Origin of the sequence: Paenibacillus sp. HGF5, from assembly GCF_000204455.1 — a bacterium.
Lineage (GTDB): Bacteria > Bacillota > Bacilli > Paenibacillales > Paenibacillaceae > Paenibacillus_AQ > Paenibacillus_AQ lautus_A.
On record NZ_AEXS01000172.1, the window covers coordinates 1 to 86,530 of the forward strand.

Here is an 86,530-nt window from a genome sequence, read left to right on the forward strand (position 1 = left end):
GGTGACGATCGTTTCCCGGTTTTTCATTTGGACCTCTGTTTGCTTTAATCGAAGTGGCGTCTGAGCCACCTGCAGTCCTTTGCCTTCCGGAATGTAAGGTACCATTTGGTTTAGCCCTTCGACTTCCGACTCGAGGAGCACCGAATCCGTGCTTCTTTCCAGTGTTGTATCATCGATTTTTGTATAATGCACGCCTTCAAGCCCGAAGCTGGTCAGTGTCTGCAGGTCAGGCTCGTTCAGCTGGTCTAGAAATTTCAAAATGCGGTCGACCTCCTCCTCGGTCTTTACACTCGACTTCGGAATGGCCAATAGGCCAGCAAAACCGGAGGTAGGCAGCGTACGAATTTGTCCATCCGTACCGGTTACGGCGCCGAACACGTCCATGTAATGCTCTCTTGAGTCTGTACCTGCTGCCACGTTCGCCGCCTTGATTTTGTCATCAACTCGAGCCGCTCCGTCCACGACGTCGATAATCACGCCGGCTTGCCCGTTAACGAGCGGATCCGTCCACTTCGCCGAGTCCATGACGGCAAAATCTTGGTTGACGAGTTTTTCGTCATACAGCTTTTTCATGAACTTGAGCGCTTCGAGATATTCGTCGTATTCAAACTCCGGTACGAGCTGGCCGTCCCTCTCACCCCATACATTAGGTGCACCGAACCACAGTTTGATCTGGTCGAAGCCCGCTCCCCAGCCGGCCGTCCATTTCACCATAACCAGTCCGTAGGTGTCGTCCTTGCCGTTGCCGTCCGGATCCTTCTCTTTGAACGCTTTCAGCATGTTGTAAAAATCATCGATCGTTTTCGGCTGCTCAAGGCCGACGTTCTCCAGCCAATCCTGACGGTAATAAACGCCGTTGCGGCCAAGCTCGCGTCCGCGATATACGCCGTACGTTCTGCCGTTAATCGAGGAGTTGTTCAGGATGACTTCACTGGCCTGGCCGAGGTTTGGATAATTTTTGAGCTTGTCGGTCAAATCCCAGAACGCCCCCGATTTCACTGCGCTCACGAAGCTGGGACCCTTCGAGTCGGGTACGTAAATGATTTTCGGCAAATTGCCGGATGCGAGCGTAATGTTGAATTTGTCGGCATACGAAGCGTTAGGCACCCATTCGAAATGAATGTCCGTGCCCGTCAGCTTCTCGAGCTCGGCCGCTACGGGACTGTCGTCCTTCGGATAGTTCGTTTTAAAAATAGGGAGCATGATGTTCAGCTCAAACGCTTCTTGCGCTCCTGCGGAAGCGTTTGCAGGAGGAGCTGCCGTCGAATTGTTGGAAGAGTCTGCGCCCCCGTTGTTTTTGCCGGACGAGCAGCTTGCCAGCAATACGATGCAAACCGTGCCTAGAATTAGGAATGTGGAAGCACGCTTCGCCTTCATTGTCTTTTTCTTCATTAAATAGCCTCCCTTTATTATTAGAATCATATTGCAAAACCGCGCGAGCTCCAAGCAAAACAACCCGTGGGTCTCGGTATAAACAGCAGAGCCAGCCGGAATCACACACTTGGAAAAACAAACGTTAGCCTTTCACCGAGCCAAGCAGGACGCCTTTGGCGAAATGCTTTTGCAGGAACGGATACACACACAAGATCGGAATCGTGCCGACGACGATCACGGCCATTTTGATCGATTGATCCGGCGGCTTCACAAAATTAGGGTCCATCGAGTTCAAATCGCCTGCGGCCGCTTGCGACAGCAGAACGATCTGGCGCAGCATGACCTGCAGCGGCCATTTTTCCGGATCGTTAATATACAGCAGTGCCGCAAAGAAGTCGTTCCAATGCCCGACGGCGTAAAACAACGTAAATGTAGCGAGGACAGGCATTGAAAGCGGCAGCACGATCCGCCCTAAGAGGCCAAGCTCGGAGCAGCCGTCGATCCGGCCGGCCTCCTCGATCTCCTTCGGAATTTCCTGGAAAAAGTTTTTGACGATGATCAGGTTAAATGCGCTGATCGCGCCAGGCAGCATGAGTGCCCAAAGCGAATCAAGCAGGTGCAGCTCCTTGACGACCAGATAAGTCGGTATCATCCCCCCACCGAACAGCATAGAGAAGATGACGAGATTCAACACCAGATTCCGGCCGTACAATCCTCTCTTGGCCAAGGAATAGGCCATCGTGACCGTGAAAAACAAGTTGACGAGCGTGCCGATGACCGTTATATAGACGGAAACGCCGATGCTTTTCATGATCGTATCCGTCGAAAAAATAAACTCGTAAGCATTCAAAGTAAAGGTTTTGGGTATGAAAAATACCGCTCTTGACGTTAACTCCGCGTCCGATGCAAAGGAGCCCGCAATCACGTAAATGAAAGGGAGCACGGCAGCCAGCCCGAACAACGTTAGCACGATATAATTGGCAGCGTCGAACGTGACACCGGCCGCAGTTCTGTAATGCTTGGCCATAGATTGATTCCCCTTTCTTGCTTATTAGTACAGCCCGGATTCGCCGAACTTTTTCGCCAGCCAGTTCGTACCGAGCACAAGCGTGACGCCGACAACCGATTTAAACAGTCCGACAGCCGTGCTGTAGCTAAAAGCGCCTTGCGTGATGCCCATCGCGTATACGTAGGTGTCGAACACTTCGCCTACCGAGCGGTTGAGCGGATTCAGCATCAAATATATTTGTTCGAAGCCATTGTCCAGCACGCTGCCCATCCGCAAAATCAAAAGAATTACGATGGTGCTGCGGATCGCAGGCAGTGTTATATGCCAGATTTGCCTCCAGCGGTTTGCCCCGTCAATCGTCGCCGCCTCGTACTGCTCCACGTCAACGGCCGCCAGCGCCGCCAGGAATATAATCGTTCCCCAGCCGCATTCCTTCCAGATCGTCTGCAAAATAATGACGGGGCGGAACCATGACGGATCGGACAGAAATTGGATTTTGTTCCCCGTATATTGGAAAAGCAGCTCATTGACGGTGCCGCCTTCCGTGGTTAGGAACACGTACGTTAGGCTTGCCACGATTACCATCGAAATAAAATGCGGAACGTAAATCATCGTTTGAATCGTGCGCTTGAAGAAGGAAAGCCTCACCTCATTTAACAGGAGTGCCAATATAATTGGAGCGGGAAAAAAGAAGATGAGATTATAAAACGATAACAACAGCGTATTGCGCAGCAGCATCATAAACTCGGGATTGTTAAAAAACAGGCGAAAATGCTCAAAGCCCACCCATTCGCTTTTCAAAAATCCAGTAAACGGCTGATAGTTTTGAAATGCCAGCATGACTCCCCACATCGGCACGTATTTAAAAACCAAAAATAAAGCAAGCCAGGGAGCAGCAACAGGTATAGCCATTTGTCCCTGCGAAGCCTTGCCGCGAAGCTTGTGCGGTGATCCGCCCGCTTGAACGGTTGCGGGAAATCCCTTCGAGCCGTAGCTTGCTTCATCAGTCTCCACCTCCATATGTCGTTCATCGCCTCGCGAGCGGTGTGGCCTTATTATGCAGCAGCGCTTTCTTTTCCGGCAATGAGACATTTTTGAAGAGTAAAAAAGCCTTGATATTCGGCGTTTTTAAAGAAAGTGCAAAGTCGGCAAACGAGTGGTAAGACGTGGATAGCGGGCTAAAAAAATGTTGGTTTGCGTCCGTTTGGGTCAACCGTGCTTCGAACATCGGCTCCTCTTCGAGCAGTTGATATTCCCGCTGTGACATTTTAGTCTTGTCCTCAGCTCGGAAAGCTCTTATAACTAAAACAAAAAAGCCGCCTGATGGCGACTCCATATGCTAGTCCACGATGGACTCTATAATTTGCTTTTTATGATATAGATGCCCGTTTGGAACATGTGTATCTGATGCGTTTGGTTACATTTGGCCGCGCTCTGCGTCGGCATGCCGGGCTATTTTAATAATAAGCGTTCCATTTTATTGACGTTTCAACGCATACAGCTTTTGAATCTCTGTCATCACTCTTTTCTCCAGGACCACAAGACAACTGGAATAAGAAGCAGGGATAGAAATCCTCCGGCCAAGGAGAGTGTCGAATAACTGGACTGAGCTACAACCATGCCCGACAAAGCACCTCCGGATGCACCAGCCAGAGCGATAAGCACGTCCACAGTTCCTTGAGTCTTCGCACGTATTTGCGGAGGCGTGGCATCGACTATCGCTGCTGTCCCGCTAATTAAGCCAAAGTTCCACCCCAATCCGAGAAGCGCAAGCGCAAGAATGAGCAGTACCATAGAGTCTCCGGGTGCAAATGCAGCTAGTAAACCCGCCAAAAGAAGAGTAATGCCGGAGGCATAGGACATTGGCAATCTTCCGTACTTATCAACGAGAACACCCGTTAGCAGCGATGGTAGATACATGGCTGCAACATGGATTCCGATCACAATGCCAACCTCCCCTAGTCCGTGTCCGTGATGCTTCATGTGAACCGGTGTCATGGTCATAATTCCAATCATAACAACCTGGGTTAGCACCATCACCGACGCACCAACGATGATCCCCCGTTTATTAACACTCGCCTCCAAAGTATGCGATGGTTGAGCGTTATTCTGAATATCTTTGGCAATTTGAACCTCTGTGATGGCTTTGGCCACGATTAAAGGATCAGGCCGCAAAAAAATGAGCAGTACTAATCCTGCTACAATATACGCGATAGCTGCCAGCATAAATGGACCGGATAACGCAGGAGCGCCAAGAGAAGTCGCTATCCGGCCTGTCATATTTACAAGATTCGGCCCGGCAACCGCACCAAAGGTCGTGAAGACCATCGCCGTACTAATGGCTTGGGCCCGTCTTGTCGGGAGTGCCAGATCCGTACCGGCGTATCTTGCCTGCAGGTTGGTTGCCGTCCCTGCTCCATAAACCAGCAGCGAAAGAAAGAGCAGCGCTATATTATGGAGGACGGCTGCCAAGACAACGCCTGCAGCACCCAGTCCGCCTGTTAAGAAGCCGGCAGCCAGCCCCGCACGACGCCCTAAGCGTTGGGACAAGCGACCGACGATTAGGGCCGCGGCAGCAGAGCCTAATGTAAACAATGCGGTCGGAACGCCGGCATAGCTGTCCGTTCCGAGCATATCCTGTGCAAGCAGCGCCCCTACCGTGATACCCGCAGCCAATCCCGCCCCGCCAAAAATTTGAGAGACAATTACGATAATCATCGTTCTTTTGTGCAACTGACGCTGCTTCTCGGGGGAATCCACATAGGGCCTCAGTGATTCTCCCATGCTTTCTATTTTTTCTGTAACGGAAGCCGTCTGGATCGACATGTATGAACTCCACCTCTACTGTTTCTATAAATTGCTTTCATAAATATGGAGAACGGCTCGAAACCGGGTGGATGCCGACATCATTTTGTCATAGGCCTCGCTTGCGCGTTCTAGCGAAAAGCATTCGACTATAGGCCGTACATTCGTAAGCATGCTAAAGTTAACGGCTTCCTGAATTTCTTGAGCATGTCCAGTAAAGGAGCCTCTAACCGTCATCTGCCCTTTTAAGAAATCACTTGCCGAAAATCCCAGTTGCTCACCCGAGCCAGCTACAATAATGAGCTCACTATCCGATCCAAGCCCGCTGATTAGAGAAGAGATCGCTTTGGCGTTTGGCGCAGTCGCAAGAATGACTTTGGCTCCTCCTAAAGCCTGCAGCACCAAAGCTGGATCTTCCATCTCTGAATTAATGTAGTGATGCGCTCCAAGTTGACGTACCCGTTCTTCTTTGTCACTCCCGCGCGAAATCGCGACCGTTCGGAACCCCGCTTTCTGGGCGTACTGAACCGCCAGATGCCCTAGTCCGCCAATGCCTTGAATAGCTACAAGATCGCCAGGTCGAGCTTTACTATTCCTAAGTGCACTAAATGTTGTTTCACCTGCACACATAAGCGGTGCTGCTTCTACTGCGGACCATTCATCCGGGATGCTTGTCAAACTATCCTCATAGGCAACCATATACTCAGCGTAACCGCCGTTGATGGTCAGGCCTGTTACGTGGTTGTCCCCACCATGCCATCCAATGCCCACACGGTCACCCATGTTCCACTTCGTCGAACCGGCGCCAAACTGCACAATTCTACCAATGACTTCATGGCCTGGAATGCGGGGATATTCTGGGGAAGCCCCTCTAATCGCGACCGAATCTCCATGACATACTCCGCACGCTTCTACTCGGAGCAGTACTTGCCCATCACCAGGCTGTGGCACTGGGATCTTCACTAATCTCATTTTTTCCCCTTTGGACGGAATTTGTATGGCATTCATCACGTCCATCGTTCATTACCTCCTATCCATTTGGAAATCTCTGAAACCGCCTTTTCAGCTGACCGAAGTGCTCCTTCCAAATGCCCGCCGAATTGCGAATTCGTCTCTGTACCAGCAAAGAAGACTTTCTTCTCCCATCCCCCAGCTACCGACGGTTGACCGTATTCCGGATAATTTAAAAGCGGATTGAAGTCTTCTTCAACAGCGGTTTCGTCATCTTCTGACCAATCCTTGTAAAGAAAATCGCTTACTTGATGAGCCGAGGGTCCAAACATCCGAACCAATTGGCCAACGACTCGTTTTTTCAACTCCTCCTGCCCCAGCTCATGGCGTACTTTTGCTGGTATTCCGAAGAAACCGAATAGCGCTCCAGCGGAGCCTCTATCAGGAGAAGCATCATGGATTTCCTGCAAGGGTCCGACCCGGCTCGATGCGAAACCGGAGAGACCCAGTTCTCTCCAAAACGGACGATCGTAGATGACAACTGCCTTGGCCTGTCCTGCCATCCACGTAGGTTTGTTGACAAGATCAGTAATCAGTTCTGGAGGAAGTGGCGGCGAGAATTCCATATGTCGCGCTACAATCCGAGGCGGCAGGGCTAGGATCACCGCGCTTGCTGAAATTTGTCTTCTCTCTCCATCTGCAAGCTCTGCTTCAATCGTGATTGCACCACCTTTATCGAGCCCCAAAGCTCTAACTCGTGTTCCTAACTCGATTGTCCCGGGAGGTATCGCATCCGCTAATGCATCAATAAGTGATTGCATGCCTCCTTTTAATCGGAACGAGCTTGCATTTCCGTTGTCTGGGAGCATATATCGCTCTGGTGTTTCGTTATGCAGCCGTTCCAGCAGCATCGCCCCATTGGTATACTGAATGAAGGTTCCTAAGTTTAGTTCTTTAATCAGATTGGTAATCTTGCTCTCATACTGCGGCCAGAACCATGTCGGTCCAAGGTCATACCTGCCCAGCTCCGGCCGATTTAGAACAGAAGTGCTCAAGACCCTGCCGCCAACCCGGTCTCTAGCTTCGAGCACCCTGCATGATATGCCATTCACATGAAGTAGAGAAGCAGCCCGAAGGCCGCTTAATCCAGCTCCAACAATAACCACTTGATTGTTCATATCGTGTCCTCTTTTCCTACAAAAAGGGCTGTTCCCTACCCTATAACTAGATTTGCCCCATCATAACACGCACAAAAAAACCACACAATATTATAATTGTATGGCAAACAATTTTTCTATTAAGTCAGCTCTTGAAGTATACGTTGAAGAATCCTTAATCCTTCCTCTAGTTCTTCAAGTGTTTCTGGTGCACAGACAGCAATCCTTACAGCCCGCTCTGGGGAGCTATTCCCCACAACGAATCGATCAGCCGCATACACTTGTACCCCTTGCTGTGCTGCCAGCCTTTCGAACTCGGCGCCTGTGATCATGCCTGGTAACAGCAGCCAACGGAAGATACCTGTTTCAACCCCCAAGCACGTATAGTCTGCCAAATATCGGTTTACGACTTGGTTTCTGCGAATGGCTTGTTCCCGGTGCCCATGAATTAAGCTTTCGAATTGATTGGATACAATCGTACGCGCTGCCAGTTCAGCAAATAACGGCGAAACGGATACATTTAAATTATATAGCGCCTTCGAGATTGGCTCCTTAAAGGGATCCGGAACGGCTGCATAAGCTAGTCGCAACCCCGGTGCGATGGATTTGGATAAACTCGCAATATAGATGGCCCGCTCTGGCGCAAAGGACGCGACTGCTGGAAGCGGTTTTTCGCATTGGAGACTGTAAGCCGCATCCTCAATCACGAACTGATTATACTGTTTAGCAAGTGCTGCAATCCTTTTGCGATTCTCTACAGACATCGTGCTAGCTGTCGGATTATGATAATCTGGAATTAAGTATATACCTTTAATATTGTCATTTTTACACGCATATTCCAAAGCGGTCGGACTCATTTCATTGTTCTCCGACTTTATCGGTACAATCTGGATACTGAGCATCGCTGCAGCTGTTTTTAAGCCAGGGTAAGTATGAGGATCGGCACCAATGCGGTCTCCAGGCTTGCATAGACTTGCTAGTGTGGCCGCTATCACGTTTTGACCACCATTAGCCAATAAAATACGATCGACTGTTGTTTCAAGGCCGCTTCTTCGGATTAACTTAATAGCTGCGTCCTTTTGCCAGAGGCTTTCGCCTGCCCGACCATAGCCAAACCACTTTGCATAATCCGTTTCTTGCAGCATGCTCTTCAGTTGAAGCAGCAACGGCTCGTATGAAGCATTATCTGGCAGCGTTGCTCCCATTTCGATTAAATGTTTCGGCTTTGCGTCTTCGAGTAAATACGCATTCGATAACGCATCGTACGATACGAATGTTCCACTACCAACTGCTGCACTTAACAAGCCTTTCAACTCACACATCTTAAACGCTTTTGATATCGTGCTCAAATTCAAGTCTAAAAAATCGGCCAGTTCACGCTGCGAGGGAAGTCTTGTTCCTGGTAATAAAACTCCGTTTACAATATCCTGATACAATTGCCTTGCGAGTGCTTTATAAATGGGTTTTTGATTTTTATCAATCGTTGGTTTCCAGCTCATTGGATAGTTTTCAAACGAATTAATCGGCATGATCATCGGCATCCTTTTTCATATTTCGCTAGTTATAGAAACAAGGTATGTTTTATTATACCCTTGGGCCCTTTATTACACTACCTCCCCCGAAAAGAGAGACCTGGGATGTTATCAACAAATTTCTTTGTCATTATAAGCTTGCCTGCACCACAACCGCCATGTATCCAGTAAACTTTTTAATTGCTTTCGCCCTTTTCGGCAAAAGGAACAAAAAAAGCCACCATCTAGGCGACTTCTAATGCGACTATAATCTTGTCCCTCGACGGCTAAAGAGGCCAATAGTGTGTCAATCCTTTCGAAGGGCTACATGGAGAACAGCGCCCCAATGGCGACGAACCGACTTTTCTGGACGGCTATTAAGGCGAATTCGGATTTCATTGAAGAGCTTGTCGCGTTTCCACTCCTCCATAAGGATGTGTCCGGAAAAAGTTTCGAGGAGTTTAATGTACTCATCAACATGATAAATGCGCTCCCAGTCGAAGTGTCTAACATGAACAACCTCAAACAGCCCACTTTTCTCAATCTCATATCTTTGCTCGTGTAGTTCTCCTGGTCGCGGCCATTCGTTATGGTCTACTGATTTACCCTCGCCGATTTCATAGTACACGGTTTGAATTTCACGGAAGAATGGGTCCCCACCCTCTGGAAAAACGTGATCTGCGTTCCAAAATACCAGATGTCCGCCTGGACGAAGGGCTTGCCACGCCTTGATGTATCGAACTTCGGGATCAACCCATTTCCAAGCCGTTGCAGCGAATACCAAATCAAACTCTTTCTCCATCTCTGGCTGCCAATCTTCGAAACTTCCCGTGATTACATCGACGTCCATGCCGACAAGGTTTTGACGGGCAACTATAGCGAGCTCATCACCAAGTTCTACACACGTGATTTTAAATCCACGCCTGGCTAACGGAAGAGTAGCCTTACCTGTAGCACAGCCCACTTCCAACAAATGATCACCTGCATGCAAATTGGCTGCCTGAATTAATTCATCGAACAATTCTTCCGGGTAATCCGGACGCGCCCTTTGATAATAGCTCGCGGATTGCTCAAATGACTTGCGCAATATCTTGTTGTCCTTCTTCAGGTTCATTATATTCCTCCTTATTCGTTACTCATCATAATGCGACTTATAGAGTGTGCATGTTCTTGTCGTCCGACATATGCAGCCACACGAATAAGCGCTTTTGCATCGCAACAGCGCTTATCCATAATATAATAGAAATTTGTAGTCCAGCATCATTATATTCTCTGGCTTATTAACGGCTTCTCAGGACCAGCCGGATCGCTTTACAAGGTTTGTTACAAGTTCATCGTCGAAGACGATTCCGAAACCAGGCGTTGCCGGAATATGAATCTCTCCGTTTTCGATACGATAGCCTGATACATCCATTCCTTCAATTGTAATGTCGTCATATTCCACAAATTCGAAGTTCCGCACTGCGGCTGACAAATGTCCTGACGCGTAAATACCATAAGCATTGCCGTAACAATGCGGCGCAGACCGTAAACCATGGGCATCCAACTTCTCGCCTAATTCCATCCAATGCGTGAAACCGGGCCAGATGATATCGTACTGCAGTACATCCACGCGGCCGCGAGTCGCCCACTCAATAAGATGAGGTGAGGCAAGCCCTTCCCCATCCGCGATAAGCACATTCTGCCCACGTTGCAGGAGCCATTCCTTCAGGTCCTCGTACAAGGCTTCATCCTCATGAAACGCTTCTTCCAGCCAATACAGATTCACATCCGATAAAGCCGCCAAGACCTCTTTGGTTAAGTTCAAATTATAGGCATTATTCGCATCGATCATGATCTTGCCTGCGGGACCTGCCACTTCCGAGATCCCGCGCACGATCGCGATATCTCGTTTCGTCCCTTCCCAGAGCGGCATATGGCGTCCGCCTCGGCCAACCTTAATCTTAAAATGACGTTGGCCCTTCGCATAACCTTGCATCGCTTCTTCTTGCATCAGCGCGACCGCGGTCCTCTCATCCGGCAAATGCAAATCGTCGAAGTACAGAGAGGTATCATAGCAAGGGACAACCAATGGGGCTCCCCTTTCCAAGTGGGCACCGGACACCAAGTCATACACTGGTTTGCCTTGTCTCTGTCCTAACCAATCGAGCACAGGATATTCCAATTGCAATCGATACGCTTCGCGCAGTCTGCCCCGGTCATCGAATAAATCAAGCAATCGGCGGCCTATTATGTCTTCGGCCCATTCCGGTGTCATATGAATCGAGCTGCCGTAACCTGTTTGTCCATCGATCGTAATTCTGGCGATATCCACTGTGCAGCTTTTGCCATGGACGCCGATTCTGCCATTGGCCCCCGCGCTTCTGGCTCGTTCACCCGTTAACTTGGCGAATTCGATTTTTTCCACTTTCCAGTCAGATTGTATACCGGTAATGTTCATACGATCCTCCTTAACCGACTCGAACGGTTTCTTGTCCGGATTTGATTCGTAAGTAGAATACCATATCATAGAATTATACTGTGAGTTGAACTTTGTTATTCACACGAATAAGCCGCCAACGAATCGTATCGTGACGGCTTATCCTTTTAGCTATTTCAATCTACCCACTAATCTGCCTTTCGACGACTTATCAGAAACGATAGGCATCCCGATCACATACGTCGTTGACGCGCAAGCAGCATGATGAAAAAAGGAGCACCGATAGCCGCCGTGAATACGCCTGCCGGAACATCGAGCGGCTGAAACATAGTACGGCCTGCCACATCGGCCAACAACAGCAAAAGTGCGCCAATAACAGCAGAAGCCGGCAGTAAGACGCCATAAGAAGTTCCGACCATTCTTCGAGCGATATGCGGTCCAATCAGGCCGATAAACCCCACGGCTCCGACCAGAGCGACCGATGATCCGGCAAGTCCCACGGCAATGAGAAGCAGCCATAGGCGTTGTCGCTGCACAGCCGCGCCGATGCCGGTTGCAATCCCTTCCCCAAGCGTGTGAATGTTCAAATGGCGAGCATTCAACCAGGCGATCCCGCCGCAGAGCACCGTCCACGGCAATAGCGATAGCACCTGGTTCCAAGTAGCTCCATATACGCTGCCGGTGAGCCATATATAGGCTTTGCTGGCCGAAGTGATGGAACTAAATGCTAGAAGCAGCATGGTCAGTGAGCTGGCACCTGCCGACATGCCTACCCCGATCAGCACCAACCGTGTGGGGGCAACACCCTTTTTCCAGGCCAGCACGTAAACCAATCCGGAACATAGTAGCGCTCCGAACATCGCGGCGACCGGTAGCCATCCGATTCCGATGGCTCCTCCCGTCAACGCAATAAAGGCAACCGCGGCAATGGAAGCTCCTCCCGTCATTCCCAGCACGTCCGGTGCGGCGAGCGGATTGCGTATGAGTCCTTGTAAGATGGCACCTGCCATACTGAGACCCGCCCCCGCCAAACCCGCGAGCACTAGGCGAGGCAAACGCAGCGTGCCAATCACGAAGGCGGAATCCCCATTTATGCCGATGATGGTTTGCAGCACTTGGAGCGGCGACTCCCAAGTATTACCGAGACAAGCGCCCAATATAAATACGGTAAGCAGCACGGTTAATAGGAGCGATAGCGTCAGCAAGGGACGCTGGCTGGTCAGCTTGTAGCTGCCTTGCCTGGAACGTTGGAACAAAGATAAACGATTCATCCGGTGCCCTCCCTCGCATGTAGTCCGCTGCGAGCAATGTAGATGAAGAACGGCATACCGATGAGACCTGTAACGACTCCCAGCGGCAGCTCCCCGGGTTGCACCGGAAACCGGGCGGCCAGGTCGGCCAAGAGCAGCAGGATTGCCCCTAGTACCGCAGAGTATGGCACGACCCAACGATAATCCGTTCCGGCCAAATAACGCGCGAAATGCGGCATGACCAAACCGACGAATCCAATAGCTCCTGCTGCAGCCACTGCGCTTCCGGCCAGGAGCACGACGGCCGCCGCAGTAAGCATTTTAACGAATCCCGTTCGCTGTCCCAACCCCTTCGCCACGTCGTCCCCTGACCCAAGAATGGTTAAGGGATAGGACAACGCCAATGCCGTAATTCCGCCAACCGTCATATAAGGCAACACTTGCTGCAGCATCGTCATCTCTTTTCCGGCGACCGAACCGGCCAACCAGAAAAGCACGTTTTGCAGTCCGGACTCATCCAGGGCCAGCACGCCCTGCGTCAGCGCGCCAAAAAGCGCACTCAGCGCCGAACCGGCCAGAACCAGCCGAATCGGCGTCAGTCCGCCTCCCGCTAGCGAAGCTAACCAGTAAACGAGCAGCGCTGCCGCGGCCGCACCCGCAAAAGCGGCCCAGACAAGCTGGGAAAGGGCCGTCAACGGCAGCAGCGTCAGAGCCAGCACAACCGCAAGCACGGCCCCGGCATTAATCCCGAACAATCCGGGCGAAGCCAGCGGATTTCGAGTCAATGCCTGCATCAAGGCCCCCGCGACTGCCAACGAAGCTCCGACGGCAAGCGCATAGGCGGCACGCGGTGCCCGCGTCGTCACGATGATGACGTGCTCGTTGTCGGCTGAGTCATAACGAAGTAAGGACTCGAGCGTCGTGGACGGTTTGATCGGCGTTGTCCCGAACGCGATGCTGGCGATGAAGGCGACGGCCAATAGCAGCATGGCGGCGGCGAGGCCCAGCAGTTTACTGCCATTTCGTTGAAAAAGCGGCTTCAACCCGTACCCTCCTCTAGTTGTCTGATTATTCCAATTCGTAAATTTCTTTGAGATCGATCAGCATTTGCTCTGCCGCTAGCGGACCAGAGCCGTTATTCCAAACCGCGGTGTCCACTTCGTACACGCGATTGTTTTGAACCGCGCGCAAATTCTTCCACAGCGGATGCTCCGTCCACTCCTTGCGCAGATCCAGCCGCCCATCGTCGCGGGAAGTGCTCGTTTGATCGAACAGGATGTCGGCGTCCATCTGCGGTATGTTTTCCTTTGACACCAATTTGACGCCCCATTCTTCTCCCTTTTGTTCCATCGGACGCGTGATGCCGAGCTCATCCAGAACCAAGGCGGAGAAACCGGTGTGAACGATGCGCGCATGGTCTGCGCGGAAATCCAGGATGCCGACTTCCATCTTCAGCTTGTCTCCCATTTTTTCTTTGAAGTCGGCGACTTCGCTTTCCCAGCGCTGCAAAAACGCCTGTTCTTCCTTTTTCTTGTTCAAGGCTTCGGCAGTCAGCGCAAGCGACTCCTTCCAGATATGTACTTCTTCGGTCATGACGGTCGGCGCGATGCCGCTAAGCTGGCTGTAGATCTCTTCATGTCTCGTTTTGGACGCGATGATCACGTCGGGCTTGAGGGCAGCGATTTCTTCCAGATTGGGTTGGTTCTCCGAGCCAAGATTAACGACGCCTTCCATCTGTTCCCGAATATAGTTGTACCACGGTTGCTCGATCCAAGCTTCGACGGCACCGGTCGGCTTCACGCCAAGCGCCAGCGCGGCATCGGTCGCTCCTTGGAACAGCGTGACGACCTTTATCGGCGTTCCCGCCACAACCGTGTCCCCCATGGCATGCTGAATATTCCGTTCAGCCTCTGCCGTACCGGTCCGGGAGGCCCCTTCCCCCGCGGACGCACTCTGGGCGTTCGTCGGTGAAGATGCGCCTCCGCCGTCGGTTTGGTTGCATCCGGCCAGTACGGCCATCGCGACCAAGCAAGTTGTAAGCATGATGATTCCGAAGCTTCTTCGAAGCGTAAAGTGAACATTGAAAAACATGAACAAGAACCTCCCTCTTTCTATCAGCAACTAATTGATATTGATTCTCATTATTACATGAAGAGGTTGGCATGAAAATGAACGATTGCGTCAGCCGATCTGGATATTTGCGACAAGACCTTTAACAATCATTCCATTTCTCTCTATTAATTCCTCATCTCCTTAGTCTTCCATTCGCGATGATCGTTGGCGTAACTCGTTAACGGGCATGCTTTGGACAAGCGTCGCAATATTCGCCGCCCTTCGAAACCCGATAATATAGACAGCAGGTCAATCTAGTGCGTGTCCCCCCTGATCCATGATTCCGCGCCTCCTCGGGTGGCGCACCGTCGCCGTAAAAACGCGCGAAAGGCTGCCTGCGCTGCATGAAAGCCTCGGCGGGAAGCTCGTGCAGCAAAAACCGAAAATCTTCTTCGATCCTAGCTGCCGAAACTTCTCCGCAGTTCCGCAGCTTTTTCTCGTACAGCGAATAAATTCGGACCGCCGTGTTCTCCCAAATGATCGCCATCGGCAATCCCGAGTTGCTGGACAGCGACTGCCACAGCGAACTCAAATGGTGCCGGATCAAACTTTCGGCGGCGTGAGAACGCCATGCCTCTCTCCGTTCCGTGCACGGAACTGCCCGAAGTGGAAGCTCGAACGTAATCCCGTCCAGCCAGTGCTTGCCGCTGCGCAGCCGCATGGTCTCAAAAGTCAGCTCCAACGCCTTGTCATAACAAGTAAGCGCATGGAAATAAGGCATAACCGCAATCGCGGCATACCGCTTGGCGAACATGGAGGCAGCGATCGGCCGGGAATCCGTGCCGAGACGGGCGGCCAACCCGTCAAGGTAAGCGGTGCAACCGCCCGGATCCAACAATGCGTTCAATGGAATCATACCCTCGTTGCCCGGGATGCTTTCGCTTTCATCTTCGCTATATGACGAAGCAGCTACGCTAAATCCGTATTTTTGTTGAAGAACTGCAAGTTCCTCCATTCCTAACGGAACCAGGTAATTCATGACCGGCCGTCCCGAGCAGGGTTGTATATCGATATTTTCATAGGCTTTTCTCCTAATCTGTAATGATAATCATTATCAATAAAATAGCTAAAACATATTACCAGGGTCTTCTCGAATCTCTATCACAGGCATAGGCCCCTCATTATCCGGATAGGATTATTGGGATGATTCAGCTAATTCGGCAATATTGCCGCTGCAATTTCGTCCACAACCCTATTCATTCCGAGCGGGCCGTAATAGCCGATCCATAGAGCCGTGTGAACATGGCGGACCTGGCCGCTGCGAACGGCGCGGGTGCTATTCCAGGCTTCGCTCCGCAAGTACATGCGGGTCTGCTCCCGATTCGTGTCGTCCGTCAGCACGAACAATCGGTCCGCTTTCAATTCCGGCAGCGTCTCCAAGGGAATCATCGAGCTGGTTCCTTGACTCATACCGGGAAGCTGCGGCACCGACAGTCCAAGGTCATCGTACAGCAGGCGCGCCGTTCGCTGTGCAGCCGGATTTTGCCGTCCCGCGGCCGGATGAGCGCGACCGTTTGCGCATCCCCCGCCGCTTGCAGGCGGGTTCGAATGGTATTCAGCTTGGCCCCATAAGCATCGATTACGCTCAACGCCCGAACCTGGCGATCTAACAAAGCGCCGAGTCGAAGCAGCGACTGCCGCCAATCTTCATTGCGATCGAGCATGATCGTCGGGGCGATGACGGACAACTCCTCGAAGCGATGCTCCTGAAACCCCGTGCATATAATCAAGTCCGGCTCGATTGCCGTAATCGCGGACAGATCGGGTACTTCCTTCGATCCTAAATGGGCCATGCGTTTCAATGGTCTGGCCAAGTCAATCGGAAGGCCGAGCACCTCGACACTGCAAACCACGCTGCCGATTGGCTGAACGCCAAGAGCGAGAAGCTGGTCGACATACTGGTAATCAAGCACGGCGATACGCTCGGGTATCCTTTCTAATTCAAGCACGCCGCGCAAATGGGGCACGCGAACTTTCCCTTCGACATGGGCTAGCCCTCCGGTGCACATTAAGGTCATGGTCAGGAGCGTTTGAAAATCCTGTAACACGCTCCCCCTCTGATCATACCTAGCCCAGTCCGTCGGGACAATGATCGTATGCGACGGCAATGCTGGAGAAATCCGACAGTTCATGTCCGTCATACGTTGTTCATTTTTACGATTCACCCTATAATCGCTTGGAGGCAAGCCGACGTACTTTTTGAATAGCCTGCTAAAATAATAGCTGTCCGGATAACCGACCTCGTCCGCGATATTCGAAATCGGAAGCTCGCTATTTTCAAGAAGCTTTTTTGCCCGTTTCAAACGGATTTCGATCAGATGCTCGAGCGGGCTATGTCCAAAGCGGGCATTGAAGCCACGCTGCAACCTGCGTGTATTGGTCCCAAGCCGCTCTGCCAGCGAAGCGAGCGTCCACGGCTCGGCGTAGTGGGCTTCCATATATTGCACGGTCGATTCGACCGGATCTTCATCGTGCACTGCTCTCCCCGCTTCCAGCTGCTCCATCTCCGACAAGAATAAATGTACGAACGCATAAAATTGCTGTTTTGCCTCCAAACGGGTCAGCGCCTGTTCCTGCCCCCAAATTTGCTCCATCTCGCGAACCAATTTGCGGTATGCAGCATTCATTACGACCGGAATCGCATAACTGGAATGGAACTGCCTGACGGCTAGCTGAGGTTGATCAAGGCTCTTCGGCAGGCCATCCGGCAACAATGCCTTGTATAATATCAGAAAGTATTCATAATTGTCCGTCGCTTCAGCGATCCGAAACTCGGCCCCTTTGCCAAGATGTACGATCGACGCATCCACCGACCAAAGGTTGAAGCCTTCCGTTTCAATTCGAGCCTTCCCCGCAGTTGATACAAGAAACAGCTCCGCCGGTGCACGGTATTCCAGCCGCTCTTTCGGCTGCAGGCGCCTGCGGCGAATATCTGAAATTTGGAAGGAAGCGCTGTCCCAAAGCATCATCTGATCTTTCATCCTCATATCATGTTCCCCTCCCGCCTCCAAAGCTTTGTCTAGCCTAATTATATGAATAGTGAGAATGATTATCAATGATAGCTTTTTAGACTACTATATGCTGGAGACAAGTTCCGTTTAGTGAGAACAAAAATAAAATTAATGCAGTCTTTATACCTAGTTTTGAGGCTTTTATCCAATGTTCTTTGAAACACACAATTCCAGGATGTTACATTTAGATCGTGCAATTTAGTAACTACCCTATAAGAGAAAGGAAGATGACAATATGGGAATGTACGGATATTACGTTGCTATGGATGATAAACTTGTGCAGCAAATCGCTGCAGGCGAAATTGAATTGGCGAATTTGAAATTAGACGATTATCCCGGGCTGGATATCGATAGAACCTGGGAGGCGATTCACTACTTGCTATGTGGAGATATTGCCGATGGAGAGCCCCCTCTTGGCTATGTTGTTCCGATAACATCAGACAAAGGCATCGAATTTGGCTCATTCGGGGCATTTTTCTTGCGCGCCGAGCAAGTTGCAGAAGCGCTTCAGGCTATGTCTGAGCTGGATGAAGAACAGCTCCGCTTGCGTTATGATTTCCCGACCATGATCAAAGAGGAGGTTTATCCGCTTGAGCCTGGCATGGTTTCAAACGAGGATGGCGACGCGTTCTTTGACTTCATGCTGCAGCATTTTAACGAAATCCGGCGTTTTTACAGCCAAACTGCAGCCGATAGCAAAGGTCTCATTTTCTACATTTTCTAATTTCCAATCTATCGTAAGACTCAACAAAAGCCATTACATAGGCTCAAGGGGTTCTACACTTAACTTCAAGTGATCTCTAGTTGTCCAAGTAAGATATTCTCATTAAAGACTCTTTAATTACCCCACATTCGGCACATTGGTTATGCTCATCATAACCGTACGCCGTGAGATTTGATTCAGATTCGCTGCATTCATCATAAAACAAGCGGTCCCATCTCTTTAAGCGTCGTACGTCCCCATTGCTCAATGAGCTTACAATAGCTTTCGGCATCATTCATCTGTGCAGCCACGTCGGCAATCGTCATGGTCCAAGCCACCTTGGGGAGAGGCGGCGCATTCACTGGCCTTCGAATCCCCTTGGTGCTCCCTGGTCCTCTGTTCATGTCTTGGCGAATCAATTCCGTAGGGTAGCCCTCTTCCAGATGCTTCCTTAATGCGGTTTGGATCCAGACATACATCTCATCGCTATAACCTTCATGCTGAACCATGTAAGATGCAACCGTGAGAAAATGAACCCGTCCATAGCTAGGATCAGTGAATTCAAGTGCCATAAATTCGTTGAAAATCGATTGACATGTATTCCCCGTTGGGAGACGGGCTCCGCATTTATTACAAGTACTCGACACAAACTTCCCTCCTTACAGCTCATAACCCCCTCTTTTCTAAAATCATAATTCTTAACCTTGCGAGATAGTCAATACCTAATGAATAGAGTCGTTCTTATCCGCCAACATCTTAGCGAATAACCGCTAACGTTAATGATGTCTTAATTAAATTGGCCTTATTGAATGTTTTGAAATTGGATCTTTAAGTGAGTCCAGTTGATTTATATAATTTGTGTTATTTATGAAAGTTAACATTTGGAGGAGTGTAGCTTCATGTTCTATGGATTATCAGCATTTCCACTGACCCCAATGAATGAAACAGGAATTAACGAAAATGAATTTGTGAAGCTAATTGAGCGATTGGCAGCAGCAGGCGTAGACTCCATCGGGGCACTGGGTTCGACAGGTAACTATGCCTATCTAAGCCGGGAGGAACGTTTACGGGTTTTGCAGCTTGCGGTCGGTTACGCTGAGGGCATTCCCGTGATGACAAGCATAAGCGCATTGCGCACGATTGAGGTGCTTCGTTTGGCAGAAGACGCACAAAGAGCAGGAGCAAGCGCGGTGCTGTTGGCTCCTGTTTCTTACCAAGCATTAACGGATGAAGAAGTATACTCCTTATATAAAAAGGTGACATGCTCACTCTCTATCCCGCTTTGCGTTTATGATAATCCGGGGACTACGCATTTTCATTTTAGCGATGAACTGCATGGCCGAATTGCTGAGCTCCCCAATGTACGTTCAGTCAAGATCCCTGGAGTGCCGTCTGAACCTGAAGCAGCCAAGACACGAGTAAGCCATCTTCGCGAGCTCATTCCTTCCAGCGTAACCATCGGAGTAAGCAATGATCCGTTTGCAGCCACCGGCTTGAATGCAGGTTGTGAAGCTTGGTACTCGGTGCTGGGAGGCTTATTTCCAAAGACATGCATGAGGATGACTCGATTGGCTTTGGAAGGCTTTGCTGACGAAGCCAATCGCCTTTCTAAACAGCTCGAACCGATTTGGACGTTATTTCGCCAATATGGTAGTCTTCGCGTTGTAGCTGCAGCAGCAGAAATGGATAACTTGATTTCAAGTCCCAGCCTGCCTCTTCCGTTACAACCACTGAATCCTTCAGCCAGAGAGGATTTGAAGTCCATACTTGTAGACATTAAACTTATGGAAGCATCTTGATTGACATCTACATTGGGGCTGTTGCGCAGCCCTAATATATTTATACATAGTAATTGACATGGATCAAAGTATGCTTTTATACTGTTAAATGAAACTTAATATCTTACCTAAAACCTATTTGGGATGATGTGGACTTTTCTGGAGAGAGTTATCTCTCCATTTTCGCCACGCAAAGGCCGTACGGTCGTTTGTGTGGCTTTTTTGCGTTTAACTAAGGAGGATAAGGATTAGATGAAATTATGGCACTATGCATTGATCGTTTTTTTAGGAGGCTGCAGTTATGGGGTTTTGTCCACCTTTGTTAAATTGGCCTATGCAGCAGGTTTCACCGTGTCCGCAGTAACCGGAGGACAGTATCTGTTCGGCGTTGTGCTCTGTTGGCTTGCCGTGTTATTTACCAAAAAGAAAAAACTGACTCGAATCCAAGCTTCAAAGCTTATCCTTTCTGGAATTCCCTTCGGGTTAACGGGCATATTTTATTATCAAGCCCTACAAACGTTAAGCGCCTCTCTAGCAATCGTTATTTTGTTCCAATTTGTTTGGATCGGAGCCTTGTTGGAGTGGGTATTCCACAAGAAAAAGCCAACCAAGACGAAACTCATTTCCATCGCCTTGCTTCTGGCGGGTTCCGTGTTGGCAGCCAATATCCAATTCCAAGAACCCATAGTGTTATCATGGCAGGGATGCCTCTGGGGAATGCTTGCGGCATCGTCCTTTTCCGCATTCGTATTTTTGAGTGGGTCGGTCGAAAAGGAAACTCCTCCCATTTTAAAAAGCGCCCTACTTTCCACGGGAGGCGTATTGACCGTATTTATCGTTTTTCCGCCAACGTTTTTATTGGACTTGGATGTATTTGTGGGGATCATTCCTTACGGATTGGCACTAGGCATATTCGGCGGCGTCCTCCCCCCTCTTCTGTATTCGATTGGAATGCCGCATGTCGGTTCGGGATTGGGAACCATTCTTACGTCATCCGAATTGCCGGTTGTCATCGCCATGTCCTCTTTAGTCCTAGGAGAAACCATAAGCTGGTCTCAGTGGATTGGTGTGATCATCATTCTGGGCGGAATTTTTTATAGTAATATTCGATTTCGTACTCGGAACAGAGAAGCTTTGACAACCACTGTGTAAGCTAAAAACATGTGAGAAAAAAACCGCTAAACCCAATAGGATATGGCTCGATATCAAGTAGATGGAGTAAGAACAAAAAGATAAATCCTTCGGTTCCATACTAGAACTGAAGGATTTTTTGCTCTTTACGCCATTCGTTGGGGATACGCTGTTCGGCATCTTTGCCGATTGCATAGCTGTGACCTCGTCCATATGCTGACCCTGGCATGTTTATCGTTCAATAGAATACATCAGCATTTAATATCGAATAACCCTCTATGAATCAAGTTTGCAGTAACCGGCTGCTTTCCGATTTCTCGTGACCAGATAGACAATTGACCGATATGATGAATTTCATGGGCGATCACGTGACGCATCACTTCACCGAATGTAAATCTTTCCTGTTCCCCGTCCTGGTTCGTGTCGACCATGATGCGATCTTCCAAGCTATCATTCCAATCGTAGACGAAGGGTGCAATTTCCGCGTGGGCTCGGGCCGAATAATCTCTTAATCCTTGGACGCTGGCACAATCCTCGAACGAAGGGATATCCAGCTCTTTTCCTTGCAAATCCATGCACAGCCAAGCATATTCAACGGTCACGATGTGATGCAGTGTGTAGAGAATGCTTCCTATGCCACCGGTGCGTTGTTTCAACAACTCATCCTCGCTCACTGTATCGCACCAGTCAAACCAATCTTGGCGAACTTGCCAGTTATACTCGAATAGCTTCAACATGTCATAGCCTCCTGTAATCATAAACTTTTGCTTCTACTCATGATTCGCGATCTAATCATATTATCCTCCCTCTATGAAGATTCCTGATCCGAGTTTACCTCTAACATATCATGTATTGTTGGATGAAGCGTCTCTATTCAAAGCTAAGAAAAGAACCATAATGCTGAATTGGATTCATCACCATTATGCTGAAAAGATCATATTAGAGGATATCGCAAAGGCGGGGCACTTGAGTCGGTCCGAATGCTGCCGATTCTTCAAACAAAAAAGCCGCATACATGCGGCTTTTCAGTGTATTCATGCTCTTGTCGTTTGACAAAAACTAGCGGTACGGGTAGTTTACAAGATTCGCCGTCGATCGTTCAGCACTAGAAGAATGATCATTACCATTATGATCCCCAAAATAATCCCCGCTTCCGTGGTCAACGTCCGCAGCAACGGGTACTCCGGCGAAAATTGGGAGTCCGTGCGTATGGCGGAAAAGAGATTGTATGAGAATAACATTCCCGACGAAATCCATACCGTTGCCATCGGGGGGAGGAACCTTCGCGATCCGTTATTCGAAGTTAGAACCCGAGCTCCCCACGCTCCAGCGATAGACCATGCTCCGGTACTAAACGTCAGCAGGTGCCACCACACATCGCGTTCATCCACTCTTGCCGGGTCAATGCCAAAGGTCCCTCCCGCAGCCCAATACACCTTGATGGTGCCGAGTAGAATACAGCCAACTCCAACAAACTTGGCCAATGTTTGCTGCAGCTTCAAAGTGTTCCCGGATAAATCACGATAATCAATGAATGTGCCGAAGGCCTCCGGCCAGCGTGTTCGGGCGTAACCTGCTAGGGCAAGAGGCAGACAAATGCCGACACCAACCAGCGATATCATGACGAAGAACTGTTCATAAACCCAAACATCGGCGGCGCCTGCCTCCTTATCCCGAGTCATGGCTGCCGGTCCGAGCACCGGTGCCAAGAGCAGCATAGGAACCAGCAGACCCGTACCCATCCAAATGGGGATGGCAACCAGCCAAGCAGGAAGACGTTCGCCCCATGGCATGCTGAACGCCAGCGCCAGCAGGATCCCGATCATTGCGAGCACTACGGTAGCTGCGTTGATCGCACGCCAGCTAACATCCCCCATTTGTTCGGTCGGCATGAAGAAACCTAAAGTCCAAGCGATTTTGATCAGTAGATACGGCAACACCGATATGGCTGCTCCATAGCCGCATATACGACGCATTTTCATCCATAACGGCGTCTGCAGCTCTTTCGATATTGCCATGTTATCATACCTCATGTTGGATTACTTACCTCCTTAAATAACGCTGCTTGCATATCCCATTCTATCTTCTGATTCGAAAAGTAAAGCGACCTTAAGTTTAAGAATGGGTTAAATTTCTGCAAAAGCAGCCTTGCGCGAGGTAGTTGATCTTAAAGAAACTGCATGCAACATGATTGCATAATCAGGTTCGTTGGTTTCAGGGCTTACAAGATGTAATCTTCACTGTAATCTATACGCTCAAGCCGCTATCCTTCCAAAGATAAAACGAGCTTCCGTTTGCGTCGGACTTCAACTCCCAATGCAAACCCATCTCCCTGGTCATCATGGATACAATGGACAATCCAATTCCAGCTCCCTTTTCAGGAGACTCGTTACAAGTGCCGGGACCCTTGTCTTGTACGATAATAGCCTGATTTGGATAATCCGTGATGTGAATGCCGATGTATCGGCCTGCCCCAGCATGACGCACCACGTTCTGGAACACATTGTCAATGATCCGATGAAGCCACACGGGGTCTACATTCCATAGGATCGGGCAATCAGGCAGCTCGGCAACAACATCAAAGTCCTTTGCCTCGAAGATCGGATACCATTCGGCCACGCGGTTACGAACTTCTTCAGTGATATCGATCGATTGGATGTTAATGGGATACTTCCCCGCCGATAGCAGTGAGTATGACAGCAGGTTATCCATCAACTTGTCGACTTCATCCAGCTTGTGATCAATGATAGAAAGCGACGTCTGTTCCTGGGAAGCAGCAGGATTACTTCGAACGGAATGAACATGCTGCCGAATGACAGTTAACGGAGTGCGGAGATCGTGGGATATATTCGAAATGAATTGCTTACGCAGTTCCTCCTCCTCCCGCTCCCGCTGCTGACTTTCTTTAAGCTCGCAGACCATCCGGTTAAAGGCGCCTTCAAGTTCTCCAATCTCGTCTTCCTTGCTAATAACGACTTCATTCGGGAAGCCGCTCTTCCCGCTTAAGTTCATCGCTGATCGAAGTTTAATCAATCTTTTTCGAAGATTCACGAAGAACAGAAATGACAGTACCAAGAAGCATAGACAGACGGTGAAGAACATAATGGCTAACGGCATGTTTTCTGGAAACGACATTTCCGCAGATATAATATGAGATTCGGGAAGCCTCATCACCATAAAGCCTTGTTTTGGATCGTTTCCGATGAGGGCCGTCAAGGTAAACGCTTCCTGGTTGCTATCCTGGATTTGAAGCGAGAGCATATCCTCATAACTCCATTGCGCCGGGATATCGTTCGAGGTGACCTTGATCGCATTCGTTCTACCCGACGAGTCGACCCAGAACATCTCTGCATCCGGATATTCCATGCTCAACTCGCCCAGTTGGGCTCGAATCTTCCCAGTTCCTGCACCATTCAGCTTGATGGCCTCCTCTTGCCACCTACGAGTGATCTCTTCCGGACGATACATCGAATGCTCGCTGAATAGGTAACCCGGTAAATAAAACATCGCTGGAATGACCGGCCACAGCAGCAATGCGGTCATCATCAGAGCCAGGTATTTGCTCATTAACGAGGTGCGCATCCTCATGTTCTCACTCGGTATCCGACGCGGCGAATCGCCTTCATCATTTGAGGGGACCGGGAGTCCAGCCCGGTTCTCCAGATTACCTCATAGCCTTGTCCGCATAGAAAGTTTCTGGGCCAGGTGCTAATTTCCTGATCGTTTTCCATGTACAAGATCGTGAATGTCTTCATCTTCACACAGACTCCTAACAAGTGGTATAAGGTTAGTCTAACACAGGAAGGAAATACGGTGAGCGTTATAACGAGAACTTCTATACTTCAAGCAAAAAAGCCGCAACTTATGCGGCTTTCCTAATAGTCAATTTCGATCTGCCTATATATTCTCCTGCTTTAAAGCATCAATAATGTTTTCCTTTTTTAATTTCCTGCTGGAAAAAATGATCGCAGAAACGACAATAACAAATACGGCGACGACGACAGAAAGCACACTTAGCCAGGGAACGGTGAATCCGTAGCTGAATCTGTTCGCAAATGACCTATACATTAGAATCATCACGACGAAACTGACGGGAAGCCCGAACAGCAGCGACTTGACTCCATAAAAAACACTCTCATAATTCATCATTTTCGCAAAGCCCTTTGGCGTCATGCCAACGGATTTTAACATCGCAATTTCTCGCTTACGAAGGGATAAGCCCGTTGAGATGGTATTAAAAATATTCGCAATGGAAATCGCGGAGATTAATACGATAAAACCGTAAGAAAAGACGGCCGTCAATAGAATCTGTTGTTCTTCGCTTTTTCTGGATTGATATACATTGTAGACATTCAGATTGGTCTCAAACATCTCTTCGATTTCCTGCTGTGTTCTCATCGGCTCCGTACTTTTCAAATAGAGGTATGTCTGAACGTTAGCCAGCTCCTCGTCGTCTGCCAATTGATCCATGATGCGTTCCGACACGATCATATTTAACCCACCTACGCCTGCCCCGCTCATCCCCATCGGCGCTTGATCCGTCAGCGCGGCAACGGTCACCCGGCTTACCTTCGTTTCTTCCGCATTATCTTTATAGCTATTCGTTAGTTCGAAATTTTGACCGACATTCGTATACACGGCCTTCGTTTGGACATATTTCCCGGCATCCATATCTTGATAGCGGATTGTATCCATCACGATCGCGGCAGGATGATCCGGATCCCTAAGCTGTTCGTATTTTGCGCCGACGGCAACGGCATAGGCTTGCAGACTCAAATCGTCCAATGCATGGATCTTAATCTCGTAAGGGTATTTTCCGTCCTGCAGTAAACTCTTATCCTTCTTAACCATCTCTTGCAATTCTTCGGCGATGTACGCTTCATCGACCCAAGCCTGCTTATAGAACTCTTGAATCAGGTTGTATTCCGTTACACCATCTAAGGATACAATCGATTGCAGCAACCGGTCGTCTATTCTTTTTCCGTTGCTGTACGACACTTGAATATCATAATTGACGCCTTCCTGCGACAGTTCCAGGGATTGTTTCATGCCGGCGGTAAAAAACGATACCGTCAAAAACAAAACAATGCTGATGACAAGTGAAAATACAATGGCATGATATCTCCGTTTGTTTCTTTTTAAGTTTTTCAATCCGATTTCCGCTTCGATGCCGAAGAGCTTGCGAATGAGCCTCGACGTTTTCACGGCTTTCGCCGTAAGCTTAACATCGGACGTTTGGCGAATCGCGTCCATGGCGGAAACCTTGGATACTTTGATCGCCGGAAGATACGTCGAGATGAAAATCGTCAGCATCGAAACAACACAGGCAATCAAGAGTGATAACGGCGTGACGATGACCGTCAGCTTTTCACTGCTCCATAATGCCCCTTCAATCATCGGGTTCATGAACCAAAAGGTGATTCCGATCCCGGCAAGACCGCATAGAATGCCAATCGGAATGCTGATCAAGCCAATAATGACACCTTCAAAAAGCACTGAATTTCGCTTCTGCCTTCTCGTAGCCCCGACGCTCGCGAGCATCCCTAAATGACGGGAACGTTCCGAGACGGATATCGCAAAAGCATTATAGATGAGCGAAACCGAGCCGATCATAATGACCGCCATCAGGATCGCCGATAAAGTGTACATCATGCTGTACGATTCTTTGTTTTTGGACAAGCCGTAATAATGCAGCAAGTCGTTATTGTATTGGACCGATTCGATGTCGTTCCTCTTTGCCACATTTTCCGCATCAGCGAACAAGGACGGTTTGATTTTCTGCAAGACCACCGCCGCATTCACTTGATCGGTTGCCCCGATAAAGTTTTCATCGACATAGCTGATAATCGTATAACCCGGCGCCCAAGCCGTTTCCCATACGGGACGCTTGATGTAGCCGACCACCGTATAATCCTTTGTCTCGATATGCTGCAACGTTTCAGTCAACGTGCCGTCTTCCCTACGCAGCGGTTCGGTCTGATCCAAGGGATGATCGCCCCCTTGTTCGAATCGTTCGCCGATGCGAAGGGTTAGACGATCGCCGATTTCGTACTTCACTTTGGCGTTCGTTGCAACGGGCTCGGAGATAACGACTTCCTTGTCCGTACGGGGTAGACGCCCCTTGCTTAGTTCAACCTGAAATTGTGTGAAACCTTGCGCATCATATTCCTTGATGAACAAGTATGGTTTGTTGGGATTTTGTCCCCCTTCTAATGGGGCATATCCAAGATCCCTTGTAATCGCAACGGTTTGGGTTGCCTCATCGGCTTGTATCGCCGCAAGCTGTTCTTTGGTAACATCCTGATATTGAACATGCCACTCCCCGCTATCCGCGATGGTTTGCCTGATCATTAAATCCGAGAAGGAGAACACAAGCGTAGCGACAGCGGTCACCATGGCAACCGAAATGATGACGCCGATGATGGTCACGAGTGTTCGTCTCTTGTTTTGCTTTAAATTCCGGATGGCAAGTTTGTAGACAATATTCATCGACGGATCACCTCGTCTTTGGCAACCTTCCCGTCTACAATTGAAATGATCCTGTCGGCCTGTAAAGCGATTCGTTCGTCGTGAGTGATGACAATCAGCGTCTGATGATAGGTTTTATTCAACATTTTCAACAAATCGACGATCTCGCTGCTATTTTTGCTGTCCAAATTCCCGGTGGGCTCGTCTGCCAGCATGATGGCAGGGTTACTGATGATCGCTCTGCCGATCGAAACCCGCTGCTGCTGTCCGCCGGATAACTGATTAGGCAGGTGGTTTAAACGACGCTCCAAATTTAGCGTCTTTACGAGCCCATCGAACTGCTTCTTATCTTCCTGTTGGTTGTCCAGCAAGAGCGGCAGCGTCATGTTCTCTTTCACCGTTAAGGTGGGAATCAGATTGAAAAACTGGTAGATCAGTCCGATTTGCCGCCGCCGGAAGATGGCCAGACGCGTTTCATCCAATGCATAGATGTCCGTATTTTCAACGAAAACCTTGCCGCTCGTCGGTCGATCGACGCCTCCCAGCAGATGAAGAAGGGTTGATTTTCCCGATCCGGACGGGCCGATAATCGCGACGAATTCGCCTTTTTGAACCGAAAAAGAAATGTCGTCAAGCGCCTTTACCGCCGATTCGCCTGTGCCGTATATTTTAGACAGATGCTCGATTTTTAAAATTTCCATTGCCGTACCTACCTCCCTTCATGCTCAATTCCAGCTATATACCATCTCTTTATATCCAACATCCCACAGGGTTACATTTCCATCAATGGTTATCGTAAGCTCATTGGCCTGAGGGAAATAAATGGAGCTCATCTCCGGCTCATGGCGTCCGGCTTCTACAGATACGGTCAGGAACTCATGTCCATCGGCGGTAATCCTAATGCTGCCTCGGGAATCCTCCTGATCGGGAATTCCATAATTCAAGAAGAGGTACACCTCCTTCTTATTGCCTAGCGTGTACCTGTACGTTTCCTTGTTTTTGCCTTCGAAACTGTACACATTATATTGGGGTTCCACGTCTTGACCGCCAATCTCAAAACTGGCCGTTTTGTTTCCTGTTGAAGGATTCCCCGTACTATCCCTTAAATCGTTTATCGCTACAAAGGGACCCATTTCTTTGGTGAACGCTTGGTCAAAGATCCCGAAGACCCCCCACACCCCGAGCATGAGGACTAAACTTGATAAACCCATATAAACAATATTTCTCCAGTAGTTTTTTGTGCGAAATCCAAGTTTGTACGCCCCGAAGCCGACGGCTGCGCCCAATGAGTTCTGTATAACATCATTCATGTCGAAGCTGCCGAGGAAAGTTAGTGCCTGAATCGTCTCCAGCAGGAGGATGGATAGGATAAACAATGTCATAAAGCGGACAAAGCTAGTCCGATATAACAACGGAATCAATATGCCAAAAGGAATGAAAGCGGCGACGTTCCCGAAACCCACTAAATCCATCAAGGTCGGATGTAGAAGGTCGGATAGACCTGGCAGCCTAAAAAAATCGTCCGGTAAAAAAATAAAGGTGTACCCCTTGATTTGATCTGCCTTACCTACCCTGCCGAAAGCGAAAAACAAAAAATAAAGAATAAACAGGGTGTAAAATATCGTGATGGCAAAAATAAGCTTACGCTGTTGCTTCGATTGCATTGTCGTACCTCCATCGTTCATCTGATGGATCTCATTGTATCTGTCCAAAATGACTTTTCAGTGACGATGGAGGTGACAATTCAGTCACTTACGGTGTGCCGCTAAATCACGTGCTTATAAAATTTAATCCGAAACTGCGTACCCTTCTCGCCGTCGCTCGTCACATCGATCACGCCGTTCTGACTGGCAATGATGCTCTGTGCCATCGCAAGCCCTATGCCGATGCTCCCTTCGCTAGCATTCTTTCCTTTGTAGAAACGTTTGAAAATATACGGCAAATCTTCTTTCGGAATGCCTTTTCCGTTGTCGACAATGACGATTTCCGTATATAACGCGTTTTCGGAAAATGAGATGGCGATTGCACCGCCTTCAGGCGTATGCTCCACTCCGTTTTTCAAAATATTGATAACCGCTTCAGCAGTCCAATTGAAATCGCCGACAAAAGAGACGTTGTCATCCCCCTCGATGGAAACCGTCTGTCCCTTAATATCCATCGGAATCATTACCGGCTCTAATGCTTTTTGGATAAGGCTTTTCATGGGTATTCGATCTTTTTTGAATGGGATGGTCTTCGCGTCCATTTTCGATAGCTTTAATAAAGAAGAAACAAGCCAGTCGATCCGTTCAAGCTGGATGCGAATATGGTGGGTGAACTCCGTTCTTTTGGCCGGAGGCAGGTCAGGGGCGCTTAGCAGATCCGCCATGACGGTCATGGAGGTGAGCGGCGTTTTGAGCTGATGCGAAATATCGGAGATGGCATCCGTCAGTTGAAGTTTGTCCCGCTGCAATAGCGACCGGTGCTCCGACAGCATGCGCGTCACTTTGTAAATATCATTCTTTAGGATGCTAAGCTCGCCTTCTTGATTGTCCCGTACGTCAAGGGTATCATTGCCGCTGCTAATCTCCCGCAAATAGACGGACAGCTTTTCAATTTCGCGGTATCTCCATTTCGTAAATAACAAGCTGCCGCCAATGAGCAAAATCGATAGAAAGAAAACGAGCACCGCGGCGGCAGGAGAAATCATAAGAGCTGCAACAATCGCCGCTAGGCTGACTGAACCCATGACGAACAATAACATCTTAATTTCTCGATTGCGCAGCATCTAATCACCAACCTTATATCCCAGTCCGCGTACGGTTTTGATCAATGTCGGATGTCCAGGATCATCTTCCAGCTTTTCCCGCAGCCTTTTGATATAAACGGTTAACGTATTGTCGTTCACGAAATCGCCGGCCACATCCCAAATTTGCTCCAAAAGCTGATTTCTTGAGAGAACCTGTCCGATATGATTGCCAAAGATGAGCAATAAGCGATATTCCAAAGCGGTCAACGCAATCTCGGCTCCGTTCTTGAACACTTTCCCTTCCAGCGTATTGATGCGGATATCATCGATATCCATAATGCTGTTAACTTGGGACGGCTTTTGATATCTTCGCAAGACGGACTTGATCCGCGAAAGAAGTTCGCGAACCCGAAAAGGTTTCGTAATATAATCATCGGCTCCCATATCAAGCCCCATCACGACATTAACCTCATCGTCGATCACCGTTAAGAAGATGACCGGAATGTCACGCCGCTCCTTCACCATCTTGCACAATTCATAGCCGCTTCCGTCCGGAAGCTGTAAATCGAACAAGCATAAAGCGAACTGATCGATGTCTTCGGCGAGCACCTGTTTTGCAGATGCGACATCATGGCAAATAATGGTTGAATAGCGCTCTTGCTGCAGCGAATATTCCAGACCGGACGCAATCGTTTTATCATCTTCCACTAACAAGAATTTCATATCCAAAAAGATCATCCTAACGTTATGATTGAATTTATGACCCATCTTCATTCTGATAGTGTACCAACGCAATAGGAAAAATAAAAGCCGTTACCACAATGAATGAGGCAGCTGATCGTTTGACCAGCTGCCTCAATATGATGCTTCGACTTCAACCACGGACAGGCAAATGACGAATCTCAAGCTTTCGCTGCTGTAGTCCATACCATGCAGCCAACGCAGCGGCAATCGCCATAAAGATGGCGCTGGATGCCACGCCGAATGGCAAGCCGTATTGTTCGACGATCAAGCCTCCAACGATGGGACCGATGATCTGCCCAGAGGCAAAAAAGGCAGTGGCTATGCTGAGGCTTGGCGCATACGCGTGTTGAGGGACATGACGACGAAGAAGCGCAGTTGTCATCAGCGGCGGAGTAATAAAGGAAACCAGCCCAATCGTGGTGGCTCCAAGTACAGTAAAGAACATATTATTAGTGATTACCCCACACGCTCCGATTGTTCCTAAGGTTAATCCCGAAGCCAGCGTATACCCGCTCGGCCAGCGGTCAATAGCTTTGCCTCCGATCCATCCGTTAAACAAACCCGCGAATCCGATACCGGACCATACCAGCCCGGCATAGAGGGATGGAATGCCTTGGTTCACCAGATAGGGAATCAAATACGTGAAATAGATGATGTATCCCCAGCCGAAGAAGAAATAAGAAGCGATTAGGAACAAGAGCTTATTGGGGTTCAACAGGAGACGATACACATGATCGCTTTCTTGGTCGCATGGCTCCGATTCGGTCGGCGCGGGTATTTTTACGACTCCCCTCTCTCTGGTAACAACGAACTCGAAACCGAGCGCGGCAATTACACCGAATACGCCCATGATCACCCAAGCATACCGCCACCCCTGCAAGTGTGAAGGATCTATGGTAAAGGGGGCGAACAAACCTGTCACTAGAATGCCGGCAGATCCGCCCAGCCATATAAGACCCGATGCCACTCCCCGTTCCGCGGGTCGAACGGCATCCATTGCAATGGACAGGACTAACACGGTAGCGAAGGCAGATAACAAGCCGATGACGAACCGCCAAAGCCCAAGCTGGGTAAAATGATCACTAAATGCCGAGCCGATTAAAGTCAATCCGAGCAATAAGCACGTCATCCGATTAATGACATGCTTGTGGTCTGGAAACCGCGAAATCAACGGGGAAAGACACAATGTCCCGACTAGATAGCCGATAAAGTTGACGGTGCCGAGAATACCCAAGTGTCCATAGCTCCCCCCGATGACCCTCTGGATCCCGGGCAAAAACATGCCGTAGGAGAGCCGGGAAAAGCCGAGTATCACGACAAATAATAACGATGCCCATAGCGTAATCCAATTCCATGCCGATTTTGTACCCATATTCCCTATCTTCCCCCCAAATAATAAGGCGGACCATGAACCGCTACCCTTCCAGCAATACAATCTCGGCTTCGACGCCCATCTGTTCGCACAGCTTGTGAATCCGGCGCATGTCCTGTGTGCTGGTGATCCATTCGCAGTCTAGGGTTGATGCCTCGTGAGCCGCCCATTGCAGAATATAGACTATAGCATCCGCATGCGCTTCCTTCGTAGCGAAGTCCTCCAGTATCAGTGCGCCGCCGCGGATCGAAGCACGCACGTATGCCCAGTGCCGGCCGGCAAAGCTGCGGGCGACAAAACGAGTTTCACCGTCCGACGGAGACTGCATGGAGAGCGCTTGCAGCCATTTGCCGTAAGCGCCTGACCCCCTCGGAGCTTTCGGGTTCCCCCATTCAAGTGAATCGGCGGCCAGCTTCCGCAATTCATCCTCGTCGGCGACGCTCTTCCATTGCTCACTTTGGAAAGAGTTCGGGAGAGTCGGTTTGAAGCGGACTTGCCAGCTGCGTTCGCCTGCCCTGATGCCATTGGCACGAAGCAGATCGGATACGGTGATCATATCAAGTCCTTTGGCGTGAGCATGGTGTACAAGCGATTTTACGGCCTGCGGCGTTTCTTTGGCGATTTCATTGGCATGAAACATCAAAATCGTCCCATTATCCAGCTTAGGTATCACCCGCTCCACAAGCTGCGCGCTTGGCGGTCCCGACCAGTCGACCGTATCCTCCCCCTCGATGACCAGATAGTTCCACTCCCGAAGCCATTCCAAATTCTCATCCCGATAGGAGGCGTAAGGAAACCGCATGAAAGTCGGAACCGGCCTTCCCGTTGCTTCTTGATAAGCAAGCTCAGCCCATTTCAACTCTTCGAAGAATACGGCTTTGGTCACGTCTGCCATTCTGCGGTGATGGTAGGTATGCGTGGTAAGCTCATGGCCCCTGGCTATCATTTCTCTTGCTTTCGCCGGATACCGATCAAACCATTCACCCGTTAAAAAAAACGTTCCGCACGCGCCTCCCTGCTCCAAAGCATCCAGCCATGCGTCAACAGGAAGCCGCATCGGTCCGTCATCAAACGTAAAGGCACAGTGAGAAAGCGCCGGATTGCCGCGAGTAATGACCAAATTAGACATCGTAAATCCCCCTTCTGTAATATCTTTTCATTCAAAATACCGGTGACCCTATTGTAAAATCCCGGAAATGTTTTGTAAAATTGAATAATATGAAAGAATGATTCATGAATATTAAATAAAGGTGATGACAAGGATGGATCTTCGAGCTTTAAAGACCTTTGAGGCTTGCGTGCGTCTTGGACATTTTTTGAAAGCTTCCGAGGAACTCCAATATGCTCCTTCTACGGTAACCCTTCAGATTCAGCGTCTCGAAGCGGATCTTGGCGTTTCTTTGTTCGTGCGCGACGGAAAACGCGTGATTGTGACCGAAGCCGGCCGATGGCTCTATCATGAGGCTTCGGCTTTACTGAAATCGGTCGGAACCATGAGGCAGACCGTCTCGGAAATTGCAACGGGAGATAACGGCTCGGTGCGTTTTTCCTCTATCGAGCCAGTCGCAAGCCAGCAGCTAGCGGCCGTGATAGCCCGTTTCTGCAAGACTCGGCCGAAAGTGGAGTTAACCATGGAAGTAGGCGGCAGCAGATCCATTGCGGAGAGGGTTCGGGCCGGCGAGCTCGATTTTGGTGTCTGCTCGGCCCCACCTTCGAAGCTCATGCTGGAGTTTGAGCCGTTGTTCGAAGAAAGATTAGGCGTCATGTTAAATATGAATCACCCATTAGCCGATCGAGATAGCATCACGGCGAGCGACCTCGCAGGGCATACCATTCTAGTGAAAGAACCGACTTGTATCTATCGGGAGCTTTGGGAAACGGCGATTTATGAGGCTGGGGAGAACCTGTTCTCTTGTATGGAGGTTGGAAGCTTCTTTGTCATTCAACATATGGTCAAGGCCGAGCTCGGTATCGGGATTGTTCCGATATACAGCGGTCTGGAACAGGAAGGCTCCTTGGTTATACGACCTATAGCCGATTTGAATCCTGTCATTGCGATAGGCATCGCTTATAAAGATAAAAAAGTCCTAGGCAAGGCAGCTTTATTGTTAATGGAGGCCATTCGGAGCATCCGCGAACCCAAGCCTGCGCTTATATAATTCGAAACAGACCTGTGGGGAAAAAGACGATGAGTTAACTCCCATGAAAAATTTCAGCGGTAAAGTCCGTGCTGTTCATTCCCTCCTTGTTCAGGGCTGCCGCGTGCGCGGAAAGTTGGAAATCGTCCTCATTTACGGAAAACAAAAAAAGCCGCAACTATGCGACTTTTAAGCATATATGTTGTATCGGTCCACGGCCATACCCCAGGACTTACCCGTTCTGGCCGGATACCTTCGCCCAGAGTTCCAGCTCGTTCGTGCAGATAAGCAAGGAAGGATATTGGGCTGCCAATTTCATGTCGCTTTCTTGATTAACTGTCCAGGAGATGAGCTGAATGTCTTCTTCTGCACAGCGTTGGATGAAAGGCTCCGTAATATGTAGATGTTCAATCGACATGTAGCCGCAATGGATTTCTTTGGCAAATGGAAAAAATGCCGGCGAAGCCCCAATGTTGATCAAGCCAAGGCCAATTGTATCGTCAAGCTGTCTCACTCTTTCGAGGCAATAGTGGTCGAAAGATGTGATGAAGACCTGCTCCTGCATTCCTTTTTTCTTGACCATATCCAGCACAAGCTGTTCCATCCCCGGGTATAGATCGCCCATCTGCTTCAATTCAATATCAACGATGATCCGGTCCTTTAATAAATCGAGCGCTTCTTCGAAGGTTGGAATGCGCTCTGTCCCGTTAATCGTCAGCTGCTTCAGCTCGGCCAGCGTCAAGTCCTTCACTTGCCCCCCACCGTTGTCAGTCATACGATCGACAGAAGGATCATGGATGACCACCGGAACGCCATCCTTGCTTAATTGAACATCTAGCTCCAGGTGAGTGAAATTCAAATCGCAAGCTGCTTGAAAAGATATTAACGTATTTTCAGGGTATTTACTTGGATACCCCCGGTGTGCCATGCCTTTAATATGCTTTTTCATGCCATCCTCTCCTTTGCCCCTTTGCTTCGCGGAAGCAAATCAGCGTTTCAGCCCTTGGATCACACACCGCTCATCGCCATTTTCGCGGCCGCAAATGAAAGCCTCAAGACAGCAGCGGATGGATGTTGGCAATCGCGGCTAACGCGCCCTTAACGATCTTATCACCTGTATATTACAGTGAGCGGCGCCATTGCACAATGCATTTCTTCCAACTCTTGCATTCAGATCGTCAATAACGCACTTCGCTTATCCCCTGCACTCAAAATGCTCAGTAGCTGATTGTCAGACATCACATGCAAGATGCATGCGGCACTTGCTGAATCCGACAAACTGTGATATTTTAATTTCCAAGTAAACAATATGGAGTGTGAAACCGGATCTATGGATTACCCTGATCGTATCAAGTCCATCATTTATGAACAGCTGCTTCACTTCTCTCATTTGCATGAACAGCGAATGGAGCTGGAACTTAAAGAAATCAAAGAGATGGTCCAGCTTCATCAACTGAAAGGCGTACCTGGAAATTTATCGACCATCCATGTCCTGGATTGCATCGGCCAACATGAACCGATCAATCATTCTGCGATTGCCGAAAAATTAAAATTGTCGAAGGCAAGCATTACCAAGATCACCAAGAAGCTGCTTGCGCTTGACCTTATTCATCGGACCCAGCTTAACGACAATCGCAAAGAGGTCTATTTTCGTCTAACGCCCCTAGGAAAGCAGCTGTTCGAATTGCATCGGGCTTTGCACGAAGCAGAGGAGCGGCGCTTTATGCGATTTTTGGACGATTACTCCGAAAGCGAGCTGCAGACGATATTGAAGTTTTTTCAAGGGATGGCCCGGTATATAAGCGAGAGATAAGTAAATTTTTTTGGCATTATTGTTTACCAGTAAACAAAGTTAAATTAGGAGGAATCAAATTGAATATTCCCCAAACGATAAGAGAACGCAGAACCATCCGGAGATTCAACACAACGACGGTAGCGCCTGAACTGGTCGTATCCTTGTTGAACGATGCGGTCAACCTGTACGAAGACAAAGGTACGCCCCGCTGGCGCTGTCTTTTCGCAGGTACGCCGAAGTCGCGTGATAGATTGGTGGAGAGCATGATGACCAAGATGAAGGAAAACCGATTCGTTAAGCTCATGCCCCCTAAAATGATTGATTTTTTCATCAAACGAGTAACGGATATTCCCGCTCACCTGATTTTCATCGCGGAATCCGCCTCCGATCGGCGACAGAGCGACGAAAACTTCGCTGCAGTTTGCAGTGTGATGCAAAATTTTCAGCTGCTTGGCTGGGAACGTGGATTGGGGGCGCTATGGGACACAGATCCCATGTTTCAAAGCGAGTCATTTCTTGCGGAAATCGGTTTGCAGGAAGGTGAAAGGTTTGCCGGGATTTTGCACATTGGATATTTCGATAAAGCGCCGAGAGCTCGAAGAAGAGCGCCGGCCGAGCAGAAATGGACCGCCATCGGCGAAGGCCGACAAGCGGAAGGGCTTCGGTCGGAACGCGGCCGGATTTCAGCGCAAAGCATTCTGGAAGTGCTGAATGACGCTGTCTGGGCCCCGAATGACGGACTAAGAGAACCGTGGCGCTTTATCTATGTGACGGGCAGCGAAGCGGCCGCAAAGCTCTCGAATTCCGAAGGCTATACATCATCGGCTTTTCTCCTGATGGTCGCAGAGCATGAAGAGGATCCCCACAAGCAGGAGGAGGATTATGCGGCGATATGCTGTTTGATCCAGAACGTACAACTATTGGTTAAATCCAGGCCGTGGAACGTACGCCGATCGATACCGGAATGGATTTATGACCAGGATCAGTGCAAAGGGTTCGGCATTCAGCCGGAGGAGCGGGTTGTGGCGGTGCTGGAGCTTGGAGAAAACGATCGATCGTTGCAATCGGAACCGTCTCCTCCCCCGTTCCTTAACCTGACGCATCTATGATGATATAAGCGGGGTGGACCTACCCAGATCGCTGGATGTGAAGTCCACCCCGTCGTATTTGTGCAAGAACCCCGTTGAGATATCCCTGACTTCACCCTTTTCTTAAGATAAGCGGTTCTTCGGTGGCCGAAGCGCCCACGAAACGATATTAAGTGCCGCATAAGAAAGCGGTAGGATAAGATTAAACCCGTAATCCCCATAATCGTTAGCAAATGCATGAGATAATGCCGCGCCCGTCATTAAAAAGAAGATGCCGGCGTGAACCCATTCTTTAAGTCGAGGTAAACCTGGCACGAGGAGAGCGATGGCTCCAAGCACTTTCCATATTCCGAGAATGGTCAATACGTATAATGGATAGCCCAGATTCGTCACTAATTCGAGGTTTCCCCCAAATTGCATCAACTGTCCGATACCACTTAACATAATAGCTGCTGCGAGCAGTCCTGTGACTGACCAATAAGCAACCGTTTTCCCTAGCGGGCGGGTATTTATTTTCATGCTTGTTTCTACACCGATCACCTTATTCATTGGTTTCCACCTCTTCATCATAATCTCTCTTGATTACAAAAAACGAGCCTCGAATCGTTCCTGCCAGTTTCGACTTCTGCCTAGCGAACTTAAACTTCCCTTCTAACTCTTCGGGCACCTCCATCCCCTCCGAAAGCTTAAAACCAACGGCTCGCTTCTTAGGATCATCCACTGTATACATTACGTTTAACCCAAGACCATTCTCGTAAAAAACATAGGCAAATTGAATGTTTTCCACTTGAAAACGTGACGTTTCCAAGGGTTTGGCCGCAAACTCAAGATCACGCTCTTCTTTCAATATTCGGTTCACATAATTCAGGGTCTCCTGGCTCTCGCTAGCTGGTGCAACCGTAAATGCATGCTTATACTTGTTCATAAAGTAACGGGCTTCATTCGCTCGTAAACCAGCAAGCGCATCTGCTACGGGCGAAGACTCTAAACCAGTTGAAGATACATTTTTAAAATCAACGATATTGGACACGATCATCCCTCCTAATGATTTTGCGAGCTTTACTTCTACTATGGGCAAAGCTCGCATCGAAAGCATTCACGGCTCTTTATTTCCGAACAACAGGAATCCACATTTCGCCTAATATTTGGCCGTTTCGCTGTCCCATATCCACCATGGCATTTGGACCGCCGACATACGCGAAATTGTTGGCTTCCGGCAATACTTGACCAAAGGCGATGCCAGCAAGCAATTGACTCAACTCATCAGCCGACTGCCCCTCCCCTTTTACAACGAGGTATTCCCCTTTAGGAAATTGGATAACGCGGGTTGCTTCGGGCACCGATTCCTCTGTCATGACGCCGGCGTAGTACATCATTTTGTTGTTCACCGCTTCGTTTACGGAAAAAATGTAGTCATTTGCGGCGATGGCCTTTAATGTGTCCAACCTTCCGTCTTGCTTCACGGCTTTCCAAAAGTCGGCCTTCTCCTTGTTAATGCCCGCATAGTCGGTGTAATCACTCTGAAGCTCAGTTCCAATTCCTAAAACGATAAAGCTGTCTTTTTCCTCGAGGATGTAATTTGTCATTTTCAATCCCTTCCTTTTCTTTGAATTTTCATTTCGTTCGATGGGTTAATCATAACTTTTAATCATGTCAAAAAATGATACTGTTTAGAGGGCTTATGAAAAAAGTTAAAGCCGGATGAATTCCATCACTTGGTTTCTTATCCTCAACTCCGGTCAAGAGCTTGCAGCAATGAGACAAGATAGCCTCGATTCTCGCATCTCTTATGCATATGTGTTCTTGTAATCATGTGCTTACAAGAATACGCGCAACAAAAAAAGAACGGGAGGTTTCTCCCGTTCTTGCTTTGTGAGCACATCTAATTCATGTCCTTTTGCCTGATTCTCATCTTTTTTATGTTTATGAGGCTTCCCGGCTTTTGGCCAGATAATTGTACATCAGCTCGGCTGCCATTGCCCGATTGGTAACGGCCTTTGGAGACAGCTTGCCGCTGCCTGTGCCTTGAATCAATGCGGCTTCAAGCATGAAGTCCATCGCTTCTCGCGCATAACCGGATACGTCCTTCGCATCGGAATAACGATCCGTGCCGTCTCCTCCGCCCGGCAACTCGCTTCCGGCCGCTTCCATCATCGCATGGAGCATGACGACCATATCCTGACGCGTGATCGAGTCCTCCGGTCTAAACCGGTTATCTCCCGTTCCATGGACCAGTCCCAGCTGCTTCGCAGCGGACAAATACGGCGTATAATACCTGCTCCCCGCATCGGCAAAATTCATGGCATCATCCGTTTTCCCTGGTTTGAAGCCGAAGGCATTCATGGCCATGACCAGGAAATCGGCCCGGCTGATCTTCTCCTGCGGAAGATATCGCCCTCCGTCTGCACCTTTTACAACGTCTCTGGCAGAGAGGTAATTAACGGCGTCTGCATACCAGCTGCTGGGGTCCACGTCCCGGTAAGATACTTGCTTATATGCGATCGCATACATGCCAAGTTTGCTTGTATCGAAATTCAGGGTGCGAAGCTCTGCATTGTAATGACCGTTTAGGATAGTTGATACGGATCCCATTGTATCCAGTTCCCACGCGACTAGCTGATCCAATCGTTCGTCAGCCTTGGCCTCATAATGGAGCGATACCTTTACAGGTGTGCTGCTTCCCGGCCACTTTACCGTCTTGCCATCGATCTGCAGTAGCAGCTCGACGATCGGTCTGTTCCCAATTCCGGTAAGTCGGTCCCCGGAAAGCCCGCCTTGATTGCCCGGACGAATCACGAGGCCCGTGAACTGCCCTGCTTCCTTCAGATTGTTCAGCATATTGGAAGGCACCGTCACGGTTGCTTGCGGGGTAACGATTTCGATCCGTTCCCGCGCGTGGTTCCGGTTCAAGTACGCTGACGGTACCTGGATGACGATTTCGCCGTTGAACGCTCGTGCGCTTTCGTCCAGTTGAATCGTGACCGTCTTAATTCCCCGCCCATCTGCTGTTACGCTTTCGAAGGCTTCGCTGAGCTCCATTTCGCTGATGGCTGCCTGAGCCTTCTGACCGTTTATCGCGACTTCCGCCGTAATCGTTCCCGGTCTGGAAGCTCCAGTGGTCGGCGGTGTGCCGCCTGGCTTGCTAGGGCCCGTTTGATTGCTGCCGCCTCCGTTATTGCCGTTGTTTCCGTTGTTTCCGTTATTGCCGCCACCCCCATTGTTTCCGCCGCCGTTATTGCCGCCACCTGGAGGAGAGGATTTCTTTGAGGTCGTAAAACGATAGATTGGACTAAGCTGCCTTGCGCCGAATTCATCGGTAATATCCATATACCAATAATACGTCTCATCGGCTTCTCGTCCATTCCATACGGCAGAAGCAATTTCTCCGGACTTCACGTCTTTTTGCTCGCCGATCAGCGTATCTTTGTACACGTTGACCGCAAAATAATCGGTTGCCACCCGTTTTTGAATATCCGTGAACGCAAACGGCTCCGTAAAATCCTCAATGGCTTCGTCAAAGAAATTATAATCGTCCAAGTAAGGCGAATACGTATCCACGTCCAGCGTGCCGGAGGTTGGATCGAATTTCAACAGTCGAAGATAACCGTTTCCTCCGTTCGGCCCTCCCTGATAATCCGCCAGCATTTCGATGACCTGTCTTGTAGATCCGTCCGGATGCGTCACCGTTTTCACGACCCGGTTGGCAGCATGATAATGTCCGCTTAGCACCAGCTGCACGTTTTTGTTCGGCGCAATGACCTGGTCAAAAACGCGCTGCGCCATATTGGATAGGGTGCCGTTGCTTTCCAGATATGCGTGCATGCCCACGATGGCGATGCGGTCCGCATGCTTCTTCAGTACCTCGTTGGCCCAAGCGATCGTTTCCGGCGTATCCTCCAGTCCAAAACCGATATAGAGGAAAATAAAGTCGTGGCCTCCGAACGATACGAGGTCGTAATGGTTGCGGTTGTTATCCATTTCACCGCCATACCATGGGTTGTTCTTGTACCGGTCGGCCCCGACATACTTTCCGTAGAAGGAGTAATCCACGCCGTCAATGATGACGTCGTGATTGCCCGCCAGCACGCCATACGGTACGCCCGCTTCGTCCAGCTTCTTCAAGTTGCGGTCGGCTACGGCCCACTGCTTTTCGTCGTCGGCCACGTTCACGATGTCGCCGGTATGGATGACATAACTGAACAAGCCCTTCTTATATTCTTCCGTGATCCAATCGCCCAGCTTATCGAAAATGTCCGGGTACGATTCCGCGTAATACTGCGTGTCCGTAAACCATAAAATGTTGAACGGCGCATTCGCGCTCTTCACTTCATCTTGGACCATGGCCTGGATTTTGCTGTTTCGCACGTAACGGCTAGGATCCACTTCCGCTGTCAAGACGATGTCGGATTCGGCTTCGTCACCGGTGGCCGACTTCAGTGCCGTCCACTTGCCGGTCTCATAATCCCAAGCATACAGTGTCACGATACGGCCCGGAAGCGTGCGCCCTTGCCAGTGCATCTCTACGGTATCCTGTTCCGACCATGCTTCGTCCAGCTCGATTTCGAATCGATGATAAGGGAACCCGGAATCCGTATCCGTGATAAGATACTCTCCGTCCGGGTAAGCCATTTTCTCGGCCTCCTCCTTGCCGATCCCTTTCTCTCCATCCGGAGCCAGCACGAGCGGAGGCTCCCGGTCTGCAACGTTGAAATGGCCTTCGATCCCGTCTTCTCGGGCAAAGTCGAATTTATCCCCTTCCAAGAAGCGAACGTCCATCGAATCTCCGCTCGGATCGCTGAGTCGTGCTCTTAGGCTCGGATTCAAACCCACATTCTCCGCGAAATCGGCTGGGGAAACCTCGCCCGGAAGAAGAGGTTTCTCCTCTTCGATCATGAAGGTGCGAGAGATCTCCGCCGAATTGCCGGCCCCGTCGAGTACGGTCACATTCAAAGTATGCTCGCCCGGCGCAAGCAGCGTGGAAGATGTTTCATAAGGTAGCGTGATTGGCTCGCCATCAAGCTCCGCCGCAATGCCCGTTACGCCTGTTAAATTGTCTGAAGCGACCACATCCAGCATGAACGGCCCTTTGAGCTGCAGGGCGTCAGTCAATAATTGCCCTTCCCCATACGATATCCCTTCAATCTCGGGTGCGGTGTTGTCCACAGTCACGTCGATGGTCTTGAAGACTTGACCGTTCATCGACATGCTCAGAGGATATACCCCGTCCTTTACCGAAGCGGTGTCGAGTTCGGCATATCTTGCCGTGAACTTGTCCTCCGGAATCGGAAAGTGGAAGTCGCTGATCATCGGCTTGTTCGGGTTGCTGCCGTAATCCGCATCGCCGAATCCGTAGTACGTATCCTCCCGGTAATCCACGGTCGATTGCCCAAGGTTGCCTAGGTAGTTCAGTACCTTATCCGGTTTGACCACCGAACCGTCCGGCAGCACAAGATGTAGATTCATCACTTCAAAATCATCATGGTTGTTCTTGCCGAATACCTTGTCATGGTCTTTGACTTGATATGGCGCATTCTCATTTCCGGTATGCACGGAAACCGTTGTCCCGGTGACGAAGAGGTCAGGAGCCATATCGAATATCGACCAGGCGCCGTCGATGTATTTGGGCAGGATGCGGCTGAAAAATACCGTCTCCGCGCTTGCATCCAGCGCGCTTGCCGACGCTTGGTAAATCTGATCGATCCCCCGGGTCTGCATACCCAACTGTACCTTACCCGGAAGTGCCTTGCGAAGCGGCAACGGATTGGCGTCAAAGCGAACTTCGATGTCGTCTTCAGCCCGGGAGCCGTAAGCATAGAAGGAAAACTTTCCGCTAATCATGCTGCCGTTTGATAAGGACACCCCCGGCTCCGGCAGCTCGGTTCCCGTATTCTCTTCGTTAACCGTTAGCAAGCCGCCCCGGGAGTTATATGGAACCCGAGTACGGTTGCCGCTGCCGTCGGCAGCTTCAATGATATACCGATAGACACCGATCTCTTTTAGCGTAATCGAGCCTTGGTAGACGTAAAGGCCGTTTTCCTGGGATGCAAGCGTCAGCGCATGCTTGTCCGTAAACGCTGTCGGCTCCTCGGTAGCCGCTCCAATCAGCACTTCGATGGAAGCAAGAGGCTCATCGCTGATCACGGAAACCGGATAAGCCTGTCCCTGGCCCAAATTATAGGCGGTCTGCTCATGCTGCAGCGACGGGGCAATCATGTCGACTCCTGCAACAGACGGCACCTGGACGGGATCAATGCTGCCAGGATTGGCGTACATCCGATTATCCAGACGTTTCATGGTCGTTCCTGTATCCGGATAGGCATATCGAACGACCGCATTGCGGACGTCGTTGACCAGCCTGTCCGGGCTGTCCGGAGTGCTGGGATCGTACCAGGCCTGTACGATGTACGAATTGGCCTGTCCCGGCGCGGACAAGGCAATCCCGCGATGCAGCGAATTCGGAAGATTGAAATCCGAAGCTTTCGAATTATCGTAGAAAATAATATCGTTGTCGTTCAGCGTGCTGTTAAAATGAAGATTGAAGTCCGCCGTCGTGGTAAATCCCTTGCCGTTTGCCACGGCCTCCTTCGCGAACCAGATAACGGCTGCGCTGTACGGCTCGATTGAGGTATGATCCGGTACCTTCCAGCTCTTAGGCGCAGTTGTGCCCGGATATAGATACCAGAGGGTGTAATCCTTGAGGTCCAAAACCTGATCCGAGTTATTGTAGATTTCAACGTATTCGTACTGGTTGCCGCTTCCCCACCGGTAATCCCCGGCCGGGTTCGGAAGAATTTCGGTGATCAGAATACGCGGTACGTCCCCGCCTGCACCGGCTCCAGTTAAAGCCGTTTCATAATCGACAGATCTTGACTGCTGAAGCCCATCCGCTGCCTCGATATAATACTGCAGCTTATCCCCGGTCAACTGATCGGCCGGAATGACCGCATCGAATTGATCACCGCCGCGATCAATCATGTCGATCTGGCTGTAGGGACTATTGACTGCCGTTTTGTAGTACAGCTTAACTACCATCGCATCTCCGTCCGCATCATAGACGCTTGCGCTGACGGTCAGCGGCTGTGTCCTTTCGGCAGAGCCGACCGGAATGTGATTGATTTCCGGCGCGCGGTTGTCGAGAGGTGATAGCTGACCCGAGTCGACCATTCCGGCGGAAGGCGCAGCTTCCCTGGCGTAAGGAATCATCGCTGAACCGCCGGGAGGCAGCTGAAGATGCACGCTCTTGCCGTCGCCGACATCGTCGGCAGTATAGTAGAAGCCGCTGATCACGGCGGCATCGTCGCCTTTTCGGGTTATGTATAAGCCTCGGTCCGTATTGTTGAGACCATCCTGTCCCCTTAGCTTAAATACCGGTACATGGTCGGGAACCGAATGATACCGGCGGAAATCGGATTCCGTCAAAGCAGCGGCTGCTCCGGTAATGGATGAGCTTGTCCGTTCCACCCAGAGCACGGCCGGGCTGTTCGCCGGGATGACCACCCCATCCGGCTTGCCGTAAACGGTGTCCGTTACCGTTAACGTCTTCACGCCCGTATTGTAGTCGTAACGCATGTTGAATTCGTCATTAAACGAGATCGGGGTTCCCGAATGATTGTAAACCTCCACATATTCGAACAGGTCGGCCCCGCCCGCGCCTTCGATCATCTGCTGATTCGACCGGTCATCGGGATAAACTTCCGAGATCAACACCGGCATTGCTCCCGAAGGGGCCGCATAAACCGGGGTGCTTGCAAGCGCAAGCTCAAACAAGCTGCTGCCAATCAATATGCCGGACAATAAACCAGCGATCCATTTTCGCTTCATGTGCTCCTCCTCTATGCTTTATTCCTCTAAAATCCTAAAGCACAAGGGTCAAGCGAGTATCAAATGTAATCGCGTGTTTCGTAAACGAATCCTCAATATAAAGAAAGCCATCGCTAAGTACGCGATGACTTTAAATTGCCAAGTAACCTATTTATAATTTAAATGGAATATCAACGATTCATTCAGAACCTGTCTTCAATCCATCATTTATTAAAAGTGACCTTCTCCGAACCGCCCTCAAGAATGATTGACGTGTCCCGCGGTTTCGTTTCGGCGATTTTGCGGCCGCCTCTGAACGAGTAGAGCACCCCGGCCTGTTTGCGTATAGCCTCATATTCGTTCTCGGCTTCAAGAACGATGAAGTTCGCAGGCTTGCCTTCTTCAATACCGTACACGTCCTCGATATGCAGCGTTCTTGCACTGTTTTTCGTAATGAGATCGATCGAATTCACGATTTGATCGTAACCGAGCAACTGGGAAGCATGGATGCCCATGTGCAGCACCTGCAGCATGTTGCCCGTGCCTAGCGGATACCATGGATCAAAGATATCATCGTGACCGAAGCACACATTAAGACCGGCTTCCTGCAGCTCTTTCACGCGAGTCAGGCCTCTTCTTTTCGGATACGTGTCAAATCGTCCCTGCAGGTGAATGTTGACCAAAGGATTGGAGACGAAATTAAGGTCCGCCATCTTCAGCAATCTGAACAATTTGTAGGTATATGCATCATTGTACGAGCCCATCGCCGTCGTGTGGCTTGCCGTGGTGCGAGAGCCCAGCCCGCGTTCGTAGGCTTCTTTGGCGACGACTTCCACGAAACGGGATTGCTCGTCATCAATCTCGTCGCAATGGATGTCGATGAGACGGTCGTATTTTTCAGCGAGGTCAAACGCAACCTTCATCGATTCAACGCCATATTCCCTCGTGAATTCGAAGTGCGGAATGCCCCCAACCACGTCAACGCCCATTTTCAGCGACTCCTCCAGCAATTCCGCGCCGTTCGGGTAGGAGTGAATGCCTTCCTGCGGAAAAGCGACAAGCTGAATATCGATGTAGGGTGCCATTTCTTCTTTCACTTCAAGCATCGCTTTTACCGCAGTCAAGCTTGGATCTGTGACATCCACATGCGTCCGAACATGCTGGATGCCTTGTGCCATCTGCCACTTCAGTGCCGTTTTGGAGCGCGTTTTGACGTCTTCATGCGTAAGGAATGCCTTGCGTTCAGACCAACGCTGAATGCCTTCGAACAGCGTTCCGCTTAAATTCCATTCCGGCTCGCCTGCCGTTAACGTTGTATCCAGATGAATATGAGGTTCAATGAACGGCGGCAGCACAAGCGAGCCGCCCACGTCAATGACTTCCTCATTCGCCGTTGCTTCCAGCGACTGCGTGATTAGCTCAAACTTACCGTCTTTCACGACGATATTCCACAAACCTTCTTTACCCCGCAATTTTGCGTTCTGTATAATCATTGTTTTTCCCCTTTCTTTGGATTCTTTCGCAGAAGCGATCAGCATCAACACAATGTAGGCCACCGCCGTACCGATTAGTGCGTTCAATGGCGTTATGCCTGGAGCAAGCTGGGCGAACGCCACGCCGATAGCCCAAGCCAGCATCGCTATCCAGTTTACCTTCTTGAAAGTCATGTCGGCAAACGGCTTATAGTTTCTGCGCTTCACAAAAAAGTAGTCCGCGATGATGATAGCTCCGATGGACGGTACCGCCGCGCCCAGCACATTGAGGAAACCGACGAAATTGTTGTACATCCACATGGCCAATACGGTACCCACGATGCCGTTTATGATGACGAAGAATTTTTTCGATATTTTGGTGATATTGGCAAATCCCAGTCCGGAAGCGTAAAGAGCGTTATCATTGGTCGTCCAAATATTCAGCCCCAGTACGATGATCGCGGGAATGATCAGTCCTTGCAGGAACATGACCTCCGAGATATCTGCCAGGTTATAAGCCATGGCGCCAACCGCACCGAACAGGAACATGAGCGAATTCCCCAGGAAGAACGCAATGACCGTGGCGGTAACCGCCTGCCTCGATGTCCGGGAGAACCGTGCAAAATCGGGCGTCAAGGTTCCGCCGCTAATGAATGAGCCGATACAAATGGTCAGTGCCGCTGCCGCGGTGAGCGTCTGTTCAGGCGTGTAATCGAGCAAGCCTTGCAGACCGCCCAGCATATCCGCGCCCTTGAACATGGAGTAACTGCCGAGAATGGTAATGGCCGGAACCGCGATATAACCCAGAATGACCAGGGACTTCATGCCGAAGATGGCCGATGCCGTCATGGCGAGACCAAACAGGAAGATCAACAGATACACGTTCCAATCCATCGCTTTGGCAACCGGAATTGCGAACATGGCCACGCCGACGCCGAACCATCCGACCTGCGTGAAGCCAAGCAGGAATGATGGCAGGTACGACCCTTTCTCACCGAACGCGTATTTTGCCAGCAAATGCGTGGAAAGGCCCGTTTTTGCAGCGATATGTGCCAGCGCTCCTGTGTAGATACCGAGTGCCAAATTACCCGCAAGCACGATTCCAATAAACTCCATGAACGTCAAGCCGACGCCCAATGTCCCCCCTGCCAGCATGCTTGCCGAAAAGAAAGTGAACCCTAACATGACGGATAACGTCTTCCAAAAATGGTTTCTTTGCGTTTTCGGTACCGCTTGCCACGAAAACTCTTGATCTTGTTTGCTCATCAGAATACCTCCAGGTTAAAGTGTTCTGATACCAAAGAAGCAGAAAAAAGAGGCTACTCGTCAAGTCTTCACTGACAAGTAGCCTCTTTTATCACATCATAACCCGCGCGAAGACACAGGGCATCCCTGACGGAATATGCACTGAATCACGCGTGATTATAAAAATCCGCTGCCCTTGCCAGCCTCTCTGGACTGAATTAAAGGTACCAGTATTCAATTACATTCTATTATTTTGGAAAAGCCTGCAGTTGTCAATGTTATAATTATCCAATGGTTAAAATCCTCTTAAGTATCTTTGATGCGGAAGGATATCGTAAAACTCAAGGGCACGAAGATAAATTGGAGGGACAAAGCCAATAAGATCCCCGTTAATATACCCAAATTCAGCGACTGACTAATCGCAACGAGGGCTCCGCCGATTCCAATACTCAAGCCAGGACTAAAGGCATCTGTAAATTGAAGACTGGCGGATATTTCCCCCTCTTCCCCTGCTTTTGCGTGCTGCAGCGCAATGGCTCCGGTGGTTGGATGTGCCAGACCGATGCCAAACCCAGTGAAAAGCTGCGAAATAACTGCAAATCCAATTCCCCCTCGGGGTAGGCCCACAGCCAGCAATACGGATAAAACTCCAATGATCATAAATCCAATACCGATTGTTACCCGTTTCATTCGTCCCTTCCCGTGGTCTTTATCATCATGCTTTGACTGCAGGCAAGCGGCCGTAAATTCGATATCGTATATTTTCCGTAGCCCGCCCATTGCAAGCTGCATCACATGTAAGTGGCTGCTCTCAATGCCCGGTTTCTTCTTTGCGTTAAAGAATCCCTTCAAGTAACAGTGCTGGATTTTAGCACGCTTGAAGGGATTCGTAGGTAATTATTTCTGATAAATTATTTTTCTGATCGCATAGGTGGATAAAAAGAATGATTCTGACAGTTCCTCGACTGAAGCGCCAGATAAATACGCATCCACAATAGCATCATTTCTTTGGTTAATCTCTTTTCGTGCGCCCGACAGCTCTCCCCAGACTTTAAATTCATTTTTTCCGGCTGGTATATAGAGGTATTCGCCTTGGACATATTCCTGTAATTGTTCAACTAGTTCTTCCGGCAAGACGACAGAAGCATTAATATATCTCACGAACGACTCACTCCTTGAAATTATTGTTCAAGCAGCAAAGCCAGTTTCCATTGTGTTAGCTGCTCCATGCAAATACTCAAAACCGGCTCTGCATGGAGAATCACATGTGTTATAGATGTATTTTTTAAGAACATTGTATTCCTCCTGGTTAGTTGATCGACTTATTAAATGTTACCGTTTGATCCATATAGTTGGCCGCATGCTGCGTTGATGTCCGATCCGAATTGGGTCCTCACGGTGACATGGATTCCCTTTGACTTCAAGATTCTTAGGAACATATTGATGCTGTTCTGATCCGACTCTACAAAACTTTGTGATGTGGCATCAGTGGAATTGTATGGAATTAGATTGACGTGATATAAATGTTCCCATGGCCCTCTTCCACGCAACAAATCAGCAACGGCTTCAGCATGTTTAGTTGAATCGTTGATACCCCTTAGCAGAATATAAGCAATGTAAACCTTTCGTTTTGTTTGCTGAATATGCTCGTCCAACACGGTCATAACTTCTTCTAATGGAAAATGATTGTTAATGGGCATTAATTCGCTTCTCTGATCATGAAATGGTGAATGAAGCGAGAACGTTAAATTAATCTGTGGAAATTCCTTCGTCAACTTTTTTACTCCAGGTATTAAACCTATGGTAGAAACCGTAATTCTTCGATGTCCTAAACCGAAAAGTTTAGGATCCGTCAGCACATGCAAAGCATCAAATACATACGGATTTGCAAGTGCCTCACCCATCCCCATAAAAGACACACTGTCCAAGGGATGGTTATTCAAAGTAAAATAAAGCAGTTGATCCGTTATTTCATCCGTTGTGAGATTCCTCTTCAAACCGAGTGTTCCCGTAGCGCAAAATGTACAACCAAATCCGCAACCGCACTGCGAAGAGATACAATAGGATTCCCAGCCCGTTTGATAACTTAACCTTACGGATTCAATGTATTCATCGCCTGGGACAGCAAACAGAATTTTGCTTACTTGGTTGGATTTCTGCTCCATTTTTGGTGTGATGCTTAACACATTGTTTCCAAGCTCTTTGATTAATTCATTTCTTAAAGGCTTAGGCAAATTGTTCATTGCTTCGAAATTTCCGATCTTGTTCTTGAAGATTGACTCTGTTATTTGCGAATATCTATAATTCGGTTGATTTAGAGCCGATAAGATCTTACGTATTTTTTCATACTTAGATAAATGCTTCATTTCTATCTCCCTTTAAACGGAGAAAACGCAAAAAAGCACCAGCTTACCGGTGCTTTTTTGCGTACATTAACCTAACTATACCTATACAAAAATAAGAGACTAACTATAAATAAGTCACGAACTGCATATATGCATAGAAGGATAAAGTTCCGGTATCTGATTTGTTATTATGTGAACCTTGTCAAACATCGCTTTACATGACAGGTTCACGTTTACATCTACAATCTCAGAAGCAGTCATCACTTTATCCCTCCCATTGTTCATCATCGTTATTACATGAAAAAATTTAACACAAGATCTATATTTCGGTCAAGGCAGGCTCAAAAATAACGGCCTTTACTGTTTCATCTTTAGTGCTGTTGAAGCTTGCGCCTTTGATTGTTCTGGTGGGTAGAGGGTAAATCGTTATGAGTTTCTCATATATCTCCTTTACCTCTGATCGATTATCATTTTTTATATGGACTACCAAAGATTCGAACTCCGGAATGTCCTTCTTTCGATACAAGTCATATCCAAGCTCTATCGTTTCGGCAAGTTGATTGCGAAATGCTTGAGAAACTTCCGGTCTTTCGAGATACATCTTAATGGAGTACATAATATTAGACCCATACCGTTCTCAGCTTGGCTTAATTCGTCGGTTCCTGAATCAGCCTGGGGGTTCATATTCATGGACTCAACAGCTTCCTTTGTTGCTATCTCTTCTGGGGTGCGTGGATTGCTTTGTTCACTTGCGCTGCAACCGACACTACATGCAATGAACAACATCATAGTGATGCGGCCAGAATTTTTTACAAAACTCTTCAAGCCTGGTTCCTCCTCAAACTTTATATTGGTAGTTTACCAGGCTGAGGTTTATTTTTCTATAAAACCCATTATCTTCATTAGATTAAGGCGTAACATGCTGCCCATTCCATTCATTCGTCTTATTTTTGACCTATAAAGTCATCTTGGATCTTTTTCAATCGTTCAAGATGTGGTTTCAACTGCCGCAGCATTTCCGCTTTATAGGACTCTATTTGATCCTCGAAAAACATGTGACGCGCGGCATCCTTAAACGACATAATCGTTTGGTTTAACGCACGGAGCTCAGTCGCCAGCGAGCGCAAGGTTTCTCTGGTCTTGGCGTCAATTGTTTTAGGATTAGACTTCCAATACGAATAGCTTATTTGGTATAACGGTCGCCATGTCCTTGCCTGAAAAGCGAGAATAAACAGGTCCTCCTGGGTATCCGTTGTCATTGCCGTATTATTAACTGAAAGCTTGGGAACCGCGTTGTTGGGGAAGGTATCGCTAAATTCAATGATCGTTAATAGCTGCTCATCGATATCCTCCGCTTGGATCTTCGCCTTATCGATCCATTGCCGTATCTTGGCAGGATCTTCATTTTCCTTCGACTCGCAAATCGCCATCAGCGTATCAGCAAGCGGAATCGTTTCAGAAGCGTGCTTCACTAAATAGGCAAATGCCGAGTCGTTCTTCAGCTGATACAGGGAATGGAGGCTGTTGTATCTAACAGATGCCTGGTTTTCCAAATGCCTGTACACCGCAACGTTTATAAAGATGATAATAATAAGTATTGGTGCGTAGATCTTTATGTGCTTAGGCAAAGCTGTACTTCCTTTCTGATACATTCATCTAGTTGTTAGCAGGATTATTTAATATCTGCTATAGAAAGTTGCTAAATTAAACGTACATTAGTTCATATTACAGTCGAAAAATTAGTTTAGCATACCCATTCATCAACCATAAATGGATAATATATTCCATAAAAGTTCCCGCTAGCTAAATAAGCAGTAAATGCATCTGACAGTAGTTAATCTAATCGGTCAAGTGATGAATTTATATACTGCAAACCAAAAAAGCCGCACATGAGGCGGCTTTAAGGTCTTCAAGTTCTTTTCGTCCAACCAAAATAAAGTTCAAAAATGATCTGCCATGATTCCCATTGGTTATCCCGAATATAATAGAAACTCCTCACTCCGCGTTTCGATGCACTGCCCGTAACGCAGTTTCATGAAGATCACGGAAACGCCGGCCCAGCAGCTCATACCCCTCGGCTCCAGGGTGCAGACCATCCGTCAGAAAGGCTTCATCCTCCGGACCGAACCAGTTCAAGCCATCCTGATAGAACAACTGGCGATCGCCTCGAGCCCTTAGCAGCTCCACGGTCTCGCGGATGAATTCCCGCATGATGGGCAGGGTGAAACCCAACGAATTGAGCTGCGTTTCGCGGACGGTGCCATAAATCGGAGAAATGACAAGCAGCGGGATATCCCTGTGTTTGTCGCGTATCGTCTCCAGCAGTCCAATCAGCAGCGGCTTGAACATACGTGGGCTTAAGGTGCCCCCGCCATAGATGTTCACGCCTGCACATATCGAGATGAAATCGGCCGGCAAGTCGCGAATCAGGCGCCCGATCATCGGTTCCATGTGGCAGTTGCCCGAGAAGCCGAGATTGGTCAAGCTGAAGCCGCAGGCTTCGGCGGCAATGGCAGGCCAAGAGCGGGAAGGGCTGGAAGCCCCGACGCACTGGGTAATGGAGCTCCCGTACGTAATCCAGCGGGGCCGGGTGTCCGGCAGCGGGACTCCGACAGCATGGGCGTCGATACGCATGCCGGTGACGGTGATCCCTATATTTTGAGGGAGCCAAATTTCCACATCCTTGATCCCGTCCTCAAGTCCGCTGAACAAGGCTTCTGCTGCTCCGCCGGGCAGGCTGAGCGTCTGGCATAGTCTACCTCCTACAACGCAATCCATGGCGGCGGCGTCCGCAAGCGAGGCAAAAGAGACTGCCACCTCGGTGGAATCCGTCCGCAGCCGCAGGCGAATACCGGCACATATCTCGGCTTTGCCATCGATTCCCGCAGGCGGGTACAGCTCGTAATCCATGTAAGGAATCCGCCATGGCTTGATACCATCCTCCCGGTGTTCGAGCGACACGGCACCGTGAAACCACTCGTCCGTTAATGGAAGCTGCTTCACGGCGCATTCCCTTCCTTCTGCTTATCAGCCGGAATGAAATCTTCTCCCAGCCATACATCCTGCTCCAGCAGCCGCTGCTGAAGCTCGGATACGGAAATGCCGCGCGAGCCGGTACCGTCCCGCAGCGCCAATGCAGCCGCCGTTCCCGAGGCCTGACCCATGGAGAAGCAGTTCGGCATCACCCGAAGGGAGCCTTGCACTGCTCGGTCCGAGGATACGCAGCGTCCGGCAACCCAAAGGTTGTCGATGCCAACCGGCAGCATGATCCGGTACGGTACGCCGTGTGAAACCCCTGGCGGAAGGTGATTAAAGGTCATCTCGCTTTTGCTGTTGGCGAGATGAATATCGATGTAGTACGCGTTGCGGGCAATGTCGTCCGGGAAGGAGCGCGCAGCAAGGAAGTCATCGACCGTCAGGATATAGTCCCCTTCGATCCGTCGCGTCTCCCGGATCCCGAGCTGCTCCCCGCTCGCTACCATATGGGCGTGCTCAAAGCCCGGCACGTAGCGGCGGAAGAACTGCAACTGGCGTTCCGCCGTGCGGCGCCCTTCAATCGCCCCCCGCGTCAAATCCTCGGCAAGGGTGCCGTCAACGCCGAATACATGGCCGAAGTTGACGCCTACCAAATAGTCGCTGACCCAAGCAAGGCCGGAGATCGACTTGCGGCCCTCCGGCAGCGCGCCGTCCTCGATCGCCCGCTCCACCGTCTTGTGCAGTTGGCCCGTATCCCCGCTCTCCTCCAAGTACTGTTTGAACCTTGGACGGTCTACATTCGCAAGCAAATAGCACATGCTGCCGGGCTGAAGCTCGCCCGCTTCCCCGCCCTTCTGAAAAGGAGCTCCCGCCAGTGCGGCAATATCCCCATCTCCCGAGCAATCGATAATATACCTGCAGGGGATGAAAGACCGTCCTGTTTTGTTAACGACAACGACACCTTCAACCTTCCGGCGGTCCTCAGACAGGACAACATCGTAAACAAAGCTGTGATACAGCGGCGTCACACCGCTTTCCAGAATGGCATCATCATAAACCCGCTTCAGCACTTCGGGATCGATCGGCACCCAATCCAGCATCTCTTGATATTCCTCGCGGTACTGAGGATCGCATGCCTGCTTCATCCGTTCCATCAATTGAAGGCCGAGACCGCGGATAATCGGCTTCCGCTTATCCGTAAAGGGACAAAAAGCCGGAACGAGCGCAACCGTGCCCATGCCGCCAAGGAACCCTCGCTGCTCCACCAGCATCGTTTGCGCCCCCCCTTTCGCAGCGGCAATGGCGGCGGCGATGCCGGAAGCACCTCCGCCGATGACAAGCACATCCACCTCGCGGGCAACCGGAATGCTGGCGGATGGCAACGTAATATGTCCTTTCATAGAAACCTCCCCATTTTGTATAGCTTTAACATGTCAAAATTACTTATGGACTGTGCCTTTCAGACAGAGATCCAGCAAATCGTCTACATGCGCAGTTGCCAGGCATTCTACGGTATCGGCGGCGCCGTAGTAGATTTTGACTTCCCCGGTTTCTTCCAGAATCATGCCTCCCGGAAAAATAACATGATTGCGGAAGCCCCCATCGGTCTCGTAATCGGCTTCCGGGGCAAGCAGCGGCGTCTCCGCCCTGCCGATGATCCGGCTGGGATCGGCAAGATCCAGCAGTAAAATACCGGTCGTATAGCGCTTCTTCCAGCTGTCCTCCCAGCCGTTCTTGCCCCTGCTGGGATCGATGTCCACGGCATGGAACAGGGTCAGCCAGCCTTTGTCCGTTTTGACGGGCGGAGCGCCGGGGCCAACCTTGTCATTGGCATAAGCTACATCTTCAACCGCCAGCAGCAGCTTGGAGTTTCCCCAGTATTTCAGGTCAGGCGAGTCGCTCATCCACATGTCGAAGCGGTCTATCCCGCCCCGGCTGTATACAGGCATCGGACGCTCCAGCCGGACGTACTTGCCCCCGATCCGTTCCGGGAACAATACCATGTTGCGGTTGTCCGGCAGCGACAGGCTCAGCACCTCGAAGGATCGGAAATCCTCGGTGACGGCGATGCCGCCGCGCAGCCCGTGCTTGGTATCGACCGCAAAGCACATATAACATTGTTCGCCGATTACCGTTAGACGCGGGTCATACACGCGGATGATCTCTTCATCATGCCAAGACCAGCACGGCTCAGGCTGCACATCCCACTTTACGCCATCATCGCTGAAGGCCAGACCAAGATTCGTTGTATGATGAGGAGCAACAATCCCTTTAAGTTCATCACCGTAGTCATTGCGAAAAACCATCACATATTTGCCTTTAAATTTGGCAACTCCGGCATTAAAGACCATCGCCGGACCGTAGGGCACATCACCCGGAGTCAGAATCGGATTCGCGGCATGCCGGGTCATGATCGGGCTGGAAAACAAAGGTCCCACGATTGAATCTCTCATTTGCATCAAACTCCTTGTATATGGAATTATGAAATTAACCTTTGACTGAACCCGCCGTCACTTGAATAAAGGATTTGTTCGCCACAATATAAGCGAGAAGCATCGGCAGGATCGACAGGCATGCTCCCGCCATCATCAAATGGATCTGCATGGCCGCGGAAGAACCGTAACGAAGATTCGCCAGCCCGACGGTGAGCGTCTGCAGCTGCGGATTCGTCATCGTGAACACCAGCGGCAGAATATATTCGTTCCAGGCATGACGGAAAGCAAACAGCCCGGCCACGCCAAGCCCTGGTGTCAGGAGCGGGAGAATAATCCGGAAGAAGGTTCGGACGAACCCGGAGCCGTCCACCATGGCCGCTTCGTCAAGCTCGCGGGGAATCGCTTTGAAGAAACCCAGCAGCATAAAAAAGGTGCTGGAATGGGCGCTGATGAGAATCAGGATCACGCCCCACAGCGTGGTATTCAGGTTCAGCGCGACCATCAAATCGAATTGCGGGCGCAGCACAATGGCACCGACGGATATAAACATCATCGACGCCTGCGTCGTCACATACAGGGATTTGCCGGGAAAATGGCGACGGTCCACCACATAAGCCGCCATGGCAGCTACCAGCAGGGTGCCTGCGGTAACCATAATGCTGACAAAAGCGCTGTTCCAGGTATAGCGGGCAAAATTAGCCTGCTTCCAGGCTTCGGCATAGTTGACGAACTGCAGCTTGGCCGGCAGCAGGCTGCCACCGGTCATCATTTCGGCGCCGGTCTTGAGCGAACCGGACAATGTCATCAACAGGGGAAACAATGTCAGTATCGCCGTTATCAATAAGAACAGCCACATCACCGTACGGCCCACAATTCTGCCTGTGTGACCGGAAGGCGGGCGGGCGGCGTTTTTGCCGCGCGCATCCGGCTGTTGGGGGAATACCTGTTCGTTCATCTGCTGATCCTCCTGCACGCCTGCAGCCGTTCATGATCAACCGATCTGCGGCGTTGTTGTCAAATCGTAAGGGCCTTCGCTAAATTGACGTCTAATGTTGCTTATAGCTAATACAACTTATTCATTTTACGGCTTAATAAGAAATACAAGCCCGTGATCGCTCCCACAATAACAGCGGTGGCGAAGCCTACGGCGCTGCCGTATCCTAGCTGCTGCTCGACAGGAGAACCCGTGGATACCGGGAACAACAATTTGTACAGATAGAGATACATGACCTCCGTTTTGCCGATCGGTCCGCCTTCCGTGATGAGCATAATGCTCTCATAGCCTTTCAGGGATGCGATAATCGCGAGCATAATGACCAACTGGGCAACCGGAGCCAGCATCGGAAGCGTAATGCTCCAGAACCGTCTTCCGGCATTCGCGCCGTCCATGGCCGCACTTTCGTACAAATCCTGCGGAATGCTCTGCAATCCGGCCAGAAACAGCAGCATATAGTTACCGACCGCGCCCCATACCGCCACAAGAATGACCGTAAGCATCGCATGCTTTGGGCCGAGCCAGTCGATGGGCTGCGAGACAAGATGCAGCTTCATCAATACGGTGTTTACCATCCCGTTATAGGAATTGAAGATCGTATAGAACACCACGGAGATAACCGCGGTGCTGATGATCGTCGGCATAAAATAGATCCCGCGCAGCAGATTTCCGCCCCGCAGCTTGCCGTTCAGGATGACCGCGAGCAGCAGGGACAACGGCAGCGTCAGCAGCAGCTTGCCCCCGGCATAGATAAAGGTATTGCCAACCGATTCCCAGAGCAGCGCATCGCGCATCAGGCGACGGAAATTGTCCAGACCAACGAACAGCGCATCGCCATATCCCGCATAGTCATAAAACATATAACGCAGCATCCATAACAAGGGATAGATGCCCAGAGCCAACGTCAAAATGATGCTGGGAGACAGAAACAGAGCATTCTCCCCCAGCCGTTTCCATTTCATACTCACGATTCGTTCCTCCTTCGGGGAAAGAAAAGGGGCATCCGCCAAATTGTGTGCGGCAGCCCCATCCTTGCCTGTTATTCTCCCTGCGGTTTGGTTGGATCAAAGGCAGGGTTCGGCGTTACAGTGACCTCGCCTTTCTCCACCGCCTTGGACAATGCGGCGTTGTATCTTGTGTTTAAATCCTCCGTAATCGCTTTCAGGTCTTCATCGGTAAGGATATATTTGAAGAAAGCGTCCGCATAGGTGGTACCCTCCGGAGTAACGTTTGGCGAAGCTGGCCAGAGCGAGTCGTGTTCCCCGACCAGGAAGCCTTCCATGCCACCCATCTCCGGATCTTTAGCCTGTTCTACAATGCTTGGCACTATGGCAATACCGAAGCCTTTTTCATGATAGGTCTTCAGAACCTCATCGCCGTACATATACTGCATGAATGTCCAAGCCGCTTCCTTATTGGCCGATTGGGCGCTGATGCCGAGCCACGTTCCGGCGGACACGATTTCGGAAGTTCCCTTGATCTGACCGTCCAGCGTTGGAGCCAATGCGCCCCCCCAGTTGATTTCGGTCGGGAATTGATCCATGTACACGCCTGGCTCCGTCGAGAAGGATAGATACATCCCGATTTTGCCTGCGGCGAATTGGGCGCGCAGCGGGTCGATGTCCAGCGCTTCCGCGCCAGGCAGAATGCTTCCGTCTTTATGCATTTGCTTGAAATATTCAATGACCTGCGAGTAAGGCTCGAAATCGAATTGGCCTGTTTTCAGATCAAAGCCAAATCCCTGATAACCGCTCAAGGAAAGAATCTCCCGGACGGAACGGTCAAATGCTTGCTTCGGATTTTTGAAGTTCAGCGCAAAACCATAGATGCCCTCGGCTTTGCCGACTTCGGTAATTTTCTTGGCATCCTCCACCATTTCCTGCAGCGACTTCGGAGGATTCTCGATGCCCGCTTTGGTAAAGAGATCCTTGTTGTAGACCAGGCGCATGGTGAGGCCGGTATTGGCGAGCGAGTACACCTTGCCGTCAAAACGGTTGACATCGTCGATCAGCAGGCTGCCGAACTTCGCTTTCAAGTCATCGGTCAGATACTCGTCAATTGGGGCGAGATACCCTTTTTTGACGAATCCGGACGTATTGGCGCTCTTGAGACGCAGCACATCCGGCGCCTGGTTGCTGGAGAAGGCAATGTCGACGCTTTGCGCGTAATTCTCGGACATGACCGTAAGTTCCACCTGGATGTTATCTTCGTTAGTTTCATTGAAAGTGTTGATCAATTCCTTGATATACTCCTGGTCATGACGGTCGTCAGTCCAGTATTTAAGCTGTACGGGTTGGCCCGTCTCGGTTGATGGTGCTGCCGTTCCACCGTCAGACTTGCCATTCGTCGTGCCGCCATTGCTGCTGTTGTCGTTCCCGCCGCAGCCTGCGATTCCGGCTGCCAGAATGAGGCTCAAGCCGAGACTTAACCATTTTTTTCGCATACATTCTACCCCTTTGATTAACGTTTGTATTGTGAGCTCGTTTTTTATTATAGAATCCCGTTCTCGGAAAAGGAGTGAGGCAAATTCACTCTCAAGGGATAGAATTCTATGGTCTCCTGCAGCAGGCACCTCAAGCCTCCGGCGACTCCATGTGATAGCCCGCCCTGAATTCCGACGGTGTCTGGCCGGTGATCTTCTTGAACATCTCGCTAAAATATCTGCGCTCCTCATAACCTACCGCCGCAGCCACCTCCTGCACCTGCGCCCCCTCCACCAGAAGCAGTCTCGCTTTATGAATGCGTTCCGAGGTGATATACTGCGTGACCGTCATTCCGGTTACTTGCTTGAATAAGCTGGAAAAGTAGCTGGCGCTTAGATGCACATGCGCGGCACATTCGCCAACGGTAATATCCTCGGACAAGCGGCCCTTGATGTAGCCTATGGCATTATAAATAACCTTCTGCCCTTCGGATAAGCTGTTCCGGCGAACCAGCTCGGCTCCCTCCGTGCACAAGGCATGCAGATGACGCTGCAAAGAGGCCAGCGGTAGCCCCGCCGTCCCTTGTACCGATCTGAATTTCTGAATCATCGGCTGTATCTCCGAATAGGGAACCATTTCGTAAAGCGTGCGGATCGCTGAAGCAGCCAGCTCATCGTACAGGCTGAGGAGATAATCCGGATTTTGCCGGGAAATCCGTTTCTGCAGCGCTTCCGAAATCGCGGTCAGAAACGCGTCCGTCCGGACAGCATTTCCGGAACGAAGGGCCAGCAGCAGCTCGTCCTTGTGTTCCAGTGCCAGCGGCTCCTGGCTTCCGCTCTGGTGGATATCGTCATACTCAATGGCGGCATTGCCTTCGGTGAACAGGTGATGGGAGAGCGCCCGATGAGCTTGGCGATAGGAATCCGGGAGCCCGCTGATCTCCTCCACCCTGCCGCCGACCCCGACCGAGACCGTAAACTTGGTGTACCGTTCAATATTCCGGCAGCATTGCTCGGCAATTTCGATCGGACTGGACGGTCCTGAATCGTTCAGTACGGCCAGGTACTGATCATGACGGGCACGGAAAAGAACGCTGTGCGCATACTGGGCAAGCGTCTCCTGCATAATATTCAACAGCGAGAACCGGATCAGCTCCATCTCCTTCACGGACTGCTCGGCAACCTGCTCCCGGAAACGATCAATTTCAATCAGCATCACGACGAAGCCGCGCGGCTCCAGCTCAATATTCAGAAACTCCCACCGTTCCGAGGCCTCTTCCCATGAAGTGCGGTGGCTTATGAGCAGCGCAAAGTATTCCTGTCGCAGCGCCGGCATGCTCTCGCGAAGCTTGTTCTCCATTTCCCTCAAACTTATCCGTTTGGACCTCTCTTCCATAACCTCTGCTTTGGCTCGCAGCACAGCCGACATCATATCTTCTTCTGTGAAGGGCTTCACCACAAAATCAAACGCCCCCAGCTGCACCGCCTGCTGCGCATATTCAAAATCGGCATAGCCGCTGATCAGAATGACCTTGCAGCTGGGGTTCTCTTCCAGCACCAAACGCAGCATGCTCAACCCGTCCATAATCGGCATCCGGATATCGGTAATAACCAGATCCGGACGCAGCCCGCCAATCAGCGTAAGCCCCTCTTCCCCATTGCTCGATACACCTGCGACCCGAATCCCCTGCTCTTCCCAGTTCATCGCGGTCAGTCCGTCCACCACGCTTTTTATATCGTCGATAATGCAGAGACTGATCGCCTCAGGATTGCTCATCCAAATGCTCCCCTTTCTTGGGCAATGAAATCCGTATTTCGGTTCCGCGCTCCGGCGCACTGTCTACGCGAAATTCCGCACCGTCCCCATAATAGAGCCGGAGCCGCCGGATCAGATTGGACACCGCATATCCCTTCTTCGACTCCTGCAAAAAGAGTTCGCGCACTTGGGTCTGGTCCATTCCCTTTCCGTTATCACGTACGGCTATCGTCCAGCGTTTCTCATCCCCGCTAATCTCGATTTCGATTAGGCCGCCGTTCTGCAGATCGCGAAAACCGTGCAAAATGCTGTTCTCCACCAGCGGCTGCAAAATGATGCGCGGAATCGAAAGCGATGACGCCTCCGGTTCGCGTACATGGATCTCATAAGAGAATAAGCCTTCATAGCAGCTTAACTGCAGTTCCAAATACTGGCGAACATGCTCCAGTTCTTTCGACAGTGTCGTAATTTCCTGGCCATTGTTCAATCCGAGTTGGAACAGGCGTGAGAGCGACATGACCATTTGCTGCGACGGCTCGATCTGCTTCAATTTCAATTTCCAGTAGATGGTGTTGAGCGTGTTGTACAGAAAATGCGGGTCCATCTGCGCCGACAGCGCCTTGATCTCTGCAGTTCGCTTATGCGTCTGCGCTTCCGTTACCTCATCAATCAACACCACAATCTGTTCCAGCATCCGGTTAAACCGAAATCCCACCTGAACCAGCTCATCCCCGCTGCCGCTCTCAAAACGGGCGGTCAGATCGTTGTTCTCGACCCGCTTCATCACCTTCAGCAGCCCTTGCAGCGGTTTTAGCAAATAGCGTGAAAATGCGCCCGAAATCAACGTGGTGACAGTAAAAGCAGCCAGTGTAACCCCGGCGATCAGCCATTTGACATACACCATGTCCTGGAGCACGTCGGCCCGGGAACGGATGGTGGTCATGGTCCAATCCGCAATGCCGAGACGGGCATAATTAAGCAGATAGGTCTGGCCTTCCATTTCAAAGGGCTGACTTCCCTCCGAGCGGCTCATCATGCCACTCAAATTACCCGTCTCCACTGCCTGCCTGACTAGCGGTTCCTTCACGGGGTAAACCGCCTCTCCATCAGCGTTCAGCAAGAAGCTGGACGCCCCTTCCGCGGTGTTCCCCTGGACCAGCTTGCGGAAACCGTCCTCACGGATATTTACGACAATATAAACACCGCTGACCGGGGTGTCAAAGATCGGCTCCAGAATAAGCGAAATGACGCGTTCCTTGCCGGAGAAGAGCATATCCTCATGACCCTCCACCCACAGGTTCTTTTTCTCCTGTTCGATGCGCGCATACAGAACGGTGTCCTCGAATTCGGTGAGCCGATTGCGGTTCATGGACGAAGGATAAAATTCGCCAATCGGTGTAAATACGTAGATCGATTGGATAAGCGGCTCGGCGATCCGCGCCTGCGAGAAAACGTTATCAAGATCGTTCAGATGCGTGTAATATCTGCTGGCATCCCCGGAGGCGGCATCCTTCAGCATGTCGTAGAAAGGCTGGCTGATCATAAACGTCATCATAATCAGCATCAGTTTGTTCAGCTTCTCATCCACGATTTGTGCCGACCTGACCACCGTGTCCTGCGTGAGCTGCAGCGCATTCTTTTCCAGCGTGGCAGCCGAGATATAATAAGACAACCCTCCGGTCATCAGGACAGAAAGCACGATGACAGCCAGAAAAGCGACCTTGAGTTTGTTGCGGAACGATTGCCTGCGGAGGTACTCCAAGCTTTTCACGCCTTCCGTTAAATTCTATCTACCCATGCCGAGAGTACTCCCACTTCTGCAAGTGGAGAGGTGAATCGGCGACTTCTTGTCCGGGCCTACAAGATGTTCTTTCTTTTCTTCCAATGTAGCGGTTTAATAAACAGGAACATACATTCGTATTCCGGAAGTGAAAAGAGGTGAAATCTTGTCCGTTCCAGCACTCGGGTATAGAACCTATCAAGTATGGATCAAGCCGGAGCATCGGTTGTTCGCCTATCTGGATGCATTGGGTCAGTGTGCAAAAAACCTGTACAATACGGCTAACTTTTATATCCGGCAAGTGTTTACCGCAAAGGGACAGCTATCGGCTTGTCAGCCGTTGCAACAACAAGTGATGAACACCCTGTCCGCACATCTGGATGCGATGAACGAGCGAAGAAGCGTGAAAAATCGTTCCCGGCCCTTTACGTTGCCTTCGCCAGAGCAGCCCTTCCTGTCTTATTCTTTCTTGGATGCCTTGTTCAAAGTGATGGAGCAACCCGATTATCGCTCCCTCCCGGCCCAAAGCAGCCAAGGCATTCTGAAGGTCGTCTTCCAGAACTGGGCGGCCTTTTTCGCCAGCATGAAGGCGTATCGTCAACATCCGGAGACCTTTACCGGCAAGCCGAAGATTCCGGGCTACGCCCGCAGCAAGGTGAAGGAAGTGGTGTTCTCGAATCAAGATTGCGTCATCAAAGACCGAAAGTTCCTGAAGTTCCCCCGACCCAAGCTGAGACTGAACATCGGCAAGCTAGGGCGTACCGACGGCAAGTTCATGCAGGCGCGTGTCGTACCTCGTCATGGGCACTATGTTATCGAACTCGTCTTCACGTGTCCAAAGGAAGAGCAGAACACAGAGGGGGAACAAGTACCGGACGTCAGCCATTCTAATTTCATCATGGCGATTGATTTGGGTGTAGACAATCTTGCAACCATGGTCACGACAACCGGCTTACAGCCGGTGATCGTGAAGGGCAGGATCGTCAAAGCGATCAATCAGTATTATAACAAGATGAAAGCGCACTACACGAGTATTCTTCGTCAGGGTAAAAACCCGCGTGAAGGCACACACACATCCAAACGATTGGAACGATTGCATCTGCAGCGCCACCGCCTGATCAAAGACCTGTTTCACAAAGCCAGTCATCATATCGTCAGACTGGCCGAAGAGCAGAAGATCGGTACGATCGTCATCGGTCATAATGCGGGATGGAAACAAGAATCCGCAATGGGACGGCGAAACAACCAGTCGTTCTGTCACCTCCCGCACAAGCAGCTCATTGCGATGATCCAGTATAAGGCAGCAGCAAAGGGAATCACGGTGATCCTGACGGAAGAAGCCTATACGTCAAAAGCGAGCTTCCTGGATCAAGATCCGTTGCCGCGTTTCGGTGAGGGAGGAACCTATCTCTTCTCCGGCAAGCGGATTTATCGCGGGCTGTATGCGAGCCAGGCGGGCGTGATTCATGCCGATGTGAACGGAGCAGCCAACATTATGCGCAAAGTATTCCCAAACGTATCTGCTAAGCCTTCGGATGGGATAGAGGGTTGGATGGTAACCAGTCCATCAACGTGTCAACTCCAAGGGTGTTAAGCATCCTGAAACCTTCAGGTTGAGACATCTGAAACCCGCACTTCAACCGAAGCGACTGCCTAGGTAAGTGGCGGGAGTATTCATTCTTTGATTATGTCACTGCATCCCCTGTACGACAATGCAAAAAAACGAAGCTGTCCCTGGCAGCCAATCATGGCGTTAGGGGCAGCTCCTTCGTATGATCCTCTTAACGCTGACCGACCTGTGGATCGGCTTTAATTGACACGGTACGGGATGCCTTCAAGTTAGATCGAATCAGGTGCCAGTACCACAGCATCATCAAAAGCTACGCCTGCCGAAGTAGTCCGAAATCCTATTTTTCCTGCTGTCAGTTCCGTCTCGGGATTGGTCCATTCCACTTTTAATTCTCCATCCACATAACCTTTTATTGCGTTCCCTTCAATAGAAGCCTTCATCGTATACCACTGGTTCGCCTGAGCTGTAAACGGGGTACTGGATACAAGGGTCATGAAGTTGTCCACGGATTTGTACAACTCCAGCTTTTGGGCTGCGGAATGGATTCGGAACATATAGAAATTACCCGCATCCTGTACCCTGAAGAGAATGCCTGCGTTGGCATTGGTGATGGGCATTTTCGCTTTGGCCGCATACGTATAATCCGTCCATGAATCGCCGGCAGCAATGACTGCAGTGGCAGCTTGATTCTGAATCAAGGCTTTTGTGCCGTCCGTTGTTACATCCCAGGAACCTGAAGCAGACGTCCATCCTCCGGCATTTCCATCTTCGAAATCGTCGCTGAATACAATGACCGTAGGATCCGGATTCACGGGAGGTTCATTCACGTCCGTGACATGGATCGTAAAGGTCTTCTCAACGTACAGTCCGCCTGAATCTGTGCTCCTCACCCGGATGCTGTAGCTGTCCTTGGCTTCGTAATCAGGCGTTACGGCTAGGAACAACTTATTGTCCGAAATGGTGAAGCTGCCGTTGTCCTCATCCCCTGCCCCTGCTATCAGCATATAAGAAAATGTTTCTTCCGCATCAGGGTCGCTGGTGGAAAAGGTTCCGACCATGCCTCCCGCCGTCGTATTTTCAACAACACTGTTGTGTGAAAGGGCAATCTCCTCAGGCGCTTTATTGAGGAGACTAACAACGGCATCGTCAAAATGGACGCCGGCCGAGGTGGTCCGGAATCCGATCCCCCCAGCCGTCAATTCGGTTACAGGATTGGTCCATTCCATCTTTAATTCTCCATCCACGTAACAGGAAATCGTGTTCCCTTGTATAACCGCCTTAACCTTATACCACTGTTTCTCAATGGCCGTGAACGGCATACTGTTTACAAGCGTCAGCTGTCCATTCACGGATTTGAACAACTCCAGCTGTTGATTCGATGAATGAATGCGATACATATAATAATTGTTTGCATCCTGCACCCTGAAGACCATGCCCGCGTTGGCATTGGTGATGGGCATTCTTAATCTGGCTTCATAAACGTAATCCGTCCATGAACCCCCGCTATTAGCGGTAATCAGGGAGGTGGTTGTCTGATTTCCGCTGGACAGCACGTGATTCGTGCCGACTGTCGGGACGGTCCAACCGCCTGACATCGACGTCCAACCCGCCGTATTTCCGTCTTCGAAATTGTCGCTGAATAGCGGAGGTTTGGAATTGGCAAAAACGATACCATTTACATTGTTATTGACGGTAACATTCAAGTCGTCCAGGGTTGTTGCAAGCTTGCCTCCAACATAAACATCCGTGAACGTGACCCCGTTAACCCTTCCGCCTTTCGTAGCATTCCCGGAAATTCTGGATTTCTGGGTGCCGGTCTCGCGAACATTAATGTTCTTGACTACAACATTGCTTACATCGCCGGAAGTGCTGGTGGACACTCCAAGCCAATAGTTCCCGAATTGATTGATGCCGACGCGTTCGATGTCGATATTCTCAAACGTAATATTTTGGGCGTAACCTTCCTCCGGGAGTGTATTCAGTTGGTATCCATGATCGATAAGCAATGCTCGGGCGCTTTGATAGACATACGAATTTCGGATGGTTACGCCGATTTGCGGCTGGGCTACGCCCATGCCAATCTTGAAAGCCGCGCATCTTGTCCATGCAAAAGCGTCATCAAAGACCACATTCTCCAAATGTTCAAGCTCGCCCGGCCAGTCTTTGGACATCCCCGTCTGCAGCCAGGTTTTAGTGGAATACGTGTCATCATCCGATATGGCAATCGAGTGTTGAACAAGCACGTTCTGACTTTCATTAATATCGATAACGTCATTCTCGATTTTGTATAAATCCTGGAATCCCTTAAGATTGTTTATGGTCACATTGTCGGAACGAACCACCATAAACGACCAGAAACCGCCATCCCGCAATATTAGTCCGTCAAAAGTAAAATTGGATGTTGCGATCGGAACGAGCAGGTTATTGAGGAACCCTTCATTCTTATTCGGCGCCGGCATCCTTCGCTCTCGCATCGCAATGCCTTTTCCATCAATGGTTCCCCGTCCCCGTATCGTAATATTGGTGGAATCTACGGCAGTACGAATAAAATACGTTCCATCCGCGTTTCGTGAATCCTTGCGAAAATCAATCACGTAGTCTTCCCCCTTGCCCGTGCCGACAATGACGGCGCCGCCGGCCAGGTAAAAGGTTACGTTGCTTTTTAATGTCAGGTTCCCGCTCTTATAAACACCGGCCGGTATGAATACAACGCCGCCGCCGGCTTGATGGGCGTCATCGATCGCCTGCTGAATCGGACCCGATGCCAGCGATGTACCCGTGTTATCCGCATGGTATGGCGACTGTGTCACATTATAAATCCCGGCACCTGTGGACGGGGGAATATCCGTCTCCAAGGGATCTGCTGCGATCACAATCTTCTTCCTCTGGTCATTGATTTTCACGATGACATAGGTTGAGGATGAAAGATAGAACGTTAGCTTGTTCCCGTTGACCGTGCCTTCGATATGTTTAGCCTGAGGACTGATGGAGTATGATGAAATCGGCACATTATTGGTAACTTCGATACGGACCGTGCCGGAAAAGGAAAATTGAGCATAATCATAATCAGCCAGATAACTGATTACAGGAATCGCTTCGTTATTCGCTTTCAACGAAAACACGCTGGATGTGGTATAGATGGATGGCATCGGGTAATTTTGTATCGTGGCCGGAGCAGCGGCGGTCTGTGCCAAAGATGCCGGATCAGCGGCATCCGTCATATCCATTGAAGAAATTGAATAGCTATCGATTTCTACAGCATCCGCTGTTCGGGGTGAGAATCCTGTGATCATTACGGCAAGCACTACCAACAGACTAACTGCTTTTCTTGTCATGGTAAGCATAAATACCTCCTCAAGATTATTCATCCGCCCCACGATAATAAGGCAGCGCAGCTTCTGTTCTCCCGGTTGTATTCTTGCTTGGTTTTTTGTGAAGGCGCTAACATTTTATCGGAAGCAAGCAGCCCGCTCTCTGACGTTCACTCCCCCCTCCATCCAAACTTTTCTCTGTCACCATGGATTATATTCCCTGCCCATAAAAAAAGGAGTGGGGCAAGCCCACTCTCCAGGGATACATTTTAACTGTTCTCGCCTGCCGATGCACTGACAGCCATTTCGTTGCGGGAATGAAGATCTACGCAGACGCTGTCTCCATTGATTGCACCAAGGCTACTTTTCCGATAAATCGTCGTAAGAAAGGACTCTCGAAGTCATGTGCTCAAAAGTTCCCTTCTCCAACATTTCTTGGCCCATGCGATGCAGCAGCGATATTGCGGCGCGAAAAGGTCCTGAGCCGGTGCTGATGCGCTGAATCCCTAGCGCTTCAAGTTCCTTTGCGGAAGGCATTCCCGGTCCGGCCAATACATTGATCGGACAGCTTATTTCATGGCGCAGTGTCTGGATGTCGGAGATTTCCTGGATTCCGGGAACAAAAATACAATCTGCCCCGGCTTCCTGGTAGGCATGGGCCCGCTTGATCGTCTCTTCAAGCCTCCCAGCAGGCGGCATAGACTTGATCCAGTAAGCATCGATCCTGGCATTGATAAAGAGAGGATAACCCATGGCATTCCCCAGCGCCCGGATCACGGCTAATTTGTTTTGCTGGAGTAAAATGTCATGCAGCGGCGCTTGCCGATCCATGCCGCTGTCTTCAATGTTTATCCCCGCCGCGCCTGCCTTGATCACCTGCTTAACCGACTCGGCGACTTCATCAGGTGTTTGTCCATACCCGTCTTCCATATCCACGGTAACCGGAATATCCACGGTTTGCACGATCCTGCGGACCGTATCCAACATCCGATCGAAGGGCATATTCCGATCCGCATACCCATGGGAAACCGCTATGCCGGCACTTGTCGTGCCGATTGCCTTGAAGCCGCACTTCTCAAAAGTGTTCGCGCTCGCAGCATCCCATGCATTGGGCAAAATAAAGAAATTAGAGTGAAGCTTTTTAAAGGCGGCAAGCTTTTCAAGCTGTTTTGTCATGTCCATACCATACCTCTCCCCATCTATTATCGACTGGCGTACTTTTGTATGTAGTATAAACCGAGTACTATTCGATACCTATCGAAATATGGAATGCACTTGGAGTTCCAGAAGGATATGGAAATGTCTGACTAGAATAATAATCAGAGCCTATAAGAAATTGGAGTGAATACGGTGGGAGAAGGTAGACCGACCATGAATGACAAAATAAATGAATTTATGATTTGGGCTGAAGAAAACGGTTGGACGATAACTAAGAATGAGGATCATCAGTTACATTTAGCTGGCAGCTTGTTATCAAGATATAAGGAAATTCCTAATGATTATTTGGAATTTTTAAGTGTTGTAAAACGATGCATCACACCTGATGAGAAGTCCTGGTTTCTTTGCGAGGATGAATACAATAATCGCTCCGATACTGAATTTAAATGGAATGAATTTGAAATGCTCAGTTTGGAGGCAGCAATGGGCGATGAACTATGGAAATCAGAAATAACTGCGTGGTGGGATTCTTACCTGCCGATCGTGATATCAGTCGATGGTGGGTATTCCTTCTATGCGATTGATTTAACCAATGACGTTGGTGCTATCGTGCGCGGATATGAACCTGAATTTGAAGAAGTTGAAAAAGCGTCCCATAATCTAGAAGGGTTTTTGGAATTGATTATGTCGAAAACTATAGAGTTCCAATGATAAATAGGCAATGCATACAACCTTAGTTCGGTACTCAACCAGACTAAGGTTGTTGGCCTTCGACCCAGGGAGTATTAATATTCAAGTAGACGGCCATGATCGTTCCATTGACCGTACATTTTGTTTTCTCTCGTGTTGGTTATGAATTTGTCTAATCTGCTCTTAAATAATTCCGGCTGATTCTTATAGCTTTGTATCGTGTCGATCCGAACTCTTTTATAAAGATCCGGAAATGCCATGAAATTCTCATATACTTGCTTTTCCTCTTTTAGCCTTTGTTCTATGACCTCATCTATTCTGAAAGAAGCAGGATCCATGTCAGGAAGAACCCTCCTGCCTTCGTCACTCATGAGCCCCAACTTTTCGAGGCGGCGGACACGTTCTTTATTCAATTCAGTCCATGAGCTTTTTTTAGTTCTAGGAGACAGTCTCTGGGCCAACTCGGTTTCGTACATTTTCTTTTTAATGCCATCAATCCATCCAAAGCATAAGGCCTCCTCAACGACGTCCAAATATAACAACATATCAGGGGTTGGCGTCATACTAACCAAGACCCAGCAAGACTTCTCGGTCGTGCCATGGTTCTGCAGCCAAAGCCTTAAATCCTCTCTCGATTTTGCTGGAATGACATGCTCGATTATCATAGCTAAAACCCATCCTCCTCCTTTCTAAAGAGAATATCAAAACATGGCCTTTCATTGGAAGGCCATGTTTTGAATGCGTTACTGTTTGTTTGAAATGACTTTATCCAGAAACCGATCTGCGTCACGATTAAATTTCCAGGCAACTCCGAACTGATCAACCAGCATTCCAAAGCACGAAGACCAAGGGGTATTGGATAACGGCATCACAACATGACCGCCAACAGACAATCGGTAAAAGTAGTCTTCCAATGTTTGTTTATCATCCATGACTACACTAATAAGTACGTTATTTCCTCTCATCAACTCACCCGTTACCGCCTTCATGGAAGGCAAAATATCCGACATCATGATTTTCCCGCCTGCAAATTCTACCGAAGACTCCATGATCATATTTAATTCATGTTCTGGCAATGGATAGTTTGGATCCTGCGGAAAATCCTTAAATTTCACTTTTTTTACCTCGTTCGCATGTAGAGCCTCCGAATAAAATTCAATCGCTTCTTCGGCGATTCCATCAAAGTTCAAATAGGCAATGGCTGACATAAAGTTGTACCTCCTTCTTTTGATAGATGAAGTATAATTTATTAGTGGTGACAGACGCATGTCACCATTTAAAAATTTGCATCAAAAGAGGGGCCGTTATGGAGAAGGTTGAGAGATTAATATCCATTATCATGATATTGCTGAAAAAAGATATCGTTTCAACAAAAGAATTCGCACAATTATTCAACGTTTCCAAGAGAACGATTCTTCGCGATATGGAAACACTGAGCTTATCCAACATTCCCATCTATTCTGTTCATGGAATTCATGGCGGATACGGTATTATGGATGAATACAAGGTGGATAAGCGACTTTTAAACAGCTCCGACTTAGAAAATATACTGACTGCCCTCGGCGGATTGGAACAAATTCTAATTAGCGAGGAAGTTGAAATCACGATTAAAAAAATGGAGGCCATGGTTCACCCCATGTCACTGAAAGGTTCAGTCCGTCTATCATTTTATGATTGGGAGGGTCGGTCCGAAATTCTTCAAACCTTAAAGACATGCCAAGAATCGATCATAGGGAAAAAGTTAATTTCATTTGATTATATTGATAAAAATGGCATGATAACGAATCGTATCGTCGAGCCGTATCAGCTTCATTATAGCGAAACGAGTTGGTACTTGAAGGGATTCTGTTTACATCGTCAGAGCTATAGAACATTTAAATTATCCAGGATCGATAATCTAAAAATGAATGAAGAAACCTTTAACCCGAGAGATTATGCATTAGAACAAGGCGCAGCCAGTTACCAGCCGCAACTCGTCACCATTAAAGCGTTAATTGCGCCCGGCATAAAAGATCAGTTTATTGAAAGATACGGTCGAAAGAGTATTGAAAGCTATAGTTCTAAATATTTCCTGGCTACCATCCATATTCCTCAAGACCCTTTTGGATTTCAATTTTTAGCAAGTTTCGGTACAAATTTAGAAATCGTTGAACCTAAATCATACGTGGAGGAGTTTCGCAATTATTTGCTTAAAATGGTCGAGAAATATTCTTAAAAGTCCCTTTTTACATTAACATGTTAGCGTCTTCTAACAGATAGCTGACTCTTGCTCCCAACACAAAAACACCTTCAAGACCGCCTCCATATCTTACGACATAGCAACGTTCTCCTGAAGGTGCTTTTCTTACCGATTCATCACTTCTCCATTCCGGTACCGGCGCCCTTCAAGCCCAGCTGGGAGTTGAAGAGCTGCTCGATCCGGGTGCAGGTATCCGCCGGGGTCTCCATGCCAGCCCACAACAGATTCAGTTCATCCAGCAGCGTCAATATTTCTGATTGGTTCATGTTGAGGATATGCAGCGGATAAGCATGCGGCAGCACCTCGAGATAACGGTTATAGTGCTGCGGATGAATGTCCGGATTCAGCAGGCTGTCATCCTCGGCCACGGACCGCAACACCGGAATGGTGCATCCGTACTGTTTAAGCAGTTTCTGAGCTTCCTCGTCTGTCATAAAATCCACGAGTTTTTCGGCGATATTCCGATGACTGCTCGCAGCGTTGATCGACAGACCCCCACCTAACAGTATAGTGGCGGGTTTAGCCTCTTTCGGCAAGGTCATCACATCCCAGTCGATGGAATGGTCGCGGAATTCATTCATGAAATAATAAGTGGACATGATCATCGCGACCCGTTCCTTCATAAACAGGCTTTCGGCTAAATGGCTGCTGCCATGGGAAAAGATCGGCGACACATGCTCCTTGTACATCAGCGATACGCAATACTCCAGCGCTTCGATGTTCCGCTCGTCCGCCATCGTGCTCCGGCTGCGGTCTGCAGCCATGATGCTGCCTTCATTTTGAAGCAGAAAGACCGGCCAGCGGTTGGGGGACGAAGAGAAGCAGAAGCCGTAATGATCGGTCATTCCGTCTTCGTTCGGGGCCGATGTGCAGGCTTTGGCCGCCTCCAGCAGCTCCTGCCAGTCGCCAAGACTGACAGGGTGAGTCAGTCCGTGCTGACGGAAGATCGAACGGTTATAGCAGATGACTACCGGAGAGAACACAAACGGCGCCGCGAGCATGCCGCCTTCATGATTGAACAGCTCGAAGACCTGCGGATAGCTTACTCCTTCCTCCATGAGACGGGGAGGAACATATCCTGTCAGCAGATTCGTGCGCCCGCTTTCGGCCCATTCGCGGAAATGCTGATCCGACATAATAAACAGATCTGGCCCTTGACCGTCCTCCATGGAACGGATGATGGTTTCGGTGTAGAAATCCTCGGAGTACAGCACCATCTCCACCTGAACGAACGGATGCTTCCGCTCGAACGCCTCGATCATTTTTTCGATAATCGGAATCTCATAGGAGGAAGAGAACCAGGCGAGTCTCAGCACGACAGGCGTTCTGTCCTCATCCGGCACCTTCACCCGGTTGCCCTTGCCCGCGATTTTCTCGATCAATCCTTCGTTCACCAGCTCATCCAGCGCCTTCCGGATCGATACCCGGCTCATTTCATATTTCTGGCTAAGCGTATTTTCCGGCAAAATAAATTCACCCGGCTGAAGAACACCGGCAACGATTTCATTCCTTAATTCCTGAATAAAGCGTTCATAACGCTCATGAAATTCATTTCTTCTACGCAACAATATATACCGCTCCTATACATGTCTATAACATTCAGTATATCATGAGGGACATCAGGATTCCATGCACTCCGGATAAAGAACGCGGTTATATTTTACTTCGCAAGCTGTTTTTCAAGAAAAGCGTAGGCTCGCTGCCGGATATCCGGCGGAAAATCGTGCCCTTCATGACCCATCCAGCTCTCGAAAGCAGATGAAGCTCCCAGAAAATCATACAAACCATCCAGTTCCCCCAGTCCCGAGGCTATCTCCCTCCAGTTCGGAAAAATCGGGTCTCGCGTTCCGCACCACATCAACATCGGCACTGGAGCCGCAAGCGCAGCGATTTCATGCCACTCAAACGGAAGAGAGCCGTTGTTCAGACTGTCCGTAATGGAAGGGATATGGGAAAACCATTCCCGAAGGCCCCAGCGGTTCGGCTCCGGATCGCCGCGAAACATCGTAAATCCGCAGCTCGAGACGACGGCCTTGATGCGTTTATCCATTCCGGCTAGAAACCAGCCGTTATAGCCGCCCAGCGAGTGGCCGATAACGCCGATCCGGCGTGGATTTACCTGCGGCAGCGAGGTCAGCACGTCGACCCCTACCATGTGATCGGAGAGCATTTTGCCGACTGCGGTCCACGCAGGGTGCCGTTGATAGAACGGAGCCGTTTGAAACGGCGCTTCTCCTGGATAGATTCGGGCGCCGAACGTGATGGAGTCCGGAGCCAGCACGGCAAAACCGCGCTGTACCAGCTCTAGACCATACTGCCGGTTTACTCGTCCGGAAGACAGACATACATCGTCTTTTCCATTCTCGGTTGTCGGGTGAAGGGCAAGTACAGCGGGGAATCCTCCTACAGCAGGCGTTCCTGAAGGGAGCAACAGATAAGCCGGGATCGAATCCCCGTCCGGTGATTCGTACATGATCGCCTGTCTTGTGTGATCTTCTTCCTCATGCACGGAAAGCACCCGGAAGCCCCCGCTGTCTGCGACGGCTCTCGGCTTATAATCAACCGGCTCCGGGGGCTCTCCCAGCAGCTGCAGCCAGCGTGCCTTCAGCCTGAACTCCTTCTCCATCCAGGCCTCAAGGGTATGGATTCCCTCTAACAGCGGCACAATTTCCCCATTAAAGCGAGTCATAAAAGTAATCACCTTCCTCTTCCATCCGATACCGCCACAGCTCAGCACCGGAACCGAAATACACGTATCCATTCAGGCAGGCGATTCCGCTGGTCGCTTCGACCGGAAGCACTTCCAGCAGTTCCGGCTGCATATTCACTGTATTTACGGTGAACAAAGCCCCGCTCAGCAGACCCAGAAGGAATGGATGCCCCTTTCGCTCTATCATGAGCAGTCCCTGCCGGACAATACCTCCCCAGGAAGAAAGACCGCGGCAATGAATGATCTTTTGCAGTCCTGCATCGTAAACAAAGAACACCGATTCCGAGGTCAAGCCATAGAGAAGCCCGTTTGGCCCGGAAATCAGCTGAGCGATTTCCCTGGCGCCCGGAACCGGCACCCAGCGCCGAATCACTTGTCGGTCAGGCCAATTCAACTCATACATCACCGCTTCCTCGGCCGTGCTGATCCCGCCGCCGGGCGTCTCGATGCTGGTGCCGCCGAATACCCTGCCATCCGGCAGCACGGCAAGCGAAATCGTACTCTGCCCGCTGACGATTTCCCGGTTCTCCAGCATCTCCACCTGACCTGCCAGCACATCCACGATGCCGAGCCCGCCGCCGGCCGCACCATAACCGGGAAAGCCGCCGTACAACACATGGCGGCCGTCCGGATGCGCGGCTGCGCATCTGGGCCTGTGGACAGCGGCATTATCATAAATCAGCCGGGGATTCCGATGAGGTCCAGGTTCCGTAAACCATTCTTTCGCCGTATCCAATAGATGGACCATGCCGCCGGCATAAGCCGCACCCACGAGGATGCTGCCTTGAGCCGCGTAAGCGGCAATATTGCCGCCGCCTCCCCGCTCCACGATATCGCCGCCCCAATCGGTCAGATGCCCGGCTTCGGTATCGTACGTGAACAAATGAAGCGGGTGATTGGAAGTGCCGTAAAGAATGCCGTCCGGACCTCCGAACAGCGGAGAGAGTGACGTTCCGCCTCCCTTATAGGCAAGCGGAATCCGGCTCAGGCTTCCGTCCGCTTCCATGATTTCGATCTGCCTGTCGGACAGCTGCCATTTCAGCAGCACTCGACCGGCATCAAGGTCCCGGTGCAGCTTGTTGTAACCTGCCCCCTTATACAGGGACAGGTTGACCTCCGCCGCCGCTACTTGCTCTGCCCCCCGCTCGCCCAGCTGGTACCATATGCCGTCTCCGTTCTCTCCGGATGGCAGCCAGCCGTAAACGGCGCCGTCGCAGCCTTGGTGAACGGCACCGCTGCCCGTCGTATCCGGCGACCCCTCCAGAACGATCTCCAACACTCCGGTTTCCTTATGAAAGCAGGCGATGGCCGGCGACGTCGTGCCCAGTCCGGCATAGACCTTTCCCCCGCTTCCGCAGGCGAGCGTCATGGCATACTTCCTCTCGGCATCCAGCCTGCATAAGGTTCGCGAGGAGTTTGACGAAGCATCGAGCTCCATCAGATAGCTTCCCGGGTAAGTTGTAGCGTAGACCCGACCATCTCCATCCACGGCAAATGCAAAGCCGGCTCCCTCTTCCCCTTCAGGTACCCGGTGCTGCCCGACAAAAGCCGGGGTGAACGGATCGATAACGTAAAAATAGCGGCCTGCTCCCGTATAGAACCATCCTCGGGAATCACTGATCGACGCAAACGGGTACTGGCCCTCGCCCCCTGGAAAATAAAGCTGGGTGCTGTTTCCTGTTCCCGGATCCGCGATCAGCACATATCCCCGGGCTGCGATTACGATGCGCTCGGTCCCGTCGGCTCTCCGGCACACCGCCGCGGATCTGCTCTCGTCGACATCAACGGGTACGCCGATCCGCTCAAAAACCCCCATCGTCCCCGTTGCCTTGCTGTCGTTCACTTCTTCCGTATTATTCATCGCTTTTCGCATAATAAGCGCCTACCTTGGCAACCGCCTGAATGATATGCTCAATATCCTCGGGCGTGTAGAATTCGTTCATCGGAATCTGCACCGTCGTGTCTAATATCGCCTCCGCGACAGGACAACGGCCAGGCTCATAAGAGACGCTGCTGCCGTCAAACGGAAAATGGCTCCCCTGATAAGCCTGCCGGTTCTGGAACAGCGGCTGCAAATAGCATACCTGCGGGATATAGCCGGCACGGTTGGGGATTCCCTCTGCCTCCAGCGCCCTGCAGAAATCTTCACGGCTGCAGGTCAGCTTATTCAAGTCAAGTCGCAGCATGTAGAACCAGTATGTACAGTCATGCTCCGGGTCGACCTGCGGCGGAATGACGCCCTGGATTCCTTGCAATCCTTCATTGAGCCGGTCGCCATATTGCTGACGCCGCCCGCATATCCAGGGCAGCTTCTTGAGCTGGGCGATTCCGACGGCTCCCTGCAGCTCGGTCATCCGGTAATTCGGCGCAATATAGCTGGTTCCCCGGTCAACCGTGGTGCCGAGACGGCGGTAGTTTTTGTCCGCAAAAGCGTGAGCGGTTTCGTAATCCTCGCGCTTTCCCGAATTGATCAGCACCATGCCTCCGTCCCCGGTGGAGATATGCTTAAAATCGTTCGTGCTGAAACAGCCATAATTGCCAATGGTGCCGGTCAGCCTCCCCTTATACCGGGTCAGATAAGCCTGTGCGCAATCCTCAATGACCTTGATGCCATGCTTTCTCGCGATCTCCATGATCGGGTCCATATCGCACGGATATCCCGCCAGATGGACGACAAGGATCGCTTTCGTTCTCGGCGTAATGCAGGCTTCGATCGAGGCCGGATCCAGATTGTAAGTGTAAGGCTCCAGATCGGCAAACACGGGAATCGCATTCTGGTACAGAATGCCGATCAGCGTTCCCTGGTCCGTAATCGGGCTTGTAATGACCTCGTCCCCTACGGAGACGCCAGCCGCGCCCAGCGCCACATGAATCGCCGCGGTGCCGGAGGATGTCGCTACACTGTATTCCCGGCCGTACATCGCATTGAAATCGGTCAAAAACCGTTTAACCTTGGTGCCGAAATGATAAAACAGCGTGTTCTGCTCCAGCGCTTCGAGCAGATGCGCGGCCTCCTCTTCCCCGAATCTTTTGCCTGTGCCAAAAGGACCGGTCTTGACCGGCGCCCCTCCATGGATCGCTAACGCTGCCACTGTCTGATTCCTCCTCATTGCCGTTATTCGGTTGCTGCTTTCATAATGCTCGCCGCTCCTGTACACGGCCGCCCAAAGCGAATGACCGCTTGCGTAGCTGACGGGTCCGCCACCGCATCCAACGGCTGGCTCACTACCGCTCCCTGCGGAAGATTCTCGGTGATGAGGGTACCGTCTGCGCCTACCCGGAGCACCGCAGCTCGTCTGGCCTGCTCCCAGCGGGTGATCTCCTCGCTCGTCCAGAACGCATAACCGAGCCGCTTCGCGGTTTCGACCGCTTGCGAAAACGCATGCCGAACGTTCCCTAGATGATGGATGTGCTGCTGGTGAAACAGAAAATGGGCGACGCCGCGGACTTCCGCCACCTTTTCGAGAAACGGGGCAATCACCGACGCATCCGAAAGCGTGGGATGCTCCAGGTCCTGGGTAAGAAAGCCGATCTGCAGCACACGGTATAGCCGGTTGCGGTCATCCGAACGAGCGATCGGGTAATACGGATGGCTGGTACCGAACGGAAAGCCGACATTTCCTTTTTTGCTCGGCCCTCTAGTTTGATCCGCTTCGATGCCGTTCTGCTCGCACCATACATAGAGCTCTCCCCAGCCCTCAAAGCGGGTATAGTGGTTCTTGTTCGAAATGATCGGCGCGCCGCTGGTGCTCCGGATTACGTTCAGTTGACGGGCAAATTCCTCGGCGCTCCATATCCCCTTCTCCTGCTCCAAAGCATTGTAGTGAAATGCCAGCTCATGACCGGCAGCCTGAATTTCTTTGTAGAGCGACGGGGAGTAGCCCGGTTCGATCATGCACCAGGTCGAGCGGACGCCGTTTTCCTGAAGCACGCTCAGAGTCGTTTGGGCCGCCTCCTCTATGTTGAAGTCGCTGTCGTGCGAGATCATGGCCACCTGATTGACGCCTTCCGGCCAATAGTCCAGAAACGGAAGCGTCATTCCCAGCGCAACTGCTTCCTCCATCAGCTGACGGACAATCACCTCGCGCCACCAGTCTGCATACGGCGTATCAAAGTACGGCATCCCGGTCTCCGTCACCGAGCGGTCTTCATTCCAGTCCAACTCACACCGGTCATCGGCCTTCAAAATGCCTTCGTCCACCGCTCCCGTACCGTCCGGTGCGGGGATGCCGTCCTGGACGACCGGGCCGCCGCCCTGCTGAAGCAGAACGATATTCGCGGGGATGTCCACATTCCAGCGGATCAGCCGGCCGGCACCTAGCGAAAACTCCAGAACGGCTGCGGCTGCCTCGGCACCAGCTTTACGGAGCCGGCGCAGAACGCCATCCGCTTGAACCGGGATGACGGACTTCTCCGACGCCATCCACGGATCGCTGCTAACCGCCCTTAGAACCGGTATGCCTTGCGCATAGCTTAGCCCTGTCAGGTCCCCATACACCGCATCCCGGATGACAGACCGGGTACAGCCCATCTGTCCGGCCATACGGTTCAATCCGCCGTAACTGATGAGCGTCGCTCCTCGGCGGGCCCACTGCTCCAATCGGTTCAGGTCCTCTTCCTTCTCCCCCGGGTGCAGTACGACGATGATATCGGGTTCATATGACTCGAGCGTTTCGGCATCATCAAACCTTGCATAAGGAATGCCCGCATGACCAAGCACCTCCTCCACATAAAGCTGAAACAGGTCCTGGCCGTGTCCCCAGAAGTATTCCGCCGACTGCCTGTTAAACCACAGACCGATTTTCGCTGTTTTTTCCATGATACAGGTCTCCCTCCTCCACAGCTCGCATTCCCATAGGCGCTAGTTATTCCAATGCAGAACAGGGGCAAAAAGATTTGCCCCGCCGTCCTACGGATCATGTATAAAAGCGTCATTTCAAAAGTCTCACTTAAACAGTGCCTTCGGATCCTTCTCTTTGATATTCGCGTTGTATTCCTGGATGACCTGGGCACCGCCTTTGTCCAGATACTCCTGGACCAGTTTATCCCAGTCCGAAACCGGACGTGTGCCTGCAATCATTTTTACCTGCTCATCCATGACATACTTTCTCAGCTCGGCGCCCTTCGAGTTGTCGGTCGGCGACTCCAGGCCATTGATTGGGTTAGCATAAAGCTTGATTTCCCTATACATGGATTCGATCTCCTCCACCAGATCGACCAGCTGCTTGGTCTGATACGTAATGGAGTAATCATTATCGAAATCCTGAGGCGCCCACGAAGTGTTATCAACAAAATAAGTGGAAGGCGCAAGTCCGTCGGATGCGAAATTCTCCTTGTTGACCTGCACGCCGTCCTTCATGTCATAACCCACACCGACTTTGCCCGACCACCAATCAAAATCGGCGTTTTTATCATTCCGCTGATCCTGCGGATAGAACTGGCGGCCGAAATCAATCATTTCAAAAATCTTCTTCAGCTTTTCCGGCTCATCGGCAAGTTTGGCGCTCAGCACGGTAATTCCGTTGTAGCCCGCCCCGGACGTAAGCCCTTTGTTGCCGTATTTGTCCTCGAAAGGGCCAAGACTGATAAACTGGGCATCCGGATGAATACTGAGCAGGCCGTTCATGTAATCCTGCGACATGCCGCGCGGCGTTCCAATAAAGATGCCTGCTTTACCGGAATAGAACTCCTTGTTGGTGTCTCCCCAGTTCAGGATGGCGTAGTCCTTCGTCATCGCTCCCTGCTTGTAGAGCTCAGACAGCATCGTAATGAACTCCTGGCGGCCTTCACCGATAATGCCCGGGATGTAGTTGCCCTGCGCATCCTGGTGGTACCAGGCATCCGGGTCCCAATACGGTCCCTGGTTGAAGTTCGGGTTAACGTCCTGGCCGATGGCGATCCCGTAGGTGTCCTTCTTGCTGTTGCCGTCCGGATCTCCGTTCGTGAATGCCAGCGCCACTTCTTTCAGTTCCTCATAGTTCGTTGGTGTTTTCAGGTTCAGCTTGTCGAGCCAGTCCTTACGGATGACCGTCACCACCTGATACTTCGGAGAATACTGCGGGATGGCGTAAATCTTGCCGTTCACCCGCATGGCATCCCAGATGAAATCAGGCACCACTTTAAGCGACGGATACTCCTGGATATAAGGCTCGATGTCCAGGAAAGCCCCTTGCTTCGCAAATTTATTGTAGCGGTTCTTGATGTCAGCCGACATAAGTCCGATCGCATCGGGTATTTTACCTGAGGCGAACACAGCGTTGATCTTCTCATCAAAGGCGGTATTCGGCACAAAAACCGGCTTGTAGTCGACTTTAAATTTCTCATTGATCATGTCAAGCCCCGGACTTGAAGTCGGTGGCGGATCACCGTAGCGAAAATCAATCGTTGTGATCTCATACGTCTGCTCTGTCTGTGCCGGTTTTTCCTCACCCCGAGTGGTCGTTCCAGGTTTCTCCTCCGCTTTCGGCTGGCCGCCGCATGCTGCCACGCTGATGGAGAGCAAGGCCGCCATCACTGCGGTAAGTCTGCGTTTCTTTAACATGAACTTTCCCCCATTCTTATCAATGTTGGAGTGTGACCTCCGTTTATGATTGATTCGGACAGCTCCATGATCCGGCCGTTCGAAATCATCAACCCTTGACGGCGCCCAGCATGACGCCCTTGGCAAAGTGCTTTTGCAGGAACGGATACACGATCAGGATCGGCAGGGTCGCCATCAGAATGGCGGCCATCTGAATCGTTTCGGGAGGCGGCGGATTATCGAGGAACATGTTATCTCCCCCGAGCGTGCCCGTCGTTTCCCCCACCACCACAATCTGTCTCAACACGACCTGTATCGTCCATTTGGCCGGATCATTGATGTACAGAATCGGCGCAAAATAGTTGTTCCAGTGCGTGACCGCATAAAACAGGCTGAAAGCCGCCAGCGCAGGCTTCGAGAGCGGCAGGATGATGCGCCCGAAAATCTGCAGGTCATTCGCGCCGTCCACGATGCCCGCCTCGATCATATCGCTTGGTATGTTCATGAAAAATTGGCGGATGACAATCAGGTTGAAGGGCGCGATGGCCACCGGCAAAATAAGCGACCAGATGGAATCAAGCAGCCCCGTTTCCTGGACGACCAGATAGGTCGGAATCATGCCGGCCGAGAACAAGAGCGCAAATACGACCATAAACATGACGGTACGCTGGCCGACGATCGGTCTTGACAAGGCGTATGCCATCGTCGCCGTAAACAACAGATTGACGATGGTACCGAGCACGGTAACCAGCGACGTGTTCAGCAGCGCCTGCCGGAACGTCCTGGAGGCCCAGATATATTCATAGGCGTCGGTCGTCCATTTGGACGGCCAGAGCAGCAGTTTGCTGCCCAGAAAATCCTCGAACGAGGAAAATGAAACCGAGAACAAATATACAAACGGAAACAGCATGACTGCGGATATGACAAGCAGCAGAGTGATATTCACGCCGCCGAACAAGCGGTCCGCGATGGATTTTTGCTTCATATGTCAGATCTCCTCCCGGAAAGAATCGAAGCCCCTAATATACGCCCTGCTCGCCGAACCGCTTGGACAGCTTGTTGGCGGCCATAACCAGCACAAGACCGACCAGACCCTTGAATACGCCGACCGCGGTGGAGAAGCTGTAGTCCGACTGCTGGATCCCCTTGTAATACACGAAGGTGTCGAGCGTATTGCCGATGTGCATGTTAAAGGCGTTCAGTTGAAGGAACACCTGCTCGAAGCCGACCTCGAGCACGTCGCCCAGACGTATGATCAGCATGATAATGATCGTGCTGCGGATAGCGGGCAGCGTAATATGCCAGATTTGGCGGAAGCGCCCTGCGCCGTCCATGACGGCCGCCTCGTAAAGAGCCGGGTTGACGCCTGCCAGCGCCGCGAGGAAAATAATCGTTCCCCAGCCGGCTTCCTTCCAGATGACCTCCAAAATCAGAAAAGCTCGGAAATAATCGGGCTCGGTGAGAAAAGGGATCGTCTGCTGCAAGCCGAACCATTCGCGCAGCACGTCGTTGATCAAGCCCTCGTTGCGGAAAAAGATCGTCACGATGCCGACCACCACGACCCAAGACAGAAAATGCGGCAGGTAAACGATGGACTGCAGCCCTCTTTTCAAGAGCGGATTTGCCACCTCGTTCAGCATGATGGCCAGAATGATCGGCGCCGGAAATGCGAACGCGATTTGCAAAAAGGAAATGGTCAGCGTATTCCATATAACCTGGATAACCTCCGGGCTTTCGAAAATCCGGGCAAAGTTTGCGAATCCGACCCAAGGACTCTCCGCGAACCCCCGGAACGGGCTGTATTCTTTAAAGGCAAGCGATATGCCCAGCATGGGCAGATACCGGTACACGATAAAGTAAAGCAGGCCCGGCAGCAGCAGCAGGTACAGATAACGGTCCCTCCACATTCGGGTCCGGATTCGCTTCCACGCGCTCTTTTTGGCGGGAGTGGATGGATTGACCTCCGATATCACGGTTTCCATACAGCCTCTCTCCCTTCGGCCCGACCACCTCTGCCAAAATCCATAAGATTCCATTCATAATAGCCGGGCGGTGCGGTTTGTTCGACTTCCACGCCAGCAGTTACCTGCTTCAGCTTGAAGGAGACCTCCACTGGGTGGGGATTATGCACATTGCAGGTTGAACGGCGGGCATCCCTGTATAGACTCAGAGGCAGCTCCGCCTCAAAATCGATGTCCCCGCCGCACAACCGTTCAGCCTTCCACAAATTAAGCAGGCCGCTACCCGATATGCGGGCGGCTTCTCCCAGAAAGGACATGCCCCGGTAGCGGGCTTCCACAGCGTCAGCGCAGAACAGCCAGATATCCTCCCCCCCGCCCAGCCTTTCCACCGTTAACCCGGCAGTCAGGCTTCCGCTTTCCTGCTCCTCCTGATGGATGGTCAACCTCTCGTCGTATTGGACCCTTGGATTGATCAGCGTGATGAACCGCCGTCTTTTGCCTTTTGTGCCACCGACAGCTACATAAGGACCATAGGTTTCAGCACCGGGGTACTCGCGGAGGGTGAGCACCTTCTCCTTAGGAAAAGGAAACATGAGCTGCAGTGCGGCGCTTTGTCCCTGAAATACAACGGATTCACTTCCCAGATTCTCGCCCGGAGCCTTGGGCTCTTCTCCATCCAGAACCGCCGAAGTCGTATGAAACAGCAGCTCGGCCTCATCCGATTCCTGATGAAGCTCCACGTCATCCACGATGAAGTAATATGACGAATCGATATGCAGGACAGATCGCCGGTAGCGTTTCAGCAGCCCGCCATAGCTTTCGGCAGCGTCCCCGACAACCGCCTCAAATGACGGGAGCAACAACTCCTCCCGGAGACCCCCTCCACCCAGGCGGATCTGCCCCTGACCATTGACGAGCAGCGAATTATGACCCACCGTGCCGGTAGTGTAATCCGCCTTCGGACCGGGTACATAATCCTGGTAGCCCGGATTGGTCAACAGCCACTCTCCGCCGACATTGATCACCAGATTGTTCTGGTCCTTGTGATTATGGTCCTTCGCCGAGCTGCTTGAGGTAAAGCACAGCAGATGATCCTCATCGCCCCATCCCGACCGCAGAGCGGCCCAGCCTACGCTCCGGAATACCGCGGAAGCGCGCTTGCCGTACAGCTCCGTAGGACTTGCAGGTGAGGTCTCTTTCCGTAAATAAAGAAGCGATGCATGATGCGTTGCAGCATGCTTGTGCAGGTACCAAGCCGCTGCCGGATGGTCGTAATGGGTAGCTGTCATGGCCATGAGGAAAGCGATATCGAGCTTGTAAAACGAATCCGACAGATTCGGGAACGAGCTTTCTTTTCCCGGTGCCAGCAGCCGAAAAAAACGTTCAGGAAGCTCTTCCCGCAAATACGGATGCTGAACCAGCCTGTCATCGCCGCTGATTCTCCGATAAAGATCCGCCGCCATCCAGGCATGGCGCGCAGCCACATTGTCGTACAGCAGCCCCTCTGTTTCTCCGGACACCCCTTTTCGGTCCAGATAGCTTTGAAGATAAGTAAGTCCTGCTTGTAGATATTTGGCCGCAAACGGGTTCTCATCCATAATGGCCGCCGCGCCGTACACCATCGCCACCTGCTTGGCTGCCACGATGTTGTGCATATCACAGCTTCCGATATCGATGGCCAGCGGATGCAGCCCTTTTTCCAGAATGGCTTGGCGAATCGATCGCCGCTCTTCTTCCGTCAGCAAGCTGTGAATGGCATCATAGGCGCACGAAGCGCCTAGCAGCAGATGGGCGTTGCTCAGATTTCCTTCCGCGCCCCGCTCGTCGAACTCATACCATTTCCCGAATGAGGCCAAGGACAACAGATGCTGCTTCACTCGAACCGCATACTTTCTCTCTTCCGTCACCAGGAAGGCCGTGGACATGACGACCAGCCGATCCTCTATCGCTCTGGCATACATCGTCCAGAACGGGAAGAAGGTATGGCCTTGCGGTTCTGGTACTCGATTAGGCTCCGTTAGGGGCATCGCAACCTTCCACTGATCCGATATGGACGGATACAGCACCTCGAAGCTATCTTCCTCCACATAGTCGTCCGCTTTTGCCAAGTATCCGGCCCATAGCCCGGATGCATCGATTTCCCTCGCAGAACTGCCTTCATCCCGCTTAACCCGATCCCGAAAATCCGCGAGCTCATCGATCGAAAACAAAATCCTCGGACGGTCCTTCAGCTTCAATTTCGCAGGTTGACCAGCCGGCCTTACAAGAACCTTCCATTTAAACTCTGAAAATCTATCGTCCAGAAAGTCTACGGCAATTTCGGTCTCGCCCGGCTTTAACCCGGTGATCACGCTGCCGTTCACCTCAACGATCTCCGGGTCGCTGCAAGTCATGCTAAAGGCCGTATCCGATTGCGGCTCCATTCTTCCGCAGGGGTGCATAAGCATGAAGTTAAGCCGATGTTCCTCCCCGGGCTCCAGCAGCGAGAGCTTAATAAATTCCATCCGCAGCAACAATCGCAAGCTCCTCCTTTAATAAGTGAGTTTCTTTCTATTCAATCGATCAAGAAAACGCTGTCATAAGTTTCTGCAACAAAGCGCCAATCGAAGCCATCCGCCGTTACATCATAACTTGTGGTTGCATGCTTCAACTGTATTATCTTTTAATATACATGTATATTACTTGTATTTTTAATGATCTGTCAATTCAAATTTTTGTTGTATTCGTCCAACTGCAACATGATCAATCGGAAGGAAATCCCCCTCATACGGCCTGCTATAAGGAAACTTGCCCTTCTAAAGCGTTAGACTGCAACCATATTTATTTCCAACTTTAAATCCTTGTTGTTAATCTCAATCCTTGACTTGCGGCGTCCGGTAAGGCGAAACCCAAATGTAAAGCGGCACCAAACATTCCATTTGGTGCCGCCTCTTTTTGCCTTGCTATTTAACCTTGACTACACATTCCGACGTCTTGTTGCATCGAATTTTTGCCAAAAGCCTGTGATCAATTCCTAAAAGTTAAGCAATTAACATTAATACCTGCCGGGCAGCTGGATGCCGCGCCATTCGCTCACATCGCATTGGCCATATTCATTATCACCCACGGCTACGACCGTGCCGTCCGATTGAAGGCCGAGCGTATGAGCACATCCCGCCGCTACCGCTACAATGTCGCGCCAGCCGCTTACATTGCATTGGCCATGCTTATTCCAGCCCGCGGCAATGACCGTACCGTCGGATTTAAGACCGATGGTATGATAACTCCCTGCCGCGACCGCCACTATGCCGCTCCAACCGATTACATCGCACTGTCCGTGCTTATTTAAACCTACAGCGGCCACCGTGCTGTCCGATTGAAGCCCGACGGTATGAAGGTAGCCCGCCGATGCCTCCACGATGTTGCGCCAGCTGCTTACATTGCATTGGCCGTACCGATTATTCCCCGCGATCGTTACCGTGCCGTCCGTTTTAGACCGACCGTATGCCAGTCACCTGCGGCGATCGCCCATGCATAACGCCAGATGGCGGCCCCAATTGTCGTCGCCCATCGACGTGAGCAAGCCGGTATTCGGGTCATAACCGTAAGTCGACGTATAGTAT

At 50.5% G+C, this 86,530-nt stretch carries 65 protein-coding genes and 6 pseudogenes; 10 read left to right on the top strand and 61 right to left on the bottom strand.

Going from position 1 to position 86,530, the window contains the following annotated elements; all coding sequences use genetic code 11:
• From HMPREF9412_RS28695 to HMPREF9412_RS28765, 16 genes and pseudogenes are all read right to left on the bottom strand, one after another.
• Nucleotides 1-1,392, bottom strand: a 1,392-nt coding sequence (locus tag HMPREF9412_RS28695) for an extracellular solute-binding protein (RefSeq protein WP_009595426.1), incomplete at its 3' end; no start/stop codon positions are given.
• Nucleotides 1,393-1,516: 124 nt separating this feature from the next.
• Nucleotides 1,517-2,401 (bottom strand): carbohydrate ABC transporter permease, encoded by an 885-nt coding sequence (locus tag HMPREF9412_RS28700; RefSeq protein WP_009595429.1) that lies wholly within the window; start codon nucleotides 2,399-2,401, stop codon nucleotides 1,517-1,519.
• A gap of 24 nt (nucleotides 2,402-2,425) precedes the next feature.
• Nucleotides 2,426-3,387, bottom strand: a pseudogene (locus HMPREF9412_RS28705) (ABC transporter permease).
• Nucleotides 3,388-3,410: 23 nt separating this feature from the next.
• A complete protein-coding gene (locus tag HMPREF9412_RS28710) occupies nucleotides 3,411-3,719 on the bottom strand; it encodes a hypothetical protein (protein ID WP_036673960.1) in 309 nt (102 codons plus the stop codon).
• A 182-nt stretch (nucleotides 3,720-3,901) separates the two neighbouring features.
• Entirely contained in the window at nucleotides 3,902-5,209 is a 1,308-nt protein-coding gene (locus tag HMPREF9412_RS28715) for an MFS transporter (RefSeq protein WP_009595436.1), read from the bottom strand.
• A gap of 24 nt (nucleotides 5,210-5,233) precedes the next feature.
• Nucleotides 5,234-6,205, bottom strand: a complete 972-nt coding sequence (locus tag HMPREF9412_RS28720) for a zinc-binding dehydrogenase (protein WP_009595427.1) — start codon at nucleotides 6,203-6,205, stop codon at nucleotides 5,234-5,236.
• Nucleotides 6,196-7,317, bottom strand: coding sequence for a flavin monoamine oxidase family protein (locus HMPREF9412_RS28725; RefSeq protein WP_009595454.1), 1,122 nt, complete (start codon nucleotides 7,315-7,317; stop codon nucleotides 6,196-6,198). Before HMPREF9412_RS28725 ends, HMPREF9412_RS28720 begins: the two co-directional genes overlap by 10 nt.
• A 119-nt stretch (nucleotides 7,318-7,436) precedes the next feature.
• Nucleotides 7,437-8,825, bottom strand: coding sequence for an aminotransferase-like domain-containing protein (locus HMPREF9412_RS28730; protein WP_009595411.1), 1,389 nt, complete (start codon nucleotides 8,823-8,825; stop codon nucleotides 7,437-7,439).
• A 289-nt stretch (nucleotides 8,826-9,114) separates the two neighbouring features.
• A complete protein-coding gene (locus HMPREF9412_RS28735; RefSeq protein WP_009595432.1) occupies nucleotides 9,115-9,921 on the bottom strand; it encodes a class I SAM-dependent methyltransferase in 807 nt (268 codons plus the stop codon).
• Nucleotides 9,922-10,098: 177 nt separating this feature from the next.
• Nucleotides 10,099-11,247: an enolase C-terminal domain-like protein gene (locus tag HMPREF9412_RS28740; RefSeq protein WP_009595420.1), complete on the bottom strand. Its 1,149-nt coding sequence runs from the start codon at nucleotides 11,245-11,247 to the stop codon at nucleotides 10,099-10,101.
• A gap of 212 nt (nucleotides 11,248-11,459) precedes the next feature.
• The gene (locus HMPREF9412_RS28745; RefSeq protein ID WP_009595398.1) at nucleotides 11,460-12,497 is read right to left on the bottom strand and encodes a FecCD family ABC transporter permease; all 1,038 of its coding nucleotides are present in this window, start codon (nucleotides 12,495-12,497) and stop codon (nucleotides 11,460-11,462) included.
• Nucleotides 12,494-13,519, bottom strand: a complete 1,026-nt coding sequence (locus HMPREF9412_RS28750) for a FecCD family ABC transporter permease (RefSeq protein ID WP_009595447.1) — start codon at nucleotides 13,517-13,519, stop codon at nucleotides 12,494-12,496. Before HMPREF9412_RS28750 ends, HMPREF9412_RS28745 begins: the two co-directional genes overlap by 4 nt.
• A gap of 25 nt (nucleotides 13,520-13,544) precedes the next feature.
• A complete protein-coding gene (locus HMPREF9412_RS28755) occupies nucleotides 13,545-14,567 on the bottom strand; it encodes an ABC transporter substrate-binding protein (RefSeq protein ID WP_009595445.1) in 1,023 nt (340 codons plus the stop codon).
• A gap of 199 nt (nucleotides 14,568-14,766) precedes the next feature.
• Nucleotides 14,767-15,567: an IucA/IucC family C-terminal-domain containing protein gene (locus tag HMPREF9412_RS28760; RefSeq protein WP_009595439.1), complete on the bottom strand. Its 801-nt coding sequence runs from the start codon at nucleotides 15,565-15,567 to the stop codon at nucleotides 14,767-14,769.
• 173 nt (nucleotides 15,568-15,740) lie between these two features.
• Nucleotides 15,741-15,998, bottom strand: coding sequence for a hypothetical protein (locus tag HMPREF9412_RS33510; protein ID WP_254664129.1), 258 nt, complete (start codon nucleotides 15,996-15,998; stop codon nucleotides 15,741-15,743).
• Nucleotides 15,995-17,575 (bottom strand): AraC family transcriptional regulator, encoded by a 1,581-nt coding sequence (locus HMPREF9412_RS28765; protein ID WP_009595416.1) that lies wholly within the window; start codon nucleotides 17,573-17,575, stop codon nucleotides 15,995-15,997. Before HMPREF9412_RS28765 ends, HMPREF9412_RS33510 begins: the two co-directional genes overlap by 4 nt.
• A 259-nt stretch (nucleotides 17,576-17,834) precedes the next feature.
• Between HMPREF9412_RS28765 and HMPREF9412_RS28770 the strand changes: the two genes are divergently transcribed.
• Nucleotides 17,835-18,323, top strand: coding sequence for a YfbM family protein (locus HMPREF9412_RS28770; protein WP_009595456.1), 489 nt, complete (start codon nucleotides 17,835-17,837; stop codon nucleotides 18,321-18,323).
• Between the two features lie 194 nt (nucleotides 18,324-18,517).
• On the opposite strand, the gene HMPREF9412_RS28775 is transcribed toward HMPREF9412_RS28770, so the two are convergent.
• Nucleotides 18,518-18,949, bottom strand: a complete 432-nt coding sequence (locus HMPREF9412_RS28775) for a DUF5946 family protein (protein WP_036673968.1) — start codon at nucleotides 18,947-18,949, stop codon at nucleotides 18,518-18,520.
• Nucleotides 18,950-19,201: 252 nt separating this feature from the next.
• On the opposite strand from HMPREF9412_RS28775, the gene HMPREF9412_RS28780 reads away from it, so the two are divergent.
• Together HMPREF9412_RS28780 and HMPREF9412_RS28785 are read left to right on the top strand one after the other, a co-directional pair.
• Entirely contained in the window at nucleotides 19,202-20,101 is a 900-nt protein-coding gene (locus HMPREF9412_RS28780) for a dihydrodipicolinate synthase family protein (protein ID WP_009595422.1), read from the top strand.
• 231 nt (nucleotides 20,102-20,332) lie between these two features.
• Nucleotides 20,333-21,232, top strand: coding sequence for an EamA family transporter (locus HMPREF9412_RS28785; protein WP_009595417.1), 900 nt, complete (start codon nucleotides 20,333-20,335; stop codon nucleotides 21,230-21,232).
• A gap of 230 nt (nucleotides 21,233-21,462) precedes the next feature.
• On the opposite strand, the gene HMPREF9412_RS28790 is transcribed toward HMPREF9412_RS28785, so the two are convergent.
• The gene (locus HMPREF9412_RS28790) at nucleotides 21,463-21,948 is read right to left on the bottom strand and encodes a DinB family protein (protein ID WP_009595438.1); all 486 of its coding nucleotides are present in this window, start codon (nucleotides 21,946-21,948) and stop codon (nucleotides 21,463-21,465) included.
• Nucleotides 21,949-22,105: 157 nt separating this feature from the next.
• On the opposite strand from HMPREF9412_RS28790, the pseudogene HMPREF9412_RS33515 reads away from it, so the two are divergent.
• Nucleotides 22,106-22,213: pseudogene (locus tag HMPREF9412_RS33515) on the top strand (AraC family transcriptional regulator); the annotation flags it as partial.
• A 74-nt stretch (nucleotides 22,214-22,287) separates the two neighbouring features.
• On the opposite strand, the gene HMPREF9412_RS28795 reads toward HMPREF9412_RS33515, so the two are convergent.
• From HMPREF9412_RS28795 to HMPREF9412_RS28835, 9 genes are all read right to left on the bottom strand, one after another.
• On the bottom strand, nucleotides 22,288-23,229 hold the full coding sequence (locus HMPREF9412_RS28795; protein WP_009595410.1) for a hypothetical protein: 942 nt from the start codon (nucleotides 23,227-23,229) through the stop codon (nucleotides 22,288-22,290).
• Between the two features lie 229 nt (nucleotides 23,230-23,458).
• Complete coding sequence (locus HMPREF9412_RS28800; RefSeq protein WP_009595457.1) at nucleotides 23,459-24,778, bottom strand: HAMP domain-containing sensor histidine kinase; 1,320 nt, start codon at nucleotides 24,776-24,778, stop codon at nucleotides 23,459-23,461.
• A 330-nt stretch (nucleotides 24,779-25,108) separates the two neighbouring features.
• Entirely contained in the window at nucleotides 25,109-27,700 is a 2,592-nt protein-coding gene (locus tag HMPREF9412_RS28805; protein ID WP_009595451.1) for an ABC transporter permease, read from the bottom strand.
• Nucleotides 27,697-28,380, bottom strand: a complete 684-nt coding sequence (locus HMPREF9412_RS28810; protein ID WP_009595414.1) for an ABC transporter ATP-binding protein — start codon at nucleotides 28,378-28,380, stop codon at nucleotides 27,697-27,699. Before HMPREF9412_RS28810 ends, HMPREF9412_RS28805 begins: the two co-directional genes overlap by 4 nt.
• A gap of 24 nt (nucleotides 28,381-28,404) precedes the next feature.
• On the bottom strand, nucleotides 28,405-29,343 hold the full coding sequence (locus tag HMPREF9412_RS28815) for a VanZ family protein (protein WP_009595462.1): 939 nt from the start codon (nucleotides 29,341-29,343) through the stop codon (nucleotides 28,405-28,407).
• Nucleotides 29,344-29,444: 101 nt separating this feature from the next.
• Entirely contained in the window at nucleotides 29,445-30,446 is a 1,002-nt protein-coding gene (locus HMPREF9412_RS28820; protein WP_009595402.1) for a sensor histidine kinase, read from the bottom strand.
• Nucleotides 30,447-31,130, bottom strand: coding sequence for a response regulator transcription factor (locus tag HMPREF9412_RS28825; protein WP_036674007.1), 684 nt, complete (start codon nucleotides 31,128-31,130; stop codon nucleotides 30,447-30,449).
• A gap of 151 nt (nucleotides 31,131-31,281) precedes the next feature.
• Nucleotides 31,282-32,523 carry a YbfB/YjiJ family MFS transporter gene (locus HMPREF9412_RS28830; RefSeq protein ID WP_009595396.1) on the bottom strand — a complete coding sequence of 414 codons (1,242 nt, stop codon included), beginning with the start codon at nucleotides 32,521-32,523 and terminating at the stop codon, nucleotides 31,282-31,284.
• Nucleotides 32,524-32,566: 43 nt separating this feature from the next.
• Nucleotides 32,567-33,652 carry a polysaccharide deacetylase family protein gene (locus HMPREF9412_RS28835; RefSeq protein WP_009595469.1) on the bottom strand — a complete coding sequence of 362 codons (1,086 nt, stop codon included), beginning with the start codon at nucleotides 33,650-33,652 and terminating at the stop codon, nucleotides 32,567-32,569.
• A 133-nt stretch (nucleotides 33,653-33,785) separates the two neighbouring features.
• Between HMPREF9412_RS28835 and HMPREF9412_RS28840 the strand changes: the two genes are divergently transcribed.
• Nucleotides 33,786-34,682: a LysR family transcriptional regulator gene (locus HMPREF9412_RS28840; protein WP_009595441.1), complete on the top strand. Its 897-nt coding sequence runs from the start codon at nucleotides 33,786-33,788 to the stop codon at nucleotides 34,680-34,682.
• 211 nt (nucleotides 34,683-34,893) lie between these two features.
• Here the strand turns inward: HMPREF9412_RS28840 and HMPREF9412_RS28845 are convergent, their stop codons facing one another.
• Complete coding sequence (locus tag HMPREF9412_RS28845; RefSeq protein ID WP_009595431.1) at nucleotides 34,894-35,610, bottom strand: glycerophosphodiester phosphodiesterase; 717 nt, start codon at nucleotides 35,608-35,610, stop codon at nucleotides 34,894-34,896.
• 381 nt (nucleotides 35,611-35,991) lie between these two features.
• Between HMPREF9412_RS28845 and HMPREF9412_RS28850 the strand changes: the two genes are divergently transcribed.
• Together HMPREF9412_RS28850 and HMPREF9412_RS28855 are read left to right on the top strand one after the other, a co-directional pair.
• Nucleotides 35,992-36,474 carry a MarR family transcriptional regulator gene (locus HMPREF9412_RS28850; RefSeq protein WP_009595446.1) on the top strand — a complete coding sequence of 161 codons (483 nt, stop codon included), beginning with the start codon at nucleotides 35,992-35,994 and terminating at the stop codon, nucleotides 36,472-36,474.
• A 59-nt stretch (nucleotides 36,475-36,533) separates the two neighbouring features.
• Nucleotides 36,534-37,565: a nitroreductase family protein gene (locus HMPREF9412_RS28855; RefSeq protein ID WP_009595413.1), complete on the top strand. Its 1,032-nt coding sequence runs from the start codon at nucleotides 36,534-36,536 to the stop codon at nucleotides 37,563-37,565.
• A 102-nt stretch (nucleotides 37,566-37,667) separates the two neighbouring features.
• On the opposite strand, the gene HMPREF9412_RS28860 is transcribed toward HMPREF9412_RS28855, so the two are convergent.
• From HMPREF9412_RS28860 to HMPREF9412_RS28950, 19 genes and pseudogenes are all read right to left on the bottom strand, one after another.
• Nucleotides 37,668-38,093: a DoxX family protein gene (locus HMPREF9412_RS28860; RefSeq protein ID WP_036673976.1), complete on the bottom strand. Its 426-nt coding sequence runs from the start codon at nucleotides 38,091-38,093 to the stop codon at nucleotides 37,668-37,670.
• Nucleotides 38,086-38,574 (bottom strand): hypothetical protein, encoded by a 489-nt coding sequence (locus HMPREF9412_RS28865; protein WP_009595467.1) that lies wholly within the window; start codon nucleotides 38,572-38,574, stop codon nucleotides 38,086-38,088. Before HMPREF9412_RS28865 ends, HMPREF9412_RS28860 begins: the two co-directional genes overlap by 8 nt.
• Before the next feature lie 76 nt (nucleotides 38,575-38,650).
• Nucleotides 38,651-39,130 (bottom strand): GyrI-like domain-containing protein, encoded by a 480-nt coding sequence (locus tag HMPREF9412_RS28870; protein ID WP_009595421.1) that lies wholly within the window; start codon nucleotides 39,128-39,130, stop codon nucleotides 38,651-38,653.
• 337 nt (nucleotides 39,131-39,467) lie between these two features.
• Nucleotides 39,468-45,365 (bottom strand): S-layer homology domain-containing protein, encoded by a 5,898-nt coding sequence (locus HMPREF9412_RS28875; protein ID WP_009595442.1) that lies wholly within the window; start codon nucleotides 45,363-45,365, stop codon nucleotides 39,468-39,470.
• 203 nt (nucleotides 45,366-45,568) lie between these two features.
• On the bottom strand, nucleotides 45,569-46,837 hold the full coding sequence (locus HMPREF9412_RS32440; protein ID WP_036673980.1) for a cytosine deaminase: 1,269 nt from the start codon (nucleotides 46,835-46,837) through the stop codon (nucleotides 45,569-45,571).
• A 12-nt stretch (nucleotides 46,838-46,849) separates the two neighbouring features.
• Nucleotides 46,850-48,082: pseudogene (codB, locus tag HMPREF9412_RS32445) on the bottom strand (cytosine permease); the annotation flags it as partial.
• A gap of 285 nt (nucleotides 48,083-48,367) precedes the next feature.
• A pseudogene (locus tag HMPREF9412_RS28890) lies at nucleotides 48,368-48,802 on the bottom strand (hypothetical protein); the annotation flags it as partial.
• 156 nt (nucleotides 48,803-48,958) lie between these two features.
• Nucleotides 48,959-49,222, bottom strand: coding sequence for a CD3324 family protein (locus tag HMPREF9412_RS28895; RefSeq protein ID WP_009595418.1), 264 nt, complete (start codon nucleotides 49,220-49,222; stop codon nucleotides 48,959-48,961).
• A gap of 164 nt (nucleotides 49,223-49,386) precedes the next feature.
• Nucleotides 49,387-50,427, bottom strand: coding sequence for a Cfr family 23S rRNA (adenine(2503)-C(8))-methyltransferase (locus HMPREF9412_RS28900; protein WP_009595405.1), 1,041 nt, complete (start codon nucleotides 50,425-50,427; stop codon nucleotides 49,387-49,389).
• 519 nt (nucleotides 50,428-50,946) lie between these two features.
• The gene (locus tag HMPREF9412_RS33520; protein ID WP_254664130.1) at nucleotides 50,947-51,231 is read right to left on the bottom strand and encodes a hypothetical protein; all 285 of its coding nucleotides are present in this window, start codon (nucleotides 51,229-51,231) and stop codon (nucleotides 50,947-50,949) included.
• A 119-nt stretch (nucleotides 51,232-51,350) separates the two neighbouring features.
• Complete coding sequence (locus tag HMPREF9412_RS28910; RefSeq protein ID WP_036673984.1) at nucleotides 51,351-52,034, bottom strand: hypothetical protein; 684 nt, start codon at nucleotides 52,032-52,034, stop codon at nucleotides 51,351-51,353.
• A 367-nt stretch (nucleotides 52,035-52,401) separates the two neighbouring features.
• Entirely contained in the window at nucleotides 52,402-53,409 is a 1,008-nt protein-coding gene (locus HMPREF9412_RS28915) for an SGNH/GDSL hydrolase family protein (RefSeq protein ID WP_009595433.1), read from the bottom strand.
• Nucleotides 53,406-54,782 (bottom strand): FAD-dependent oxidoreductase, encoded by a 1,377-nt coding sequence (locus HMPREF9412_RS28920; protein ID WP_009595455.1) that lies wholly within the window; start codon nucleotides 54,780-54,782, stop codon nucleotides 53,406-53,408. The genes HMPREF9412_RS28915 and HMPREF9412_RS28920 overlap by 4 nt, the downstream gene beginning before the upstream one ends.
• Nucleotides 54,783-54,821: 39 nt before the next feature.
• Complete coding sequence (locus HMPREF9412_RS28925) at nucleotides 54,822-55,835, bottom strand: glycoside hydrolase family 130 protein (RefSeq protein WP_050802869.1); 1,014 nt, start codon at nucleotides 55,833-55,835, stop codon at nucleotides 54,822-54,824.
• A gap of 34 nt (nucleotides 55,836-55,869) precedes the next feature.
• Nucleotides 55,870-56,772 carry a carbohydrate ABC transporter permease gene (locus tag HMPREF9412_RS28930; RefSeq protein ID WP_009595440.1) on the bottom strand — a complete coding sequence of 301 codons (903 nt, stop codon included), beginning with the start codon at nucleotides 56,770-56,772 and terminating at the stop codon, nucleotides 55,870-55,872.
• Between the two features lie 107 nt (nucleotides 56,773-56,879).
• Complete coding sequence (locus HMPREF9412_RS28935; RefSeq protein ID WP_009595450.1) at nucleotides 56,880-57,779, bottom strand: carbohydrate ABC transporter permease; 900 nt, start codon at nucleotides 57,777-57,779, stop codon at nucleotides 56,880-56,882.
• Nucleotides 57,780-57,850: 71 nt separating this feature from the next.
• Complete coding sequence (locus tag HMPREF9412_RS28940) at nucleotides 57,851-59,254, bottom strand: ABC transporter substrate-binding protein (RefSeq protein WP_009595452.1); 1,404 nt, start codon at nucleotides 59,252-59,254, stop codon at nucleotides 57,851-57,853.
• A gap of 130 nt (nucleotides 59,255-59,384) precedes the next feature.
• Complete coding sequence (locus HMPREF9412_RS28945; RefSeq protein ID WP_009595466.1) at nucleotides 59,385-61,010, bottom strand: response regulator; 1,626 nt, start codon at nucleotides 61,008-61,010, stop codon at nucleotides 59,385-59,387.
• Nucleotides 60,997-62,760, bottom strand: a complete 1,764-nt coding sequence (locus tag HMPREF9412_RS28950) for a cache domain-containing sensor histidine kinase (protein ID WP_254664131.1) — start codon at nucleotides 62,758-62,760, stop codon at nucleotides 60,997-60,999. Before HMPREF9412_RS28950 ends, HMPREF9412_RS28945 begins: the two co-directional genes overlap by 14 nt.
• A gap of 175 nt (nucleotides 62,761-62,935) precedes the next feature.
• Between HMPREF9412_RS28950 and HMPREF9412_RS28955 the strand changes: the two are divergent.
• Nucleotides 62,936-64,386 (top strand): annotated as a pseudogene (locus HMPREF9412_RS28955) (RNA-guided endonuclease InsQ/TnpB family protein).
• A 222-nt stretch (nucleotides 64,387-64,608) separates the two neighbouring features.
• Here the strand turns inward: HMPREF9412_RS28955 and HMPREF9412_RS28960 are convergent.
• Together HMPREF9412_RS28960 and HMPREF9412_RS28965 are read right to left on the bottom strand one after the other, a co-directional pair.
• The gene (locus HMPREF9412_RS28960; protein ID WP_254664132.1) at nucleotides 64,609-67,674 is read right to left on the bottom strand and encodes a family 16 glycoside hydrolase; all 3,066 of its coding nucleotides are present in this window, start codon (nucleotides 67,672-67,674) and stop codon (nucleotides 64,609-64,611) included.
• Nucleotides 67,675-68,010: 336 nt separating this feature from the next.
• Complete coding sequence (locus HMPREF9412_RS28965) at nucleotides 68,011-68,832, bottom strand: isocitrate lyase/PEP mutase family protein (RefSeq protein ID WP_009595460.1); 822 nt, start codon at nucleotides 68,830-68,832, stop codon at nucleotides 68,011-68,013.
• 189 nt (nucleotides 68,833-69,021) lie between these two features.
• Between HMPREF9412_RS28965 and HMPREF9412_RS28970 the strand changes: the two genes are divergently transcribed.
• Nucleotides 69,022-69,519 carry an SMI1/KNR4 family protein gene (locus HMPREF9412_RS28970; protein WP_009595399.1) on the top strand — a complete coding sequence of 166 codons (498 nt, stop codon included), beginning with the start codon at nucleotides 69,022-69,024 and terminating at the stop codon, nucleotides 69,517-69,519.
• 74 nt (nucleotides 69,520-69,593) lie between these two features.
• Here the strand turns inward: HMPREF9412_RS28970 and HMPREF9412_RS28975 are convergent, their stop codons facing one another.
• Both HMPREF9412_RS28975 and HMPREF9412_RS28980 read right to left on the bottom strand, forming a co-directional pair.
• Nucleotides 69,594-70,163, bottom strand: coding sequence for a YdeI/OmpD-associated family protein (locus HMPREF9412_RS28975; RefSeq protein ID WP_009595404.1), 570 nt, complete (start codon nucleotides 70,161-70,163; stop codon nucleotides 69,594-69,596).
• Nucleotides 70,164-70,241: 78 nt separating this feature from the next.
• A complete protein-coding gene (locus HMPREF9412_RS28980) occupies nucleotides 70,242-70,706 on the bottom strand; it encodes a VOC family protein (RefSeq protein ID WP_009595424.1) in 465 nt (154 codons plus the stop codon).
• A gap of 98 nt (nucleotides 70,707-70,804) precedes the next feature.
• On the opposite strand from HMPREF9412_RS28980, the gene HMPREF9412_RS28985 reads away from it, so the two are divergent.
• A complete protein-coding gene (locus HMPREF9412_RS28985) occupies nucleotides 70,805-71,713 on the top strand; it encodes a helix-turn-helix transcriptional regulator (RefSeq protein ID WP_009595412.1) in 909 nt (302 codons plus the stop codon).
• Nucleotides 71,714-71,853: 140 nt separating this feature from the next.
• Here HMPREF9412_RS28985 and HMPREF9412_RS28990 read toward each other — a convergent pair whose 3' ends face one another.
• The 10 genes and pseudogenes from HMPREF9412_RS28990 to HMPREF9412_RS29035 form a co-directional block, all read right to left on the bottom strand.
• Nucleotides 71,854-73,305 carry an extracellular solute-binding protein gene (locus HMPREF9412_RS28990; protein WP_009595401.1) on the bottom strand — a complete coding sequence of 484 codons (1,452 nt, stop codon included), beginning with the start codon at nucleotides 73,303-73,305 and terminating at the stop codon, nucleotides 71,854-71,856.
• 92 nt (nucleotides 73,306-73,397) lie between these two features.
• Entirely contained in the window at nucleotides 73,398-74,426 is a 1,029-nt protein-coding gene (locus HMPREF9412_RS28995; RefSeq protein WP_009595468.1) for an alpha/beta hydrolase family protein, read from the bottom strand.
• Entirely contained in the window at nucleotides 74,413-76,320 is a 1,908-nt protein-coding gene (locus HMPREF9412_RS29000) for a hypothetical protein (protein WP_009595423.1), read from the bottom strand. The genes HMPREF9412_RS28995 and HMPREF9412_RS29000 overlap by 14 nt, the downstream gene beginning before the upstream one ends.
• Nucleotides 76,301-77,539: a DegT/DnrJ/EryC1/StrS family aminotransferase gene (locus tag HMPREF9412_RS29005; RefSeq protein WP_009595471.1), complete on the bottom strand. Its 1,239-nt coding sequence runs from the start codon at nucleotides 77,537-77,539 to the stop codon at nucleotides 76,301-76,303. The genes HMPREF9412_RS29000 and HMPREF9412_RS29005 overlap by 20 nt, the downstream gene beginning before the upstream one ends.
• 23 nt (nucleotides 77,540-77,562) lie before the next feature.
• Nucleotides 77,563-79,266: a hypothetical protein gene (locus HMPREF9412_RS29010; RefSeq protein ID WP_009595464.1), complete on the bottom strand. Its 1,704-nt coding sequence runs from the start codon at nucleotides 79,264-79,266 to the stop codon at nucleotides 77,563-77,565.
• A gap of 126 nt (nucleotides 79,267-79,392) precedes the next feature.
• Nucleotides 79,393-80,988, bottom strand: coding sequence for an extracellular solute-binding protein (locus tag HMPREF9412_RS29015; protein ID WP_009595463.1), 1,596 nt, complete (start codon nucleotides 80,986-80,988; stop codon nucleotides 79,393-79,395).
• A gap of 88 nt (nucleotides 80,989-81,076) precedes the next feature.
• Entirely contained in the window at nucleotides 81,077-81,952 is an 876-nt protein-coding gene (locus HMPREF9412_RS29020; RefSeq protein WP_009595444.1) for a carbohydrate ABC transporter permease, read from the bottom strand.
• Nucleotides 81,953-81,986: 34 nt separating this feature from the next.
• On the bottom strand, nucleotides 81,987-82,949 hold the full coding sequence (locus tag HMPREF9412_RS29025; protein ID WP_009595458.1) for an ABC transporter permease: 963 nt from the start codon (nucleotides 82,947-82,949) through the stop codon (nucleotides 81,987-81,989).
• Nucleotides 82,937-85,444, bottom strand: coding sequence for a heparinase II/III domain-containing protein (locus tag HMPREF9412_RS29030; RefSeq protein ID WP_009595435.1), 2,508 nt, complete (start codon nucleotides 85,442-85,444; stop codon nucleotides 82,937-82,939). Before HMPREF9412_RS29030 ends, HMPREF9412_RS29025 begins: the two co-directional genes overlap by 13 nt.
• 518 nt (nucleotides 85,445-85,962) lie before the next feature.
• Nucleotides 85,963-86,450, bottom strand: a pseudogene (locus HMPREF9412_RS29035) (RCC1 domain-containing protein); the annotation flags it as partial.
• Nucleotides 86,451-86,530 lie beyond the last annotated feature (80 nt).

Coding starts and splice junctions, on each gene's coding strand:
- HMPREF9412_RS28760 (WP_009595439.1), bottom strand. CDS start 15,567: ATGAATTACCTGGTTCCGTTAGGAATGGAGGAACTTGCAGTTCTTCAA.
- HMPREF9412_RS28970 (WP_009595399.1), top strand. CDS start 69,022: ATGAATGACAAAATAAATGAATTTATGATTTGGGCTGAAGAAAACGGT.
- HMPREF9412_RS28740 (WP_009595420.1), bottom strand. CDS start 11,247: ATGAACATTACCGGTATACAATCTGACTGGAAAGTGGAAAAAATCGAA.
- HMPREF9412_RS28840 (WP_009595441.1), top strand. CDS start 33,786: ATGGATCTTCGAGCTTTAAAGACCTTTGAGGCTTGCGTGCGTCTTGGA.
- HMPREF9412_RS28735 (WP_009595432.1), bottom strand. CDS start 9,921: ATGAACCTGAAGAAGGACAACAAGATATTGCGCAAGTCATTTGAGCAA.
- HMPREF9412_RS32440 (WP_036673980.1), bottom strand. CDS start 46,837: ATGATTATACAGAACGCAAAATTGCGGGGTAAAGAAGGTTTGTGGAAT.
- HMPREF9412_RS29015 (WP_009595463.1), bottom strand. CDS start 80,988: ATGTTAAAGAAACGCAGACTTACCGCAGTGATGGCGGCCTTGCTCTCC.
- HMPREF9412_RS28815 (WP_009595462.1), bottom strand. CDS start 29,343: ATGCAATCGAAGCAACAGCGTAAGCTTATTTTTGCCATCACGATATTT.
- HMPREF9412_RS28945 (WP_009595466.1), bottom strand. CDS start 61,010: ATGAGCAATCCTGAGGCGATCAGTCTCTGCATTATCGACGATATAAAA.
- HMPREF9412_RS28725 (WP_009595454.1), bottom strand. CDS start 7,317: ATGAACAATCAAGTGGTTATTGTTGGAGCTGGATTAAGCGGCCTTCGG.
- HMPREF9412_RS28785 (WP_009595417.1), top strand. CDS start 20,333: ATGAAATTATGGCACTATGCATTGATCGTTTTTTTAGGAGGCTGCAGT.
- HMPREF9412_RS28790 (WP_009595438.1), bottom strand. CDS start 21,948: ATGTTGAAGCTATTCGAGTATAACTGGCAAGTTCGCCAAGATTGGTTT.
- HMPREF9412_RS28835 (WP_009595469.1), bottom strand. CDS start 33,652: ATGTCTAATTTGGTCATTACTCGCGGCAATCCGGCGCTTTCTCACTGT.
- HMPREF9412_RS28900 (WP_009595405.1), bottom strand. CDS start 50,427: ATGAAGCATTTATCTAAGTATGAAAAAATACGTAAGATCTTATCGGCT.
- HMPREF9412_RS28860 (WP_036673976.1), bottom strand. CDS start 38,093: ATGAATAAGGTGATCGGTGTAGAAACAAGCATGAAAATAAATACCCGC.
- HMPREF9412_RS28940 (WP_009595452.1), bottom strand. CDS start 59,254: ATGCGAAAAAAATGGTTAAGTCTCGGCTTGAGCCTCATTCTGGCAGCC.
- HMPREF9412_RS28845 (WP_009595431.1), bottom strand. CDS start 35,610: ATGAAAAAGCATATTAAAGGCATGGCACACCGGGGGTATCCAAGTAAA.
- HMPREF9412_RS28770 (WP_009595456.1), top strand. CDS start 17,835: ATGGGAATGTACGGATATTACGTTGCTATGGATGATAAACTTGTGCAG.
- HMPREF9412_RS28925 (WP_050802869.1), bottom strand. CDS start 55,835: ATGAGAGATTCAATCGTGGGACCTTTGTTTTCCAGCCCGATCATGACC.
- HMPREF9412_RS28960 (WP_254664132.1), bottom strand. CDS start 67,674: ATGACAAGAAAAGCAGTTAGTCTGTTGGTAGTGCTTGCCGTAATGATC.
- HMPREF9412_RS28850 (WP_009595446.1), top strand. CDS start 35,992: ATGGATTACCCTGATCGTATCAAGTCCATCATTTATGAACAGCTGCTT.
- HMPREF9412_RS28870 (WP_009595421.1), bottom strand. CDS start 39,130: ATGACAAATTACATCCTCGAGGAAAAAGACAGCTTTATCGTTTTAGGA.
- HMPREF9412_RS28985 (WP_009595412.1), top strand. CDS start 70,805: ATGGAGAAGGTTGAGAGATTAATATCCATTATCATGATATTGCTGAAA.
- HMPREF9412_RS28780 (WP_009595422.1), top strand. CDS start 19,202: ATGTTCTATGGATTATCAGCATTTCCACTGACCCCAATGAATGAAACA.
- HMPREF9412_RS28920 (WP_009595455.1), bottom strand. CDS start 54,782: ATGAAAGGACATATTACGTTGCCATCCGCCAGCATTCCGGTTGCCCGC.
- HMPREF9412_RS28710 (WP_036673960.1), bottom strand. CDS start 3,719: ATGGAGTCGCCATCAGGCGGCTTTTTTGTTTTAGTTATAAGAGCTTTC.
- HMPREF9412_RS28830 (WP_009595396.1), bottom strand. CDS start 32,523: ATGGGTACAAAATCGGCATGGAATTGGATTACGCTATGGGCATCGTTA.
- HMPREF9412_RS28810 (WP_009595414.1), bottom strand. CDS start 28,380: ATGGAAATTTTAAAAATCGAGCATCTGTCTAAAATATACGGCACAGGC.
- HMPREF9412_RS28720 (WP_009595427.1), bottom strand. CDS start 6,205: ATGGACGTGATGAATGCCATACAAATTCCGTCCAAAGGGGAAAAAATG.
- HMPREF9412_RS29000 (WP_009595423.1), bottom strand. CDS start 76,320: ATGCGAAAAGCGATGAATAATACGGAAGAAGTGAACGACAGCAAGGCA.
- HMPREF9412_RS33510 (WP_254664129.1), bottom strand. CDS start 15,998: ATGAGTCAAGGAACCAGCTCGATGATTCCCTTGGAGACGCTGCCGGAA.
- HMPREF9412_RS28805 (WP_009595451.1), bottom strand. CDS start 27,700: ATGAATATTGTCTACAAACTTGCCATCCGGAATTTAAAGCAAAACAAG.
- HMPREF9412_RS28825 (WP_036674007.1), bottom strand. CDS start 31,130: ATGAAATTCTTGTTAGTGGAAGATGATAAAACGATTGCGTCCGGTCTG.
- HMPREF9412_RS28800 (WP_009595457.1), bottom strand. CDS start 24,778: ATGAGCAAATACCTGGCTCTGATGATGACCGCATTGCTGCTGTGGCCG.
- HMPREF9412_RS28995 (WP_009595468.1), bottom strand. CDS start 74,426: ATGACTCGCTTTAATGGGGAAATTGTGCCGCTGTTAGAGGGAATCCAT.
- HMPREF9412_RS28875 (WP_009595442.1), bottom strand. CDS start 45,365: ATGAAGCGAAAATGGATCGCTGGTTTATTGTCCGGCATATTGATTGGC.
- HMPREF9412_RS29010 (WP_009595464.1), bottom strand. CDS start 79,266: ATGGAAAAAACAGCGAAAATCGGTCTGTGGTTTAACAGGCAGTCGGCG.
- HMPREF9412_RS29025 (WP_009595458.1), bottom strand. CDS start 82,949: ATGGAAACCGTGATATCGGAGGTCAATCCATCCACTCCCGCCAAAAAG.
- HMPREF9412_RS28700 (WP_009595429.1), bottom strand. CDS start 2,401: ATGGCCAAGCATTACAGAACTGCGGCCGGTGTCACGTTCGACGCTGCC.
- HMPREF9412_RS28980 (WP_009595424.1), bottom strand. CDS start 70,706: ATGTCAGCCATTGCCTATTTGAACTTTGATGGAATCGCCGAAGAAGCG.
- HMPREF9412_RS28965 (WP_009595460.1), bottom strand. CDS start 68,832: ATGGACATGACAAAACAGCTTGAAAAGCTTGCCGCCTTTAAAAAGCTT.
- HMPREF9412_RS28975 (WP_009595404.1), bottom strand. CDS start 70,163: ATGATAATCGAGCATGTCATTCCAGCAAAATCGAGAGAGGATTTAAGG.
- HMPREF9412_RS28755 (WP_009595445.1), bottom strand. CDS start 14,567: ATGTTTTTCAATGTTCACTTTACGCTTCGAAGAAGCTTCGGAATCATC.
- HMPREF9412_RS28730 (WP_009595411.1), bottom strand. CDS start 8,825: ATGCCGATTAATTCGTTTGAAAACTATCCAATGAGCTGGAAACCAACG.
- HMPREF9412_RS28795 (WP_009595410.1), bottom strand. CDS start 23,229: ATGGCAATATCGAAAGAGCTGCAGACGCCGTTATGGATGAAAATGCGT.
- HMPREF9412_RS28715 (WP_009595436.1), bottom strand. CDS start 5,209: ATGTCGATCCAGACGGCTTCCGTTACAGAAAAAATAGAAAGCATGGGA.
- HMPREF9412_RS28765 (WP_009595416.1), bottom strand. CDS start 17,575: ATGAGGATGAAAGATCAGATGATGCTTTGGGACAGCGCTTCCTTCCAA.
- HMPREF9412_RS28745 (WP_009595398.1), bottom strand. CDS start 12,497: ATGAATCGTTTATCTTTGTTCCAACGTTCCAGGCAAGGCAGCTACAAG.
- HMPREF9412_RS28930 (WP_009595440.1), bottom strand. CDS start 56,772: ATGAACGAACAGGTATTCCCCCAACAGCCGGATGCGCGCGGCAAAAAC.
- HMPREF9412_RS28820 (WP_009595402.1), bottom strand. CDS start 30,446: ATGCTGCGCAATCGAGAAATTAAGATGTTATTGTTCGTCATGGGTTCA.
- HMPREF9412_RS29020 (WP_009595444.1), bottom strand. CDS start 81,952: ATGAAGCAAAAATCCATCGCGGACCGCTTGTTCGGCGGCGTGAATATC.